Source organism: Bradyrhizobium sp. AC87j1, from assembly GCF_002936975.1.
Lineage (GTDB): Bacteria > Pseudomonadota > Alphaproteobacteria > Rhizobiales > Xanthobacteraceae > Bradyrhizobium > Bradyrhizobium shewense.
Genome location: NZ_PTFE01000029.1, coordinates 1 through 81,286, shown reverse-complemented (window position 1 = coordinate 81,286; position 81,286 = coordinate 1). Strand labels below are relative to the sequence as shown.

Annotated in this window: 81 protein-coding genes and 3 pseudogenes; 45 read left to right on the top strand and 39 right to left on the bottom strand. The window is 63.9% G+C overall.

Annotated features, from left to right (window positions below; translation table 11 throughout):
* Nucleotides 1–954, top strand: coding sequence for an autotransporter outer membrane beta-barrel domain-containing protein (locus CV770_RS17365; RefSeq protein WP_104463162.1), 954 nt, complete (start codon nucleotides 1–3; stop codon nucleotides 952–954).
* 10 nt (nucleotides 955–964) lie between these two features.
* Here CV770_RS17365 and CV770_RS17360 read toward each other — a convergent pair whose 3' ends face one another.
* Nucleotides 965–2,005, bottom strand: a complete 1,041-nt coding sequence (locus tag CV770_RS17360; RefSeq protein ID WP_104463161.1) for a LysR family transcriptional regulator — start codon at nucleotides 2,003–2,005, stop codon at nucleotides 965–967.
* A gap of 70 nt (nucleotides 2,006–2,075) precedes the next feature.
* Here CV770_RS17360 and CV770_RS17355 point away from each other — a divergent pair, with 70 nt between their 5' ends.
* From CV770_RS17355 to CV770_RS17340, 5 genes are all read left to right on the top strand, one after another.
* Nucleotides 2,076–2,693, top strand: a complete 618-nt coding sequence (locus CV770_RS17355; protein ID WP_201759901.1) for a hypothetical protein — start codon at nucleotides 2,076–2,078, stop codon at nucleotides 2,691–2,693.
* Nucleotides 2,680–3,300 (top strand): GNAT family N-acetyltransferase, encoded by a 621-nt coding sequence (locus CV770_RS17350; protein ID WP_028144981.1) that lies wholly within the window; start codon nucleotides 2,680–2,682, stop codon nucleotides 3,298–3,300. Before CV770_RS17355 ends, CV770_RS17350 begins: the two co-directional genes overlap by 14 nt.
* A 25-nt stretch (nucleotides 3,301–3,325) precedes the next feature.
* Nucleotides 3,326–3,889: an isochorismatase family protein gene (locus tag CV770_RS17345; protein ID WP_091955051.1), complete on the top strand. Its 564-nt coding sequence runs from the start codon at nucleotides 3,326–3,328 to the stop codon at nucleotides 3,887–3,889.
* 30 nt (nucleotides 3,890–3,919) lie between these two features.
* Nucleotides 3,920–4,090 (top strand): hypothetical protein, encoded by a 171-nt coding sequence (locus CV770_RS42630; protein WP_201759900.1) that lies wholly within the window; start codon nucleotides 3,920–3,922, stop codon nucleotides 4,088–4,090.
* A 218-nt stretch (nucleotides 4,091–4,308) separates the two neighbouring features.
* Complete coding sequence (locus CV770_RS17340; RefSeq protein ID WP_104463159.1) at nucleotides 4,309–5,691, top strand: aspartate aminotransferase family protein; 1,383 nt, start codon at nucleotides 4,309–4,311, stop codon at nucleotides 5,689–5,691.
* 174 nt (nucleotides 5,692–5,865) lie between these two features.
* Here the strand turns inward: CV770_RS17340 and rnd are convergent, their stop codons facing one another.
* Entirely contained in the window at nucleotides 5,866–7,014 is a 1,149-nt protein-coding gene (gene rnd / locus CV770_RS17330; RefSeq protein WP_038972944.1) for a ribonuclease D, read from the bottom strand.
* A gap of 461 nt (nucleotides 7,015–7,475) precedes the next feature.
* The gene (locus CV770_RS17325; RefSeq protein ID WP_104463158.1) at nucleotides 7,476–8,384 is read right to left on the bottom strand and encodes a LysR family transcriptional regulator; all 909 of its coding nucleotides are present in this window, start codon (nucleotides 8,382–8,384) and stop codon (nucleotides 7,476–7,478) included.
* 103 nt (nucleotides 8,385–8,487) lie between these two features.
* Between CV770_RS17325 and CV770_RS17320 the strand changes: the two genes are divergently transcribed.
* Entirely contained in the window at nucleotides 8,488–9,477 is a 990-nt protein-coding gene (locus CV770_RS17320; RefSeq protein ID WP_104463157.1) for a zinc-dependent alcohol dehydrogenase family protein, read from the top strand.
* 72 nt (nucleotides 9,478–9,549) lie between these two features.
* Here CV770_RS17320 and CV770_RS17315 read toward each other — a convergent pair whose 3' ends face one another.
* The 6 genes from CV770_RS17315 to CV770_RS17290 form a co-directional block, all read right to left on the bottom strand.
* Nucleotides 9,550–10,884, bottom strand: coding sequence for an ABC transporter substrate-binding protein (locus tag CV770_RS17315; protein WP_104463156.1), 1,335 nt, complete (start codon nucleotides 10,882–10,884; stop codon nucleotides 9,550–9,552).
* An 11-nt stretch (nucleotides 10,885–10,895) separates the two neighbouring features.
* A complete protein-coding gene (locus CV770_RS17310; protein ID WP_104463155.1) occupies nucleotides 10,896–11,765 on the bottom strand; it encodes a carbohydrate ABC transporter permease in 870 nt (289 codons plus the stop codon).
* Nucleotides 11,762–12,712: a carbohydrate ABC transporter permease gene (locus tag CV770_RS17305; RefSeq protein WP_201759899.1), complete on the bottom strand. Its 951-nt coding sequence runs from the start codon at nucleotides 12,710–12,712 to the stop codon at nucleotides 11,762–11,764. The genes CV770_RS17310 and CV770_RS17305 overlap by 4 nt, the downstream gene beginning before the upstream one ends.
* 1 nt (nucleotide 12,713) lies before the next feature.
* On the bottom strand, nucleotides 12,714–13,562 hold the full coding sequence (locus tag CV770_RS17300; RefSeq protein ID WP_104463153.1) for a phosphodiesterase: 849 nt from the start codon (nucleotides 13,560–13,562) through the stop codon (nucleotides 12,714–12,716).
* Between the two features lie 238 nt (nucleotides 13,563–13,800).
* Nucleotides 13,801–14,058, bottom strand: coding sequence for a hypothetical protein (locus tag CV770_RS17295; RefSeq protein ID WP_104463152.1), 258 nt, complete (start codon nucleotides 14,056–14,058; stop codon nucleotides 13,801–13,803).
* 19 nt (nucleotides 14,059–14,077) lie between these two features.
* Nucleotides 14,078–15,550 carry a protein adenylyltransferase SelO gene (locus CV770_RS17290; RefSeq protein ID WP_104463151.1) on the bottom strand — a complete coding sequence of 491 codons (1,473 nt, stop codon included), beginning with the start codon at nucleotides 15,548–15,550 and terminating at the stop codon, nucleotides 14,078–14,080.
* Nucleotides 15,551–15,746: 196 nt separating this feature from the next.
* Here CV770_RS17290 and aspS point away from each other — a divergent pair, with 196 nt between their 5' ends.
* Complete coding sequence (gene aspS, locus CV770_RS17285; RefSeq protein ID WP_104463150.1) at nucleotides 15,747–17,519, top strand: aspartate--tRNA ligase; 1,773 nt, start codon at nucleotides 15,747–15,749, stop codon at nucleotides 17,517–17,519.
* A 141-nt stretch (nucleotides 17,520–17,660) separates the two neighbouring features.
* On the opposite strand, the gene CV770_RS17280 is transcribed toward aspS, so the two are convergent.
* The gene (locus tag CV770_RS17280) at nucleotides 17,661–19,625 is read right to left on the bottom strand and encodes an aq_1923 C-terminal domain (RefSeq protein WP_201759898.1); all 1,965 of its coding nucleotides are present in this window, start codon (nucleotides 19,623–19,625) and stop codon (nucleotides 17,661–17,663) included.
* Between the two features lie 248 nt (nucleotides 19,626–19,873).
* Here CV770_RS17280 and CV770_RS17275 point away from each other — a divergent pair, with 248 nt between their 5' ends.
* Complete coding sequence (locus tag CV770_RS17275; protein WP_091955094.1) at nucleotides 19,874–22,180, top strand: NADP-dependent malic enzyme; 2,307 nt, start codon at nucleotides 19,874–19,876, stop codon at nucleotides 22,178–22,180.
* Between the two features lie 294 nt (nucleotides 22,181–22,474).
* Nucleotides 22,475–22,927 (top strand): DoxX family protein, encoded by a 453-nt coding sequence (locus tag CV770_RS17270; protein ID WP_091955097.1) that lies wholly within the window; start codon nucleotides 22,475–22,477, stop codon nucleotides 22,925–22,927.
* A gap of 4 nt (nucleotides 22,928–22,931) precedes the next feature.
* Here CV770_RS17270 and CV770_RS17265 read toward each other — a convergent pair whose 3' ends face one another.
* The 4 genes from CV770_RS17265 to CV770_RS17250 form a co-directional block, all read right to left on the bottom strand.
* Entirely contained in the window at nucleotides 22,932–23,483 is a 552-nt protein-coding gene (locus tag CV770_RS17265; RefSeq protein WP_201759897.1) for a dihydrofolate reductase family protein, read from the bottom strand.
* A gap of 7 nt (nucleotides 23,484–23,490) precedes the next feature.
* Complete coding sequence (locus CV770_RS17260) at nucleotides 23,491–24,516, bottom strand: polysaccharide deacetylase family protein (protein WP_104463148.1); 1,026 nt, start codon at nucleotides 24,514–24,516, stop codon at nucleotides 23,491–23,493.
* A 165-nt stretch (nucleotides 24,517–24,681) separates the two neighbouring features.
* Entirely contained in the window at nucleotides 24,682–25,251 is a 570-nt protein-coding gene (locus CV770_RS17255; RefSeq protein ID WP_104463147.1) for a glutathione peroxidase, read from the bottom strand.
* Nucleotides 25,252–25,344: 93 nt separating this feature from the next.
* The gene (locus CV770_RS17250; RefSeq protein ID WP_201759896.1) at nucleotides 25,345–26,931 is read right to left on the bottom strand and encodes a L,D-transpeptidase; all 1,587 of its coding nucleotides are present in this window, start codon (nucleotides 26,929–26,931) and stop codon (nucleotides 25,345–25,347) included.
* Nucleotides 26,932–27,139: 208 nt separating this feature from the next.
* On the opposite strand from CV770_RS17250, the gene CV770_RS17245 reads away from it, so the two are divergent.
* Nucleotides 27,140–27,688, top strand: coding sequence for a CreA family protein (locus CV770_RS17245; RefSeq protein ID WP_104463145.1), 549 nt, complete (start codon nucleotides 27,140–27,142; stop codon nucleotides 27,686–27,688).
* 363 nt (nucleotides 27,689–28,051) lie between these two features.
* On the opposite strand, the gene CV770_RS41645 is transcribed toward CV770_RS17245, so the two are convergent.
* The gene (locus tag CV770_RS41645) at nucleotides 28,052–28,372 is read right to left on the bottom strand and encodes a hypothetical protein (RefSeq protein ID WP_146101299.1); all 321 of its coding nucleotides are present in this window, start codon (nucleotides 28,370–28,372) and stop codon (nucleotides 28,052–28,054) included.
* Here CV770_RS41645 and CV770_RS42625 point away from each other — a divergent pair.
* Nucleotides 28,353–28,517 (top strand): hypothetical protein, encoded by a 165-nt coding sequence (locus tag CV770_RS42625; RefSeq protein ID WP_201759895.1) that lies wholly within the window; start codon nucleotides 28,353–28,355, stop codon nucleotides 28,515–28,517. The genes CV770_RS41645 and CV770_RS42625 overlap by 20 nt on opposite strands.
* A gap of 34 nt (nucleotides 28,518–28,551) precedes the next feature.
* Nucleotides 28,552–28,917: a hypothetical protein gene (locus CV770_RS17230; RefSeq protein ID WP_028144962.1), complete on the top strand. Its 366-nt coding sequence runs from the start codon at nucleotides 28,552–28,554 to the stop codon at nucleotides 28,915–28,917.
* Here the strand turns inward: CV770_RS17230 and CV770_RS17225 are convergent, their stop codons facing one another.
* A complete protein-coding gene (locus tag CV770_RS17225) occupies nucleotides 28,918–29,163 on the bottom strand; it encodes a DUF6719 family protein (RefSeq protein WP_104463142.1) in 246 nt (81 codons plus the stop codon).
* A gap of 67 nt (nucleotides 29,164–29,230) precedes the next feature.
* A complete protein-coding gene (gene pdxR / locus CV770_RS17220; RefSeq protein WP_104463141.1) occupies nucleotides 29,231–30,721 on the bottom strand; it encodes a MocR-like pyridoxine biosynthesis transcription factor PdxR in 1,491 nt (496 codons plus the stop codon).
* 76 nt (nucleotides 30,722–30,797) lie between these two features.
* Here pdxR and CV770_RS17215 point away from each other — a divergent pair, with 76 nt between their 5' ends.
* The 5 genes from CV770_RS17215 (at nucleotide 30,798) to kynU (ending at nucleotide 35,998) form a co-directional block, all read left to right on the top strand.
* Nucleotides 30,798–31,523 carry a pyridoxamine 5'-phosphate oxidase family protein gene (locus tag CV770_RS17215; protein WP_104463140.1) on the top strand — a complete coding sequence of 242 codons (726 nt, stop codon included), beginning with the start codon at nucleotides 30,798–30,800 and terminating at the stop codon, nucleotides 31,521–31,523.
* Between the two features lie 54 nt (nucleotides 31,524–31,577).
* Complete coding sequence (locus CV770_RS17210; RefSeq protein ID WP_104463139.1) at nucleotides 31,578–32,855, top strand: ArgE/DapE family deacylase; 1,278 nt, start codon at nucleotides 31,578–31,580, stop codon at nucleotides 32,853–32,855.
* A 235-nt stretch (nucleotides 32,856–33,090) separates the two neighbouring features.
* On the top strand, nucleotides 33,091–33,900 hold the full coding sequence (locus CV770_RS17205) for a hormone-sensitive lipase (RefSeq protein WP_104463138.1): 810 nt from the start codon (nucleotides 33,091–33,093) through the stop codon (nucleotides 33,898–33,900).
* Nucleotides 33,901–33,935: 35 nt separating this feature from the next.
* Nucleotides 33,936–34,775, top strand: a complete 840-nt coding sequence (gene kynA, locus CV770_RS17200; protein ID WP_104463137.1) for a tryptophan 2,3-dioxygenase — start codon at nucleotides 33,936–33,938, stop codon at nucleotides 34,773–34,775.
* A gap of 20 nt (nucleotides 34,776–34,795) precedes the next feature.
* On the top strand, nucleotides 34,796–35,998 hold the full coding sequence (gene kynU, locus CV770_RS17195; protein WP_201759894.1) for a kynureninase: 1,203 nt from the start codon (nucleotides 34,796–34,798) through the stop codon (nucleotides 35,996–35,998).
* Nucleotides 35,999–36,176: 178 nt separating this feature from the next.
* On the opposite strand, the gene CV770_RS17190 is transcribed toward kynU, so the two are convergent.
* Nucleotides 36,177–36,956 (bottom strand): cobalamin-binding protein, encoded by a 780-nt coding sequence (locus CV770_RS17190; RefSeq protein WP_104463166.1) that lies wholly within the window; start codon nucleotides 36,954–36,956, stop codon nucleotides 36,177–36,179.
* A gap of 117 nt (nucleotides 36,957–37,073) precedes the next feature.
* Here CV770_RS17190 and CV770_RS17185 point away from each other — a divergent pair, with 117 nt between their 5' ends.
* Complete coding sequence (locus CV770_RS17185) at nucleotides 37,074–37,472, top strand: PaaI family thioesterase (RefSeq protein WP_104463136.1); 399 nt, start codon at nucleotides 37,074–37,076, stop codon at nucleotides 37,470–37,472.
* A gap of 167 nt (nucleotides 37,473–37,639) precedes the next feature.
* Nucleotides 37,640–38,251, top strand: coding sequence for a GNAT family N-acetyltransferase (locus CV770_RS17180; protein ID WP_091956959.1), 612 nt, complete (start codon nucleotides 37,640–37,642; stop codon nucleotides 38,249–38,251).
* An 80-nt stretch (nucleotides 38,252–38,331) separates the two neighbouring features.
* On the opposite strand, the gene CV770_RS17175 is transcribed toward CV770_RS17180, so the two are convergent.
* From CV770_RS17175 to CV770_RS17160, 4 genes are all read right to left on the bottom strand, one after another.
* On the bottom strand, nucleotides 38,332–38,637 hold the full coding sequence (locus tag CV770_RS17175; RefSeq protein WP_028144951.1) for a hypothetical protein: 306 nt from the start codon (nucleotides 38,635–38,637) through the stop codon (nucleotides 38,332–38,334).
* Between the two features lie 95 nt (nucleotides 38,638–38,732).
* Nucleotides 38,733–39,419: a DUF2161 domain-containing phosphodiesterase gene (locus CV770_RS17170; protein ID WP_104463135.1), complete on the bottom strand. Its 687-nt coding sequence runs from the start codon at nucleotides 39,417–39,419 to the stop codon at nucleotides 38,733–38,735.
* 100 nt (nucleotides 39,420–39,519) lie between these two features.
* Nucleotides 39,520–40,200 carry an SDR family oxidoreductase gene (locus CV770_RS17165; RefSeq protein WP_104463134.1) on the bottom strand — a complete coding sequence of 227 codons (681 nt, stop codon included), beginning with the start codon at nucleotides 40,198–40,200 and terminating at the stop codon, nucleotides 39,520–39,522.
* 23 nt (nucleotides 40,201–40,223) lie between these two features.
* Nucleotides 40,224–40,967 (bottom strand): tyrosine-protein phosphatase, encoded by a 744-nt coding sequence (locus CV770_RS17160; RefSeq protein ID WP_104463133.1) that lies wholly within the window; start codon nucleotides 40,965–40,967, stop codon nucleotides 40,224–40,226.
* A 71-nt stretch (nucleotides 40,968–41,038) separates the two neighbouring features.
* On the opposite strand from CV770_RS17160, the pseudogene CV770_RS17155 reads away from it, so the two are divergent.
* A pseudogene (locus CV770_RS17155) lies at nucleotides 41,039–41,352 on the top strand (MliC family protein).
* A 112-nt stretch (nucleotides 41,353–41,464) separates the two neighbouring features.
* Here the strand turns inward: CV770_RS17155 and CV770_RS17150 are convergent.
* Complete coding sequence (locus CV770_RS17150) at nucleotides 41,465–41,668, bottom strand: DUF2735 domain-containing protein (RefSeq protein ID WP_018317483.1); 204 nt, start codon at nucleotides 41,666–41,668, stop codon at nucleotides 41,465–41,467.
* 540 nt (nucleotides 41,669–42,208) lie between these two features.
* Between CV770_RS17150 and CV770_RS17140 the strand changes: the two genes are divergently transcribed.
* The 7 genes and pseudogenes from CV770_RS17140 to CV770_RS17110 all read left to right on the top strand — a co-directional run bounded on the left by CV770_RS17140 (nucleotide 42,209) and on the right by CV770_RS17110 (nucleotide 48,952).
* On the top strand, nucleotides 42,209–43,243 hold the full coding sequence (locus CV770_RS17140; protein ID WP_104463132.1) for a glutamine synthetase beta-grasp domain-containing protein: 1,035 nt from the start codon (nucleotides 42,209–42,211) through the stop codon (nucleotides 43,241–43,243).
* A gap of 199 nt (nucleotides 43,244–43,442) precedes the next feature.
* Nucleotides 43,443–44,144, top strand: coding sequence for a GrlR family regulatory protein (locus CV770_RS17135; protein ID WP_104463131.1), 702 nt, complete (start codon nucleotides 43,443–43,445; stop codon nucleotides 44,142–44,144).
* Nucleotides 44,145–44,162: 18 nt separating this feature from the next.
* Nucleotides 44,163–44,846, top strand: coding sequence for a substrate-binding domain-containing protein (locus CV770_RS17130; protein WP_104463130.1), 684 nt, complete (start codon nucleotides 44,163–44,165; stop codon nucleotides 44,844–44,846).
* Nucleotides 44,847–44,878: 32 nt separating this feature from the next.
* Nucleotides 44,879–45,700, top strand: coding sequence for a tetratricopeptide repeat protein (locus CV770_RS17125; protein ID WP_201759893.1), 822 nt, complete (start codon nucleotides 44,879–44,881; stop codon nucleotides 45,698–45,700).
* Between the two features lie 70 nt (nucleotides 45,701–45,770).
* Nucleotides 45,771–45,920, top strand: coding sequence for a hypothetical protein (locus tag CV770_RS17120; protein ID WP_007591825.1), 150 nt, complete (start codon nucleotides 45,771–45,773; stop codon nucleotides 45,918–45,920).
* 258 nt (nucleotides 45,921–46,178) lie between these two features.
* Nucleotides 46,179–46,883, top strand: a complete 705-nt coding sequence (locus CV770_RS17115) for a hypothetical protein (RefSeq protein ID WP_104463128.1) — start codon at nucleotides 46,179–46,181, stop codon at nucleotides 46,881–46,883.
* Between the two features lie 212 nt (nucleotides 46,884–47,095).
* Nucleotides 47,096–48,952 (top strand): annotated as a pseudogene (locus CV770_RS17110) (caspase family protein).
* Nucleotides 48,953–49,103: 151 nt separating this feature from the next.
* Here CV770_RS17110 and CV770_RS17105 read toward each other — a convergent pair.
* The gene (locus CV770_RS17105; protein WP_104463127.1) at nucleotides 49,104–52,517 is read right to left on the bottom strand and encodes an AAA family ATPase; all 3,414 of its coding nucleotides are present in this window, start codon (nucleotides 52,515–52,517) and stop codon (nucleotides 49,104–49,106) included.
* A 261-nt stretch (nucleotides 52,518–52,778) separates the two neighbouring features.
* Here CV770_RS17105 and CV770_RS17100 point away from each other — a divergent pair, with 261 nt between their 5' ends.
* Together CV770_RS17100 and CV770_RS17095 are read left to right on the top strand one after the other, a co-directional pair.
* Nucleotides 52,779–53,165 (top strand): nuclear transport factor 2 family protein, encoded by a 387-nt coding sequence (locus CV770_RS17100; protein ID WP_104463126.1) that lies wholly within the window; start codon nucleotides 52,779–52,781, stop codon nucleotides 53,163–53,165.
* A 280-nt stretch (nucleotides 53,166–53,445) separates the two neighbouring features.
* Entirely contained in the window at nucleotides 53,446–54,420 is a 975-nt protein-coding gene (locus CV770_RS17095) for an ABC transporter substrate-binding protein (RefSeq protein ID WP_161499998.1), read from the top strand.
* 323 nt (nucleotides 54,421–54,743) lie between these two features.
* Here the strand turns inward: CV770_RS17095 and CV770_RS17090 are convergent.
* Nucleotides 54,744–55,158, bottom strand: a pseudogene (locus CV770_RS17090) (glycosyltransferase family protein); the annotation flags it as partial.
* Nucleotides 55,159–55,382: 224 nt separating this feature from the next.
* On the opposite strand from CV770_RS17090, the gene CV770_RS17080 reads away from it, so the two are divergent.
* A complete protein-coding gene (locus tag CV770_RS17080; protein WP_091893378.1) occupies nucleotides 55,383–55,592 on the top strand; it encodes a PRC-barrel domain-containing protein in 210 nt (69 codons plus the stop codon).
* A 97-nt stretch (nucleotides 55,593–55,689) separates the two neighbouring features.
* Here the strand turns inward: CV770_RS17080 and CV770_RS41640 are convergent, their stop codons facing one another.
* Nucleotides 55,690–55,902 carry a hypothetical protein gene (locus tag CV770_RS41640; RefSeq protein ID WP_129590862.1) on the bottom strand — a complete coding sequence of 71 codons (213 nt, stop codon included), beginning with the start codon at nucleotides 55,900–55,902 and terminating at the stop codon, nucleotides 55,690–55,692.
* Between the two features lie 139 nt (nucleotides 55,903–56,041).
* Complete coding sequence (locus tag CV770_RS42620) at nucleotides 56,042–56,212, bottom strand: hypothetical protein (RefSeq protein WP_201759892.1); 171 nt, start codon at nucleotides 56,210–56,212, stop codon at nucleotides 56,042–56,044.
* A gap of 1,102 nt (nucleotides 56,213–57,314) precedes the next feature.
* On the opposite strand from CV770_RS42620, the gene CV770_RS41635 reads away from it, so the two are divergent.
* Nucleotides 57,315–57,692: a hypothetical protein gene (locus CV770_RS41635; RefSeq protein ID WP_129590860.1), complete on the top strand. Its 378-nt coding sequence runs from the start codon at nucleotides 57,315–57,317 to the stop codon at nucleotides 57,690–57,692.
* Between the two features lie 546 nt (nucleotides 57,693–58,238).
* Here CV770_RS41635 and CV770_RS17065 read toward each other — a convergent pair.
* Complete coding sequence (locus CV770_RS17065; RefSeq protein ID WP_104463123.1) at nucleotides 58,239–59,417, bottom strand: M14 family metallopeptidase; 1,179 nt, start codon at nucleotides 59,415–59,417, stop codon at nucleotides 58,239–58,241.
* Nucleotides 59,418–59,868: 451 nt separating this feature from the next.
* Here CV770_RS17065 and CV770_RS17060 point away from each other — a divergent pair, with 451 nt between their 5' ends.
* Nucleotides 59,869–60,867: an ABC transporter substrate-binding protein gene (locus CV770_RS17060; protein ID WP_104463122.1), complete on the top strand. Its 999-nt coding sequence runs from the start codon at nucleotides 59,869–59,871 to the stop codon at nucleotides 60,865–60,867.
* A gap of 1,063 nt (nucleotides 60,868–61,930) precedes the next feature.
* Here the strand turns inward: CV770_RS17060 and CV770_RS17055 are convergent.
* Nucleotides 61,931–62,347 (bottom strand): SRPBCC family protein, encoded by a 417-nt coding sequence (locus CV770_RS17055; protein WP_104463121.1) that lies wholly within the window; start codon nucleotides 62,345–62,347, stop codon nucleotides 61,931–61,933.
* A 354-nt stretch (nucleotides 62,348–62,701) separates the two neighbouring features.
* Here CV770_RS17055 and CV770_RS17050 point away from each other — a divergent pair, with 354 nt between their 5' ends.
* Together CV770_RS17050 and CV770_RS17045 are read left to right on the top strand one after the other, a co-directional pair.
* Complete coding sequence (locus CV770_RS17050; protein ID WP_104463165.1) at nucleotides 62,702–62,968, top strand: hypothetical protein; 267 nt, start codon at nucleotides 62,702–62,704, stop codon at nucleotides 62,966–62,968.
* Between the two features lie 234 nt (nucleotides 62,969–63,202).
* Entirely contained in the window at nucleotides 63,203–64,825 is a 1,623-nt protein-coding gene (locus CV770_RS17045) for an ABC-F family ATP-binding cassette domain-containing protein (protein ID WP_104463120.1), read from the top strand.
* Here CV770_RS17045 and CV770_RS17040 read toward each other — a convergent pair.
* The gene (locus tag CV770_RS17040; protein ID WP_104463119.1) at nucleotides 64,822–65,817 is read right to left on the bottom strand and encodes a glycerophosphodiester phosphodiesterase family protein; all 996 of its coding nucleotides are present in this window, start codon (nucleotides 65,815–65,817) and stop codon (nucleotides 64,822–64,824) included. The genes CV770_RS17045 and CV770_RS17040 overlap by 4 nt on opposite strands.
* Nucleotides 65,818–65,964: 147 nt before the next feature.
* On the opposite strand from CV770_RS17040, the gene CV770_RS17035 reads away from it, so the two are divergent.
* The gene (locus CV770_RS17035; RefSeq protein ID WP_104463118.1) at nucleotides 65,965–66,840 is read left to right on the top strand and encodes an MBL fold metallo-hydrolase; all 876 of its coding nucleotides are present in this window, start codon (nucleotides 65,965–65,967) and stop codon (nucleotides 66,838–66,840) included.
* A 197-nt stretch (nucleotides 66,841–67,037) separates the two neighbouring features.
* On the opposite strand, the gene CV770_RS17030 is transcribed toward CV770_RS17035, so the two are convergent.
* On the bottom strand, nucleotides 67,038–67,286 hold the full coding sequence (locus CV770_RS17030; RefSeq protein WP_091956943.1) for a hypothetical protein: 249 nt from the start codon (nucleotides 67,284–67,286) through the stop codon (nucleotides 67,038–67,040).
* Between the two features lie 203 nt (nucleotides 67,287–67,489).
* Here CV770_RS17030 and CV770_RS17025 point away from each other — a divergent pair, with 203 nt between their 5' ends.
* Nucleotides 67,490–67,954, top strand: a complete 465-nt coding sequence (locus CV770_RS17025; protein ID WP_091956942.1) for a cupin domain-containing protein — start codon at nucleotides 67,490–67,492, stop codon at nucleotides 67,952–67,954.
* Nucleotides 67,955–67,960: 6 nt separating this feature from the next.
* Here CV770_RS17025 and CV770_RS17020 read toward each other — a convergent pair whose 3' ends face one another.
* A complete protein-coding gene (locus CV770_RS17020) occupies nucleotides 67,961–68,923 on the bottom strand; it encodes an alpha/beta hydrolase (RefSeq protein WP_165637360.1) in 963 nt (320 codons plus the stop codon).
* Between the two features lie 116 nt (nucleotides 68,924–69,039).
* Between CV770_RS17020 and CV770_RS43335 the strand changes: the two genes are divergently transcribed.
* The 3 genes from CV770_RS43335 (at nucleotide 69,040) to CV770_RS17010 (ending at nucleotide 69,865) form a co-directional block, all read left to right on the top strand.
* The gene (locus CV770_RS43335; protein WP_245323327.1) at nucleotides 69,040–69,156 is read left to right on the top strand and encodes a nitroreductase family protein; all 117 of its coding nucleotides are present in this window, start codon (nucleotides 69,040–69,042) and stop codon (nucleotides 69,154–69,156) included.
* Nucleotides 69,157–69,411, top strand: a complete 255-nt coding sequence (locus CV770_RS43330; protein WP_245453775.1) for a hypothetical protein — start codon at nucleotides 69,157–69,159, stop codon at nucleotides 69,409–69,411.
* 250 nt (nucleotides 69,412–69,661) lie between these two features.
* Nucleotides 69,662–69,865, top strand: coding sequence for a hypothetical protein (locus CV770_RS17010; protein WP_018322924.1), 204 nt, complete (start codon nucleotides 69,662–69,664; stop codon nucleotides 69,863–69,865).
* 41 nt (nucleotides 69,866–69,906) lie between these two features.
* Here the strand turns inward: CV770_RS17010 and CV770_RS17005 are convergent, their stop codons facing one another.
* Genes CV770_RS17005 through CV770_RS16995 form a run of 3 tightly spaced genes read right to left on the bottom strand, consistent with a single transcriptional unit; the run spans nucleotide 69,907 to nucleotide 72,514 of the window.
* Nucleotides 69,907–71,025 carry an HD-GYP domain-containing protein gene (locus CV770_RS17005; protein WP_091956941.1) on the bottom strand — a complete coding sequence of 373 codons (1,119 nt, stop codon included), beginning with the start codon at nucleotides 71,023–71,025 and terminating at the stop codon, nucleotides 69,907–69,909.
* Between the two features lie 50 nt (nucleotides 71,026–71,075).
* Nucleotides 71,076–71,408 carry a PilZ domain-containing protein gene (locus tag CV770_RS17000; RefSeq protein WP_091956940.1) on the bottom strand — a complete coding sequence of 111 codons (333 nt, stop codon included), beginning with the start codon at nucleotides 71,406–71,408 and terminating at the stop codon, nucleotides 71,076–71,078.
* The gene (locus CV770_RS16995; protein ID WP_104463117.1) at nucleotides 71,405–72,514 is read right to left on the bottom strand and encodes a DUF2336 domain-containing protein; all 1,110 of its coding nucleotides are present in this window, start codon (nucleotides 72,512–72,514) and stop codon (nucleotides 71,405–71,407) included. Before CV770_RS16995 ends, CV770_RS17000 begins: the two co-directional genes overlap by 4 nt.
* A 300-nt stretch (nucleotides 72,515–72,814) precedes the next feature.
* Here CV770_RS16995 and CV770_RS16990 point away from each other — a divergent pair, with 300 nt between their 5' ends.
* The gene (locus CV770_RS16990) at nucleotides 72,815–73,762 is read left to right on the top strand and encodes a helix-turn-helix domain-containing protein (protein ID WP_104463164.1); all 948 of its coding nucleotides are present in this window, start codon (nucleotides 72,815–72,817) and stop codon (nucleotides 73,760–73,762) included.
* A gap of 49 nt (nucleotides 73,763–73,811) precedes the next feature.
* Entirely contained in the window at nucleotides 73,812–74,402 is a 591-nt protein-coding gene (locus CV770_RS16985) for an NADPH-dependent FMN reductase (RefSeq protein ID WP_091956937.1), read from the top strand.
* Between the two features lie 6 nt (nucleotides 74,403–74,408).
* Here the strand turns inward: CV770_RS16985 and CV770_RS16980 are convergent, their stop codons facing one another.
* Both CV770_RS16980 and CV770_RS16975 read right to left on the bottom strand, forming a co-directional pair.
* On the bottom strand, nucleotides 74,409–76,490 hold the full coding sequence (locus CV770_RS16980; RefSeq protein WP_091956936.1) for a methyl-accepting chemotaxis protein: 2,082 nt from the start codon (nucleotides 76,488–76,490) through the stop codon (nucleotides 74,409–74,411).
* A 106-nt stretch (nucleotides 76,491–76,596) separates the two neighbouring features.
* Nucleotides 76,597–77,028, bottom strand: coding sequence for a DUF1810 domain-containing protein (locus CV770_RS16975; protein ID WP_104463116.1), 432 nt, complete (start codon nucleotides 77,026–77,028; stop codon nucleotides 76,597–76,599).
* A gap of 189 nt (nucleotides 77,029–77,217) precedes the next feature.
* On the opposite strand from CV770_RS16975, the gene CV770_RS16970 reads away from it, so the two are divergent.
* The 3 genes from CV770_RS16970 to CV770_RS16960 all read left to right on the top strand — a co-directional run bounded on the left by CV770_RS16970 (nucleotide 77,218) and on the right by CV770_RS16960 (nucleotide 79,757).
* A complete protein-coding gene (locus tag CV770_RS16970) occupies nucleotides 77,218–78,168 on the top strand; it encodes a DUF2778 domain-containing protein (RefSeq protein WP_104463163.1) in 951 nt (316 codons plus the stop codon).
* A gap of 66 nt (nucleotides 78,169–78,234) precedes the next feature.
* Nucleotides 78,235–78,492, top strand: coding sequence for a hypothetical protein (locus CV770_RS16965; RefSeq protein WP_018322933.1), 258 nt, complete (start codon nucleotides 78,235–78,237; stop codon nucleotides 78,490–78,492).
* 173 nt (nucleotides 78,493–78,665) lie between these two features.
* A complete protein-coding gene (locus CV770_RS16960; protein ID WP_104463115.1) occupies nucleotides 78,666–79,757 on the top strand; it encodes a TRAP transporter substrate-binding protein in 1,092 nt (363 codons plus the stop codon).
* A gap of 145 nt (nucleotides 79,758–79,902) precedes the next feature.
* Here the strand turns inward: CV770_RS16960 and CV770_RS16955 are convergent, their stop codons facing one another.
* Entirely contained in the window at nucleotides 79,903–80,676 is a 774-nt protein-coding gene (locus tag CV770_RS16955; protein WP_201759891.1) for an ABC transporter ATP-binding protein, read from the bottom strand.
* Nucleotides 80,673–81,286: dihydrodipicolinate synthase family protein (locus CV770_RS16950; protein WP_502693602.1), on the bottom strand; the 614-nt coding region annotated here is incomplete at its 5' end. The genes CV770_RS16955 and CV770_RS16950, both read right to left, overlap by 4 nt.

Here is an 81,286-nt window from a genome sequence, read left to right as displayed (position 1 = left end):
ATCCCGTCCCCGTCGGCCGGCAACGCCGCGCTCGATCTCGGCTCGAATTTCCTGGAGCGGCTCGGCAACCGGGCATCGAACGGTTTCGACCGGGCGTTCCGGACCAATCCCAGCGGCGGCGGCGCGTCGGCCAGCACCGAGGATCCGCGCTACCGCACCTGGTTCGAGGGCTACGGCATCTCGGTCCGGACCGATGCGCAAGGCGACTTCGTCGGCGACCGGCGCAAGACGGTTGGCGGCGTCGCGGGCTTCGGCGCGCGCGTGGCCCCGGGCGTCAATCTCGGCTTCTCCGTCGACCAGAGCCACACCGACGTCGACGTGCCGCTGGCGCTGCAGTCGGCCACGCTCGACCTGACGCAAATCGGCTTCAACGGCTCGGTGGACAAGGGGCCTTGGACCTGGGCCTTTGCTGTGGTGCACGGCTTCGGCAAGGTCCGTTCCAGCCGCGACACCGGCCTTGGCCTTGCGACCGCGGGCTATCGCGCCGCGGTCGACGGCGCGCTGACCGAGATCAGCTATTACTGGACCAAGGACCAGATGCGCATCGTGCCCAAGGGCGCGCTGGAATATGTGCGCGCCACCAGCGCGGCGTTCCAGGAGGCCGGCGGCCTCGACCCGCTCAACGTTGGTTCGACGGCGCTCTCACGCGCACGCATCATGATCGGGGCCGAGATCGGCCGCTACTTCATCATCGACCAGAAGATCCTGGACCTGTCAGCCTACGGCAAGTTCGTCGACAATTTCCACCAGGACCTGGGATCCGTCCAGGTCAGCCTCGGCGCTCAGAACATCGTCGTTCCCGGCATCGGTGAGAGCCGTTACGGCGTGGATGCCGGTGCCTCGGCTTCGCTGAGCCTGACCAGCGTGGCGCGGCTCTACGTCAATTACGACGGCAAGTTCCGCAACGAGCTGACCTCGCACCAGGGCACGGTCGGCTTCGAATATCGCTGGTAGGCGCAGCCTCCTAGGTCGGCGTCGCCGCGACATATCCCGTCAATCCAAAACCCTCGCGCGCCGCCGTCATCATCGGCACCAGCGCGTTCGGATGGATGAACTCGTCGCGGAAGCAGGGATGGGTCTTGGGATCAAAGATCTTCTTCAGCCAATCGACCACGATCTTGTGCCGCTCGGAGGTGCGGAATTCCCGGTGATAGGTGAGCCAGAGATCGGCGTGGTGGCTGACGCCGAGATCGACGGCGATCAGCGGCGCGCCGAGCGCGATCGAGACCGTCGGCAGGAAGCCGAGGCCGGCGCCGCGCTCGACGGCGTAGAGCACGCCGACCGAGGAATTGGTCTTGATCCCGACGATGCCCTCGAGCGACTTCAGTCCGAGCACGCGCGCGTAGGCGCCGTCGTCGACCTGCGGCGCGCTCTGCTTGATGATGCGGTGGTTCTTCAGGTCGGCCAGCGTCGCCGGCACGCCGTAGAGATTTTCGTACTCCTTGGAGACGAAGGGATAGATGTGCAGACGGCCGAGCTTGGCGACGATCAGATCCGGATTGGTCGGCGGCTCGAGCTGGATCGCGATGTCCGATTCAAGCCGTGCGACGTCGGCCTGCTCCATCGCGCAGCGCAGATCGACGGTGATCTTGCGGTAGGTCTTCTGGAAGTCGATCAGGCGCGGCAGGATCCAGAAATTGCCCGGGCCTTCCGTCACCGCGACGCGTACGGTGCCTGAGGTGTCGTTCGACGACCGCGAGGCGCGCCGGAAGACGTTGAAGGCATGACGCTCCATATGCGCAACGTCGGCGATCATCGCGGTGCCTTCATCGCTGAGCGTGAGCCCGCTCTGGTCGCGCAGGAACAGCTTGCAGCCGATGCTCTCTTCGAGCCGGTCGACCCGGCGCATCAGGGTCGTGGAGGTGAGCCCGAGCTCCTCGGCGGCATTGCGAAAACTTTTATATTTTGCGCACGCTAAAAACAGTTTCAAATCGTCCCAGGACGCGCCCAGGGCTTCTTCACGGTGCTGCATCATAGCAGCACCCCGGTGCAATAACTGCTGCATACTCCTGATCCCCAGCCGCTAAGCTCATTGGCATAGCGGGCACGAAAGCTCCGGACGATAGAGGCGCGATATGGCTATGGAAAGAGGCTCGTTTGCCGCAAGGCATGATTTCGATGCCTTGCCGCTGAGCCCGGATGTGGATGTCCGCTGCGCGCAATTTTCCGAAATTGCCGCGCTTTCGCAGATGGCGCAACGGCTGGTGCCGGGCGTGCGGATCGGGACAGCCGAGCTTGCGCATTACTTCACGTTCGATCCCCAGAGCATCCTGACGTTCCGCCGGAAGGGCGATCTCGTCGGCGGCATGGCTTTCCTGTTTCTCAATGACCGCGGGCACGATGCGCTGCTGCTCGACGAGATCTGCCTCACCGCGCCCGAGACGCGCTATCTCGCTTCCGCGAACGAAGAGGTCGCTGCCATCTACATCTGGGCGATCGCGGCGACGGGACGCGGTATCGCCGGTCTCGGCAGGGCTGCAGCACATCTGCGACAGCTAAGGTTTCGCAGCGCCGATTGCTATGCGCAGCCGTCAACGGTGGCCGGACGCGATATCATGAAGGCGACCGGCTTTGCGCCGGTCCCGAGCTTCCAGCCCGACCTCTGGTGCTACGAGCGGCCCTGGCATCGGCAGCCGATGCGGATGCCAGGCGCGATCATCCAAGCAAGGAGTTTTGCAGATGCACGGTACTAGGATTCCTGTCGCCAAGCCCTGTTCCCGCGCCATCACCATCCGCCTTGCGCGCGATCCAAGCGATCTCATGCTGGTCACTGCCATTCGCTCGGCGGTCTATCTCGCCGAGCAGGATTGTCCGTTCGAGGAGGAGTTCGACGGCAACGACATGGTCGCGGCCCATTTCATCGGCTTCGTCGGCAACGAGCCCGCAGGCTGCCTGCGGGTGCGCTTCTTCGGCGATTTCGCCAAGGTGGAGCGGCTCGCGGTGCGTCATCAATACCGGCGCTCGCGCGTCTCGTTCAAGCTGGTGCAGGCCAGCGTCGACTATGTGAAGCGCAAGGGCTTTCGCAAGATCTATGGCCAGGCACAGGACAGACTGGTCGATTTCTGGGCCCATTTCGGCGCCAAGCCGCTCGGCCACAATCGCAAGGTCACGTTCTCGGATTTTTCCTACACGGAAATGCTGCTGGAGATCGAGCCGGGCCCGGACGCGATCACGCTGGACAGCGATCCCTACGTGATCATCCGACCCGAAGGCGATTGGGACCGGCCGGGCGTGCTCGACGCTTCGGCGGGGCGGGCGGTGACCTCACCGCTGCGGGACCTCGCGCTCGCCGACCGTTGAAACTGGTGCAGCTCTGCGCAAGACAATGCTGGCTTCCATCCACGATGATCCGCCGATCCTGGTCTGCGCGGATCTCCAGGTCGAATATCTGACCCCTGGGCGCCGCCACGTCGTCCTCGACGGCGACGCCGTCACTGCGCGCTGCCTGGAACTCCTGACCTTGTGGCGGGGCAATCTCTGGCCGGTGATGCATCTGAAGCGGATCGCGCAAGCGGCGTGGTTCAATCCGGCATCAAGGCTGACCGATTGGATCGCAGAGACCAAGCCGCGGCCGGGAGAGATGACGTTCGACCATCCGCTGCCGTCGGCCTACAGCTCGTCGCGGTTTGTGGACTACATGTCCAATATCCGCACTGTGCGCTGCATTCTGATCGGTTTTTCCCTGGACGAGACCATTCTGGCCACCGCTGCCGAAGGGTTTCACCGCAGCCATCGCTACCAAATCGTCGCCGACGCCGTGGCTTGCCGGCAGCCGGGTACGGGCGATGCCGCCGCCTATAAGCATGCGGTAGTGAATGTCATCGGGAATTTTGCTACAATCCAGTCCAGCGCCGAACTGATCAGAACCAGCGGCGCCGTTGCGGTGTAGGCGGCCGCGACCGGCGGATGGGGTGAGAGATTGTCACGGGGAGACGAGCTCAAGGAGCTGGCGAGCGATCTGTCGCGTGCGACCGAGAGGGCGCGCGGGCTTGGTTTGCCGACGACGGTCTATCTGCTCTCGATGGCGCTGGTGGAGGTGAGGGAAGCCGCTGCCGGCACTGACGACGGGCATGACGACGACGCGGCATGAGAGCTGCTCCACGTGTTGCTTCGCCATGAGGGGATTTGTCACGTGCGGCAATGTCACGGGCAGCTTTTTCGCGTGCATCTTTGTGCATCGCTGCTGAGCGCTTGCTGCCGACGAATTGGCGTTGCAAGTTCTGCGCTGTCGCAATAGCCAAGGTACTTGATCATCGAGTGATGACGCCGGCTATGCCTGCGACGTGACGCTTTCAAGGATCTCCGCAAATGTCCATGCTGCCCAATTCGCAAGAGGCCCGGGATGTAGCCTATCAGCTGCATCCCTACACCAACGCGCGCACCCATCAGCAGGCAGGTCCCCTGGTGATCGAGCGCGGAGAGGGTCCTTACGTCTTCGATGCATCGGGCAAGCGCTATTTCGAGGCGATGGCCGGCCTGTGGAGCGTTGGGCTGGGCTTCAACGAGAAGCGGCTGGTCGAGGCCGCGCACAAGCAGATGCAGGCGCTGCCGTTCTATCACACGTTCTCCGCCAAATCGCACGGGCCCTCGATCGACCTTGCCGAGAAGCTGGTCGCGCTCGCGCCTGTGCCGATGAGCAAGGTGTTCTTCACCAATTCCGGTTCGGAAGCCAACGACACCGTCCTCAAGCTGATCGCCTATCGCTCCAACACGCTCGGCCAGCCCCAGCGCAAGAAGGTGATTAGCCGGATGCGCGCCTATCACGGCGTCACTATTGCCTCGGCCAGTCTCACCGGCCTGCCGAACAACCACCGCTCGTTCGACCTGCCGCTGCCGAACATCCTGCACACGGGCTCGCCGCATTTCTACAAGGACGGCGCGCCCGGCGAGAGCGAGGAAGCGTTTGCGACGCGCCGGGCCGAGGAGCTCGACGCGCTGATTCAGAAGGAAGGGCCCGATACGATCGCGGCGTTCTTCGGCGAGCCGGTGATGGGCGCGGGCGGCGTCATCGTGCCGCCGGCGACCTATTGGGACAAGATTCAGGCAGTCCTGAACAAGTACGACATCCTGCTCGTCGCCGACGAGGTGATCTGCGGCTTCGGCCGCACCGGCAAGATGTTCGGCTGCGAGACCTACGGCATCAAGCCTGACGTGCTCGTGGTCTCCAAGCAGATCACCTCGAGCTATTTCCCGTTCTCGGCGATCATCATGAACGACCGCATGTTCGAGCCGATCGCGGACGAGAGCAACAAGATCGGCGTGCTCGGCCACGGCTTCACGGCGGGCGGTCATCCCGTCGGATCGGCGGTTGCGCTGGAAAACCTCAGGATCATCGAGGAGCGCGGCCTGGTCGCGCATGCTGCCGAGCTCGGCGCTTACATGCAGGGCAGACTGCGCGAGCTCACCAGCCATCCGCTGGTCGGCGAGGTTCGCGGCGTCGGCATGATCGCGGCGATCGAGCTCGTGCTCGACAAGGGACGCAAGACCGCAGCGGCGACGCCGGGCGCCGTCGGCGGCATCGCCAGCCGCATGCTCCAGGAGCGCGGCGTGATCTCGCGCAACATGCTGGACGCCATCGCCATCTGCCCGCCGCTGATCGTCACCAAGGCGCAGATCGACGACCTCGCCGCCGCCATTTCGAGCGTGCTGAATGACATGAAGGCGGAAGTGGCCAAGCTCACGCCGGCGTAATGGGGGGATCGGCGTGGCCGGAGCAGCCGGCCACACCCTCAGGTGTCGTCCTGGCGAAAGCCAGGACCCATAACCACAGCGGTGTGACGAAGATTAGTCGTTCGGTACTGCTACCGATCGCAACGATAGATTCCGCGGTATGGGTCCTGGCTTTCGCCAGGACGACATTGGGGCCTACGCCCGCTGCACGCCGATCACGCGGCCCTTCTCGATCGCCAGCGCCAGCTCGCCGCGCTTGAGCTTCAAGGCGGCATCGCCGAACAGCTCGCGGCGCCAGCCGCGCAAGGCGGGGACGTCGGCTTCGTCGTCGGCCGCGATCTCTTCGAGATCGTCGACGGTGGCGATCACCTTGCTCGCCACCGCATGCCGCTCCGCGGTCATGCGCAGCAGCACCTTCAACAGCTCGACGATCGCCGCGCCATTGTTGTTGTTGCGCGGCTTCTCCAGCTTCGGCAGCGTCGAAAAATCCCGCGCCAGCCCGCGCTCGACCGCGGCGACGATGTCCGCGCCCCATTTGGACTTCTCGAAGCCCTTCGGCACCGAGCGCAGATGGGCGAGCTTTTCCAGCGTGTTCGGCGCGTGGGTCGCGATATCGCTGATGGCCTCGTCGCGCAGCACGCGGCCGCGCGGCACGTCGCGGCTCTGCGCCTCCTGCTCGCGCCAGGCGGCGACCTCCATCAGGACCGCGAGATCCTTCGGCTTGCGCACCCGCGTCTTGAGCCGCTCCCAGGCGCGCTCGGGGTGGAAATCGTAGGTCCGGGGGGAGGTCAGGACCTCCATCTCGATGGAGACCCATTCGCTGCGCCGGCGCTTCTTGAGGTCGGCATCGAGCGCTGCGAACACGTCGCGCAAATGCGTGACGTCGGACACGGCGTAATGCATCTGCTCCTTGGTCAGCGGCCGGCGCGACCAGTCGGTGAAGCGGTGGGTCTTGTCGGGGCGGTGGCCGGTGACTTTCTCGACCAGCGCGTCGTAGGCGATGCTGTCGCCGTACCCCAGCACCATCGCGGCAACCTGGGTGTCGAACACCGGATGCGGGATGATGTTGGCCTGATGCCAGATGATCTCGATGTCCTGACGGGCGGCGTGGAAGACCTTCAGCACGGCCTCGTTGGCCATCAGCTCGAAGAACGGCTTGAGGTCGATCCCCTCGGCCAGGGTATCGACGACGACGGCTTCCTCGGCGCTGGCCATCTGCACCACGCATAGCAGCGGGTAGTAGGTGGTCTCGCGCAGGAACTCGGTATCGACGGTAATAACGGGGTGCTTGGCCAGCCGGCTGCAGGCAGCCGCGAGGTCAGCGGTGGTGGTAATCAAATCCATGAACGGCCCATGACACTTGATATCAGCCGTTCTGCCGAAAGTGCTGTGATGTCAAGGGGCTCGATGCGAATTCGAGCCTTGCTTTGGGCCGGAATCGCTTCTTCCGACAAAAATCCTATTCGTAGCGGACCCGGTGCGAGGATTTGCGGGCGCAGGGCAACGCCACCACGACCACGCACATGGCGACCAATGCCAATCCCAGGAACTCGAAAACCAACAAATCCACGGCAAATTCCCCCGACAGAACCGTTAGACTTGTCGGGGGTGCATTGAGGGTCTGTTAATTCCAATGGTTACCGGCGGCGGAATGGTGGACGAGGGGTTAATGAAGCGATGCTGCCGGGGGACTAGGCCCGGCGAGGGCTGGGCCGGCGCGCGGACCCATTGAACTTTCCCGGATTTGAACCGGACCATTTTGCTGAAGCCGCGCTCGTCAGCCTTGGGACGCACGACATAATCAATCACCCGCTTGCCGTCATCAGCTTTGGCAAGGCTGCGGCAAGGGTGTCCACGGCGGCGCGGACCTTGGGGGGCAGTCGGGGTGAACGGGGCCACAGTGCGTGGCAGTCATAGAGGAATTCAGGCTGGCCCCGGAGGAGACCGACCAGCGCGCCGGAGTTGAGGCGCTCGCGAACCAGCCAATAGGGTAGCCAGGCGAGCCCCATGCCTTGCGCCGCGGCATCGGCAATGGCCTCCAGATCGTCGAGCCTCAGCCTGCCGGTTGGCATGATCTCGCGCAGAGGCTGGTCTGCTTGCGGAAACAGCCACGGCCGAACGCGCCCGCGGCGGCGATAGATGATCGCCTGATGCGCGGAGAGATCGTCAATCGATTTCGGCTTGCCGTTGGTGCGCAAATACGTGCGAGCGCCGCACACCACCATGCGCTGGCTTGCGATGCGCCGCGCGATCAGGCCGGATTGATCATCGAGATCGCCGGTCCTGATCGCAAGATCGTAGCCGGCCTCGATGATGTCAGCGATCGGGTCGCCGAAGGAGAGGTCGAGCTCGAGATGCGGATACTTTCGCGCGAGCTTCATCAACAGCGGGGCGATGCAGTGCCGTCCGAGCAAGGAAGGCATGGTCACGCGCAGCTTTCCATGCGGCTCGGAACGCTCGTCGGCAACGACGGCGTCGGCGGCTTCGGCCTCGCTGAGCACCGCGCGGCAGCGCTCGTAATAGGCCTGGCCAGCCTCGGTCGGGCTCTGTCGCCGTGTGGTGCGGTTTAGGAGGCGGACGCCGAGGCGGTCTTCGAGGAAGCGCACATGCTTTCCGACCATCGGCCCCGACATCTCCAGGGCGTCGGCCGCAGCCGCGAACGAGCCGAGGTCCACAGCCCGGACGAACACGGCCATGCTGGTCAGGCGGTCCATGATTGAAAACTCCTGGTTTCGACTGTTCGCTTACTTTGCCGATTTATCCACTTCCTTGGGATCGGCATAGGTCCATTCAGTTCAATTGTTTTGGAGTGCATCCATGGCCCGCGTCGTTCGCTTTCACCGCCATGGCGGTCCCGAAGTGCTGGGTATCGAGACCGTCAACGTTCCGCCGCCGGCGAAGGGCGAGGTTCAGATTCGGATCAGGGCGCTCGGCCTCAACCGTGCGGAAGCCCTGTTGCGGTCGGGGTCCTACATCGAGACCGCCCAATTTCCGTCCGGTCTTGGTCTCGAGGCGGCGGGTCTTGTCGAGGCTGTCGGCGAAGGCGTGGCCGGCTTTGCGCCGGGCGATGCCGTCAGTATCGTGCCGCCGACATCCATGGTGCGATGGCCGGCTTATGCGGAGCTCGCAACTTTTCCGGCCGAACTCGTCGTAAAGCATCCACCCGATCTAAGCTTCGAGACAGCGGCAGCGCTATGGATGCAGTATCTGACGGCCTACGGCGCGCTGGTTGACATCGCCGGACTCTTGCGAGGGGACGTGGTCGCCATCACGGCGGCATCGAGCAGCGTCGGGCTTGCCGCAATCCAGATCGCGAACCGGATCGGGGCTGTCCCGGTCGCCCTGACCCGGACATCGACCAAGCGGCGGGCCTTGCTCGATGCCGGTGCCGCTTACGTCGTGGCCTCAGAAGAGGAGGATATCGCAGCGCGGCTGGCGGAGATCGCCGGTTCAAACGGCGTCCGTGTGGTGTTTGATGCCGTCGGCGGTCCGGCGTTCGAGCCGCTGACTGCGGCGATGGCGCCGGGCGGCATCCTGATCGAATATGGCGGTCTGAGCCCTGAGCCGACGCCGTTCCCACTCTTCAACGCGTTGACCAAGAGCCTGGTCCTGCGCGGCTACCTCGTGCACGAGATCGTGCGCGATCCGACGCGACTTGGGCGGGCCAAGGCTTTCATCCTCGATGGGGTGGCGGACGACACGTTGAAGCCGATCATCGCGCGAACGTTCAAGTTCGAGGATATTGTCGAGGCGCATCGCTTCCTTGAGTCGAACACGCAGTTCGGCAAGATTGTCGTGACGATCTGAACCGGCCCGTCCAAACGAATTCGGCGCCCCACATGGCGGAGCGCCGAAATACGTTTGCCGTTTGAAGTGGCCTTACGGCAGCTTCAGCGACGTCTCTGCATTGTACGGCTTCAGCGTCTCGTCGGCGGCCTTCTGGGCGGCGGCGAGGGCTTCCTTCGGCTGCTTCTTGCCGTTGAGGACCAGCATCACCTCGTCCTCAAGATTCTTGCGCACCGGCACGGTCTTGTAGGTCGCGAACCAGGGCTTTGCGACGTCGAGCTGCTCGACGGCGGTCTTGGCGTCCGGGTTCTTGTTGAGGAAGTCCACCATCTCAGGCGTCTTGTAGGCGGCCATGTTGGGCGCGAAATAGCCGGTGGCGCGGCTCCACCAGCCGCTCTTCTCGGGCGAGGTCATCCACTTGATCAGCGTCCAGGCGGCCTTCTGCTTGTCGGCCTCGAGCCCGGCCGGAACGATCAGCGAGGCGCCGCCGATCGGCACGGCGTTGCGGACGTTGCGCGGGATGAAGGCGACCTTGTAGGCGAATTTGGCGTTGTCGCGCACATAAGTGAGCGAGCCCGTCGACAGCATCATCATCGCGGCATTGCCAGAGATGAAGGAGGTGCTGACGGCAGGGCCGGGTGTGGCGCCGGGCGCGTGGACCTTGTGCTTGTAGACAAGGTCATTCCACCAGGTGAGCGCGCCCAGCATCGAGGGCGTATCGTAATAGACTTCGCCGCCGAACTCCTCGTTGTAGTAGCGCCCGCCATTGGACATGGTGAGCGTTTCCATCATCCAGCCGCAATAGTCGTAGGCGCAGGGGATCGCGATGCCCCATTGGGTCACCTTGTCGCCCTCGCGCTTGGTCAGCTTCTTGGCCCAGTCGGTGAGCTCGGCCCAGGTCTGCGGCGGCTTGCTCGGATCGAGGCCGGCTTCCTTGGCCTTGTCGGCGTTGATGTAGAGCAGCGGCGTCGAATTGTGGAACGGGACGCCGTAGACCGAGCGGTTGATCACCGCATTGCCCTGCAGCGCGGGGAAGAACTGGCCGAGGAACTGCTCTTTGGTGGTGCCGTCGGCCTTGATCAGGGCATCGAGATTGGTGAGCTCGTTCTCGATCTGCATGTCGAGCAGGAAGTTGGCCGACATGATCACGGCGGACGGCGGTTTGCCGGCCTTGATCGCGGCGCGCGTCTTGATCAGGGTGTCGTCATAGGAGCCGGTGTAGACCGCGGTCGCCTTGACGTCCGGATGGGTCTCGTTGAACTCCTTGATCAAGGTGCCCATGTCGCGGGCGAGCTTGCCGTCGACGGGGACGGGGAAGAACAGATCGATCTCGGTCGGACCTTCGCCGGCGAGAGCCGGAAAGGCGAGGGCGCCTGCCATTGAGCCTGCGATGGCGAGGCCCAGCATGAGCCTGCGGGAGAACAGCATCGAAAAATCTCCTATTTGATGCCTGAGGTGACGAAAGAGCTGATGAAGCGCTTCTGGAAGATCAGGAAGGTGACGAGCAGCGGCGCGATCACCATCAGCGTGCCGGCCGCGATGGTGCCCCACGCCTGCGTGCCTTCGGCGGTCTTGGTGAAGACCGAGAGCCCGACCGTGAGCGGCCGCTTGTCAGGCGAGTTGATCACCATCAGCGGCCACAGGAAGTCGTTCCAGTGGCTGGTGACGGAGATGATGGCGAAGGCCGAGAAGCTCGGCATCGACAGCGGCACGTAGATGTGACGGATGCGCTGGAACAGGCTGGCGCCATCGATCAGGGCTGCGTCTTCCAGCTCGGTCGGAATGGCTTCGAACGCCTGGCGCATCAGGAAGGTGCCGAAGGCGGAGGCGAAGAACGGCATCATCACGCCGGTGAGCGTGTCGTAGAGGCCGAGTTGCGCCACCAGCGACAGGTTCGGTACGATCAGCAGCACCGGCACCAGCATCAGCTGCATCAGGAACAGATAGAAGATCAGCGTCTTGCCGACGAAGGCGAGGCGCGCAAAGGCAAAGCCCGCCAGCGTGATCGTGGCGAACTGCACCAGCAAAATGCCGGCGCAGATGATCGTGGTGTTGAGCGTGTAGCGCGGGAAATCGCCGATCTCCCAGGCATCCCTGACATTGTCGAGCGTCGGCTTCAGGCTCGGCATCAGCTCGGCCATGGCATTGATGCCGTCGGAGGCCGGGCGCAGCGTCGCCACGACCATCCACAGGAACGGGATGAGCCAGACGATCGCGAGCAGCACGGTCAGCAGGAAGCCGAGCTTGGGCGTGATCTCGCCCCTTGTGGCGAGCGGAGCGTCCCTGAACAGGCGGTCGATCAGCTTCATGGCCCGCCCTCGCGGTTGGCCATGGTGCGGAAGGAGAGCGCGGTGAGGCCCATCAGCGCGGCGAGCGTCAGCAGCGTCGCGGCCGAGGCCTTGCCGACGTCGTAATGCTCGACCGCCTGCTGGTAGATGTAGAACAACACGAGATTGGTCGCGTTCGACGGTCCGCCCTGGGTCATGACGAAGACGTGGTCGACCTGTGTCACCGCGTTGAGCGTGGCGATCACGATGACAAACAGGAAGGTGGGCTTGAGCTCCGGCAGGATGATGTGGCGGAAGCGCATGTAGGGCCCGGCGCCGTCGAGATGCGCGGCCTCCATCACGTCTTCGGGCACGGCTTGAAGGCCGGCGAGGAAGAACAGCATGTAATAGCCGGCGTTCTTCCAGATCGTGATGACCATGATCGCATAGAGCGCGATGTCGGGGTCGCCGAGCCAGTTCGGCAGCACCGGAAGCAGGCGGCCGATATAGTAGTCGAGCAGGCCGACATTGGGCAGGAAGATGAACATGAACAGCGCCGAGGCCGCGACCATCGGGATCAGCACCGGCAGGAACAGCGCGGCGCGCAGCGCGCTGCTCACGGCGTTGGTGCGCGATAGCGCCAGCGCGAACAAGAGTGCAAGCCCGATGCTTGGGACCGCGGTGCCGACCGCATAGATGAGGTTGTTGACGACGGCGCCGGAGAAGGCGGGATCGGCCAGCACCGCTGCGATGTTGTCAAGGCCGACGAAGCGGACCGGCGCCTTTGGCGTGGCGCGCTGGTAGAGCGCATCGATAAGCACGCGGCCCATCGCGCCATAGGTGAACAGCGCGAGAAAGATCAGCGAGGGCAGCAACAGGAGATAGGCGGGCAGTGAAGCTTTGAAGCGCGTGCCGAGGCGCTTCAGGACGTCAAGGCGCGGCGCCGTTGAGGTCGCGACCGGAAGAGCCGCGGGTTCGGCGAGGCTCATCTCACCGCGCCGGAAAGTTGAGTGCATAGTCGCGGCCGTCCGTTCCCGCCGGTGGCTCGAAGGGGAAGCGCAGACTGGTGTCGAGGAAGTCGTGGCTGTGTACGACGAGGTTCTCGTCGTCGATCAGCACGACGCCATAGGCGGGGGGCTCGTGGCTGGCCAGATGCGGCGCGCCAGCGTCGAGCTCGAACCAGACCTGGTGGTTGGTGCCGCGCAGGGTGGAGAACGGGATCTTGCCGTAGCTGCCGAAGATCGGCCGGTGCACATGGCCGAAGAAGAGGTGACGGATGCGCGCGCGATAGGGCGCGATCACCTCGGCGAACTCCGCGCTCTGTTTCAGCCCGATCTCGTCCATCGCATGGACGCCGATCGGGAAGGGCGGGTGATGCATGAACACGACGAACTGCTGGCCGGCGGGCGCAGCCGCGAGCGTCTTCGCGAGCCAGTCGAAGCGCTTGGCGCACATCTCGCCGGCGTGGCTGGTCTCGTCCAGCGTGTCGAGGAAGACGAACAGGCCATGCTCGGTGGTGCGCGTGCCCTGCACGAAGCCGTTTGAATCGCGCGGCGCGGCCTTAAGCGCGTCGAGGCAGGTGACGCGGCGGTCGTGATTGCCGACTATGGCGATGTACGGGATCTTTAGCGCCGACATCGCGTCTGCGAAATTGGCGTAAGACTCCGGCTCGCCCCAATGGGTGAGGTCGCCGGTCACGACCGCGAAGGCGGCGTCGGACTGGTGCGTGTTGATGTCGGCGATCGCAGCATCCAACCGGGCGCGCGGATCGAGGCCATAGAGCGTCAAGCCGGGGTTCGCCAGATGCGTGTCGGTGATGTGGATGAATTTGAAGGGCATGGCGCGCTTTGTCGGGACGGTTGGAGGATGGGCGCCTCCGGCAGGACGACCCTGACAGGCGGTTAGAGCGCGTGTGTTTCCGTTTGATGACAGGGGTTCCTGCGTCCACAGCAGCGCGCTGCGCACGGTGGATTAGCCGAAGGGGTAATTCAACGTTCCGGCTTACCTTGAGTTGCGGTGCTGCGCGGAGCAGAGCTAATCTAAGCGCGCAAACTCGGTTCTTGTCCCGCGGATCGAGCTAACGATCGATCGCGCGCAGGCGCTTGATCTCGGCGATCAATCTCGGAATGTCCTGTCGCGCGTTGGCGATGAATTCCTGATCGGCGAGCGTCGCGCCAGTGAGGTAGACGTCTTCGCCTCCGGTCTGGACAAAGTCCGATCCGCTTAGTTTATCGCGCTTCTCGATGAACGATTTCCAAGGACCCGCGGTCGCCTGCTCGCAGCGCGCCTTGATCGCCCCGATCTCGTCATCTGTCAGGGCCGAGAGCTGCGTCATCTTGCAATCCAGAACAGGTCTACGTTCCGCAGAACGTCCGCAACACCCGCTGGTCCGGCAGCGGAGGATCGGCATAGGCGGCGTAATCCGGCTGGTCCTCGAACGGTTCTGCCAGCACCTTCACCAATTCCTCGAACGGCGCGTAATTGTCATCGTTGACCGCGGCCTGGATGACGGCCTCGATGCGGTGGTTGCGCGGGATGAAGGTGGGATTGACGGCGTGCATGGCGACTTGCCGCTCGGCAGCGCCCTGCGGCTCAAGCGCGATGCGGGCGCGCCAGCGGCCGGCCCATTCGTCGAAGGCGGCGGGCTCCATGAACTGCGCACGCGCATCGGCGCTGTCATCAACGGCGGCATCGCCGAGCTTGCGGAAGGTGAGGGTGAAGTCGGCCTGGTTCTTGGCCATGGCGACGAGCAGGTCCTGGATCAGCGCGTCGTCGCCGTCGCGCTCCGTGAACAGGCCGATCTTTTTGCGCAGGCCGGCTTGATAAGCCGCGCTGAACTGGTCGGAGAAGGCGCCGAGGATGTCCTGGGCTTCGGCGACCGCTTTCTCCTGCTCGTCCGAGAACAGCGGCAGCAGGCATTCGGCGAGGCGCGTCAGATTCCAAAGCGCGATGCGCGGCTGGTTGGCGTAGGCGTAGCGGCCCATCTCGTCGATCGAGGAAAACACCTGCGAAGGGTTGTAGGCGTCCATGAAGGCGCAGGGGCCGTAATCGATGGTCTCGCCCGAAATCGAAGAGTTGTCGGTATTCATGACGCCGTGGATGAAGCCGACCAGCAGCCAGCGCGCGACGAGATCGGCCTGGCGCGCGACGACGCCGGCGAGCAGCGCGTGATAGGGCCGCTCGGCGCCGACTAGTTCGGGATAGTGCCTGGCGATGACGTGGTCGGCGAGCCGGCGGATCGCCTCGGTGTCACGGCGCACGGCGAAGAACTGGAAGGTGCCGACGCGGATATGGCTGGAAGCAACACGCGTCAGCACCGCGCCGGGCAGCGCGGTCTCGCGGATGACGTGCTCGCCGGTAACGACGGCGGCAAGCGAGCGCGTGGTCGGGATGCCCAGCGCATGCATGGCCTCACTGACGATGTATTCGCGCAAGACCGGCCCGAGCGCCGCGCGGCCATCGCCGCGGCGGGAGAACGGGGTGGGGCCCGATCCCTTGAGCTGGATGTCGCGGCGGATCCCGTCGCTGTCGATGACCTCGCCGAGCAGGATGGCGCGGCCATCGCCGAGCTGCGGCACGAACTGCCCGAACTGGTGGCCGGCATAGGCCATGGCGATCGGATCGGCGCCGGCGGGAACCGTCTTGCCGGCCAGGATCTCGGCGCCCTCCGGGGTTTCCAAGAGGTCCGGATCGAGCCCGAGCTGGGCCGCCAGCGGCCGGTTCAGCTTGATCAGCCGGGGGGCGGCGACAGGGGTCGGCGCGACGCGGGCAAAGAAGCTGTCCGGCAGCGCCGAATAGGAGTTCTGGAAGGGGAAATGCACTGTCATGGCCTCAAGATAGGGCTGGAACGGCTGATGGCAAAGGGATGGGCCCGGATCGGGCAAAAATGGGCGCTTCCGGCTCAAAACAGGCCGTTCCCTTGGTTGCCGCCCCCGGCCTCGTCGGGTAAACCCTGCCGCAATCTCGGACCGGCCCTTACAGGCCGTCCGATTCGTTTCCTCCGACATCATTTTTGGGACGACCATGCATCGCTACCGGTCACATACATGCGGCGCGCTCCGCGAGAGCAACATCGGCGAGACGGTCCGCCTGTCAGGCTGGGTCCATCGTGTCCGCGACCATGGCGGCGTGCTGTTCATCGACCTGCGCGACCATTACGGCCTGACCCAGTGCGTGGTCGACCCGGACTCGCCGGCGTTCTCGCTGGCCGAGAAGCTGCGCTCGGAATTCGTGGTGCGGATGGACGGCAAGGCCCGCCGCCGCCCCGAGGGCACCGACAATGACGATCTGCCGACCGGCAAGATCGAGATCTACGTCACCGAGATCGAGGTGCTGGGTCCGGCCGGCGACCTGCCGCTGCCGGTGTTCGGCGACCAGGAATATCCTGAAGACATCCGCCTGAAGTACCGCTTCCTCGACCTGCGCCGCGAAAAGCTGCACCAGAACATCATGACGCGCGTCGAGATCATCAAGTCGATGCGCAGGCGCATGGAGGGGCAGGGCTTCTTCGAGTTCAACACCCCGATCCTGACCGCGTCCTCGCCGGAAGGCGCGCGCGACTTCCTGGTGCCCTCGCGCATCCATCCCGGCAAGTTCTATGCGTTGCCGCAAGCGCCGCAGCAGTACAAGCAGCTGCTGATGATGTCGGGCTTCGACCGCTACTTCCAGATCGCGCCGTGCTTCCGCGACGAGGACCCGCGCGCCGACCGCCTGCCGGGCGAGTTCTACCAGCTCGACGTCGAGATGAGTTTTGTGACTCAGGAAGACGTGTTCGCGGCGATGGAGCCGGTCATCACGGGCGTGTTCGAGGAGTTCGCCAAGGGCAAGCCGGTCACGAAGGGATGGCGCCGGATTCCGTTTGCCGAGGCGCTGCGCAAATACGGTAGCGACAAGCCGGATCTGCGCAACCCGATCGAGATGCAGGACGTCTCCGAGCACTTCCGCGGCTCCGGCTTCAAGGTCTTTGCGCGCATGCTCGAGGATCCCAAGAACCAGGTCTGGGCGATCCCGGCACCGGGCGGCGGCTCGCGCGCCTTCTGCGACCGCATGAATTCGTGGGCGCAAGGCGAGGGCCAGCCCGGCCTCGGCTACATCATGTGGCGCGAGGGCGGCGAGGGTGCAGGTCCCCTTGCGAACAACATCGGGCCGGAGCGCACCACCGCGATCCGTGCGCAGATCGGCGTGAAGGAAGGCGATGCCGCCTTCTTCGTCGCCGGCGACCCCGACAAGTTCTGGAAGTTCTCAGGATTGGCCCGCAACAAGGTCGGCGAGGAATTGAACCTCACCGACAAGGAGCGGTTCGAGCTCGCCTGGATCGTCGACTTCCCGATGTACGAGTACAATGAGGACGACAAGAAGGTCGATTTCTCGCACAACCCATTCTCGATGCCGCAGGGCGGCCTGGGCGCGCTGAAGGGTCAAGATCCGCTGACCATCAAGGCGTTTCAGTACGACATCACCTGCAACGGCTACGAGATCGCTTCGGGCGGCATCCGCAACCACGTGCCGGAAGCGATGGTGAAGGCGTTCGAGATCGCGGGCTATGGCGAGCAGGAAGTGGTCGACCGCTTCGGCGGCATGTACCGCGCCTTCCAGTATGGCGCGCCGCCGCATGGCGGCATGGCCGCCGGTGTCGACCGCATCGTGATGCTGCTTTGCGGCACGAACAATCTGCGCGAGATCTCGCTGTTCCCGATGAACCAGCAGGCGATGGATTTGCTGATGGGCGCGCCGTCGGATGCGACCACAAAACAGCTTCGCGAGCTGCATGTGCGGGTGAATCTGCCGCAGAAGTGAGTGGTGCATGCCCCGGACGCAGCGCAGCACGGTAGTGATGCGCTGCTGAGCCGGGGCCCACATTTCGGCGAACAGCAGGCTTTCTCGGTCCCGGCTCTGCGCCGCGTCACTGCGTGCCGCAGCGCGTCCGGGACACGAGAGCTACAACCCCGTCGACGCCTCGATCCTGAACTGCGCCAGCGCGATGATCGGTTCGTTCTCGAGGACGTCCATTAGCTGAAGCACCGGTAGCTTGCCGAACGGCGTCAGCTTGATGCTCAGCGTTTGCCCGGAGGTCTCGACGAAGCCGGCGAGTGCATCGACCGCGACTCTGGCATCGAGATTGGAGGCCGCGATCCTCTCACCCTGCGTCCGGATCATCGCAACGAGGGCGCTGCGCGCGGCATCACGGCTGACATTCTGCACGCGCGCGAACTGGGCCACGACAAGATCGACAACGCCGCGATCGCGCAAGGACAGCTCGATTGCGCCGGTCTCGATCTGCGCCAATTGGCCCATAGCCTCTAGCGGGTCCGTCGTGGTGAAGAGGTCGCGCGGCACCTTGGCGAGCGCCACGCTTACCTGCGCTTTGGCGAGGTTGCCGAGATCGAGCGTGGCCGGCGCCAGCGCGAATGCGCCTGACGCTTCCGTCCAGGCCGCGCCGAGATCGAGGTCGATTGCGAGCTTATCCACGCCTGCCACGATCAGCGGCTGCAGGACCGGATTGGCGGGATCGGTCGGCGTGACCATCTTCACGACCAGACTGGCCTTGCTCGGGATCGATCCCACCAGTTGGCCCCAGTTCAGGCTGATCGTGTCGACGGTGATGGGCTGCCGCGCGTTCTCATGCGGCGCAACCACGCCCTTGACCTCGGCGCCTTCGAGCACCCGGAACAGGCCCAGCATCTGATCGGGCGAGGGCGGTTGCCCGGGATTGGTGAGACCCGAGGCCCAGCGCATCAGGTTCGGCATGCTGAAGGATTTGAGCGCGAAGCGCTCCATCTTGAATTGACCCTGCGGCGAGGGTGCATCGACGCCCTCGATCGCGAATTCGCCCTGCCGGTAGCGGATCGCGTTGATCTTCCCTGTTCCCTGCGGTGTGCCAATCGAGGTCTTGCCGATCTCGGCCTTGCCGATGCGAATGCCGTCGTAGAATCCGGCGACCTTCTCCATCAGCTCGCGCGTTTGCGTCGGCGTTGGCGGGGCCGACTTATCCTGCGGCAGCATGGCAAACATCTCGAACAAATGGAGCTTCGACGGCTGCACGTCGATGTCGTCCATGGCGAAGCCGTCGATATCCATACGCAGGCCCAGCGCGGACTTTAGCACATAAGGGCCGCTCGAGATTTGCCGGTAGACCCGACGGTAGCTGTCGTCACCGCTCGTCTGCGGATCGAGTGCGGCGAGGATCGGGGTCGAGTCGAAATCATTGACGATGATGCCGGAGATCTCTCCAGTCAGCTTGTCCGCCTTGCCCGGTTGCGTAACGTTGATCGTGAAGGTGGCACGGTCCGTCTTCATTGCCTCCACTTTGCCGCGGCCGAGGTTTTGGAGCGCGAGGCCGGAATAGACTGCTTCACCGCTGCCGCTGCCCGCGTCGAAACTGATGTTGATGGACGGGATCATCACGGACGTTGCTGTCACGCTCGCAAACTGGTCGAGCACGAACCGGTACACGTCGCCCAAGGAGCTCGATGCCGGCACGTTTTGAACGCGGAGGGGACCCGCATAGTCGCGCAGCGTCACCTGCGGGATCTTGTAGGCCACTTTCAGCTTGCCGGGGCCGACTTCATCCAACGCAATCTCGACACCCGAGATGTCGATGCCGTCAGCGGCAAAGCGCGTCTCACCGATCTGGCGGACGCCCGAGCTCTTGAAGGCGCCGATCTTGATGTGCCCCTGCAACGGGTTGCCGGGATCGATTGCAATGTCCTCGATCGTCAGCGTCCGGCTCGACTGTTCGAAGGCGATCTTGCCGTGGCTGGCTTTGCTGCCGCCGGCGCGAAGCCGCTCGAACGCCGCCTCGACCTCGCTGGTCATCCGATGCTGGACATAGAGGTTGAAGCCGAGCCATCCGCCCGAGCCGAGTACGGCTGCCGCGATCAGGCCGATCAGGATTCGCTTCATTCCCAGCTCCAGTTGCTCGTTTTGCGCCGCGCAACCTGCCATATTCGCGAAACGCCGCGCGGTCCAGGGAAAGCTATGGTTTTCAAATATTTGACCGCGCGCCCTGTTGATGGGCGCGCAATCGGATGTTGCCACCGGGGCGCCCGGCGTGCTTCATCCCGTTTCCATGACCCGGAAATACGGTCCGCTTGGACAGCCGCTTTCGGATCGTGCATTTTTGAGGCCGGTAACGCGAGGCGAGACACCGCATGTCGTCCTATTCTGATGATCTCCACCAGGCGGCGCTCGCCTACCATCGTCTGCCGCGCCCTGGAAAGCTCGAGATCCAGGCAAGCAAGCCGCTTGCCAACCAGCGCGACCTCGCGCTGGCCTATTCGCCGGGCGTCGCCGCGGCCTGCACCGAGATCGCCAAGAACCCGGCGGAAGCCGCCACGCTGACCACCCGCGCCAATCTGGTCGCCGTGGTCTCCAACGGTACCGCCGTGCTCGGCCTTGGTAATATCGGCCCGCTGGCCTCCAAGCCGGTGATGGAGGGCAAGGCCGTCCTGTTCAAGAAATTCGCCGGCATCGACGTGTTCGACATCGAGATCGCCGCCGACACCATCGACCGCGTGGTGGAGACCGTCGCGGCGCTCGAGCCGACCTTCGGCGGCATCAATCTGGAAGACATCCGCGGACCGGAGTGCTTCGAGATCGAGGCGCAGCTCAAGGAGCGCATGAAGATCCCGGTTTTCCATGACGACCAGCACGGGACCGCCATCATCGTCGCCGCCGCCATCACCAACGGCCTCAGGCTAAACGGCAAGAAGCTGTCCGAGGTCAAGATCGTGGCGTCGGGGGCAGGGGCCGCGGCGATCGCCACGCTGAACCTGCTGGTGTCGATGGGCGCGCAGCGCAAGAACATCTGGGTCTGCGACATCGACGGCCTCGTACATGAGGGCCGCAACACCACGATGGACCGCTGGAAGGCGGTCTATGCGCAAAAGACCGAGAAGCGCACGCTCGCCGATGTCATCGGCGGCGCCGACATCTTCATCGGTCTCTCGGCGCCCGGCGTGCTCAAGCCCGACATGGCCAAGGCCATGGCCGACAAGCCGCTGATCATGGCGCTCGCGAACCCGACGCCTGAGATCATGCCGGAAGAGGCGCGCAAGGTGCGCCCTGACGCCATGATCTGCACCGGCCGCTCCGACTATCCCAACCAGGTCAACAACGTTCTCTGCTTCCCCTTCATCTTCCGCGGTGCGCTCGATGTCGGCGCCAGCGCCATCAACGAGGAGATGAAGCACGCTGCCGTCGAGGCCATCGCGCAGCTCGCGCGTGAGGCGCCGTCGGACGCGGTCGCGCAAGGTTTTGATACCGGCGAGACGCAAGGGTTCGGCCCGGGCTCGCTGATCCCGAGCCCGTTCGACCCGCGCCTGATCCTGCGCATCGCGCCGGCGGTGGCGAAGGCGGCGATGGAGTCCGGCGTCGCGACGCGGCCGATCACCAATTTCGACGAATACACCGCGCTGCTCGAGCGCTTCGCCTTCCGTTCCGGCCTCGTCATGAAGCCGATGTTCGCCAAGGCCAAGACCCAGCCGGTGCGCGTGATCTACGCCGAAGGCGAGGACGAGCGCGTGCTGCGCGCCACGCAGGTGGTGCTGGAGGAGAATTTGGCGCGGCCGATCCTGGTCGGCCGTCCTTCGGTCGTGGAGGCGCGCATCAAGCGCTTCGGCCTCTCGATCCGCGCCGGCAAGGATTTCGACCTCGTCAATCCCGAGGACGATCCGCGCTATCGCTCCTATGTGCAGTCCTATGTCGAGGTCGCCGGCCGCCGCGGCGTGACGCCGGATGCGGCACGCACTGTGGTGCGTACCAACAACACGGTCATCGCTGCGCTCGCGGTCACGCGCGGGGAGGCGGATGCCATGCTCTGCGGCGTCGAGGGCCGCTACATGAGCCATCTGCGCCATGTCCGCGAGATCGTCGGTTTTTGCCCGGGCATCAGCGACTACGCGGCGCTGGCACTCCTGATCACCAGCAAGGGCGCCTTCTTCATCGCCGACACGCAAGTTCGTCCCAATCCGAGCGCTGAGGAGCTCGCCGAGATCGCATCGCTCGCCGCGGTCCACGTCCAGCGCTTCAACATCAAGCCGAAGATCGCCTTCGTCTCGCACTCGGATTTCGGCAGCTACGACACCGATTCCTCGCGCAAGATGCGCCGCGCGACCCAGCTGCTCAAGGAAAAGCATCCGGAGATCGAGGCCGACGGCGAGATGCAGGGCGATACTGCGCTCTCCGCTGCCGCGCGAAAAATGGTGTTGCCGCATTCCAATCTCGAGGGCGAGGCCAACATCCTGATCATGCCGACGCTGGACACCGCCAACGTCGCCTATCAGATGATCAAGTCGCTGGCGGACGCGCTCCCCGTCGGCCCGATCCTGGTCGGCCCGGCGCGCCCGGCGCATATCCTGACGCCGTCGGTGACGGCGCGCGGCATTCTCAACATGACGGCCGTCGCGGTCGTCGAAGCGCAGGAGCGCGCCGCTCGGCAGCCGACGTTGTTCACGTAGGCCTCTAGCGTCATCGGCGCTGCAATCCCTTCTCCCCTTGTGGGAGAAGGTGGCGCGAAGCGCCGGATGAGGGGTTGTTTCCGCGCCTCGGGATCTCGCGAGCTTCCGCGCCGAGTGATACCCCTCATCCGTCTCGCCGCTTTGCGGCGAGCCACCTTCCCCCACAAGGGGAGAAGGGAAGAGACCGCCAATCTTGAATTGCTTTCAGTTCTCCATTTCCCCGTTTGTAAAGCGGCGCGCGACTCTTCATAATCCTCACGCGTTCCGCGCTTTGAGCTTGCCAAGAGGCCGATCATGCCAGCGTTCGTGACTTTCGGGCGAATCCTGTTCGCCGTGCTGTTCATCTACACGGGCGCGACCAAGCTCTTTGCCATCCAGGCGACCGCCGACTTCATCGCCACCAAGGTGGTGGTCCCCGACCTCGTCGCGCCTTATGCCAAGCAGGTGGAGACGGCCACCGCCATGACCACGCCGCAGCTGCTGGCGATCGCGGTCGGCGCGCTCGAGATCATCGCCGGGCTGATGATCGCGCTGAATTTCGGCGCGCGGTTCTTCGCGATGCTGCTGATCATCTACGTCGCGGTCGCGACCGTGCTGTTCGACGATTTCTGGAACCAGGCGCCGCCCGACAACGCCAAGATGGTGGTCGACGCGCTGAAGAACCTTTCGATCATCGGCGCCTTGTTCATGATCATGGGATACGGCCGCACCACGCGTCCGGCCGAAGCGGCGTACGGAGACGTCTGACGGCCTACGTTCGGCGCCAGGGTGTCACGGTCACCTCATGCGCCGCATCGAGCAAATACGGCGCGCTCGGCTGCATCCCGTGCGACGTCAGCACCTGCTGCGGGCTGCGCTGGGGTACGCCGACGAAACAGCCTTCGCCGCCGGGCAGGCGCAGATGCGGGGCTTCCGATAGCCAGAACGTATCGTAGCGGCCCATGAACATCTCGAACACGGCTGGGCCGCCGATGACGGCGACCATGCCGGTGGCGACATCGGCAAAGGCGCAGGCCTCCTCGAAGCTCGCCTGTTCCGGATTCCACAGCGTCGCGTTCGGCATCTCCGGATCGACGGTGAGCGCCTTGATCTTGCGGGTCAGGATCAGCCGCTTGCGCTTCGGCGAGTTCGGCTGCTGCTCATGCGAGTTGCGGCCGTGCACGATCAGCGCGGCGCGATCGAGCGCCTGCTCGAAGAACAGCTTGTCGCCGTCGAACTTCAGGCTGTCGGGCATGACGTGGCTCGCGTCGGCGAGCATGCCGTCCGCAGAGACGATGACGTAGCCTTCGATACGGAAAGACAATGGCCGTCTATTCGGAAACGGTCGTCACCACGGAATTGACCGGGCGCTGGCTCACCGTCGGCAGCTTGGCGTCCTTGAGCAGCTCCTGGTCGTATTCGGGCAGCGACGAGGCCGGGAATTTGGCGCGCATCGCCACCACCTTGTAGCCGCCGGCCTTCAGGCGCTTGAGCAGCTCGGGCAGGGCTTCCGCCGTGTGCTTCTGGAAGTCGTGCATCAAGATGATGCCCTTGCCCTTGGTGTCGAGCTTCTTCATCACGGTCTCGACCACCTTCTCGGGCTTGGAGGCCTTGAAGTCGAAGGAGTCGATATCGCAGGAGAAGATCGCAGTGTTGCGGTTGCCGAGATAGGTGACCATCTCCGGCGGATGCTGAAGCGCCGGGAAGCGGAAGAACGGTGAGGGCGAGATGCCGCCGAGCGCCCACTTCACCGCGGAAAGGCCCTTCTCGATCTCTTCCTTGCGCTGCGCTTCCGTGAGCTTCTTGTTGTTGAGATTGGCGTGCGACCAGGTGTGGGTGCCAACGGTGTGGCCGGCGTTGTAGACCTGCTTCAGGATCTCCGGCTCATAGGTCGCGTGCTTGCCGATCGAGAAGAAGATGCCGGTGGTGCATTCGTCGGCGAGCGCCTTCAGCACAGCGGGCGTGTTCTTGGGCCAAGGGCCGTCGTCGAAGGTCAGCACCACCTCCTTATCGCGCAGGAAGTCGAGCTCCTTGAAATGCTCGAAGCCGAAGCCCGGACCGCCCGTGGTGTCGATCTCGACGGTGCGGGCGACACCGAGCGCGCCCGGCGTGTTGCAGGCCGCGCGGGCCGGCTGCGGCGCCTGCTTGGGCGGAGGCGGATTGACGAAGCCTGCCGGCGCGGCGGCTGCCGCGGGAGCTGCCGGCGGAGCCGCAGCAGGCGCGGCCGTGGCCGGCGTCGCCGCGGGTGCGGCTTGCGTCGCAGCTGCGGGCTTTGCGGCCGGGGTCTGCGACCATGCTGCGCCGGTCATTGCAACCGACATCGCGCTTGCCAAAATCAGTCCTGCCGCCACACGCATGGTGTTGTCCTCGAGATTGATCCCGTTGTTCCGCCGCTGCTTTTCGCCCTCGGCAAAAACCGTCCTGCCCCAAACGATCCTAGCCTAGATGGTGGGCCATCGCCATTGCAACGGCTGTTTGGCATCCCGCCACAATTGTGCCCAGCCGGATTGGGGCGCCGCGCGTCAACTGTCGGCCAGCGTCCTGGCAATGGCCGTCTTGATCCGCGTGTCGGCCGGTTCGACCGCGGACGGAAAGACCTCGGCAATATAGCCGTCGCGCCCGATCAGGTATTTGTGGAAGTTCCAGCGCGGAACTTCCCGCGGCCGCGCGTCGGCGGCCCATTTGTAGAAGGGATGCGCCTTCGCGCCGACGACGTTCGCCTTGGCCGCAACCGGGAAGGTAACACCATATTGGTGGTGGGCGGTCTCCGTGATCTCGCTAGTGCCGCCCGGCTCCTGGCCGCCGAAATCGTTGGAGGGGACGCCGATCACGGTGAGCCCGCGCGCGCGAAACTCGCTCCAGATCTCCTGCAGGCCGGCATATTGTGGCGTGTAGCCACAGAGCGAGGCCGTGTTGACCACCAGCACCGGTTTACCGGTGAAAGCGGCAAGGCGGATGTCCTCGCCGGACAAAGCGGGGAAGGAGAAGGCATAGGCCGAGATCCGGCTCATGCCGCCATCGGCGAGCGCGCGCGTTGCCGGCACGAGCATGCCTGCAAGCGCCGCGGTGAGCATGGTTCTGCGATTCATCATGACGGCGTCCCCCGAAATGATCCGGGCCGCATGTTACTCCGCCGCTGCGACCTGCTTCGTCAACACCGCGTTATCGGGGCGTCGTGAAACAGGTCAGTACAGGCGGACGATGAAATCGGTGCCTTCGCCGGTCTCGCCCTGGTTGATGCCCTGGTCCGAGATGATGATCGAGCCGCCTGATGTCAGCATCTCGTTGATCTTCGCCATGGTGTCGGCGGGGATCGAGATGCGGTCGAGGGCCGCGGCCGGGCTGTCCGGCGTGACCACGGGCTTGGGAGTCACAGGCTTGGCGGCGACGGGGATCACCGCCGCGCCACCCTTGCGGCGCGTGAGGCGGCTGTCGTCCTCGCGGGCCGCGGAACGGGCGGAGACCGGCAGCGACAGCACCGACCAACGCAGCGCATTGGAGTCCGTCTTGTCGAGCTCGGCGGTGAAGATATGCGTGCCGAGCGGACGGTCGCTCGTGGCAATCGTGATCGGGACCTCGAAAAGCGGCGCGAAATTCTGCCGCACGTAGAGCTTGGAATCCTTGCGACTGATGAAGACGGCGATCTGGCCCGCCCGCTTGGGCGCTTCCGGCTTTGCGGCCACCGCCGGTTCGGCAACGCGGCCGTCATCCTTCTTCGCGTCGGGCGAGGCGGCGAGCGCAGGTGCAGTGGCCGGCGCATCGGGCGTCTTCGCGGAGTCCGCGGCTTCAGTCTTGACCGGCTCGGTCTTGACAGCTTCGACCTTGTCGGTGGCGGTCTTGTCGTCGCTAGCCGGCTTGGCGGCTTCCTCCGATTGAGGCTTGGCCGCGTCGGATGCCTCGGCCGTCTTGGTCTTGTCAGCCGGCACGGCGGCTTCCTCGCGGGCTGACGCATTGCCCGTGGTCACATCCGACATCGCGACGTGTCCGACGGAGGTGCGCAGCTCGAGCACGCTGTCGGCGCTGGCAGTTTTGGTCTCGGCGGCTTTGGTCGGCGCGGCGCCCTTGTCGGCCTTGTCGCCGACATTGGTCTGCGGCTCCAGGCTGGCCGCAGGCTGCGGCGGCACGCGCGACGAGGCGAGCAGGGGATGGGAGAAGCTGTGCGGCGTCATCTCGCCGGGCGCGACGATGACGCGCGCGCCCAGCCTGGTCCAGTTCCACATCTTCACCGCGAACGCCATCGGCATGCGGATGCAGCCATGCGAGGCCGGATAACCCGGCAGCACGCCGGCATGCATGGCGACACCGGACCAGGTGATCCGCTGCATGTACGGCATCGGAGCGCCGCTATAGATGTTGGAGTGGTGGAATTTGTGCTTCTGGATGACGCTGAACACACCCATCGGCGTCGAATGGCCCTTCATGCCTGTCGACACCGGAGATTCCGCGAACACGCCGTTGGTGTCGTAGACCGTGACCTTCTGCCGGTCGATCGAGACGACGATGACCAGCGGCCCTTGAGGCTTGGTGCCGGCTTCCTTCCCGGCGACAGCTTCCTTCTTGACGGCAGCGCCGCGCTTCTGCGGCTTCTGGCGCGGTATTTCGGGATGCCGGTCCTGCCGGGCGTAATAGGACCCGTCGGAATAATCCGTCCAATAATAAAATGCTGCGTCTGCCTGGCTGGTCGCGCCGATCACACCCGCCGCCGTCAAAATGGCGACCTGCCAGAGCCGCGCCGGCTTGGCAGAAAAACCCGACCCGTTCACGCTGTTCATCCTCGAATCCATAATCCAAATCAGACGTTAGTCTCGCAGAGGGGATACGCGTTCACCAGCAGGGCGGTTCTGCCATCAGCTACATTTGTCCAACTCGTAGCAAAAAAGCCTCACGGAGCGGTAAACGGCGGCCGCGCCCGGCTGTCCGTCGTCTTCCTGAGCGGCTGCCTCATGCCTACATTGTGGCGACTTGTTACCGGAGAACTTCATGTCATCTCGTTTCCTCGGTCTTTCCGGCATCCACTTGAAAGGCCTTGCTTTCTTCCTCCTGACCCTGGTCGTGCCGGCGGCGTCCGCTTCGGCCGCCGACGAGCCCGATCTGATCTTCCGCCGCTCCACCGTGTTCAAATGGATGAGCCCGAACGACAAGCTCGCGACCTATGGTCTCGACGATCCTGAAGTCGAGGGCGTCGCCTGTCATTTCACCGTGCCGGAGAAGGGCGGCTTCAAGGGCTGGCTGGGCCTTGCCGAGGAGGTCTCGGACATCTCGCTGGCCTGCCGCCAGGTCGGCCCGATCAAGTTCAAGAACAAGATGGAGCAGGGCGACGACATGTTCCGCCAGCGCCGCTCGCTGTTCTTCAAGAAGATGCAGATCGTGCGCGGCTGCGACTCCAAGCGCAACGTGCTGGTCTACATGGTCTATTCGGACAGGCTGATCGAGGGCTCGCCGAAGAACTCGACCTCGACCGTGCCGATCATGCCGTGGGGACCGGCGGACGCAAACGTCCAGAAGTGCGGTGAGTTCTTCACTCAGTGACGCGCTTGCGTTCACTCAGTGACGCGCTTGCGTTCACGCAGCGACGCGTTAGCGTTTCACTCAGCGCGGCTGGACCGCGGTTTGACAAGGTGCGACCCGGTCAGCCGTACGAACGCTTGTGGCGCGGCTTCAAAGCCGCGGCCAGACTGCAACGACATTGCGCCGGCTGAGGCGACGCGATTCGATCGCTGATCTCCGCGGTCCGTCCGTTGGTCCGCCTCGCGCGGCATTGCGCGATCTTGCGCCGCCATAATGGCCATCCCTCAAGTGAATGCGCCCCGTGATCCGGGCGTCCTGGCTTCGATGGCTTGGGTCGCAGCCGACGTGATCTCGGTTCGACCCAGCCTTCGTTTGCCGCTCCATTCAGCAGAAAAACGTAAAATGCGTGTGAAGCGGGTGAGGCGAGAGCATGACGGCGGCTGCGTCCGGTGTGTTCGCGCACGCATGCGGAACTTGGCAGGCTACTTTGAGCTGCGGCGAGACCCGTCTGAAATGATTGGTCTTTTCGGAGAATTGTGTCGTCGTCTCGGGCCGGACGAAACAATTCTCACGCAAGATGAAACCATTTTGCGCTTTTGGCGCATCACGCGTGAAACCGCCCATGGTTATCAGCTTCACAACGACGAACGGCGCACCGCCGGCCACGGAATTCGGAGACAAGACCATGCGCGCGCTCAGCTTCATCCTTGCCTTCGGCTTCGTGATTGCCGGCTCTTCGTTCGCGGGCGCGCCGGACGGCAGTCTCCCCGGTGTCGGCACCTTCCAGTACAGCGGCTCGCCGATCACCCCCACGACGTCGCAGTCGATCGTGGTTGCCGCGCGCTTCTGATCGATAACAAGAAAATCAGCCGATAAAGGCCATCATGATCGTTCGATTTTGCGCCGCTGCCTTCGTGTCTGTTCTGACGATCAATGCCGCCCAGGCGCAGGTGCGCGCTCCCACCAGGTTACCGGATCCCCGCACTGAGTTCGTGCGCCAGTGCGCGCCGCGGATGCTGGGGCGGTGGGAACATCCCGAGGAAGTCTGCGGCTGCCTACACGATCACGCCGCGGCGGCCGTCGAGGATCGAGATCTGCGCGAAGCGCTGTTGCGCGGCATCAGTGAGACCGGCGTACCCACCATCGAGACCGACTGGGTGCCGACGTCCAAGCAGGGCGAGATCGGTCCGACCTTCACCAAGATCGCCAAGCCAACCTTGCAGTGCATGTTCGATCCGGCGAAGCAGTAACTATTTCGTCTTCGGACCGTAGCGCGGCACGCAGGCGGCGGTGCGCGCGACGCCCTTGTCGGTCATCTTCGTTCCGCGCACTTCCTTGACCTGTCCGGCGGGACAGGTTCCGTCATCCACCTGCACGCGCTGACCTAGCTTGAGATCTGTGATGTCCTGCTCGCGTCCGACCGTGACGGCGTGCGCCGTCGTCACGAACGCGGCGGAGATCAGGAGCGAGAGGCAAGCTGCACGGCGGAAAAGCATGGCGAAAGATCCTGGCATTGATACCGCAATGTAAGGACGGGCTCGCGATTCTGATAGTGAACCTTTGTCAGGGCCGCCGGGCCGATCTGTTCCTCGTGCGCAGGGCGGTGCGCGATTCCCGCGCGAGCCGTTCGGCGGAGGCGATGAGCTGTGGAACCGCATGGCCGGAAAATCCCAGCACGAAGCCGGGCAGAGGGCGCGCGCGCGAATAGGTGTCGGCCAATAGCCAGCCTTCCGCGCCGGCCGCCTGCTTGGCCCGCGCAGCCACCGAAAGATCGACCGAGGGATCAAACCGGGCGACGAGATGCAGGCCTTGGGATGGCACCGGCACCGAGAGCGCGCCGTCGGATGCGGCTTCGAGCGTTTCGGCCAGCACATCGCGGGCGTCGCGATAGAGTTTTCGCACGCGCTTGAGGTTGGCGGCGAAGGCGCCGGAGTTGAGCATGTCGGCGACCGCACCTTCCATCAGCGTGCCGGGGAAGCGGTCGAGCGCCGCGCGCGCAGACGTCACGTCCGCGATCAGGCGTTCGGGCAGGGCGCAATAGCCGATGCGCAGGCCGGGAAACAGCGTCTTGGCAAACGTGCCGAGGTAGATCACGCGCTGGAGGCGATCGATGCCGGCGAGCGACATCAGCGGTGCGCCGTCATAGCGAAACTCGCTGTCGTAATCGTCCTCCAGCACGAAAGCGCCGGCCTGCTTGGCCCAGTCCAGAAGCTCGAGCCGCCGCGGCATCGACATCTGCACGCCCAGCGGAAACTGATGCGACGGCGTGACATAGGCCGCGCGCGCGTTGGGGCCGGCAGTGCGTCCCTTGGCGACCTGCATCCCGTGCTCGTCGACGGGAACGGGAACGGCGCGATAGCCGCAATGCGCGATGGTTTTTCGCGCGGCGGGGTAACCCGGATCTTCGCACCAGACCTGGTCGGCAGCCTTCAGGATCGCGCTCAGCACGATCCGCAGTGCGTGCAGGGTACCCGATGTCAGCATGATCTGGTCGGGATCGCAGCGCAGCCCGCGCGCCGACAACAGATGATCGGCGATCGCCGCGCGCAGCTCGCGGCTGCCGCGGGGATCGCCATAATGCAAATGCTCGGTCCCGAAGGCGCGCATGCGCCGGCCGACGAAAGCGCGAAAACGCTGCACCGCGCGTTCGTCGATATGGGTGCAGCCGAGCGCGAACGCGCCTTGGCCGGGCGTTTCGACGACGGCCTTCGGCTTGTTCGGCTCGGCCGTGCGCGCAGGAATGCGCGCGGCGACGAACGTTCCGGAGCCAACGGTCGCCTCGGCGAAGCCGTCGGCGATCAGGCGCTCATAGGCGATGACGACGGCGTTGCGCCGAAAGCCGGTCTGCCTGGCCAGCGTTCGCGACGGCGGCAGCGGCTCGGCGGGCTTGACGAGGCCGGAGACGATCATCTCGCACAGCGCCTGATAGAGCCGGTGTGCGGCGGAGGCGCCTGGCGTGACGTGCGGGCCGGTGAGGTCGAGCGGCAGCTCCGTCTTTGTCGCCAAGGAAGGCTTGGCCGGTAAGGGGAGAGAATTGGTCGGAATATTTCGCATGGAATTGGAACTATCGCAGACCAAATGCGCCGCTACAACTGCTTCCAGATTTCTTCCAATCCGAGCAGGAGCGGCCGTGAGCCAGACCGAGACCTCGAATTCCTATCCGACATCGGCGCGCAACCAGGTGAAGCGCCGGCACGACCGCGGCTTCTACGACCACGCCACGGTTCATCGCATCCTGGATTCCTCGATGCTGTGCCATGTCTCCTATGCGATCGACGGCCAGCCCTATTGCACGCCGACCTTCTTCTGGCGCGAGGGTACGAAGCTCTATTGGCACGGCTCGAGCGCGAGCCGGATGCTGCGCAGCCAGACCAAGGGCGAGCGCGTGTGTCTCACGGTCGCACATCTCGACAGCCTCGTGCTCGCGCGCTGCGGCTTCAATCACTCCGCAGACTACCGTGCGGTAATGGCGTTCGGCACCGCCTATCTCGTCACCGACCCCGAGGAGAAGGAGCGCGCTGTGATCGCGATGGTCGACCGCTTCTTTCCGGACCGCACGGCGAGCCTGCGGGCCAGCAACACGCAGGAGATCAAGGCGACCTCCTTCATTGCGATGGAGATCGAGGAAGCCTCGGCCAAGGTCCGTGCCAAGGGTGTCGCCGACGACGACGAGGACTATGCGCTGCCGATCTATGCCGAGCGCATCCCGGTGCGCACCGTGCTCGGCGCGCCGGAGCCGTGCCCGCGCCTGCTCGACGGCGTCAGCCGGCCTGCGACGCTGAATGGCTATTCGGAAGGCCGCCTGCTCGAAGATGCATTGCGGGATGCTTATTTTGTGGAGTACCCGAACGGCTGAAATCGGCTAGCTTGCGCGCTCCTTGGGAACCATTGGAATGCCGGGAGTTGCCTGATGAATGCCGAAACGCAGCAGAGGATTCTTGACGCCGTCGATGCCGGCTTCGAGGCTCAGCTCGCCACCACACGCGATTTTGTCGCAATCCCTTCGACCCGCGGGGCGGAGGGGCCGTGCCAGGACATGATCGGCGACCTCCTGCGCGCGCGCGGCTACGAGGTCGACGACTGGCACATCAACGTCGACGACCTCAAGGACCTGCGCGGTTTCGGTCCGATCGAGCATGATTTCTCCAAGGCGCGTTCGGTGGTGGGCACCTACCGTCCGCAAACGAATGGCGGCAAATCGCTGATCCTGCAGGGCCACTGCGACGTGGTGCCCGCAGGCCCCCTGGAACTGTGGGACACGCCGCCGTTCTCGCCCGTCATCAAGGACGGCAAGATGTTCGGCCGCGGTGCCTGCGACATGAAGTCCGGGACCATCGGCGCGCTCTATGCGCTGGATGCGATCAAGGCGGCGGGCTTCAAGCCGACGGCGCGGATCCATTTCCAGTCGGTGATCGAGGAGGAGAGCACCGGCGTGGGTGCGCTCTCGACGCTGCAGCGCGGCTATCGTGCGGACGCCTGCTTCATTCCGGAGCCGACCGGCGGCAAGATGGTGCGCTCGCAGGTCGGCGTGATCTGGTTTCGCCTGCGGGTGAAGGGGCACCCGACCCATGTCGCCTTTGCCGGCTCCGGCGCGAACGCGATCATGGCCGCCTATCATTTGATCCAGGCGCTGCAAAAGCTCGAGATCGAATGGAACGAGCGCGCCAAGGCTGACAGGCACTTCAAGACGCTGAACCATCCCATCAACTTCAACCCCGGCATCATCAAGGGCGGTGATTGGGCCTCCAGCGTGCCAGCCTGGTGCGACGTCGATTGTCGGATCGCGGTGCTGCCGGGCTGGTCGATCGCCGATCACCAGAAGGAGATTGCGGCCTGCGTCGCCGCTGCCGCGCGCAACCACCGCTTCCTCGCCAACAATCCGCCGGAGATTGAATGGTCGGGCTTCCTGTCGGAAGGCTATGAGCTGACCGGTGCCGCCGCGCCGGAGGCCGCGTTCGGCAAGGCGTTCGGCAAAGTCTACGGTGGCTTGCCAGAGGATCTCGTCTTCACCGCGCTCACCGATACACGTTTTTACGGCCTCAACCACGGCATCCCCAGCCTGTGCTTCGGCGCCAGCGGCGGCGAGATGCATGGCTTCAACGAATATGTTGAGCTGGAGTCGCTGAAGAAGACGACCAAGGCGATGGCGCTGTTCATCGCGGAATGGTGCGGGGTGGAGAAGGTGTAGCGTCGCCTCTGTCGCAGCTCTCGTAGGGTGGGCAAAGGCGCGTGAGCGCTGTGCCCACGAGTCTTATCCGCCATGACCAGGTGCGTGGGCACGCTTCGCTTTGCCCACCCTACGGCATCTCGGCTCGAGCACTAGCTGCCCCAAATCCTTTAAGCTTAAAAGAAAGACTAGGCTGCCGGGCGTACCAGTGGCAGACTGGCGCCCGGTTCGCTGGACGAGTCCTCTGGGAGTTACGATGCGCGATTGGGATGATGCCTACGCCAATTCGGCCCATATCCCCGGCTCGGACAAGATGCCTGGACAATGGGCCGAGCGGGCGGCCGCTTACCGCACCGGGCTGAAGAATTTTCGCCCTGACATCGCCTATGGCGCCGGTGAGCGTCAGCACCTCGACCTGATCCTGCCCGACAGCGACAGCAAGGGCCTCGTCGTCTTCGTCCACGGCGGCTATTGGATGCGCTTCGACAAGTCGACCTGGACGGATCTGGCCGAAGGCGCGCGCCAGCATGGCTGGACGGTGGCGTTGCCGAGCTACACGTTGACGCCGGCCGCACGCATCTCCGAAATCACCGCCGAGATCGCCGCGGCGATCGCCAAGGCGGCTTCGCTCGTCTCCGGGCCGATCCGGCTCGCCGGCCACTCCGCTGGCGGCCATCTCGTCACCCGCATGCTGTGCGACGACAGCCGGTTGGAGCCCGCCGTCTACAACCGTATCGCCGGTGCGCTTTCGATCAGCGGCCTGCATGATCTGCGTCCGCTGCTCAAGACGAAGATGAACGAGACGCTCGGCATGACCATGGAGGAGGCGACGCTCGAAAGCGCGGCGCTGCACCTGCCGCGCGGGCATTCGCCCGTCACCGCCTGGGTCGGCGGCAGCGAGCGGCCGGAATTCATCCGCCAGTCCGATCTGATGGCCAATGTCTGGACCGGCTTCGACGTGCCGACGCGCCTCGTCGTCGATCCCGGTCTGAACCATTTTACCGTGATCGACGGACTGAAGGATCCGTCATCGCCGATCACCGCGCGCCTGATCGGCCTCGACTGAGCAAAGCCGGGAAGATCAATCGAAAGGGCCTGCCCATGACGTCCAACGATTACGATCCCACGAGAGAAGGCGCCGAGACCGATTTCGCCCGGCGCATGTCCTACGGCGACTACCTCGCGCTGGATGCGATCCTGGGCGCGCAACATCCGCTGTCGGAAGCGCATGACGAGATGCTGTTCATCATCCAGCATCAGACCACGGAGCTGTGGATGCGCCTCGCCATCCACGAACTCAGTGCCGCACGCCGTGCCATCGCCGGGGACAAGGTGCAGCCCGCCATGAAGATGCTGGCGCGGATGTCGCGGATCTTCGAGCAGCTCAACAACGCCTGGGACGTTCTGCGCACGATGACGCCGAGCGAATACACGCGTTTCCGTTCGCAGCTCGGACAGTCCTCCGGCTTCCAGTCGCGCCAATACCGGCTGATCGAATTCCTGCTCGGCAACCGCAACCACGCCATGCTCAAGCCGCACGAGCACGATGTGGAGACGACGAAGCTGCTCGAAGCTGAACTGGCGACGCCCAGCCTCTACGACGAGGTGCTCAGGCTCGCCGACCGCAACGGGCTGAAGATGCCGGCGGCGGTGCTCGCGCGCGACGTTCGCGAGACCCACAGCTTCAACGAAGGCGTGCTGCAGGCCTGGCGCGTCGTCTACGAGGCGCCGGAGACGCATTGGATGCTCTACGAGCTCGCCGAAAAGCTGGTCGATTTCGAGGATTACTTCCGCCGCTGGCGCTTCAACCACGTGACGACGGTCGAGCGCGTCATCGGCTTCAAGCGCGGCACCGGCGGCACTGGTGGGGTGAGCTATCTCAAGCGCATGCTGGAGGTCGAGCTATTCCCCGAACTCTGGCGTGTCCGCACCATTCTGTAGAAATGCCCAAAGAAATGTCTATGACCAGATATCGCGTCTATGACGACACCAAAGCTCTGTTCCATCTGCCTGAAGGCGTGATCTATCTCGACGGCAACTCACTCGGCGCGCTGCCGCTGGGGGTGGCCGAGCGCGTCAACCGCGTCATCACGACCGAGTGGGGCAATGAGCTGATCCGCGCCTGGAACAGTGCAGGCTGGTATGCGCAGCCGCGCCATGTTGGCGATCGCATCGCCCGGCTGATCGGCGCGGAAGCCGGCTCGGTGATGGTCGGAGACACGCTGTCGCTCAAGGTCTACCAGGCGCTGGCTGCTGCGCTCGACATGAACGCGTCGCGCAAGATCGTGCTGTCGGACACCGGCAATTTCCCGACCGACCTCTACATGGCCGAAGGCCTGATCGCCACGCTCGGGCGCGGCCATCAATTGCGTCTGGTGGCGCCGGAGGAGATCGACGCCGCCCTCTCGGAGGAGGTCGCGGTGCTCTACATCACCGAGGTCGACTACCGCACCGGCCGGCGTCACGACATGGCGAAGCTGACCGCAAAGGCGCATGCGCTCGGCATCGTCACGGTCTGGGATCTCGCGCATTCCGCCGGCGCGCTGCCGGTCGATCTCGCCGGGAGCGGCGCCGACTTCGCGGCGGGGTGCACCTACAAATACATCAACGCCGGTCCCGGCGCGCCGGCCTTCCTCTATGTTGCCCCGCGCCACGCCGACAGCGCGCGTGCCGCTCTGTCGGGATGGATGGGGCACGCAAAGCCGTTTGCGTTCGAGCTTGGCTATGCGGCCGCTGGTGGCGTCGAACGCATGCGCGTCGGGACACCCCCGGTGCTGGCGATGGCGGCGCTGGAGGCCTCGCTCGACATCTGGGACCGCGTCGATATCGCGGAGGTCCGTGCGCGTTCGCTGGCGCTCGGTGACTTGCTGATCGCCGAAGTCGAACGCCGCTGTCCGTCTCTGAAGCTGGTCACCCCGCGCGCGCATGAGCACCGCGGCTCGCAAGTCTCCTTCGCCTTCGAGGGCGGTTACGCCGCCATGCAGGCGCTGATCGCCCGCGGCGTCATCGGTGATTTCCGCGCGCCTGACATCATGAGGTTCGGGATTACGCCGCTGTATATTGGTGAGACCGAGGTGCTGAAGGCAGCCGAGATCATCGAAGAGGTGATCGCGGGCGAGGTCTGGCGCCGGCTGGAATATCAGGTGGTGAATGCGGTGACGTGAGCTCCGCTGTGCCCCGGACGCAGCGCAGCGCGCCGCTCTTGCGGCGTGATACGCTGCAGAGCCGGGGCCCACGCCGCACCGTGCTCCGTCGCGAGATGGGTCCCGGCTCTGCGCAGCAACGCTGGGGCGTTGCAGCGCGTCCGGGACGCGAGAGCGTCGGTGGCCGCGCTATTAGCGCTTATTCCCACAACGCCGTCACGATCGCATCCAGCCCGTCCGTCAGCGCCGCCGGTCCCGGTTGCAGAATGATCGGCGACTTGATCTCGATGATACGATCGTCGCGCACGGCGGGGATATCGCTCCAGCCGTCGCGCTGCTTGATGCGGGTTGGCACGACCTTCTTGCCGCACCAGGAGGCGATGATGATTTCGGGCGCTGCCTCGCGAACCGCCTCCGCCGTAACGATGCGATCCTTTGCGGCCTGCTGACGTCGCAGTTCCGGAAAGATGTCCGTTCCGCCGGCGATCTCGATCAACTCCGACACCCAGCCGATGCCCGAGATCAACGGATCGTCCCATTCCTCGAAATAAACTCTCGGTCGCGGCGAGGGGCGGGGCGTCGCGGCGATCGTGGCAAGGCGCCGCTCAAGGCCTTGCGCGAGTTTCTCCGCGCGTTCCGCCGCGCCGACCAGCGCACCGAGCGTGCGGATCATCGCCAAGATCCCGGCGACGTCGCGCTGGTTGAAGACGTGGACGTCGATGCCTGCGCGGACGAGATCGGCGACGATGCCGGCCTGGAGATCGGAGAAGGCCAGCACAAGGTCCGGTTCCAGCACCAGGATCTTTGGAATGTCCGCGGACACGAACGCCGATACCCGCGGCTTCTCGCGCCGCACCTGCGGCGGACGAACCGCGTAGCCGGAGACGCCGACGATGCGGTCCTGCTCGCCAAGCAGGTAGAGCGTTTCGACCGTCTCTTCGGTCAGGCAGACGATGCGGCGGGGCGGGAAGTGGCGCATGGCGTTCCATATGCGCAGATGCCGCGGCGATGTCACGGCGGCCATTACCTCCGACGTCATTGCTTTGCCGCACGAAGCAATTCACGCTGGGACAACAATCGATTGGGAGGACTTTTGATGACGCCGCTCGAGAAACTTAAAGCGATGAAGATGCCGTTCGCCGAGCTGAAGGGCGTCGAATTCGTCGAGGCCGGGAAGGAGCGGGTGGTGGCGCGCATGATGGTCCGTCCCGATCTCTGCACGCTTCATCACACCATCCATGGTGGGGCGGTGATGGCGCTGGCGGATTCCGTCGGTGCGGCCGCGACCGTGATCAACCTGCCTGAGGACGCCAAGGGCACGACCACGCTGGAGAGCAAGACCAATTTCATCGGCGGGGCGAAGGAAGGAACCACGGTCATCGCCACCGCGACCCCCGTTCATCGGGGCCGGCGGACCCAGGTTTGGACAACCCGGCTGGAGACCGAGGACGGCAAGCTGGTCGCCCTGGTCACCCAGACCCAGCTGGTCCTGTAAGACTACGGGGCGTTGATTTTATTAACGAATTGGTCGTCTCCCGTGCCTCTAACTTGGGCAGGTCCTCGTCTTGCAAAAGATGCTGCGATGCACAATATAGGGGGCCTAGGGATTCGAACGCCTCCTCGAGGGACACCAAGAGGAGTTTTGACTTGTCACTCGAAGATTTGGCCCTTGAGGCCACCACCCGCACAACCCAGGTTCCGGGCTATGTGCGGACCTTGAGCCAGCAGGAAGAGTTGCCGCTTCTGCGCGATCATCTGCTGCGGCTCGATGCCGGAAGCCGGCACGACCGTTTCAACGGCTTTCTCGACGACTCATTCATCGAGCGTTACGCCGCCCGCTGCGCCGAGGACGGCACCGTGATCGTCGCCTATATCGTCGACGGCGTGGTCCGCGGTGCTGCCGAGCTGCATCCGCCGGAAGATGGTTCGCTGCCTGAAGTTGCCTTCAGTGTGGAAGCCACCGCGCGCCGCCAGGGCGTCGGCACGGTCTTGTTCAGCCGCCTGATCGCTGAAGCGCGCTGGAAAGGCTATAAGAGCCTGCGCATCACCACGGGCGCCGAGAATCACGCCATGCGGGCGCTCGCCAGGAAGTTCGGCGCGCATCTGGCTTTCCGCCACGGCGAATCGACTGGCACTATCGACCTCGCCAAGACGCCTGAGGCCGAACTCGCCGATCTCGCGGCCTCGCCGTTCAGGGCCGGCCGCGCTTTGCTCAACTTCAACTCGACCTGCTGGAAGATCATCTCCAGCATGTACGGCCATCGCGCCGCCTGAGTTCAGGAAACTGTCGGGAATCAAAAAGCGGACCGGCAAAACCGGTCCGCTTTCGTATTGGGAGCAGGGAATGAAGCCCTTTAGGTGCCAGTGCGTGTGGCGGCGCTGAAGCGGCGGACGACGCGGCGTTCGACCACCACCGACCGCTGTGCGCCCTGTTCGCCGGCGATCACGCGCGTGGCGGTGATGCGGCTGTTGGTGCGCGCCTGCTTCTTGACCTCGGCCTGCACGACATCAAGCGGCATCCCCATCAGAGCTGCGGCGATCTCGGCCTGCTGCTCATGATCGTCGGTGATGCCGACGGCGGCGAAGATCGCCTCGTCCAGGGTGGGCGGATCATGGCGGACGCGCCGCGTGCCATATTTGGTATTCCAGTCTGCGCTCATAACGGCCTCGTTTTGATGCCGGGATACCTAGTGCCGCAAATGTTGCATTGCAATATGAAATTAGTGTGGCATCTCAGCTATGCACCGGTCGGGTGTCAGGGCGGTGACGCGACACCGGCATCGATCTCAATCCGTTGTTGCGGCCAGCGCTTCAGGGCGGCATGCCCGGCCTCGGTGAGCCCGTAGATTCCCCGGTCGGCCCGCTCGAACCAGCCATACACATTGTTAAGCAAGATCTTGCCGGCGTCAGGGCAGCGCTCGCGCAATTCGCGCACGGGCCGCGGCCCGTCGGCGAGCGCCGAGGCGCAGGCCAGAGCCTGCTGCCGATAGGCCGTCATGATCGGCGCGCGGGTGCTGCCGCCGAGCACGGGATCGCCTTGGCGGCGCTGGTGTTCCGCGACGAGACGCGACCGCACCTTCGGCTCGCGGCGCGGCGCCGCGGTCGGCGGCTTCACCAGCACCTCGACTTGGCCGCGATCGGTCACGCCGAGCATGCCAAAGCCGAGGCGGCGGCAGAGATTGCGATAGCGCGCATCGCTCTCGCGCCCCTTGCCGCGGATCGACATCTTTGCCGCGATCCAGACCTCGTCGCCGGCCGGCGCGCGGTCGACCGCCTGGAGGATCAGCTCGAGATTGAAGGCGAGCTTGAGCTCACCGATCACCACCACGGGCGGATCGCCGGCGCTGAGGCCCACGAGATCGCAGCCGCCGATCTCGCCCTTTACGGTGAAGCCGAGCTCTTCGAGGAAGCGTTTGACGGGGAGGTAAAGCGCGGTTTCCAAAGGGGACGTCCGGTCGGAGAATCAGTTGCGGGCAGTTTAGAGCCTTCTGGGGTCCGATTGAATCAGAGCTGCCGCGCAGGAGGATCCGAACGCAACGCGTTTACACCCGTCCTCCGACCGGGATCAGCGCGCCGGTGATGCCGCTGGCCGCCTCGCTGGCGAGGAACAGGATGACCTCGGTGAGTTCCTGTGGCGTCACCCATTTGGAGAAGTCCGCCTTCGGCATGTCGGCGCGGTTGGCTGTGGTGTCGATGATCGACGGCAACACGGCGTTGACGGTGACCTTGCCTTTCCACTCGCTGGCCAGCGCCTCGGTGAGCCGATGCACGCCCGCTTTCGACGCCGCATAGGGCCCCATGCCGGAGCCTGCCTGGAGCGCGCCCATGGCGCCGATATTGACGATGCGGCCGGCTCTGGACGCTGCGAGATGCGGCAGCGCCGCGCGCGAGGTGTTGAGCGCGGTCAGGACGTTCAGTGCGTACATGCGCTGCCAGGTCTTGACGTCGCCATCGTCCACGGTCTCGTAGGCGAAGCCGCCGGCGATGTTGATCAGCGCATCGAGCCGGCCGAAATGCTTGGCCGCCGCGTCAACCGCCGTCTTCGCCTGGGCCGCGTCGGACAGGTCGACGCCGCCGATCTCGATGCTCTCGGGCGTTGCGGGAATCTGCGATGGCGCGTGATCGATGCCGGCCACGCGCGCGCCGCGCGATCGTGCGATCTCCGCAACCACCTTGCCGAGCGCGCCGTGTGCGCCTGTCACGATCAGGACCTTATCTTGCATCGTCGTTCTCCGGGCACGGCTGTCTATGATTGCAGATAGCGCGCCTTCAGCGCGGTCCGCTCCGCCGTGCCGAGCTTGAGGGCGTCGCGCAAATAGGTTTCGAGGTCGCCATATTCACTGCCGATGGCTTCGAATGCCGCGGCAAGATACGAGGCCTCGACGCTGCCGATGGCATTGCGTACGTCCTCCGGCAGGTCGATGGCGGCCGTCGCATCGCGCTTGTAATGCTGGTTGGTGAGCAGGTAATCCTCGGCAATGATTTCATCGGGTACGCCGAGCGCATGCAGGATCAGCGCGCTGGCAAAGCCGGTGCGGTCCTTGCCCGCCGTGCAGTGAATCACCAGCGGCGCTCGGTCCTCCAGGAGATGGCCGAACAGGTTGCGAAAGCTGTTCGTGTGGTGGCGAACGTAGTTGCGATAGGATTCGCGCATGAGCTCCAGCGCGACCGGTGCAGTCAGCGTGCCCCTCGCGAGTTCGGTACGCAGCGCAGCCACGACGCTCGGCTCGATCGGCAGCGAATGCACCGTGATCTCGCTGACAACGCAGACGCCGGCCGCGCGCTCCTCAACCCCACGGAAATCGAAAGCGCTCCGCACCCCGAGCGCCCTGACGATCTCAATATCGGCGGCGGTGAGCTGGCCGAGATGGTTGGAGCGGAAGATGTGCCGCCAGCGCGTGGTGCGGCCGTCGTTGGTCGGGTAGCCGCCGAGATCGCGAAAATTGCTGGCGCCTTGCAGGGCGAGGTGACGGGCAGGGGAATCTGACATGGGATCGGCTTCGGTTATGGTTCCATTGGACGCACGAGGGGCGTCCTTGAAAGCTATTACAGGGGGCGATCATGGGCCGGCACAAGGCCATTCTTTTGACGACCGCCATGCTGGCAGCTGGAATGACCAGTGCGCGGCAGACCGAAGCGCAGATGTTCCAGACTTATCGCTGCGCCGATGGTACGCAGTTCATCGTCGGGTTTTATGACTACGACAAGCGCGCCTTTCTCCAGATCGACGGCGAGCCGGTCACGCTCGCCAAGCGGCTGTCGGTCGCCGGAAAACGCGCTATTCGGGGGCGGGTATCACGCTGACCATCGGAAAGACCGGGGGCACCACGGTCAAGCATCTGAAGCGGCCGGTGACGGCCTGCGCGGTGATCTGAACGGCGTGGTTCACGCGAGAATCAAAAAGGGCCGAAACATCGCTGTTTCGACCCTTTTCGAGCTGCCGCCGGGCGCCTGCGAGACGCGGCGGTTTCAACCCGACCATAGGCATTAGCGATCCCATTTCGGCTTGGCGTCGTCGACCGCCTCCTGGTGGTACCAACTGTCGCTGCAGATCGAGACATTCGCCGGAAGCGAAGCGTGATCGGCAGGAAGGCGGGTCTCGCCATAGCGGCGTCCCGCGAGAGCCGCGCGGCCCCCGACCGGGAATTGGTAGATCGTTGCCGATCCGTGACTCAGACCATTGTTCATCATTGCGATTTCTCCTTGGTCGAAGCGCCTTGGCCTCCATGGTGCGCCCGACTCGTTCGATTGTGGTTACTGGAATCCCCATATCGGCCGCGCATCCCGAAATGCAAAGTGCTGAAAACGAAATCAGTTTCCGCCCAATTTGTAGGCATGTGGCCTGCTGCATCCCCTAAGGCACGGTGTCGGTGGCTAACGGGTGGGTCATTCCAAAGGTTGCTAGGCAGGGGCGTGGAGCTTTACGAAAATTGCTGGACGTTGATGCGCGTTTCATCGGTAACCTCCGGCACGGGCCGGCCTGCTTCAGAATCGGGCGTTTTTCGCGGGATTTTTGCGGTGCAGCTACACGCAAAGGTGCGCCGCTATGACGCACGACGACGTCGACATCGCGTCGACACCGGGCAGGGGACAGCCGCGGTGGAGAACCTCCCGCGCTGCGGCCTTTTGGCACGTTAAATGCTTGTAAAGGGCCGGCCGATGATGGCCGGGTACAAAACGTTCGGGGGCCGCCAGGCCCCCAACCTTTCGCATCATCTACAGAGAGGCTCAATGACCAAGTATAAGCTCGAGTACATCTGGCTCGACGGATATACGCCGACTCCGAACCTGCGCGGCAAAACTCAGATCAAGGAATTCGCGTCGTTCCCGACGCTCGAGCAGCTTCCGCTCTGGGGCTTCGATGGCTCCTCCACCCAGCAGGCCGAAGGCCACAGCTCCGATTGCGTGCTGAAGCCGGTCGCCGTCTTCCCGGACGCCGCGCGCACCAACGGCGTGCTCGTGATGTGCGAAGTCATGATGCCCGATGGCAAGACCCCGCACGCCTCCAACAAGCGCGCCACCATTCTCGACGACGCCGGCGCCTGGTTCGGTTTCGAGCAGGAGTACTTCTTCTACAAGGACGGCCGTCCGCTCGGCTTCCCGACCGCTGGTTATCCGGCGCCGCAGGGCCCGTACTACACCGGCGTGGGATTCTCGAACGTCGGCGACGTCGCCCGCAAGATCGTCGAAGAGCACCTCGACCTCTGCCTCGCGGCCGGCATCAACCATGAAGGCATCAACGCGGAAGTCGCCAAGGGTCAGTGGGAATTCCAGATCTTCGGCAAGGGCTCCAAGAAGGCCGCTGACGAAATGTGGATGGCCCGCTATCTGATGCTGCGCCTCACCGAGAAGTACGGCATCGACATCGAATTCCACTGCAAGCCGCTCGGCGACACCGACTGGAACGGCTCCGGCATGCACGCCAACTTCTCGACCGAGTATATGCGCACGGTCGGCGGCAAGGAGTATTTCGAGGCTCTGATGGCCGCCTTCGACAAGAACCTGATGGACCATATCGCCGTCTACGGCCCGGACAATGACAAGCGTCTGACCGGCAAGCACGAGACCGCGCCGTGGAACAAGTTCAGCTACGGCGTTGCTGACCGCGGCGCTTCGATCCGCGTGCCGCACTCCTTCGTCAACAACGGCTACAAGGGCTATCTGGAAGACCGCCGTCCGAACTCGCAAGGCGACCCATACCAGATCGCTTCGCAGATCCTGAAGACGATCGCCTCCGTGCCGGCCGACAAGAAGGCTGCGGCCTAAGATCCTCCCGGCCCGGGCTGGGGGGCTGGCCCGGGTTGGCTTTCAATCCGCCGGAGCTGAAAGGCTCCGGCGGATTTTTAGCATCTTGATGACAGCCATTCCCGTGACGCAGCAGGGCTGCGTCGCGTGAAACCTGTCCATCTCGGCCCAAAGCGGGATAGAGTGCCCCGCAGGATGCGCGCAGGGCCGGGGACGGCTGGTGTTTGAAGGCTTCTACAAGGTGAAATTTCAGCTCGGCGACGCCGTCGGCCGGAGCGTGATGCATGCCGGCAACGGCAAGATGCTCGGCGGCAATTCGGCCTTTGCCCATATCGGCACCTACGAGAAGAGCGACAGCGGCGTCGACGTCGTGATCAGCACCGTCCGCCATAACCCCGATCCGAACTACCGCGCCATGGCGGGCACCGACGATGCGACCTTGCTCGCCAAGGGGTGGGCGGATGGCGACCTGTATCGCTTCAAGGGCGAGCTGAAGGAGCTGCCGGGGATTCCCTTCCAATCGGTGATGACGCCGATCACGGAAGACGAGGTGCCGATCGCCGGCGGCGTCGGCGAAGCCGGCATCGCCGACGGCCTCTACTCCATCCACCTGCGCATGCTCGACGGTCTTGACGGCGGCCTCACCGGCGTGATGCTGCTGAACCGGGGCCGCATTCTCGGCGGCGATGCGGCATTCTACTATCTCGGCAGCTACACCGCCGCGAACGGCCGCTGGAAGGGCCAGATCCTCAACCAGGAGCACACGCCGGCCAAGGACGACCCGATCTTCGGCGGCCACGAGGTCGGTATTGGCTTCTCGGGCAGCTACGATGCGGAGCAGGCGGTGCTGGAGGCGACTGCGCTTGCCGGCAAGCGCAGCCTGCGCCTGACCGCCGCGCTCAAGCTGATGCATCGCGCCTGATCGCGACGGAAATCGCTCATGGAAAACCTTCGCATGCTTTCGACGCTCGGCCTGATGGGTGCGATGCGCAGCCTGTCGTCCGCGTATGAAGCCGCAACCGGCGTCCGCATCGACGCCGACTTCGCGCCGACGCTCGCTCTGCTGAAGCGCCTGCGCGACGGCGAGGCCGCCGATCTCGTGATCCTCACGCGCGAGGGGCTGGACGAAATGATCGCGGAGGGCCGCGTGCTCGCCGGGAGCGCGGCCGATCTGGCGCGCTCTTATGTCGGCATTGCCGTGCGGGCAGGCCAGGCGCATCCCGAAATCGGAAGCGAAGCGGCGCTGCGCAGGGCGCTGCTCGCAGCGCGGTCCATTGCCTATTCGCGGCTGGGCGCGAGCGGCGTCTACTTCGCCCAGTTGATCCTACGGATGGGGATCGCAGCCGAGATCAACGCAAAGGCGACCATCGTCGAGCAGGGTTTTACGGCGGAGCGTCTCGTCAGCGGCGAGGCCGACCTCGCCGTGCAGCAGATCAGCGAGCTGAAGCAGGTTGGCGGCATCGAGGTGGTCGGTCCGATCCCGCACGAGCTGCAGACACCGGCGGTGTTCTCCGCCGGCCGCATGGCAGGGGCGAAGCACGCCGACGCCGCGGACCGTCTGCTGCGCTATCTGGCATCGCCCGAGGTCGTACTCGTCCTGCGCCAATCGGGACTCGAGCCTTGAATTTGCCGGGGCGGGGACGCAACGTGACGACCATGCGAACTTGTCTCCTCGCCATCGTCCTGGTGCTTGCCGCGCACTTGGCGGCACGCGCGCAATCGGCCGATCTCGTGTTGTGCGACCGGGTCGCGGCCGATCCCAGCGATCCCGACAAGCCGGCTGACGTGAGGGGCGTGAGCGAGATCGCGTCTTCCGATGTCGCGACGGCGATCAGATTCTGCAAGCAGGCCGCGCCGTCCTCGCGCCGCGCGATGTTCGCGCTCGGCCGCGCTTACGCAGCCAACCGGCAGACGGCGGAGGCCATCGCTGCCTGGCGCAAGGCCGCCGACAAGGGATCGAGCGCAGCCATGGTCGAGCTCGGTGTTGCCTATGGCACCGGCTCCGGCATCGCCAAGGACGAGGCGCAGGCGCGAAAACTGTTCGAGAAGGCGGCGCAATCAGGCAACCCCCGCGGCGTCAGCAACCTCGCTGCGCTCGGCGGTGCAGGGGGCGCCGCGCCGGCCGATCCCGCGCAGGCGCGCGCGCTGCTCGGCAAGGCTGCCGAGACCAATGCGGAGGCGCAGTATCAGCTCGGCCTGATGCTCTCCGAAGGCACGGGCGGTGCGAAGGACGACGTCGCGGCGCGTGGGCTGTTCGAGAAAGCGGCGGCGCAAAACCATCCCGGCGCGCTGGAGCGGATGGGGGCCTTCGCGGAAGGCGGCCGCGGCGGCGCAAAGGACAAGGACGCCGCGAAGACCTATTACGAGCGTGCGGCCGCGCTCGGCGACGAAGATGCCAAGAAGGCGCTGGAGCGGCTGCGCTGCCCCTATGCGATCAAGGACAAGCAGGGCAAGCTCGTCACCACGCTATGTTTCTGAGCAGAGCCGCACGCGACGGAACCTCAATCGCGTGGACGCCGTTGATCTCAAGACACAACGGAGCGCGATCATGATCCGCAAACTGGCATCGGGCGAATACCGCCTCTATTCACGCAAGGTGAATCCGAAGACCGGCAAGCGTCGTAACCTCGGGACCTTCCGGAGCCGTGCGGCCGCCGAGAAGCACGAGCGCGAGGTGCAGTATTTCAAGCGTCACTGACGCGCGATGAAGGCTCGCCAAAACAAAAATGTCGAAAACAACCCCATGCACAGTAGGCGGGGCCTTGAAATCGCAGCGGAATTACGCGCGACGGATTTTGCGAAATCCGCTTTGACCCGTCGGGCAAAACAGGAGCATGATGGCATCGTGGCGGGGAGACGCCCCGCAAGGGCCCTGCGCGAAAAAGCCGGATGGCCTGGCTGGGGCAGCAGTGCTAGGTAGCCCACGATTCTTTTCCGATTTTGCGGGTTCATTGCGTTGCTGGACGGTCTCTACAAGGTTGAATACGGCGTCAACGATGCGTTCGGGCGCAGCATCATGTGCCTGCACGATGGCAAGATGCTGGGCGGTAATTCGGCCTTCGCGCATCTCGGTACCTATGTCGAGCGCGATGGCGAGATCGTCGCCGAGGTGATCACCGAACGGCATAACGAGGATCCCCATTATAAGCCCCTGATGGGCGCCGACGTCGCCAGGATCGGCGCGCGCGGGCGGCTGCACGGCAACCAGATCCGTCTTGCCGGCGGCGCGGACACCATGCCGGGCGCCGGTTTCTGGGCCAACCTGACGCGTCTCGATGATGGGGCGCTGCCACCACGCGGCACAATCGGGCCGGGCGGCATCGCCAACGGGCTTTACGGGATGGGTCTGCGCGCGCTCGACGGCGTCGATGCGGGGCTCTCCGGCGTCATGCTGCTCATCGACGGCCGCATCCTCGGCGGCGATGCGTTCTTCTACTATCTCGGCTCTTACTCGTCGGCAGACGGCCGCTGGAAGGGCGAGATGCTCAACCAGGAGCACACGCCGGCCAAAGGCGAGAACCCCGTGTTTGGCGGCTATGAGGTCGGGATCGGCTTCTCCGGGACCTGCAACGAGGATAGCGGCGAGCTCGAAGGCATCGCACTCGCCGGCAAGCGCAGCTTGCGCCTTGCGGCCTCGCTCAGGTTGATGAGAAGGGCTTAGGACGTTTGCTCGCAAGGGCGGATGTCCGGATGCTGAGGTGAAGCGGCCCTCATGCGTCGGCCCGGCGTGTCGGCAAGTGACCCGAAGCGGGGTGCCGGGCGTCAGAACCGACAGCGTCCAAAGCAGCATAGAAAGCGTGACCGACATCACACGGTTCACCCTTGCCTTTTGGCAGTCTCTGCATACGGTGAGCTTGTTGGTTCGGGACCGCGATGAGCGCATTTCGCTGTTTTTTATTGTTCCTTTGCATTGTTGCGGGGTGCGGTTCGGCACATGCCGAGCGTCGCGTCGCATTAGTCATTGGCAACTCGGCTTATAAAAGCGCTCCCCGGCTTGCCAACCCGGTGAACGATGCCGCCTTGGTCGGCGGCATGTTAAAGAGGGCGGGCTTCGACAGTGTCGATATCAAACTCGATGTGAGCGCTGCCGACATGCGCAGGTCACTGCGCGAGACGCCAAAATATGACGCGCAATGCCGAGGTCGCCGTCGTGTATTGCGCCGGACATGGCATCGAGCTGGACGGCAACAACTACCTGATCCCGACCGACGCCACGCTGGAAACTGACGGCGATGTGCTCGACGAGACAGTGGCCCTAGACCGCGCACTTTTTGCCGTCGAACCCGCAAAGCAGCTGCGGCTCGTCATTCTGGATGCCTGCCGCGACAATCCGTTTGCCAAGACGATGAGGCGCAGCGTCGCTGCTCGCGCCATCGGGCGCGGCCTTGCCAAAGTCGAGCCCACGAGCCCCAACACAATGATCGCGTTTGCCGCAAAGGCCGGGTCAACAGCCTCTGACGGCGACTCGAAGAACAGCCCTTTTGCCGCTGCGCTTGTCGAGCGCCTGCCGACGCCCGGGTTGGACCTGCGCAAGGCATTCGGCTTCGTCCGCGACGACGTCCTCAAGACTACCGGCTATAAGCAGGAGCCTTATGTCTACGGCTCGCTCGGCGGTGACGACGTTTCCCTTGTGCCTGCGAAGCCGGCGGCCACAGGCGCCGCAGGCGAGCCCTGATGATGCAATCCGCAGGGGCTACGAGCTCGCACTTCAGGTGGGCGACCGCGACGCATGGGAGGCATTTCTCAGGGCCTTCCCCGAACGGTTTTTATGCCGACCTGGCGAAGGTGCAGCTCAAGAAAATTGCGGCCGAGGAAACACGCGCCGCGGCCGCCGACAACGCGCGGCAGGCAGAAGAGGAGAAGGCCCGGCTCGCCGCCGACCGCGCCAAAGAGGTCGAGCAGGAGAAGGCAGCGGCAGCCGCCAAGGCCGCTGAGGATGCCCGTTTGGCCGCCGAGAGGGCCAAGCAGATCGAGGAGGCCAAAGCCGCCGCCGCCGAGCAGCGAAGAAAGGACGCCGAGGCCGCCGTTGCCAAAGCGCTCGCCGAGAAGCAGGCCGCCGAAAAGGCGCGCGCCGATAAGATCGCGAACGACAAGGCGGCAGCCGAGGCAGCGGCCAAGCAGGCCAGCGAGAAACAAATCGCCGCCAGCACCGAGCACAAGGTTGCGGCCGTGGCGCCTTCTTTGACCCCGTCGCCGATGTCCCCGCAGGAAACGACGAAGCTGGTGCAGTCAGAACTCCGCCGCGTCGGCTGTCTGACACACGCGGCGGACGGCGATCGGAATGCGGCGTCGCAAACCTCACTGACGCTCTTCAACAAATACGCCGGCACCACGTTCGACGCCAAGCTCGCGAGCTTCGAGGCGCTCGACGCGATCAAGGCCAAGACGGGGCGCGTCTGCCCGCTGGTTTGCGATCGCGCCTTCAAGGCGGACGGGGACATCTGCGTGAGGATCACCTGCCGGACGGGCTATCGCATTAACGATGATAACAAGTGCGAGAAAATTCCGGAGAAGAAGCCGGTTGCCTCACGGGAAGACAGCAAGAAACGTGACGACCAAAGAAAGCGGGTCGAAGCCGCGCCAGCGAAACCGCAAGCGACGGGACAAATGATTTGCGGCAATGCCGGCTGTCGTCCGGTGGGAAGGGGATGCCGACTGGTTCGCGGTAACGGCCAACACACAGGAACCGGAGCGGTCTGGGGCACTTCGAACTATGAGGTGTGTGACTAACGGCCCGGGCCGCCGCCATTGCGATCGTCCGGATCGGGTCCGCTCTTGGGCCCTGAGCCGTCATTCAGAGGCGCACGGCTTCACGCCACGCCTGAAAACCAGCGAGATCCCGTCCGGGCGATTTGGCCAAGAGACCTGCTCGTAAGCAGAATCAACTACTGATATTTGGGGTTGGGTTGTTCGGCTCGGAGCCGGCAGTGATCTCCCGAAGTACCGCTTTGGCCGTCTGTAGATCCGCTGTCCCAAAGCCTTCAGTGAATTGGCCATAGAGCGGGCGGAGCAGGTCGCGAGCCTCGCTGCGCCGACCCTGTTCTTTCCATAATCGTGCAAGGCGAGTCGCTGCGCGCAACTCCCACAGCTTGGCGCCCTGTTGGCGCGCGATTGCAGCCGCGTGCCCGAACCGTGCTTCCGCGGCGATTGGGTCGCGCTTAGGCAACTGCAACATCAACTCGCCCATGATCCGATGGAGTTCGGCCTCGAACCATCCCTCGCCGGTTTCTTCCACGCGGTCCAGCGCCTTTGCAACCATCTCCAAACCTTCCTCCACTGCGCCCAAATAGCCGTTCGCCTCAGCCTGCAGGCCGAGGAAATACGGCTCATACAGACCAGCCCCGGTGGCACGCCATCCCGGAAGGCCCTGCCGAAGCTGCGTGAGCCCTGTCTCCGCTTCCCCCGACTGAGTCAGAGCCCAACCCCGGATTACCGTGGCGGGCGCGAGGAAATGCGGAAATCCCTGTTCGGTCGAGAGCTCAACCAGCGCTTCTGCTCGGTCCTTCGCCTCACGCCACGCTAGACGATATTGCTCGAAGAAAGACGCGAACAAAAGGGCGTACGCCACCGTGTTGAGGTGGGCGAGCTCACGTGCCGCATCGAGGGCTTCGCGGCTTCGCGTCTGGGCCTGCTCCGGATAGCCCAGCGCAAACAACGTCCATGAGAGTCCCGACAGCGCCGCCACCCGCGGATCCTGCACGTAGAGAGAGGCGAGCGAGTGATGTTGTTCCCGGTCATAGAGGGCAAGCGTCCGCTCCAGATGGATGCAGGCAGCAGGCAGCTCTCCGCGCCATAATGCACCGGTCCCGCAGATGCGGTGAGCAACCACCGCTGCGGACGTGTCATGATGGTCCTGCGCCCGGCGAAGAAACTCGTCTGCCACGTTTCGGGCGGCGTTGTGCTCGCCGCGCACGCCGTGGAATACCCATTGACCGTAGAGCACGGGCCAGAGCTGGGCGGTGGCGCCGAGTTGCTCGCAGAGCTCGCGAGCACGGGCGTTGGCCCGCCCGGCTTTCGGCGCTGCCCAGCCTTGCGTTGCCATCAGCGCCACACCCAACGCCACCTGGAGGTCGAGTTCTCGCCGCGGGCGATCGACCTCTGGCAGTCCCGCGAGCAGGTTCAACCCATTCCGCAACTGCGTGAGCGCTTCGGTCATAGCCGAGCGGGCGATTGCTCGCCGACCCGCCCTAAGCCAATAATCGATCGCCGTTTCGGCCAGCCCCGCCTCTGTGTAATGGTGGGCGAGAAGTTCGGGCTGCGCCTGCACTGGCTCCGGAAAATGTTGCTCGATCGCGGCGGCGATGCGGGCGTGCAAGCGCTGCCGCTTCGTGCGCACGAGTGTCGCGTAGGCGGCGTCCTGCACGAGCGCATGCTTGAAGCTGTAGGTCGCCTGAGGCGGCGTTCCGCGCCGAAACACCAGGCCCGAGCCGACGAGGTCGTCCAACCCCGCTTGCAGATCGCTCTCCGGCAGCGCCGCCGCAACCGCGAGCAGTTCGTGCGAGAATTCCCGGCCAATCGCGGCCGCGACCTGGGCCACCTCCCGCGCCGGGGCCAGCCGGTCGAGCCGGGCCAACAGCGACTCCTGGAGCGTGGTTGGGATCGCCATGGGCGGCAGCGGCCCCGCGAGCGCGTAGTGATCGCCCTCATCGCGGAGCAGATTCGTCTCCAGCACGGTCCGCGTCAGTTCCTCGACGAAGAGAGGCACGCCGTCCGTCTTGGCGACGATCTGGTCGAGCACCGCAGGAGGCAGCGCCTTACCGCCGCTCAGCCGCCCGACCATGGCCGCGCCCTGCCGGCGGCTCAACCGGCTGAGGGTCAGCCCGGTGACATGGGCATAGCGCATCCAAGGCGGCTCGAACTCGGGCCGGTAGGTGATGAGGACAAGCACGGAGGCGCCTTGCACCCGGTCGACCAGCAGATCGAGCAGCTCGAGCGAGGTCGGATCTGCCCAGTGCACGTCCTCGTACAGGGCGACGACAGGCCGGCGCGTTGCGAGGCCCAACACCTGATCGACCAGCACCTCGAGCGTCCGCTCCTTCTGCCGATGCGGGTTCATGTCGAGCGGCGGGTAGCGCGCATCCGTCTCGAGCGACAGCAATGCCGCGAGCAGCGGGACCACAGCAATGACATCATCGGTCGATAGCGCAAGCAGCGCCTCGAGCTTGTCGAGCCTCGTTGCAGCGGGATCGTCCGCGGCGAAACCCGCCGCGCGCTCCAAGAGGCCGATCACCGGATAAAGGGGGCTGGTCTGATGGTGCGGTGAGCAAGAGTGGCCCAGGGCGGTATGCGGCTCATTCTCAAGTCGCCCGCGCAGCGCCCGCACGAGCCGCGACTTGCCGATGCCAGGCTCGCCCCCGAGCAGCACCACCTGACCCTCGCCCTCCTTGGCGCGCCCCCAGTGCTCGAGCAGCAGGCCGATCTCACTCTCGCGACCGACAAGCGGCGTCAGGACGGCCCCATGCAACGCCTCGAACCGGCTCTCGGCGGTGCCTTCCCCGACCACGCGCCACGGCCGTACCGGAACGGGAAATCCCTTCAAGATCTGCATGCCGAGCTCGGCGAGTTCGAACAGCCCGCCAACCAGTTCCCGGGTGCGGGCGGAGATCACGACCGCGCCCGGCTCGGCCAGGGTTTGCAGCCGCGCAGCGAGGTTCGGCGTGTCGCCGACGACCGTCTCCTCGCGCGCCGCGCCTTCGCCGATCAACTCGCCGACAACCACTGGGCCGGTGGCGATACCGACACGGGCCGCCAGTGTCTCGCCGTGCGCCGATCCCAGGCTGTGCACCGCCGCGACCGCGGCGAGGCCGGCCCGCACCGCGCGTTCGGCCTCGTCCTCATGGGCGCGCGGAAAGCCGAAATAGGCCAGCACACCATCCCCCATGTATTTCGCCACGTGCCCTTCAAAGCGCGCGATCGCGCCCGCCACTCCGTTGTGATAGGCCCGCAGGACTTGCGCCATTTCCTCCGGATCGAGCCGCGCCGAGAGCGCGGTCGAGTCGACCAGGTCGACGAACATCACGGTGAGTTGCCGGCGCTCGGCTTCGGGTGCCAGCGAGGTCTTGCCGGAGGCCGCGGCGGGTGCGGTCGTGGGAGGGGTCGTCGCCGGAACTGAGCCGGCGCGCAGTCCGGCGATCGCGGCGAGCAACTTTCGTCGATGGCCGATCGAGCTGACGCCAAGTCCGATCAGGTCCTCGGCCGTGAGGTCGGCGAGGACCTCGGCATCGACGTTGTTCTCGTGGAACGACTGCTCGTACTGTCCCAGCCCCAGACCACGCAGCCACGCCGCGACATCCATGGGCTCCTCCCGGCTCCACTGTCCTCAGAGCGCTAGGTGCTCCAGCCTACCTCAAAAAGGCGGGCGGAGGGCGCGGTGAAACGTCACTATTTGAATGTGGAGGAAGGGCAGCACCTGGCCCTCAGCGGACCAATCGCAGCATGGTGCGCCACAGCAGCTTTTGACCCGAAGGCGACATCGACCAGACGTGTAATCGATCCCCTCAGCTCGCGCGTGTGTCCTTATGCTATTGTATCCACTTCGAGATGAAGGGAGGGAAGGATGGACATTCGATCGAAATTAACGTTGCTGTGCGAAGCGTTCAACGCGCACGACCTGGATTCCATCATGGACTTCTTTGCTAACGATTGTGTCTTGGAGATGCCGAGGGGAGCCGAGCCATGGGGCTCGCGCTTCGAGGGGAAACGCAAAGTACGAGACGGGCTCGCGACGCGCTTTGAAGGCCTGCCGGACGTTCACTACGGGGACGTCGAACACTTTGTGGATGCGATGGCAAACACGGGCATTTCAAAATGGACACTAACGGGCACTACACGCGAAGGAAAAACGATCGAGGTCCGAGGATGTGACTTTTACACCTTTCGCGCGGGCGAGGTGATCCGCAAGGATTCCTATTGGAAGATTGTTGAGGGCCCTTCGTCAGCCTAGCGATGCAAGAGTCCGAGTATGACCCATACAGACGAAATTCGGCATTCGTCCATCGGTCAGTTCGCGGGGGTAAACCGAACCTGATCACGCAAGGGCAACATCGACGCGAATGACCCAACCCGGACATCGGGGACTGCGCCGCCTCTACTCAAGAGGCTCACCGTTCAACGAATCCGCCCCCAACGTGAATGTCACTTCCATGCGGGACACGTCGCCGAGATCTGCCTTTTTCCAAGTTGCGGGCGCATATTGTAGCGATAGCGCACCGCGAGATGGCTCAATGAAACGCCGCGATTTTGTCACGCTTCTCGGCGCTGCGATGGTAGCCTTGCCCCTCGCAGCCCAAGCGCAGCAACCTGTGGTGCCGCGGGTCGGCTACGTCTGGAGCGGCGTTCGCGGGACGGACGTGTACTACCAGACCGGATTCCGTCAGGGACTTGCGGACCTGGGATATGTAGTGGGGCGCAACCTGCTGCTCGAAGAACGCTATGCCGAGGGCAAGCCGGAGCGCGTTCCTGTGCTGATCGCTGAACTCCTCTCGCTCAACGTTGATGTACTCGTGACTCCAGGCACACCCGCTTCGCAGGCCGCGCAACGTGCAACATCCACGGTGCCGATCGTCTGCATGAGCGGAGATCCCGTCAGAGCCGGTCTTGTGGCAAGCCTCGCCCGGCCAGGCGGCAACATCACCGGGCTGTCGCAGCTCTCCGGCGATTACGGCGTCAAGTGGCTGGAGCTGCTGAAGGAGGCGGCACCGAAAGTGCATCGTGTCGCCGTGTTGTGGAACCCTGACAATCCGACGACTGCCAACCAAGTCGAACTCATGCAAAGAGCGGCACCCGGGCTCGGTCTCGAGTTGATTGCCCTCTCGGTGCGGCTCGCGGAAATCGATAACAGCTTCGCCGCTCTGGGAGAGAGCGGCCTCGACGGCCTCGTCGTCACCGACGATCCATCGCTGATACCCCTCGTTCCCCGGCTGATCGCGCTCACCGCAGAGCGGCGAATGCCGGCGATCTATCCATTACGCGACTCGGCTCAGAGAGGAGGACTGATGTCGTGCTCGGCCAACCTTTTCAAACTATGGCAACGCGCCGCAGGCTATGTTGATCGCATTCTGAAAGGGGCGCGTCCGGCGGAGCTTCCCGTCCAGCAGACGACGGACGTGACCCTGAATATCAACCTCAAGACCGCTAAGGCGCTCGGTCTCGACATTCCAATCACGCTGCTCGCCGGCGCCGACGAGGTGATCGAATAGATAATTGCGGCGGTGCATGAGTCCGTTCATGGCCCTTGGCTGACTTCAGCCCTGAGAGCGGCGATGTCCGCTTCCCAGAGATGACCTGACCAAGGTCATGCTGACTGCCGAGGGCAGCTTTTGACCCATACCGGAAGTAGGTGCGTCGTCTCTGTCTCGCTGCAAAATGACGCCTAATCTCCGTTTCGGGCGTTAAGGCCAGGCGATCAATAAGGTCATGGAGGCGGACATGCCGCCAGCGGCAGTTTTCATCTATTGGCCGGATGACCTAAGCGACAGGAAAATTATCGAGGAAGCTCGCCGGGTTGTCGCTGAATGTGTGAGGGTCCTCGAAACTCATCCGTCTCCGGGCCAAGAAAGGCCAGGTACGAACCGGGTTCGTAGGTGGGCTGAAGCAGATGCCTGGGCAGCCCGCGCGGAACCGTCGCGATCCAGTTTGCGTCCGGAATCGGACGGCGCTGGTTGTCGGAGATGGAGACGAAAGAAGCTTCCGGAAAAGCCACGATCACGTCGGATAGACCCGAAGGTCGAGTCGGCCATGCATGGTCGTCAGAAACGGCACTCCGGTCCGGCTCAGGACCGGCAGGGGCAACCGGTCGACATGAGAGTGGATCAGGTCGAATTCGCGCGCGCGCTCGGCGATGGCCTCGATCAGCAGCGCGCAGGCGGCATTCGGATCAGCCCCCTCCGCCCCAGGCGCAGCGCACGCGGCCACACCGCGTGGAGCCTTCCCTTCGTCAGCGTGGTCTCCAAGCATCGCGATCGGCCGCACCGAGACGGTCGGGGCAGAAGCACTGGATCAAGGTGAAGAACCGGAGCCACCCAGCGATGGCAAGGGAGTTATGATCTCCATCCCATCGCCCCTTTTTCCCATCAGCCATCCATCCTCGTGCGCCCATTCAGAAAGGAACGCAGCTCAGTCTCAGCGGTTTTGCTCGCATAGCCAGGACGAGATGCCGCAGATGCCCCGGGCTAAAGCTCACGCCTCTGCTATTCTACGCGAATATCACGAAGCCGAGACAGAATTGATCGGCAAGGCGGTGGTGCTCACGGACGGTACAGCAGGGACTGTCGAGGAATTGTACTTGGACGAAGCGCACGGCTTGCGTCTTTCCATTGCTGGCCATCCCGGAAAGTGGCCCGTGGCAACGATTAAGCTGGCGCAGAAGTGACAGCCCACCTGTTTCTGTGCGCTGATCCTCGTCATAACGCGAGCCGTTTCCTCTGGCGCGGACGGCCGCATGAGCGGAGGCAGCTGCGCTATTCAGCTCAAGAGGCGATCTTCTGCTCGGCCTCAAGGACGCGTTCGCGGAGTGCTTCCAATTCGGCAATCTGAGCAGCGAGCGCTTCGAAGCGGTGCCGAAGAACAGCGGCATCCGCTCGACCGCCGCGATTGCCCGCCTCGGGCAAGTTGGCCCATTCAAATGAAGCGGCCGATCGAGTTGACGCCGGGGAATTTTGGAAATGATGGAGACCAGTCATGGCCGGACCTTCCGAGCGGGCGCAAGGGAAAATGGGGCAGGAAGGACATCAAATTAAATCACATCGCAAGCCACAACAATAAATTACGTTAATTAAAATTAATCACGAATTATAACACTCGCCGGGGCTCTGTGGCACATTAGTGTTTTATCCTCAGTTCCTTCGGGTCTGCTCTCTGGTCGAGCTGTTTAAGCCGCTCCTCAAGGTCGCGTTTTGCTGCGATCAGCTTGACGGCGAGGACCTGACCCAGGTCGGTGTGCAGCGCCCACAACTCATCAATGGACATCGCGTCAAGGTGATCTCGATCCATGCGACCCGGGTCCCAGCAGATTACGTCAATTCGTGGCTGAGGGAGATGCCAGCGTTCTGGGCACCAAGCTCAGACACGGGCCCTGTACAATTAATGTTCCAACATTAAATCATATTAAATAAATAATATATAGTCAATTTTGTGATCAATATCCGCAATCCGCTGTAAAAGCCCAGGTTGTACTGCATTCTATTATTTTGCCCGCGGCTGGGATGTTTAATGTATTTTAGGGCGTTCCACGAGTGAGTAGGATCGCGTGGCGGTCCTCCGCCAGCATCTTGATTCCGAACTATCTGAACTGGAAGATCTTCGGTCCCGTGTACTAATGGCCGAGCAAAGAAGAAGTCTTGGCGCTGCATTTTCAAGAAGGCGAGGATTAGTAGGAAGGTTGGCCGAGCTCGATGGAGAACGCTGCCACATTGGTTCCACGCCTGAGACCTGCATCTTGGTCGCAAGCACCGCTATCAGGCTTGGTCTCGGCGAACTGATAGCGAATCAGCAGCTGGACATTCGGCAGTCAGCCTTACGCAGTCCCTACGCAGCGGAGGATCGATCTTGGCTGAACGCGAAGTCTCAGCACGAGCGAGGTCCAGCCATGCCAAGGCAACGCGCAGCCATTTCGCACGCTCAACTGCGCATATCGAGCCTGCGGCTTTACGCATCGCCGCGTCCGCTTCGGTGCGAGGATCAACGTCTCGGCACATGGCATATCGTATAAGCGCTACCGCTTAATAGCTGAAGAATGCGGAGCCCCGGAAGAATACGGTCGCTGCCTCTCCAATCGCGGCGAGAAAGGTGCGCGCACTCCCTGGGCGGTGAGGCACCTTTGTGCATCAGATCGGAGTCGGGCCCAAGCAACGACTAATGGCCCCTAGCCCAACAGGCGCTTCCGCTTGTGGCCCTTAGCTGACCAATCTCGGCATGTTGCGTGACGGCAGCTTCTGACCCTGAGCTGACTTTGCAATAGCGCATACTGCTCTATGATATTGATCGGTGAAGAAAGCATTTGAAATCAGCCAGCACAATGAGAACTCTCGCTCTTTTGCTCATAGCAATATTAGCACTTTCTGATACGGCAACGGCCTGCCGTATCGAACACACGATGACGCTTCTGCGGACGTTGCCGGATGCCGCACGCTCTGAACCAGTGGTGGCGGCCGTCGAAGCAATTGAGCTGCTACCTCCCTCTTTGGCGAGGAAGGAGGATGATGGCTGGGGGTCCTCGCCTCTGGTCAGAGTGCGCGTGGTCGAGGCGATCAATGGCGTGCAGGAAGGACAGATCCTTGTCGTTGATGCCATCGGGTCCAGCTGTGATCAGGTCTTTCGTCGAAGCGAAGCCTACTTTCGTTCCTATCTGACGAAGCGGCACTACATTGCCGGCAAGCTCGAAGCCAACGGCAACGGCGATATTGTCTTTCATGGCGCTTGGGTGCCAGGTGGCGCTGCTGGCGAACTGATACCGGTCCGACGGGCGAAGTAATTGCGCGGCGGCGGCTTCCTAACGTCCGCTTGTGGCCCTTAGCTGAACTATCTCTCAAGCATCGAAGTGTCGGCTGTCTGGCTGAAAGCGGACTCATGTCGGACAGCACGGTGATGCCCGCTTGTGACCCTTAGCGGACATGGCCGCTAAACCGTCTGTTGTCTGGTCTTGCAGCAAAGAGCGGACATCAGCCGAAGTCGGCGATTGCCGAATAAACGCAATTTATGAGTACGCGTCCTAGCCATGACGGGCACGCTGTTCTGGCTTGAGTCTCCCTCAACTCGCGCGACGATTGGCGGCCACGTCGCCATATCATTCGCGACACGCTTCTCGTCGATCGTGAGACCCGGTTGCAGTTAGTGCCCCAGGAATGTCGACCGCCAAGCGCTTTACGTGCGGCACTCTCGACTTCGAAAATGCTAGGCGTCGCATCTTCGACGGCGCGATCGAAGCCAAGTTTCCGTTGGATGCGCTGCCTATCGAAGTGGAATGGAAGTCCATCCGACAAACCGCGGCCGCGCCACGGCCAATTCCAGATGGTCGCGCCTACTCCGGGTATAATTCAACCCCGCCCGAAGTCGGACGGTTGGAGAGAATGAAGGCAAGCACATTTCCGGGCTCTGAAGTGGCGTCGCTGCGAAGTCCGCCGATCTGACCATCGATCGGGCTTGTATATTCCGCGACGACCTCACCGAAAATGTTGCGCTGGATCGCAATTTTTTGGCCCGATTTGACGTTGTCTGTCAGCTTCGTCAGATGCTCGACAATTCCGCCCGAGGTCGCAACAACAGGCATGAGACCATTGGCTACGAAGACATTTGTATCGCGTCCCGTGCGTCCCATCGGGCTCTTGATGATGCCGTGCAGCCTGAGCACGTTCATTGTGCCCTCCACGAAGCGAGGGATCATTGCCAGGTCGAGTTTTCGGGCACTGCCTATCTCCGGCGTGAACGCCGGAATGCCCACCTTGAACAGCGCGTCCGAGAGAAGCCCAGGATAGCCGGGGTTGTCAAAGATCTGGGAGATCGGGAAGAGTTCCGCCATGGCCTTGATCTCGGGGACGTCCATTTTCGCCAGGTGGAAGTCGGCGGCATCGAGGCCGGTCGCGCCGGTATGGAAATCAAGAACGTAGTCCGAGTTCGGACGGATCAGGTGATTGAACAGGAGACCCGCATGCCGCGCCGGCGCGCTCGGGGCGTTCTCGTCGCCAGGCCAAACCCGGTTCATATCGACCAGGTCCGTGCCTCGGCCGGAATTTGGCCAGCGTCGGTTCATGCTTTCTATCGCCGGGCGCGAAATATCGAATATCGCCATGACGGCGCCGCTCATGGCGGCAGGGTCGAGGCCGTTGATGATGGCTTGCACCGCATAGATCGAGCTCATTTCATCGCCGTGGACGCCGCTCGTGAGAGTGATCCGTTTGCCTGGGCTTGTTCCGCGCATGACGGTGACAGATACAAGCCACGGCTGGCCTGATGGACCTTCGACGCCGCGGAAAAAGAGCCGATGAACCTTTCCCGCCTCGAGGTCGGCAATACCGAGCGCGCTGACTACCGGTTTTCCGTCCACAGTACTGCCGGTGTAGACCGTTCCTCCCGGCAGCTTGGTGGCGGCGGTTTGTGCCGCAGCATGATTGGAAGACATGACCGATGATGCAGCCCCCACGGCTGCAAGGGTAGTTGCACGCATGAAGTCGCGACGATCGGTGCTCCGCTGATCTGTCATGGCATTGCTCCAGTTGATGCTGGCGGACCGCCCTTGCGGCGCGCAACGAGCATTCTGGGGCGGCTCTATGGGTTTGTCGAACGACGGGCTCGCTGTAGCTCGGTATCGGCCCGACTCGCGCCTGCCAGCGTGTCCGCTCGATGGTCGCTAACGTGGGCAAACCGGGCGTGCCGTGGACATCGCCAAGGCGACGCGGATGGCCCATAGCGGACATAGGTGAGGATGCGGCCGATTTCCGCTTTTGGCCTTCACCGAAGTAGCGCCGCGTCTGACGGAGGTCCGCTCACCGCTGCCGAGCGGACCAGATTTGCTCAACCTGAGTTGTTCGCAGTTTGACCCAAAGCGGACATTGGACCCCACCCAAATATACATCCTTCGACCGCCGACAACACCTTCCAAGCATTGGGCTTGGACAGATACACTTTCCGCATCCTGATCCTGGGAGGCGGGCATGAGACGGCGCTCGTTCATTGGGCTAATCGGCGGCGTGGCCGTGTCTCCAATCGCTGTTCGGGCGCAGCAGCCAGCAAAGATGAAGCGGCTCGCACTAGCTGACCCGGCGCTAAAGGTTGCCGACATGCGGATTGGAGGCGACTCGGGTTACACGTTGGGTCTTCGGGAACTCCAGCGTCTTGGTTATATCGAAGGTCAGAATTTGATCATCGACCGGTTTTCGGCTGACGGGACAGGGGAATATGGCGACCTCGTAGCCAAAATCGTCAGCGCGCATCCAGACGTGATCTTTGCTTTGGGTACGTCTATCACACTCGCATTGAAAGCGGCGACTAGCACAATTCCCATCGTTGCCATCACTGGCGATCCGATTCGATTTGGAGTGGTATCCAGCCTGTCGCGTCCGGGCGCAAACGTTACGGGGGTTAGCGTTGATGCTGGCGTTGAACTTTGGGGTAAGCGTCTTGAACTGCTTGCCGAAGTCATCCCAAAGGCTCGCAACGTGCTTTTCGTCTCAACGCAAGCGGGTTGGGAGGCTGAGGGCGGCAAGGCGACGCGGGAGGCAGCTCAAAGGCTCGGTATTGCGTTAGCGATTGCGCCCGTGTCCACTCCGGTCAATGAACAGGCATACAGCGACGCTTTTCAAGCCATCCGGCGGGACCAAGCCGATGGACTTGTGATTGCAAACATTACTAACGCCTACGCTCATCGCTTTCTTCTCGTTAAACTCGCCCAGCAAATCGGTCTCCCGACGATGTTTGTCCTTCGAGAGCAGGCGGAAGCCGGAGGATTGATGTCTTATTCCATGGACCTAAAGCACGCCATTCTGGTCGCTATTGCGCAGGTGGCTGAGGTATTGCGCGGTAGCAGACCAAGCGAGATGCCGTATGTCCAAGGGACGCGATACGAGTTTGTGATTAACCTGAGGGCCGCAAAGGCAATAGGTCTCACGATTCCTCCGGCATTGCTCGCCCGCGCCGACGAGGTGATCGAATAAAGTCGCCTATTGGCCCGAAGCGACAAACGCGGTGGAGGTGCCTTGATGTCGGCAACGAGGGGTAAGCCGGACGCGGGTTTGATCGCGCAGAACCGACGCGATTGACCCGTCTCAGACATCCAACGGATTGGACACTTCCACATACCGGCACAAAGACACATACCTGTGAGAGGACGATCCGGTGGACCTGGCAGATCGTCCCTCGACTGGTAGCTGCAGGCCTATTGGTGACCGTAGTACTGGCGATTGCACTGGTGACGGCCTCGCTCATAGCTCGCCTCTCGGTACGCCGGTCCTTTCATGATGCTGCTCACATCAGCGAGCATCCGTGCCTGCTTGAGACACTCCACGTAAGGCTTGTTCGAGAGCCAATCGAGTCCGAGACCGCCAGCGTGAGATGTCTGGATTGAAGCAACGAACGAACTGATTCCGACTATTGCGGCGAAAGCTAAGTGAGCAGCGCGGGAGACGGTCATGGCATATTTCCTTGTGCCTGGGTAATCGCACAGAGACAATGCCGTGCCGTACGTCTGAAATATGTGCTGCCCATCACATCCGCTGGGCCGGGCGCATGTGGCGTCAGTGCGCTCTGCAAAGCGGCGTTCTATCTTTAAGGTTGCCCGCAAAGATGGGTACCTCGGTAGAAATCATTCAGGATTATGACCGCACGCAGGCTACGGCTGCTGTGTTTGCAACTAGGCTAACCGTTATTCTCTGATGAATTGATCTGAGCAAGTTTAAACAGCTGCGCTGGTTGGTCTAAAAAGAGAAAGCGCATTTCCGCTTCTGGCCCTTGGCCGACCTCAGCCCTGAGCGCGGCGATGTCCGCTTCCCAAGGAAGCGGACACCCTGGCGCCAATACGCCAAGTGCCCCCGGACGCCATATGACCGCGTTTTCGAGCGATTGGGAAGCGTGCCGAATGTCCGCGCGTTGGCCCGTGGCAGACCTCGGTCGCCGCCTGTCGGATGTCAGCACGCGACCCCAAGCGGACTATTCAATTTCCGTCAGCTACTCCGCGGAAATCCGCGCCTGTCAGGATTTCCATCCTGCCTACACACGACGTCACGACTTATTTTGTTTTGCCTCCACATACCGCGCGAAACTGTCGAGGATCGCCTGCCAACCGCCTTGCTGCTGCTCGACCGAGTGCGTCGGTTCGCTGTCGAAGACGACGCGGACGACAACGCCCTTTGGGCCGGGCACGAATTCAACTTCGGCCTTTCGATCGCCGAACGCGTATTCGATCCGCTCGTGTTCAACGATCTTGGTGTAAGTGCCGGCGAAGTCGAAACCCATGCTGCCGTCCTTGGCCTCCATGCGCGACGAGAAGGCGCCGCCATCACGCAGGTCGACCGTAGCCTTGGTCGTATGCCAGTCGTCGGACGCGGCGTTCCACTTCACGATGTGGGCAGGCGTCGTATAGGCACGCCAGACCTGATCGACAGGGGCTGCTACGTTGGTCTCGACGGCGATCCTCATGGGCATTGCTCCAGTTTCACTTTGAAGGCTCGAGGTGATGACATCACTTCACGTGCACGGGTCCATACACGGCACTTCCGAGCAGTGTCCACCGGAGGACGATCGAGACCAGCCCATGCCGACATGGTCGCGCCGCAAATGCATACAAAATGCGAAAGGGTATCATCAGAACGCCTTTGGACCATCCGCCAGCGACCGCGATCAAACTTAAGGCCACAATCTGTGGCGAATTCGGTCGTGGCGCCAAAGGCGAAGATCAGAACGCCGATGCCCGAAGCGGTAATTGCTCTCGACGTGCCGAGGAACGGCCTCCGGCGCAGCTTGTTGGTCCGGCAAGCAACAGGAGGCGTGACCATGGAACGCATCAGCAAGAGCCAGATCCTCCTGCTCGCCGTTTTAGCCATGATCCTGATCTTGACCGGTGTCTGGGCCGTTTCGGTATGGAATGCCAGCAGCGGGGTCGAGATCGGCAAGCACGGCTGGATCGCGCTAGGCCTTGGCACATTTTTCTCCTTGCTGATTGGATGCGGACTGATGGCGCTGATGTTCTTCAGCAGCCGCAGCGGTCATGATGACAGCGCCGATCCCTTCCGGCACAAGCAAGACAAATCCGCCGAGTGACGTTCGAGGTTGCATCTAGCCCTCAGCCAATTCGCTGCGGCGAACCGATCATGTGGCCCTTAAACTCAAGCGAGATGGCAATGACGCGGACGGTCGAGGTTAATGTGCCCCAAACTGCGGGTGAAATGACCGAATTGGCGCCCGCGCGGGCAGGAATCCGTACCCCGCCGGGCTTCCCCTCAGCGCCGGCATGCCCTATGACGCTGCAACGCAAAAATCCCCCAAAAGACAGTCATGATCCGCCTCGACAACGTCAGCAAGCAAGCCGGCCACCAGATCCTGTTCATTGAAGCCTCCGCCGCCCTCAACAAGGGCGAGAAGATCGGCCTGGTCGGGCCGAACGGCGCCGGCAAGACCACGCTCTTCCGGATGATCGCCGGTGAGGAACTGCCCGACGAGGGGCAGGTTTCGACCGATCGCGGCATCACCATCGGCTATTTCAACCAGGACGTCGGCGAGATGTCTGGCCGCAGTGCCGTGGCCGAGGTGATGGACGGGGCCGGTCCCGTCAGCGAGGTCGCGGCCGAGCTGCGCGAGCTCGAGGCCGCCATGGCCGATCCTGACAAGGCCGACCAGATGGACGAGATCATCACCCGCTACGGCGAGGTGCAGCACCGTTTCGAGGAGCTCGATGGCTATGCGCTCGACGGCCGCGCGCGCGAAGCGCTGTCCGGCCTCGGCTTCAGCCAGGAGATGATGGACGGCGACGTCGGAAAACTCTCCGGCGGCTGGAAGATGCGCGTCGCGCTGGCGCGTATTCTTTTGATGCGCCCCGACGTCATGCTGCTCGACGAGCCGAGCAACCATCTCGACCTCGAAAGCCTGATCTGGCTGGAAAAATTCCTGCACGACTACGAAGGCACGCTCTTGATGACCTCGCATGACCGCGAGTTCATCAACCGCGTGATCTCCAAGGTGATCGAGATCGATAGCGGCTCGCTCACGACCTATACCGGTGACTACGAATTCTACGAGCAGCAGCGCGCGCAGAACGAGAAGCAGCAGCAGGCGCAGTTCGAGCGCCAGCAGGCGATGCTCGCCAAGGAGATCAAGTTCATCGAGCGCTTCAAGGCGCGCGCATCTCATGCGGCGCAGGTGCAGAGCCGGGTGAAGAAGCTCGACAAGATCGAGCGGGTCGAACCGCCGCGCCGTCGCCAGAGCGTGGCGTTCGATTTTCCGCCGGCACCGCGCTCGGGCGAGGACGTCGTGGCGCTCAAGAACGTGCACAAGGGTTACGGAGCCAAGCGGATCTATGACGGGCTCGATTTCATGATCCGGCGCAGGGAGCGCTGGTGCGTGATGGGCGTCAACGGCGCCGGCAAGTCGACGCTGCTCAAGCTCGTCGCGGGCGCGAGCGAGCCCGATGAAGGCACGGTGGCGGTCGGCGGCAGCGTCAAGATGGGCTATTTCGCCCAGCACGCCATGGACCTGCTCGACGGCGAGCAGACGGTGTTTCAGTCGCTCGAGTACGCATTCCCGACCGCGGGGCAGGGAAGCCTGCGCGCGCTCGCGGGCTGCTTCGGCTTCTCCGGCGACGATGTCGAGAAGCGCTGCCGCGTGCTGTCAGGGGGCGAGAAGGCGCGCCTCGTGATGGCCAAGATGCTGTTCGACCCGCCGAACTTCCTGGTGCTGGACGAGCCGACCAACCATCTCGACCTCGCCACCAAGGAGATGCTGATCACGGCACTGGCGGATTTCGAGGGGACCATGCTGTTCGTCTCGCATGACCGGCATTTTCTGGCGACATTGTCGAACCGGGTGCTGGAGCTGACACCGGAAGGCATCCATCAGTTCGGCGGCGGCTACACGGAATATGTCGCGCGCACCGGGCAGGAGGCGCCGGGGTTGCGGAGCTAATCTTTGCTCTTTCCCGCAACCTTGCCCGCAATCTTGGCGATGGCCTCGATCTCGTTGGTCCAAATGCCGCCGGAATAGCCTTGCGGCAACCGCGCGAACGCTTCCGGCGTATCGATGCCGGTGGAGAACTCTCCGCCGCTGTAGGGACCGAGCACGAACACCGCGCTGTTGACGCCGTTCATGCGTGCGAGGAAGCGATCGGGCCAGCCCCATAGCCAGGGTGCGGCGTTGATCGGTACCAGCACCATCGCGTTGCGGCAGGCCGCCGGGACCAGGCCGGTCCAGCCATAGCCGATATAGCGGATCAGGCAGCTCCGGATGGCCGCGCGCGAGATCGTGCGGACATCGGGGGTGAGGCGACGGATCGCGTCGATGGGCTCGTCGCCACCATAAACCATGACCGTGCGGCGCCGCTCGGCCGGCAGCGCATTTAGCACGCCGGCAAGTTTCTCGCCTTCGCTTGGGTCTCGGCTCTTCACGTTGATGAGGAGTTTCTTGTCAGGGAAGGTGGCCAACACCTCCGACAATGTCGGCATCATCCCAATCGCCTTGCCGCGGAACGGGAAGGACTTGCCGCCGTCGGCGGTGTAGCCATAGCCGATGTCGAGCATTTTCAACTTCGCCACGCTCTGCTCGCGCGTGACACCGTGGCCGTCGGTGCGGCAATCGAGCGTCCAGTCGTGGAATACGGCGAATTCACCGTCGGTCGTCGGATGCACGTCGAGCTCGACCACGTCGGCGCCGGCGTCAAAACTGGCGCGCATCGATGGAATGGTGTTCTCGAGATAATCGTGGGTCGGCGGCAGCATCCGCGCGGCGGTGCAGGTGTCGTTCTTTACATCGCGCTCATCGAAGCGTTGCGCCATGCCGCGATGGGCAAGCAACACCGGCTTGCCGCCCTGATGCAGCGCCAGAAGGCTGGTGTTGTTGATGTAGACGCCTACCGCGACGGCGATGATGGCTGTCGTCGCGAATCTGAGTTTCCGGCCCACAGATGATTCCCAATTCCGCGATCACCCTCAGCGGTATTTGAGGTTGATTTGCGGCGATCGTTTCGCAGGGGCGCTGTCCGCATCGTGCGGCTTGAACGGCCCCATGCCAGTCGCTACGCTCCTGCAAAAAAGAGGAGTGAAACGGCGATGAAGCAACTCCGGATCGGCGACATCACCATCGACGCGGTCATCGAGCGGGAAGGGCCGTGGCGGCGGCCGCAGGATTTCTTCCCGGCCTATGACGAGGGCGTGTTCGCCCGTCATCTGCCGACGATGGAGCCGGAGGTGTTCGACGCCGCGCGCGGCATGATGGTGATCACCTACCAGACCTTTGTCGTGCGCACGCCGCGCTACACCATTTTGGTGGACACCTGCACCGGCGAGGACAAGGGCCATCCGGCGCCGTTCGATTTTCCCGGCAAGGAGCGCTGGCGCAACGAGCTGTTCGCGCTCGGCATCGGGTTTGAGCAGATCGACTACGTGTTTTGCACGCATCTGCATATCGACCACACCGGCTGGAACACGAGTTTGCGCGACGGCCGCTGGGTGCCGACGTTTCCGAATGCGAAATACGTCTTTCACACGGGTGAGTATGCGGCCTGGGAGGCCGAGAATGCCAAGGGCAGCAATCCGCCCGGCACGGTGTTTCGCGACAATTGCCTGCCGATCGTCGAGGCCGGGCAGGCGCTGTTGGTCGACGACGATTACGCGCTCGACGATACCGTCACCTTGACGCCGACGCCGGGACATTCGCCCTGTCATTGCTGCGTGAACATCTTTTCGAAGGGCCAGCGCGCGGTGGTCGCGGGCGACCTCATGCATCACCAGATCCAGTGCCGCGAGCCGGACTGGTCGGCGAAGCCGGATTGGGACCCGAAGCAGTCGGCGCTCTCGCGGCGAAAATTCTTCGCCTCCGTGGCGGACACCGACACGCTGATTTTGCCGGTTCATTTCCCGGCGCCGACGGTGGGGCTGATCAAGCCGCTGGGCGATGCGTTTGATTATAAGTTCAAGCGGGAGTGATCGCGAAACCTGCAGTGGGATCGACCCGGAGGTCTCGTGTCCCGGACGCGCTGCAGCGTGCAACGCTGCTGCGCAGAGCCGGGACCCATCTATCGAACCATGCATATGGAAGCATGGGCCCCGGCTCTGCAGCGCACCGCTGAAGAAGCGCTGCGCCGCGTCCGGGGCACGAGAGTGCGTTGGATAACGGCGGCGCCTTACGCGCCGACTTCGCACTTCTTCATAAAGCTGTTCTTGGCGGCGCCGGCGAGCGGCTTGCCGTCGGCACTGACGGCCTTGGGCGTGCAGGCGTCGGCCTTGCACTTCTTCAGGAACGAGGTCTTGGCGGCGCCGGCGAGCGCCTTGCCGTCCTTGCCGACCGCCTTGCTCTCGCAGGTTTCTTGGGCGAAGGCCGAGCCTGCCGCAAAGGTGGCAACAATCGCAGCCAGGAAAATCCGCTTCATCATGGGTGTCTCCGTAAACCAGAAATGGCGGAGAGATTGGAGCCGGGAATCGTGGCGCAATCAAGCTGGATGAGGGCCTGCCGTCCGGTCCGGCTGGCGATTTTTTCGAGCGGGAGTCGGCCAGGCGCGCTTCCTGTTGCACTGCTCGCTGACCGCGGCGGGCAATGCTGCTAGGCTTGGCCAGCTTAGCCGGACGGAGCATCGTGATGGACGCCGTGATCCCGAAACGCCAGGAAGCCGCCGATCAGCATTCGCATCTGGTTCGGCCTCACGACATGGATTGGCAGACGACGCGCTTTCCCGGCTGCGAGGCCAAGACGCTGCTGTTCGATCGCCGCACCGGCCTGATGACCGCCTTGATGCGGTTTGCGCCGGGATCGGTGCTGCCCGATCACGAGCATGTCGGCATCGAGCAGAGCTGGGTGATCGAAGGCGCGCTCGTCGACAAGGAAGGGCCGGCCAAGGGCATCGCCTGCAAGGCCGGCGAATTCATCTGGCGCGAGCCGGGCAGCCGGCATGCGGCCTGGTGCCCGGATGGCGCCCTGATTCTGGCGATCTTCCAGGTGCCGAACAAGTTCTTCGAAGCCGACGGCCGCGCGGTCGACGCCGCCGGTCAGGACTGGGACGAAACCTGGGGGCACACCGCGGCGCAGCGGGTGCAGAGCGCCTAGCGCGGTTTAGGCTCCCCGCATGAGCAAGGCCTTGAAGTCGGCTCGCGCGCGCTGCGCCTCGGCACGCGCGACGTCCGAGGCATCGCCCATGCCGAAATAGCCGTGGATCAGGCCGGGGCCCTCGTGATGCTTGACGCGCACGCCGGCGGCCTCCAGCGCGCGCGCATAGGCAGCGCCCTCGTCGCGCAGGGGATCGAACCAGGCGGTGGTCACGACCGCGGGTGCAAGGCCCGCAAGTGAGGCGGCCCGCAGCGGCGAGACGCGCCAGTCCAGGGCATGGCCTGGATCGGCGAGATAATGGCCACAAAACCATTCCATCGTGGCACGCGTCAGAAAGTAGCCCTCGGCATTCTCGGCGCGCGAGGGATAACGCGCGTTCTCGCGCGCGTCGGCGTAAGCGCCGAGGACGTCGGTCACGGGGTAGACCAGCAATTGCGCGGCGAGCTTGATGCCAGCATCGCGGCAAGCGATCGCAGTGGTCGCGGCGAGATTGCCGCCGGCGCTGTCGCCGGCAACGCCGAGGCGTTTTGCGTCGCCGCCAAATTCCGCGACGCGGTCGAAGATATCACTCACGGCGGCGAAGGCGTCCTCGAACGCGCCCGGAAAGCGCGTCTCCGGCGGGCGGCGATAATCGACCGAGATGACGACGGCGCCGGTCTCGATCGCTAGGTTGCGCGCCTGCCGGTCATGGGTCTCGAGGTCGCCCGCGACCCAGCCGCCACCGTGGAAGAACACCACGGTTGGCGCGGGCGTGCTGCCGATCCGATAGACGCGTGCAGGAAGCAAGCCGGCACCGCCTTTCACCTTGATATCCTCGACGCTGTCGACGGGCGGCGGCGGGATGGCGGCGCGCGAGGCAGCCAGTGCGCGCAAGGAATCGCGGGCGCTCTGTGGCGTCATGACCGTGGGATCGCGCATCGGCATGAGCGGAATGATCTGGGCGATGACGGGATCAAGTGGCGCGGCCATGGCTGTGGTCTCCAGGGTTCTTGGTCTTGCTTGCCGCTTAGCATAGATTTTGCGAGCCGCATCGGCAACCGGCCGTGTCGCCACGCCGGTGAATGAAGGGCAGGGAGGCTTTAGAGGTGGAATTCGAAACGCTGGTCCAGTCGCGCCGCAGCGTGCGCGGCTTCAGGAACGAGCCGGTGCCGCGCGCGGTGATAGAGGCGATCATCGAGAGCGCCAAGCGTGCGCCGTCGTAGATGGACACCCAGCCCTGGCATGTTCATGTGCTTACCGGCGGCCCGCTCGAGGAGGTCCGCCGCCGCAACATGGACGAGATGATCGGCGGGGCCACGGTCAAGCGCGACATCATCAGCCAGGGCGAGTACCAGGGCGTGCACCGTACGCGGCAGGTCGACATCGCCAAGAAGCTGTTCGGCGCGATGGGGATCGCGCGCGACGACAGGCCGATGCGGCACATCGTGCGCGAGGTCGCGAAAATTCCGGAGGACTAGGTGATCATGACCTGCGTCGCGATGGGCTATCCTGACGACGACTTTGCCGAGAACGCCGTTCGCTCGGACCGCGAGCATAACGAAGAGTTCGTGCGCTACGTGGGTTTTGCCGATTAGCAGGATGAAGAGGAGATTATTCTCTCGCAAAATTTTTTTGGTGCGGAGTCGTTCGCGGCCTCTTGCAATCTCGAAGATGCGGGAGGAACAATATGCAGACTGAGAGGTTTGTTGCTGGCGCGAGGGAATTGACATGCGGCGGCTGGCTAGCCTGGTTCGATGGTTCTTCGGCCCGCGGCTGCGGCGCCCCATCGATGCTGATCCAAGTCTTCCTTTCACCCCCGAAGAGTTCGGCCGGCTGATTCGCAGCGGCCGCCATGAGGACATGAAGCTGCTGGCCGACGGGCTCGCCTGCCGGTCCATCCCGCACCGCGCCAGCCATCGCGCCACGCACTAGCCGGGGCTCGCTTCGCGGCCATCGCCATAGGCCCGCCGGCCTTATCGCGTGAGCGCGACCTCCTTGAACGAGGTCACCAGCGCTTTCTCCAATTTTCCGCTCATCCCGCAGAGGACGTCGTAGGCTTCCGCACGAGGCATGGTGGGCTTGTAATGCCGGTGCTCGATCAGCGCTGCGAAGATGTCGGAGATCGTGAGAATCCTTACGACGTCGCCGATGCTCTCGGCGCAGAGCGCATCGGGATAGCCGCTCCCGTCGAGATATTCGTGATGATGGCGAACGGCATCGAGGATCTCCGGCGAAATCTTGTCGTGGCCTTTTAGAAACTCATGGCCAGCGGCCGGATGGGTCTCGATCAGGGCACGTTCCTCCGCATCGAGGCGGCTCGGCTTGTCGAGAATGGCGAGCGGGATCTGCGCCTTGCCGATGTCGTGGAACATGGCCGCCGAGTAGAGGCGCTCCAGATCGGCTCTTCCGACACCGAGGCTCAGGCCGAAGTCGATGGCGACGCCGGTCACGAGCAGGCAGTGCTGATAGGTTCCCTCGTGATGGCGCCGCACCGTCGTGAGCCATTCCGAAAGGCCTCGCTGGGTTATGCGGTCGGCGATCTGGCGGCCGGCCTCCTTGGTGCCATCGACGTCGATGGGCTGGCCAAGGGTGACGGCCGTAAACATCGAGGCGATCGCGGTTGCCGCGGCCTCGACCGCGTTGTCGGACCGTGCCATCTCGCCCGGCGCGGCGGAGGACGGATCCGCCGGATCGCACAGCGCAGACAGTAGTTTGGGCCGGTTGATCGTACCGGGCAGGACGTGCGTCGCCCCGAGCGCGTAGGCTTGCGAGATACCGACGTGAGAGCTGTGCTCGAGGAGAAATATCCGCTTCTTCGCCTTGGCGAGCTTGCCAGCCCGTCTCTTGAGGGCGGCGATACTGTCGACGTCGCGCAGGTCCGCGCGGATGACGATGGCGGCGGGCACCTGCGACAGCTTGGCTTCAGCGTCCAGCCGTTCGCCGGCGACGGCGAAACGGTCCTCAAGGATCGTGCAGACGCCGGCCAGCCTGTCGGACGTATCCGCCAGCACATGCACGAAGGAGCGGGCCGCTTCCTTCTCGCGGATGCCGTCCGCGTTGACGGGGCTGAGGATGGTTCGCGCGTTCTGCACCGCTCGACCTGGACTATCGTGGATTGCAATAATTGGGATGAATTGTTGGCCTATTTGCTCCGGGCGACGGTCTGCGTAGCGGCCGAGGGTGCGCTCGCCGGCTTCTTTTTGCCATCAGCGGTGACGAAGTGAATGCCGGCCGTGGTGCCATCGATCCAGATCAGCTCGCAGCGCCGATAGGCGAGCCCGGTCGACGACAGCAGCATGAAGAATTCCTTGGCCTGCAGCACGTCCAGCGTGCCCTCGACCTCGACCTTTGCGCCTGTCTGCGACACGTCGAGCAGAACGCAGCTGCGCCGCCATGTGCCGTCAGAGCCCATCAGATTGACGGCCTGCCTGTGGTCCATCCGCACGCGCGCCGCCTTGCGGCCGTCGAACTTCATCGGCTACCCCCCGTTTTTGCGCCGCGATCTCGCCGACTGCTCTCCTTGACGCTTGCGGCGATTTCCCCCCACCGCACCGTCCACTGACTGGTCGACAGAAGCAGCGTCTCGAAAATGTGTTGTGCGCGTTCGCGCTCGGCAAAGGAAAGCCTGGTGCCGCTGCGGTTGCTCAGGATGGCAAGCGTGGTCTGCCAGTTCAGCCGCGACGCCCGGCAGGCCATCACCAGGCCTTCGCAATCGCCGTCGGTCATGACGTGCTCGACGATCTCGATGGGGGTCCCCGAAAGCACCGACAAGGCCGTGAACAAATTGGCGGTCTCGCCGCGGATCGCGAAGCGGTTCACCGCGGAATCGTTGAGCTTGCCGATGCGGTTGAGCGCGACGATCTCCGGCCGTGCGCTTGCATAGGCGGCCGCGCTAGGCAGCTTGGGCACGATCGGCGCTGCCGCTCGAGGACACGAGACGGTGGAAGCCTTTGGCTCCGCACGTGCGTTGGGGGCCGGCGAGGCCGGCAGCAACTTCCGCAGGACCGGATCTGGCGTGCCTGGTCTGAGCGCCAGGGCCTTCGTGAGTTCGTCATCGCTTGCGCACGTCTCAACGAGCGCGACGTAGGCGGCATCGGAGAACCGTGCCCCTGCGTTGCTGATCAGCGCAAGGTGAACGGAGCGGCCGCCGCGCTTGATGAGCGTCTCGGTCAATTGCGGTTCGATGTGCGCTCGGACAGCAATCGCGAGTTGCTGCGGTTCGCCGCTCGAAATCGCGATTGTTTCGAGATCGGACGTGGAGAGCGCCTGGGATTTGAACAGAACGGGGCAGGCCACGCCGGGATCGTCGTGTAAGGCAAGACGTTGCAGGGTCTTCGGCGGAGCCACTTTGAGCTCGGCAAGCGCCGCGCCGAGTTGAATCAATGCGCTGGCCTCGACCCGCTCCGTCAATCGAAGCAGGACGCCGTCGACCACACTGGCCAGCAATTCCTGAGGCCGGTCGCGGCTGCCGGTGAGCAGCTGCAAAATGCCTTCGAGGATGCGAGCGCAGCGGTCCAGCGGGCAAGTTGCGACCGCATCCTCCAACTCGACCAGAATATCAGCAGGCGAATTTGCCGTCATGGCAGGGGCCTGAAATAAAATAGCTATACGATTTAACGAGCTTTATTGGGCCTCAAAGGTGTTAATTTTTAATTTTGAGAATTAAATCCCAGGGTGTTAATGCACCGCGGCATTTCGGGAAATGCTATCGAAATTCGGCAAGGCTCGACGTCCCGGCTTGTCCTTTCAGTTGGACCCTTCCCAATTGATCAGGACACGTTAGGATTGATTCTTCAGGTCCGACGAGAAACCAAAAAGGGGGAAGCGGATCGGCACCGTTGCCAAATGCGCGTCGATTGCGACGCCGGGTTTCGTATTTTCATGAACAGCATTGATGACGTGCCCAGGCTGCCACTCAAGACATTTCGTTTTTCAGATGTCGACGAATTTCGAAGCTCCATACGCGGGCTGACTTTCGAGTTCACGCCTTTCGTACGGAAGATTTCGTCTGAGCAGACAATTCTGTCGTTGCCCGGGTGCGACGTGAATTTGACGCGCGCGTTTCCCCGGGTCGTTGATGCACAGCTCGTCGGGAATTGCACTGCGATCGGCTTCACGATGGACGACCTCAACGTCCCCATTCGCTTCAATGGCTCGCAACGTGCACGTCCGGTCGTGGTCATTGGCAGCGGCGGCGCGGCCTACACCGTCATCGAGGAGGTGCAGCGGCAAATCGCCTCAGTGGTTTTCAGCCCGGAAGTGAGGGACCGCGGCTGGCCCAGAGCTTCCCAGAGCTTCAAGATTTTCGAAACGAGTGCCGCTGGCCTGGACCGGCTGCGCCGTGTGGTGCGTGAGGTGCTGGCCGCGGCCTCAGAGCCCGTCGAGGCGTCAGATCTCCCGGTCAAGGCAAGAGCAATGAAGGAATCCCTGCTCGCGGCCGTCGACCACGTGTTGGGAGATGTCGTTTCGGTCCGCTGGACGCTGCGCCCCAATGACGAGCGGAGCTTCAGGATGTTCCGGGATATCAGTGCGCTACTGTCCGATGACCTCTCGCAGCCGATCTACAGCGAGGAGATTGCCCGCAAGCTCGGACTGTCCGTCCGCACCATGCACGACGTCATCCGCCGCTATCGCGGCATGAGCCTGCACCGTTACTTGCGCCTGCGCCGACTGTGGCTGGTGCGCCGGCGGCTGCTCGCCGGCGCCGACAGCGTCAAGGCGGCGGCGCTTGCGTTCGGCTTCTGGCATCTCGGCGACTTCTCCCGAAGTTACCGCGACCAGTTTGGCGAGACGCCGTCGCAAACGCTGGAGCGCGGACGCGGGCGATAGTTGACGGATCGAGTAGGGCCGGACGCCGGTTTTGTGCTACCGTCCGGCCATGAGCAATCGCATCCTCGTCCTCTACGGTTCCTACCGTTCCGACCGCATGGGCATCCGCCTTGCGAATTTTGTCATCAATCGGCTGCGCGCGCGCGGCGACGATGTCACCTTCATCGACGCCAAGGCGATCGGCCTGCCGATGCTCGACCGCATGTACAAGGAGTATCCGAAGGGTTCGGCACCTGAAGCGCTTGAGATTCTGGCGGGACAGATCCGCGGCGCCGACGGCTTCGTCTTCGTCACCGGCGAATACAATTGGGGCATCCAGCCCGGCCTCAAGAATCTCACCGACCACTTCCTCGAAGAGTGGTTCTGGCGTCCGGCCGCGATCGTGAGCTATTCGGCCGGCCGGCTGTCCGGCGCGCGCGCCGCGACGGCCTGGCACGGCACGCTCTCCGAGATGGGCATGGTGGTAGTGTCGAGCACCATCGGCGTCGGCCCGATCGCGCAGACATTGTCGGCCGACGGCGAGCCGATCGGCGACGGCGGCAAGGCTTTGGAGCGCTCGTTCCCGCGCTTTGCCGACGATCTCGCCTGGTGGATCGAGGCCGCCAAGGCGCAGCGGGCGCGCAAGGCGCCGCCGTACTGAACTTGTCTACGCCGCCCTGACCTCGCCGAGGAAGCGGTCGAATTGGCCGGCGAGATCGCGCGACTGCGTCGAAAGCTGCTCGGCGGCGCCCAGCACTTCCCTTGCGGCCGCGCCCGTGTCATCGGCGGCGCGCTGCACGCCTGCGATATTGGTGTTGACCTCCTGGGTGCCGCGGGCGGCCTCCTGGACGCTGCGGGCGATCTCCTTGGTCGCCGAGCCCTGTTCCTCGATCGCTGCGGCGATCGCGGTGCCGATCTGGTCGATCTCGCCGATGACGTCGGCGACGTTGCGGATCGCGGCCACGGTCTCGTCGCTCGCGGTCTGGATCGCCGTGATCTGCTCGGAGATTTCGGTGGTGGCCTTGGCGGTCTGGCCCGCCAGCGATTTCACCTCGGAGGCGACCACGGCAAAGCCGCGGCCGGCCTCACCGGCGCGGGCGGCCTCGATGGTCGCGTTCAGCGCGAGAAGATTGGTCTGCTCGGCAATGCTCTGGATCAGCGTGACGACGTCGCCGATCTTCTGCGCGCCCTCGGCGAGGGTGCGTGCGGTGTCGCCGGTGCGGCGGGCGTTGTCGACGGCGCGGGCCGCGATCTCGGTGGATTGCGCGACCTGACGACCAATCTCGGAGATCGAAGAGGTCAGCTCTTCGGTGGCGCTGGCGACGGTCTGCACGTTGGTCGAGGTCTGCTCCGAGGCCTTGGCGACGACCGCGGCCTGGCTGTTGGTCTGGGCCGCCGTCGAGGTCATCGACTGTGCGGTGCTTTCCATGGTCGAGGAGGCCCGGGACAGGCCGCCGACGAGCTCGGTGACCTTGGCCTCGAACGCGCGGGTGAGCTCGTCGAGCGCCTGCGCGCGGCGCATCTTGCCGTCGTTCTCGGCCTGCTTCTCGGCCGCGAGCCGGTCGGCCCGGATCATGTTGTCCTTGAAGACCTGGACGGCGGCAGCCATCGCCCCGATCTCGTCGGAGCGCTCGGCGCCCGGGATGCTGTCCGCAACCTCGCCCTCGGCAAGCCGCGACATCCGGCTCGTCAGGTTGACGATCGGCGCGCAGACGCGGCGGCGAACCATCACGATGAGGCCGACGCTCGCGATCAGGACGGCGGCAAGGCCTGCGAGCGCGATGGTGAAGCTGGTGCGCGCGGCCGAGGAGGCGCCGGCGAGGATCTGCTCGGCATTGTCGTAGAACGCGTCGCGGACCTCGATGATGGTGCTGAGGCCGCGCTGCGTGGCGGCGTAATAGGTGTCCATGTCGTGTTCGTACTTGCCGCTGACCGCGCCGTCCTTGACGAGCTTGAGCTCGCGGCCGAACTCTTCGACATAGATCGAATTGAATTTTTCGAGCGCGGTGGCGACGTTCGCTGGCGTTGCCGGATTGCCGCGCAACTCCATCAGTGCCATCACGAGCTGGTCGTTGCGGCCCTGCGAGCGGCCGATGTCGGCCTTCTCGGCGTCGGTCGCCGGCTTCTTGCCGCCGACGAGGTTCTTGTGCAGGCTGGAGTTGAAGCCGCCGACGTCGCGCAACGTCATGGCGGTGTTGGCGTAACTGGCCTGCCGGTAGGCATCACCGTTCAGGATCGCCATGCGGCGGACCTGCTCGTTCAGCAGCGCGGTCACGCCGCTGTTGAGCACGGCATTGTCGGCGACGATCTTCTTGGCCGCGTCCTTGCGGGCCTCCGCCGGCCCGGTGAGCGCCTTGTCGATGGCCTCGCGCAAGGCGGTGAATTTCGCATTGATGCCATCGATGTTGCTGCCGATGCTGTTGCCGTCGTCGAACGAGCCGGGCAGCTCCTTGCGCAGCGCGTTCATCCTGTCGCGGGCGCCGTCGGTCTGCTTGCGCAGCTTGTTCTGTTCGGCGAGCAGCGCAGGGTCGATCGTGGCGGGGCCGTAGAGGATGTTGGTGGAGAAGCCGCGCTCGGGGTTGAGATAGCGCGGGATGTCGCTGGCGGCGCGGACGATCGCCAGGCGGCCTTGCGCCTCGCTGATCCGCTCCATCGTCTGGTACTTGGTCACGGCGACGTAGACGGCGAGGCCGCCGCCCACGGTCGAGAGCGAGACGATGGCGGTGGTCAGGAGCGTTCCGATTTTCATGATCTGTCCGGCAATTGGCGCGGGGGAGAAAGATATTCTCCGGAAAATAGACAGACCGTATTAATCGCGGGTTTACGCTGGTGGATGCCGCGGGTGCGAGCCTGGCTTAGCGACCGAGGGTGGCAAGGATTTCCAGCGTAGCGGCGTCGCGCTCGCCTGCGAAATAGCGGGCGAGCGCCTCGCCGAACACGGGCTCATCGGACACCGCACCGAACAGCGTCATCGACGAGCGGAATTTGGAATCGTCTGGCGCGCCGAGGATGGCGTTGATGTTCCGGCCCTGAACCGCAAGCACGAGGCGGGTGCATTCGATCAGGCGCGTCCCGAGCACGGGATGGGCGAGATAGGCCCTGGCCTCCGCGCGGGAGCCGATGGCGTAGCGCTGCGACATGGCGCTTAAGCCGAGGCCGGCGATCTGGGGGAAGACGAACCACATCCAGTGAGTCTGCTTCCGGCCCCGGGCCAGCTCCCCCTGGACGTCGCGAAAAACCGGATTCTGGGCCGTTACGAAGCGCTCTAGATCGAAAGGATCGGTCATTGGATACCTTGGAGGGCCTTGCCGGCCGCGATTATGCCTAACTTTTGGCTCCCAATGTGGTAGCTGGTATAGAGTCTCCGGGCGGGGGTTGGGCCCCCCGGGGGTCGATTTGGGGATCTGATGGTTTCCGACGCAGCACATGCCGAGAGGCTGTTGTCGCGCCGCCGTGTCGGGCGAGCCGAGAGAGTTCTGCTGTCGCTGGCCGCGGTCGCGCTGGCGCTGGGGGCTGCTGCCTGGGTTGTCGATATCGGCGACACGACCCCGCTGGTCACCGCTGCACTGCCGCCGGCCAATAGCCCGTCTTTCGAGGACCGTTTCGCGTCGGCGTCCGGCAACCCGCCCGCCCGCGAGCTCGGCCTGCGGACGATGGAGCGTTCCGCCCTGAGTGCGGTCCAGCTCAAGCTCCGCGATGCCAAGGCGATGCTCGCCCAGAAGCTCCAGGGCGACGATTGGCGCTCGACCCTGACCGATGACGACCGGCACGTGGTTGACGAGACGAGGCCGTCGCAGCGTGCCGACGCTATCCCGATGCCGCGCTCGCGCCCGTCCCAGGCGGACCTCTCCGCCCAGATCGCCTCCAGCCAGGCCTATGCCGAGACCAACCCAAGGGTCGACAACCGCAACTTCTTCGAAAAATTCACCGACAAGATCAGGCTGGCCTCGCTGACGCCCGGCGACGGCCTGTTCGGCAAGGCGCCGGATCTGGCCGCCCTCGGCTACGATTCGCGGACGGCGGTCTATGACATCAAGGCCAAGGCGCTTTACCTGCCGAGCGGCGTCGCGCTGGAAGCCCATTCCGGCATGGGCGCGCTGATGGACGACCCCAATCATGTCGACCAGCGCATGGTCGGCGCGACCCCACCCGCAACCTACGACCTGAAGCCGCGCGAAAAGCTGTTCCACGGCGTCCGCGCGCTGCGCCTGACGCCCACCGATGGCACCAGCGCGCTCGGCCGCGTCGGCCTTCTCACCCACAATTACATGCTCGGGCCGCGCGGCGATTCCAACGGCTGCGTCTCGATCAAGGACTATGATCGCTTCCTCAAGGCTTACGACAATGGCGAGTTCAACCGCCTGGTCGTGGTGCCGAGCCTGAGCGGATCTGCGACTGCCTCGCAGCGCGCCAGCACCGACTCCTGATATTCGCCTGCTGCGGCGGGGCTGCCGTTTCCCCTTCGTTAAGCCGTCATCGTCCAGAAGCAGCACATGAGTGATCCATCAAGTTCCGAGACCCCGCTGCGTACGACGTTCAAGATCAAGTTGAACGGCGACACGTTGGCGATCGCGACCGTCGGCCAGGCCTATCAATTCCTCACCAACTTCAAGTCAGTCGAATGGATGGAATTCCGCTCGCTGCACGAGGACGCCGTCGAGGCTCTGGAAGGCGCAGCGGGTAACGCGATGCTGGCGGTGCAGGCAACCAACGCCGTGCGCGCGCTGTTCGTCAGCGCCAAGCTGCTCTGAAGCCCTTCAGCTCATAGTCTCGTAGTCCGGATGGAGCGTAGCGTAATCCGGGCTACAGGCTACGGGTCTTCTCCTCGCGCATCTTGAACTCTGCTTTGGGAACGGGCAAACGGTCCGCGAAGATCGTCGCCGCAAGCCCATGTCTGAAATTTAGTTCAGGGAGAGACCCCATCATGAAACGCCGTACATTTCTCAAGGGCGGCGCGGTCGCCGGCGCGACAACGCTGGTTGCCGCACCTGCGATCGCGCAGAGCGCGCCCGAGATCAAATGGCGCCTGACGTCGAGCTTCCCGAAGTCGCTCGACACCATCTACGGCACGGCGCAGACTTTTGCGAAATACGTCGCCGAAGCCACCGACAACAAATTCCAGATCCAGACCTTTGGCGCCGGCGAGATCGTTCCGGGCCTGCAGGCGCTCGATGCCGTCAGCACCGCATCGGTGGAGATGGCGCAGACCCCGCTCTATTTCTACATCGGCAAGGAGCCGGCGCTGGCCTACGCCACCGGCGCGCCGTTCGGCATGAACCACCGCCATCAGGAATCGTGGTGGCACTTCGGCGGCGGCGCCGACCTTACCAATGAAGCGCTCAAGCCGTTCAAGGCGCACGCCATCCTCTGCGGCAATTCCGGCACCCAGATGGGCGGCTGGTTCCGCAAGGAGATCAAGACCGTCGACGATCTCAAGGGCCTCAAATTCCGCATCGCCGGTATGGGCGGCCACGTGCTGGCCAAGCTCGGCGTCGTGCCGCAGCAGATCGCAGGCGGCGACATCTATCCGGCGCTGGAGAAGGGCACGATCGACGCGGTCGAGTTCGTCGGTCCCTATGACGACGAGAAGCTCGGCTTCCAGAAGGTCGCCAAGTACTATTACTTCCCGGGCTGGTGGGAAGGCGGCGCGATGCTGCACATGATCGTCAACGACGAGAAATGGGCGTCGCTGCCCAAGCAGTACCAGGCGATCGTCAACCAGGCCGGCGCGGCGGCCGGCGCCTGGATGCTCGAGAAATACGACAGCGTGAATCCGGCGGCGCTGAAGCGGCTGATCGCCAACGGCGCGGAGCTGAAGGCGTTCCCGCAACCGGTGCTGGAGGCCTGCTACAACGCCACCCAGGAGCATCTGAACGAGCTCGCCGCCAAGAGCGACTTGTTCAAGCGGACCAAGGAAAGCCACGACGCGTATATGAAGGAACTGCTGTTCTATACGCAGATCGCGGAGAACTTCTACGACAACTACCTGCTCGGCAAGATGCGCAACAAGAGCTGATTGTGAGCAGGGCGCGGTGCCGCGATCGCGCCGCGCTCTTGTAGGGTGGGCAAAGGCGCCCTTGCGCCGTGCCCACGTTCTTTGCGCCGTGTGCAATGGTGGGCACGCTCCGCTTTGCCCCCTACGAGACTTTTCGTGTGGGGAATTACACCGCGCCCAGACCCAGCTTCGCATAGATCCGCCTTGCATAGGCGCCGAACGCATCGGTCGTCTTGAGCGGCAGATCGCGCGGGAAGGGCAGGTCGATCGGAAAATAGTCGGCCATCTTCGCAGGCCCCGCCGTCAGCACAGCACAATGCGAGGACAGGAAGACGGCTTCCTGGATCGAATGCGTGACGAAGATGATGGTCTTGCCGCTCTCCCGCCAGATCCGCAACATCTCCAGATTCATCTGCTCGCGCGTCAGCGCGTCCAGCGCGCCGAACGGCTCGTCCATCAGGATCAGCTTTGGATCGTGAATGAAGGCGCGCGCGATCGCGGTGCGCTGCTGCATGCCGCCGGACAGCTGCTGCGGATATTTCTGCTCAAAGCCGGCGAGCCCGACCAGGTTGAGCAGGTCGCGCGCCCGCTCGCGCGCCGCCTTCATCGGCAGGCCAACGATCTCGGCCGGCAGCAGCACGTTGTCCAGGATCGTCCGCCACTTCAGCAGCAAAGCCTGCTGGAACACCATGCCAATGTCGCGGGTCGGATCGAACGGGCTGTTGGCGTTGCCGATCTTCACCGTGCCGCCGTCGGCGCCATGCAGGCCAGCCAGAATCTTCATCACCGTCGTCTTGCCGCAGCCGGACGGGCCGACCAACGAGACCAGCTCGCCTTCCTGCACGTCCATGGTGACGTCGGACACCGCCAGGAATTCGGCGCCGCCGCTGCGATAGACCTTGCGGACGCCCTGCAGGCTGATGAAGGGGTCTGGGCTCATGCCAGCCACTTGTCCCGATTGGCGGCGACGAAGGCATCGTCGCTGAGGTCGGCATGCGCGCGATAGACGCGGTCGATCTCTTCTTTCTGACCGGGGCTGAGGCCCTCGTCCGGATCAAGGCACCACAGGCCTTGCATCAGCCCCTGGCGCCGCAGGACTTCATGGCAGCCGGCGATGCAGCCGTGGAAATTGTTGGCGACGTCGAAGAAAGCGCTGTTGCAGTCGGTGACGCGGGCATCGAGCGCCAGCAGGTCTGCCGGCACGCTGTCCTTGTGCCGCGCCGCCTTGCAGCGTTCGAACTGCTTGATCGCACTCGCGGTCCAGACCGACCAATGGCCGAGCAAGCCGCCCTTGAAATAGGTGCGCGTGCTGACGCCGTTGTCGCGCAGATCGAACGGCAGCATCAGATCGAGCAGGATGTGGTCATCATTGCCGGTGTAGAGCGCGACGCGATCGAGCGCGCCCGCGGCCGCGACGCCGCGCAGGACGTCGAGGGTGCGATAGCGGTTGAACGGCGCGATCTTGATCGCGATGACGTTGTCGATCGAGGCGAAGCGCTGCCAGAACCGGGTGGAGAGGATGACGCCGCCGACGGCCGGCTGAAGATAGA

Coding starts and splice junctions, on each gene's coding strand:
- CV770_RS17360 (WP_104463161.1), bottom strand. CDS start 2,005: ATGCAGCAGTTATTGCACCGGGGTGCTGCTATGATGCAGCACCGTGAA.
- CV770_RS17355 (WP_201759901.1), top strand. CDS start 2,076: ATGGCTATGGAAAGAGGCTCGTTTGCCGCAAGGCATGATTTCGATGCC.
- CV770_RS17350 (WP_028144981.1), top strand. CDS start 2,680: ATGCACGGTACTAGGATTCCTGTCGCCAAGCCCTGTTCCCGCGCCATC.
- CV770_RS17345 (WP_091955051.1), top strand. CDS start 3,326: ATGCTGGCTTCCATCCACGATGATCCGCCGATCCTGGTCTGCGCGGAT.
- CV770_RS17340 (WP_104463159.1), top strand. CDS start 4,309: ATGTCCATGCTGCCCAATTCGCAAGAGGCCCGGGATGTAGCCTATCAG.
- rnd (WP_038972944.1), bottom strand. CDS start 7,014: ATGGATTTGATTACCACCACCGCTGACCTCGCGGCTGCCTGCAGCCGG.
- CV770_RS17325 (WP_104463158.1), bottom strand. CDS start 8,384: ATGGACCGCCTGACCAGCATGGCCGTGTTCGTCCGGGCTGTGGACCTC.
- CV770_RS17320 (WP_104463157.1), top strand. CDS start 8,488: ATGGCCCGCGTCGTTCGCTTTCACCGCCATGGCGGTCCCGAAGTGCTG.
- CV770_RS17315 (WP_104463156.1), bottom strand. CDS start 10,884: ATGCTGTTCTCCCGCAGGCTCATGCTGGGCCTCGCCATCGCAGGCTCA.
- CV770_RS17310 (WP_104463155.1), bottom strand. CDS start 11,765: ATGAAGCTGATCGACCGCCTGTTCAGGGACGCTCCGCTCGCCACAAGG.
- CV770_RS17305 (WP_201759899.1), bottom strand. CDS start 12,712: ATGAGCCTCGCCGAACCCGCGGCTCTTCCGGTCGCGACCTCAACGGCG.
- CV770_RS17300 (WP_104463153.1), bottom strand. CDS start 13,562: ATGCCCTTCAAATTCATCCACATCACCGACACGCATCTGGCGAACCCC.
- CV770_RS17295 (WP_104463152.1), bottom strand. CDS start 14,058: ATGACGCAGCTCTCGGCCCTGACAGATGACGAGATCGGGGCGATCAAG.
- CV770_RS17290 (WP_104463151.1), bottom strand. CDS start 15,550: ATGACAGTGCATTTCCCCTTCCAGAACTCCTATTCGGCGCTGCCGGAC.
- aspS (WP_104463150.1), top strand. CDS start 15,747: ATGCATCGCTACCGGTCACATACATGCGGCGCGCTCCGCGAGAGCAAC.
- CV770_RS17280 (WP_201759898.1), bottom strand. CDS start 19,625: ATGAAGCGAATCCTGATCGGCCTGATCGCGGCAGCCGTACTCGGCTCG.
- CV770_RS17275 (WP_091955094.1), top strand. CDS start 19,874: ATGTCGTCCTATTCTGATGATCTCCACCAGGCGGCGCTCGCCTACCAT.
- CV770_RS17270 (WP_091955097.1), top strand. CDS start 22,475: ATGCCAGCGTTCGTGACTTTCGGGCGAATCCTGTTCGCCGTGCTGTTC.
- CV770_RS17260 (WP_104463148.1), bottom strand. CDS start 24,516: ATGCGTGTGGCGGCAGGACTGATTTTGGCAAGCGCGATGTCGGTTGCA.
- CV770_RS17255 (WP_104463147.1), bottom strand. CDS start 25,251: ATGATGAATCGCAGAACCATGCTCACCGCGGCGCTTGCAGGCATGCTC.
- CV770_RS17250 (WP_201759896.1), bottom strand. CDS start 26,931: ATGAACAGCGTGAACGGGTCGGGTTTTTCTGCCAAGCCGGCGCGGCTC.
- CV770_RS17245 (WP_104463145.1), top strand. CDS start 27,140: ATGTCATCTCGTTTCCTCGGTCTTTCCGGCATCCACTTGAAAGGCCTT.
- CV770_RS42625 (WP_201759895.1), top strand. CDS start 28,353: ATGCGCGCGCTCAGCTTCATCCTTGCCTTCGGCTTCGTGATTGCCGGC.
- CV770_RS41645 (WP_146101299.1), bottom strand. CDS start 28,372: ATGAAGCTGAGCGCGCGCATGGTCTTGTCTCCGAATTCCGTGGCCGGC.
- CV770_RS17230 (WP_028144962.1), top strand. CDS start 28,552: ATGATCGTTCGATTTTGCGCCGCTGCCTTCGTGTCTGTTCTGACGATC.
- CV770_RS17225 (WP_104463142.1), bottom strand. CDS start 29,163: ATGCTTTTCCGCCGTGCAGCTTGCCTCTCGCTCCTGATCTCCGCCGCG.
- pdxR (WP_104463141.1), bottom strand. CDS start 30,721: ATGCGAAATATTCCGACCAATTCTCTCCCCTTACCGGCCAAGCCTTCC.
- CV770_RS17210 (WP_104463139.1), top strand. CDS start 31,578: ATGAATGCCGAAACGCAGCAGAGGATTCTTGACGCCGTCGATGCCGGC.
- CV770_RS17205 (WP_104463138.1), top strand. CDS start 33,091: ATGCGCGATTGGGATGATGCCTACGCCAATTCGGCCCATATCCCCGGC.
- kynA (WP_104463137.1), top strand. CDS start 33,936: ATGACGTCCAACGATTACGATCCCACGAGAGAAGGCGCCGAGACCGAT.
- kynU (WP_201759894.1), top strand. CDS start 34,796: ATGACCAGATATCGCGTCTATGACGACACCAAAGCTCTGTTCCATCTG.
- CV770_RS17190 (WP_104463166.1), bottom strand. CDS start 36,956: ATGCGCCACTTCCCGCCCCGCCGCATCGTCTGCCTGACCGAAGAGACG.
- CV770_RS17185 (WP_104463136.1), top strand. CDS start 37,074: ATGACGCCGCTCGAGAAACTTAAAGCGATGAAGATGCCGTTCGCCGAG.
- CV770_RS17175 (WP_028144951.1), bottom strand. CDS start 38,637: ATGAGCGCAGACTGGAATACCAAATATGGCACGCGGCGCGTCCGCCAT.
- CV770_RS17165 (WP_104463134.1), bottom strand. CDS start 40,200: ATGCAAGATAAGGTCCTGATCGTGACAGGCGCACACGGCGCGCTCGGC.
- CV770_RS17160 (WP_104463133.1), bottom strand. CDS start 40,967: ATGTCAGATTCCCCTGCCCGTCACCTCGCCCTGCAAGGCGCCAGCAAT.
- CV770_RS17150 (WP_018317483.1), bottom strand. CDS start 41,668: ATGATGAACAATGGTCTGAGTCACGGATCGGCAACGATCTACCAATTC.
- CV770_RS17140 (WP_104463132.1), top strand. CDS start 42,209: ATGACCAAGTATAAGCTCGAGTACATCTGGCTCGACGGATATACGCCG.
- CV770_RS17130 (WP_104463130.1), top strand. CDS start 44,163: ATGGAAAACCTTCGCATGCTTTCGACGCTCGGCCTGATGGGTGCGATG.
- CV770_RS17125 (WP_201759893.1), top strand. CDS start 44,879: ATGCGAACTTGTCTCCTCGCCATCGTCCTGGTGCTTGCCGCGCACTTG.
- CV770_RS17120 (WP_007591825.1), top strand. CDS start 45,771: ATGATCCGCAAACTGGCATCGGGCGAATACCGCCTCTATTCACGCAAG.
- CV770_RS17105 (WP_104463127.1), bottom strand. CDS start 52,517: ATGGATGTCGCGGCGTGGCTGCGTGGTCTGGGGCTGGGACAGTACGAG.
- CV770_RS17100 (WP_104463126.1), top strand. CDS start 52,779: ATGGACATTCGATCGAAATTAACGTTGCTGTGCGAAGCGTTCAACGCG.
- CV770_RS17095 (WP_161499998.1), top strand. CDS start 53,446: ATGAAACGCCGCGATTTTGTCACGCTTCTCGGCGCTGCGATGGTAGCC.
- CV770_RS17080 (WP_091893378.1), top strand. CDS start 55,383: ATGCCCCGGGCTAAAGCTCACGCCTCTGCTATTCTACGCGAATATCAC.
- CV770_RS41640 (WP_129590862.1), bottom strand. CDS start 55,902: ATGACTGGTCTCCATCATTTCCAAAATTCCCCGGCGTCAACTCGATCG.
- CV770_RS42620 (WP_201759892.1), bottom strand. CDS start 56,212: ATGGATCGAGATCACCTTGACGCGATGTCCATTGATGAGTTGTGGGCG.
- CV770_RS41635 (WP_129590860.1), top strand. CDS start 57,315: ATGACGCTTCTGCGGACGTTGCCGGATGCCGCACGCTCTGAACCAGTG.
- CV770_RS17065 (WP_104463123.1), bottom strand. CDS start 59,417: ATGACAGATCAGCGGAGCACCGATCGTCGCGACTTCATGCGTGCAACT.
- CV770_RS17060 (WP_104463122.1), top strand. CDS start 59,869: ATGAGACGGCGCTCGTTCATTGGGCTAATCGGCGGCGTGGCCGTGTCT.
- CV770_RS17055 (WP_104463121.1), bottom strand. CDS start 62,347: ATGAGGATCGCCGTCGAGACCAACGTAGCAGCCCCTGTCGATCAGGTC.
- CV770_RS17050 (WP_104463165.1), top strand. CDS start 62,702: ATGGAACGCATCAGCAAGAGCCAGATCCTCCTGCTCGCCGTTTTAGCC.
- CV770_RS17045 (WP_104463120.1), top strand. CDS start 63,203: ATGATCCGCCTCGACAACGTCAGCAAGCAAGCCGGCCACCAGATCCTG.
- CV770_RS17035 (WP_104463118.1), top strand. CDS start 65,965: ATGAAGCAACTCCGGATCGGCGACATCACCATCGACGCGGTCATCGAG.
- CV770_RS17030 (WP_091956943.1), bottom strand. CDS start 67,286: ATGATGAAGCGGATTTTCCTGGCTGCGATTGTTGCCACCTTTGCGGCA.
- CV770_RS17025 (WP_091956942.1), top strand. CDS start 67,490: ATGGACGCCGTGATCCCGAAACGCCAGGAAGCCGCCGATCAGCATTCG.
- CV770_RS17020 (WP_165637360.1), bottom strand. CDS start 68,923: ATGGCCGCGCCACTTGATCCCGTCATCGCCCAGATCATTCCGCTCATG.
- CV770_RS43330 (WP_245453775.1), top strand. CDS start 69,157: ATGGACACCCAGCCCTGGCATGTTCATGTGCTTACCGGCGGCCCGCTC.
- CV770_RS17010 (WP_018322924.1), top strand. CDS start 69,662: ATGCGGCGGCTGGCTAGCCTGGTTCGATGGTTCTTCGGCCCGCGGCTG.
- CV770_RS17000 (WP_091956940.1), bottom strand. CDS start 71,408: ATGAAGTTCGACGGCCGCAAGGCGGCGCGCGTGCGGATGGACCACAGG.
- CV770_RS16995 (WP_104463117.1), bottom strand. CDS start 72,514: ATGACGGCAAATTCGCCTGCTGATATTCTGGTCGAGTTGGAGGATGCG.
- CV770_RS16990 (WP_104463164.1), top strand. CDS start 72,815: ATGAACAGCATTGATGACGTGCCCAGGCTGCCACTCAAGACATTTCGT.
- CV770_RS16985 (WP_091956937.1), top strand. CDS start 73,812: ATGAGCAATCGCATCCTCGTCCTCTACGGTTCCTACCGTTCCGACCGC.
- CV770_RS16980 (WP_091956936.1), bottom strand. CDS start 76,490: ATGAAAATCGGAACGCTCCTGACCACCGCCATCGTCTCGCTCTCGACC.
- CV770_RS16975 (WP_104463116.1), bottom strand. CDS start 77,028: ATGACCGATCCTTTCGATCTAGAGCGCTTCGTAACGGCCCAGAATCCG.
- CV770_RS16965 (WP_018322933.1), top strand. CDS start 78,235: ATGAGTGATCCATCAAGTTCCGAGACCCCGCTGCGTACGACGTTCAAG.
- CV770_RS16960 (WP_104463115.1), top strand. CDS start 78,666: ATGAAACGCCGTACATTTCTCAAGGGCGGCGCGGTCGCCGGCGCGACA.
- CV770_RS16955 (WP_201759891.1), bottom strand. CDS start 80,676: ATGAGCCCAGACCCCTTCATCAGCCTGCAGGGCGTCCGCAAGGTCTAT.